Raw genomic sequence first — 115343 nt, 5'->3', positions numbered from 1 at the left:
GGTGGACGTTCTGAGGCGGCGGATCATAGCCTTTCCACGCATAGGGATCGACCCCGGAGACCGGGACGATACATCGTCGGTCAGCACTTGCGGCACGCTCCCCTTCCTTAACCGTCCAGGGCAGCAACGACCAAGCATTACAGTAATGGTTCACCAAAACCCGTCGATATGTATCGCCACGATTTTTACGAGACCGATGTAGAAGGTAACCGTTAAAAAACACTAATGTGCCGGTCGTAACTTCAACAGGCACCTCACCGGTACCATCAAAACCGTAGCTCTCTGGCGTAAAATCGAACTCATCTGGGTTCTCGTGCGATCTCTGCGGATAGAGGTATCCGCGGCGATGCGAGCCTGGGAGAACCCATAAACATCCATTTTTTATAGTTGCGTCGTCCATTGCTATCCACGCGCCAATCAAGGAGCGATCGCGAGTCGGAATATAGATTTCGTCCTGATGCCATGCCTGCCCTTGAAAATTGGGCGGTTTGACGAACAACATCGACTGCATACACTTGACACTACCGTCCCAATAGGGTAAATGTGCGGCAGTTATTTGACTCAAGATGCCACATACTTTCGGGTGTTTGACGTACCTTTCAATAACAGGACTGACAAAATGCGGCTGATGTATGCAAAGGATACGACTGATAGCCTCGTCATTGCTAATATTGTCAGGGAGCGGTTTCAGGCTCTCACACGGATACCCACCTTTAGCGAGCGTCATGGTATCCTGCCGCAGCTCCTCTATTTCATCAAGAGACAGCAGATCCGGGACAACGAGATAACCGTTGTCTATAAAAGATTGAATCTGTTCATCAGATACGATTTTTGGCACTTCAATCGGTGCACTTGGTTCAAAGTCCATTTTTTTTAGGTACGCTCCGCTTTTAGTTAAAAGTACGCTTCGCTTTTAGCTAGTAAGTTAAGAGTGGAGAACCTATTGTTAATCAAAACCCTCTTAACTTATAACTTATAACTCGATTCAATAACTAAACACGATTTGCAAGAAACATCTCTGTTACCGCCAAAGCAAAGACCGCTAACATGAGATACATCCAGACATCCTGTCTGTTCTCAACGTCCTCGTGGTACTGTGCGATGAGTTCTGCGGTAGGTTTGTCCTCCGCGGATTCATCCACAGTCCCTTTCAACATACTCGTAAGTTCTTCCACATCACGCGAGGCGAGGTCAGATTCTGTTGCCTCAGTGTTGATGACAAAATAGCGAGCCTCCTCGCCGGATGCATGGATAGAATAGATACCCGGTATCGTCGTGTCTGTATAAAAGACGCTTGTAGTGGTGTTATTTTGCTCGGACTGCAAGCGAGTTTCAATACTATTTGGGTTGAAGATCGCAAGTACTCGATCGCGTTGACCCCCACCCCTCTCAGTTTCAACATCAAGTTCGATGCTATCACCAACGCGATAATCCGGACGTGTCTCTACATCCTTGAGTGCGAGATATTTAATCGTCTCATGCAAGAAAGGCAGATAAACGGCACGAATTGGGAGATCGTTCCACTCGCGGTCTATCGTTGAGGTAAAGCAGAGAACACGTCCTGGGGTCCCCGTAGTGGATAGCGCGCGGGGATCGCCGTAAGATTTTTCAAAAAGTGCAGGACTCCCATCATCATAAGTCGCGATGACGGTTGCATCTGCTGTCGGGACGGTTTGAAAAACTCTGTAAAACCGTGCTTTCCCGAAATCACCATGGTTTGGTTCTTTAAAGGGTGCAAAAATTGGATGTTCATACTTCACAGTTGCAAGGACCCGAAACTGTTGGCGATCAAAGGCATCCCCAACGGCTTGAACGAAATTGCACGGCATCAAGCCCGCCTCACCGCCGAGGTGTTGTTCATAGACATCAGCATCGAAATTATCACCCACTGTCACAATCAAGCCGCCGCCTGATGCGACGTAAGTTTTTATGCGATCCGCTTCATTTGAAGAGAACCGCGCAACATCGGCAAGGATAAGCACGTCGGTGCGTGCAAGCGTCGCTGCATTGGGAATAGTTGTCGATTCGCTGAAATCAATTGGAACGGCATCACTTCCGGCTGTAAACGCCATTTCCATGAAGAAGGTCTCTGGTTTTTGAAACGAGCTGCGCGTCCGAGAACTGTTACCGACAGCATGAACCTTGATAGACTGTAGACTCTGTAAGGTGAAATAGCGTTTGTTGTCAACTGCAAGTCCGTCTTCTGGAAGTTCAACCCACCCTGTATGTGTCGCTTCGTCTTGGAAATCAATATTGAAGACAGCATCTGCCAAGTCGTCTGGTTCAATGTCGAGCTGGACGGTTTGAATCATATTTTCATCTATAAAAAGGCGAACGGGTAAATTTTCAACAGGTTCATCGCCGTAGTTGTGGACGCGAGCGACCAGATGCGACGCTTGCTGCTCGTTCAAAATAACAGGTGGTACACTGATCCCCGTAATAGCGAGATTCTTGGGCTGTTCGATGCCGACATTAATAAACTCAACTTGGACATCAGGATTGAGTTTGTCCGTCTCGATAAAGTTTTCCCAACCCCGCTTTTGCATATCGCTGATGAGATAAACCTGCTTCTGCCCAATAGGAATAGATTCAAGAATCTCATTTGCGGTTTGCAAGGCATCCAAATAATCCGTGGGCTCATAGGTAACTTCCGCGGTATTTAAAGCCGACCTGAGATGCGAGAATTCTGAACCGAGAGGCGCGACAACACGTGCTTTGTCCGATGAAAGGATGAGGCACGCTGCATCGGTTGAATCAAGCCCACCCAGAATTTTGGTTCCTTCTTCTTTGGCATCCTTGAAGACTTCTTCATACTGCATACTATAGGAGGTATCGAGAATAATAACAGCATTTCGTTTCCCCCCAATCTTCTGTGTAATGACAGGGGCTGCAGCGAAAAAAGGTCGCGCAAACGCTACACCGAGGAGTGCCAATATCAGAATACGCATCAGTAGGAGTAGCCAACGTTTCAGTTTATGTCGGCGGACGTTTGTCTGATGCGACATCTGAATGAAACGCACTGTACTGAATATCAACCGCCTTGCACGCTCCCGATTCAACAGATGTAGAATAATCGGAATTGACGCGCCTATGACACCGGCTGCTACAAATAGGGGGGCTAAAAATCCTAATCCAAACACCTTTTACCTATTAAATCTGGGCACCGTTCCACTTCGTTTCACAAATCAACGGTATGAATGCCGTATGGCATTCCCCGGGTTTTCGGGTAATTCTAACTATCTCTGGGTCATAAAGAATACTAAAAATCCTAATCCAAACACTTTTTATTCCCCTTCAGCAGTCAGCGGTTGGCTTGTGGCAGTTATCTAATCTACCATTCCACCAAGCATCTCTCTACTGACTGCTGATAGCCGACTGCTAAAGAATCCCTTGCCGTTTTGCAAGATAGGAAGCGAGTGCGAAATCAATCGGTGTCGCTGTGGTTATCAGGTTATAATCAATATCGGCCTGTCGTAGTGCAAGCCTGTAGGTATCAAGAAATGCGTTGAAATTATTCAGATAACTCTCCTGAATCGCTTGTGGTGTCGTGATAATCTCATTGTCATTTTCCGAGTCAATAAAACGGATAAGAGCTTCGGAACTTCGTCCTGTCTCAAAGTTAGTGAAATCAATTTCCTGCTGTGCGAGGACGTGAAAAACAATTACTTCATGCCCCTCATATCGGAGATGCTCCAAACCAGAGATAACCTCTTCCTGATTTTCATCATAAAGGTCCGAGATAAAAAGCACTAAACCGCGCTTCGTCAAGCGTTCTGCGACTTGATGCAGCGGCATTCCCATTCGGGTGGTTTTTGCGGTTTGCAAGGTTTCCAATGTGAGCAAGATAGAATGCAGGTGTGACGTGCTACTCCTTGCGGGGAAATACTGATGCAGCGTGTCATCAAAATAAGCGAACCCAATAGCGTCCCGCTGCTTTGCCATAAAGTAGGCAAGTGACCCGATCAGGTAGCTGGAATATTGCAGTTTTGTCAAGGTCTGTCCAGCTGTTCCCTGATCCGTAGCATCGGTTTCGGGTACATCATCTACCGGGTGCGCCATAGACTCGCTGGTATCCAAAAGCAAGTAGCAATTGAGATTGGTTTCCTCCTCAAACTGCTTGATATAGTATCTATCAGTCCGAGCATAGGCTTTCCAATCTATATGTTTGGTATCATCGCCGGGCATATACTGTCTATACTGGGCAAATTCGACACTAAATCCATGATACGGACTTTTATGGAGACCTGAAATAAAACCTTCAACGACGAATTTAGCAATTAATTCAAGATTTCCGATTCGGGCAAGAATTGATGGGTTTAGGAATCTGCGTCCCTCTGACTGGCTTTGCATCTATAATTACGCCTTTTATGTCGCTCTAAACTACATCCTATTTCTTTTTCAAGATGAGTAGCGTCAGGTCGTCAAACTGATCGGCTTCGCCCTGAAATTTCATTACGGCGTCGTGAAGGTGTTCCCGCATAGCCTCAGCACTGGCATCTCTGCATTCCTTAGATGCTTCAACGAGTCGATCTTCATCATAATACTCATCATCAACGTTAACAGTCTCCGTGACACCATCGGTATAATACACAACAACATCACCACTAACAAGTTGCGTATGTTCAGCCTCATATTCAGCGATACTTGAGACCATATCATTAGGGAACATTCCGAGTGGGATGCCGCCGACATCTTCACCGAGCCACTTACAGGTTCCATCTTTTTTCACGAGGAGCGGCGGATTATGTCCTGCATTGAGAGTTGTCAACACATCTGTTTCGGGGTTAAGGTGGCTATAGAAGAAAGTTGCATATTTCTCCTCAGTGCCGCTGGCATAAAGCAGCGAATTGAGTATCATCGCCATCTCGGTGAGTTCAGCATACACGATTGATGGACATACCCCGTTTCCAGCGTCTTCGGCTGTCGGGGTATCGACACGAGATAATTCAGAAATAAGCCCAGCGCGCAAGGTCGCCATGAGTAGCGCAGCTTGCATCCCTTTTCCAGAGACATCCGCAATTGCAAGTCCCCAATGCCCAGTAGGTAAAGCAATACAATCATAGTAGTCGCCGCCGACGGGACCCCGGGGTTCATAATGCCCTGCGACTTCATAGCCAGTAATATCAGGCAAATTCTCTGGAATGAGGTTTTCTTGGATCTTACGTGCCTCTTCCATTTCTGCTTGCAATTGGCGTGCCTCAAGTGCTTCTTGATGGAGGTGTGCGTTCTCCATCGCCACGCCTGCCTGTTTGGCAAAAGAATCGAGTAAGACTACATCCTCATCGGTAAAAGGAGTGATTCTACCACCACGTTCTTCCTTGTCCCCGACGACAAGAACACCTAAAACATCACCATCGCGTCCAGAGATAGGAACCGCCATCAAATTCTTGCCCCCGAAAAGCGTATCGGACTCCGGCAAACAGTGTCCGGGCAATCCATCCTTGACGACAGACCTCAGCATGTCCACCGATGTTGCTTCTTCGGACACAGGTGCTTCCTCTCCACAAGAGATAACAAGTTCATTACCGTTCTGCTGTGCCGTGGAGTTTTCAACCAATGTCTCAGGAAAGGCATAGCTCAGTTCAAGTTCCTGTTGCTCTGGGCGCGTGAGCATGAGTGCCCCGGCATTCGCATCCAAAAACGAAACGGCTTGTAACACGACCTGTTCTGCAGCATCTTCAGGCTGTAAGAGCTGACAAATTTGTGGGGCACTCTCAGCGAGCATGAAGAGACGAAACTTTTCGCTCTGGATACCTTCTACCATTCGCGAATAAGCGATAGCGATTGAAATTTGGTGGGCGAGGGTTGTCAACAATTCCTGTTCCCATGTGACTAACGTCTCCCGCCCCAAAAATCGTCCTAAACCAATCATACCCAAGAATTCATCTTGAATCTTTAGCGGAACCCAGAGTCTGATATCAACAGTTTCGACGAGTTCAGCACTCTGGACAAAGAACTCCTCAAGACCGACTGGCGGTGTACGACTCTCGATGAATGGATGTTGCAGTAAACTCGCAACTTCCTCTGCTGTAATAGGAATTGAGGGAAACACCTGTTCGGGTGTCGATGCCACCACATCAAGATTTTCTGCGGTAGGATGGTAACGCAGGATCACACCCCGTGTGACTTGCAAGGTCCCAAGGGTGATGCGAAGATAGGTTTTGCTTGAATGATTAAAGTTACCGTAGCCGGAAATGAGCGTTTGTCCCAAATGCTCTAACTCGGACAGACTAAATATGAGCCTTTCCATAGTCTGTTCTGCGGTGTTTTGTGTGCCTTGGGTTTGCTGCAAATCGCGATCTAAAATAGGCTCGCTTAAATCTTTCATAGTGTTGCATCCAGATATTGGTCATTCAACGATTAAACCTGGACCGTTTTTCCGTTGTCAAAAACGGATATATGGTCCACACCGTATGACGACTTTCTTTTTTAGTATATCTATTATTACAAAACAATTTTATATATCTATTATTACAAGAATATCGATAGGAAACAGGAACAAAGGTTCCAGAAAATACACCGATGAGCATAGCACAGATATAAATTTCAATTTTCCCCGAGACTCAAATTTGAACTAAGCAAAGGGTTATAGATTTGCAATAGCGGATTCTTCATCTGGGAAAATGCCAGCGTATTTAGCAAGTGCCATCATACGAAAAGTCCGTTCCTGCGTGGCCGACAACCCACAGAAATTCAAAACTCCTTCCCGTTCGTGAAGTGCTTCTATGATTTCGATAAGTATAGATATACCGATACTATTAATAAGCGTTGTTTTCTCAAGATTGATTACGAGCTGTATATACCCGTTCTGAATGAGTTCCTTTGCCTTTTCAGCGAGTTGCTCCCCCAAGGCATCATTTAGGTACCCAGCTGTCTCAATCACTGCGTGTTTTCCGTCTTCACGGATTTGGATATCGAATTTATTCAAAACCCTTACCTCCTTAGATTCCTAATATGGACTTGCGAGTTACGCCGTAGATATAAAGGTAGTACGTAGCAAAACCGATCGTTGAACAACAAATTTCAACACAGATTTAGGGTCTATTCTCAGGGAATCCCAAACTGTGTTATGGATGTTGCGAAACGTCACATTCAGTTATCCTTTCTTTTTCTTTTTGACGCTCACAGTTGTTCCGTTAGGGCTGCTTTCTATATCCACTTCATCCATGAGGGACCTGATAATTTGCAATCCCCGTCCGCGCTTACGTAGGTCGGTATGTACCCCTGGGCTCCCGAGTACACGGCTACCGTCGAGTGTATCTGTAGAGATACCGACCCCTCGATCTGTAACTTTAAACTGCAACTCATCCGCCATAAGCAAAAATTCAATATGAACTTCCTGATCATCGCTCTTGCTATGCTCAAAAGCGTTGATACAGGTTTCGATGATAGCGAGTTGAATTTCCTCAACCTCTCCTTCCCCGAAATCCATCAATTCGGCAAGAACAGAGGCTGTTTTCGCTGCAGCAAGTTCCATATCAGGATACATAGGTATAGTGAGGATTACGCGTTTAGCTATATCTGACACGTTGCGTTTCCCTCCTTGCTATGGCTCATATTTATATTGGAATCCACAAAATTCACTTCCGTTTGTGTTTTCCGTCTCCATCGGCAGGAAATGAAGAATCGAAAAAAAGACTGTAGTTGATTTCCACCGAAGGCTTTAGATGCAAAATTATGAAAACTTGATTAAATCATACCATATTTTTTTTAATTATGTCAAGTTTTTTATCTGTAACTCACGAAATAGATAGTTTTGTCTCATCAACAATCCAGCGAGCGTCTGCTATTCGTGCAGTAGCCTCTGAGAGCTTTGGTTGGTAACTTGCGAATTTGACTCTATCACAATCCGAAAGTAACTGCTGAATCCGTTCAACATAGGGGGTATCTACCCGTTCGCGTCGCATTGTGCGAAGTAAGGCAGTTGTTGTCAACTCCAAGGCCGGAATTTGATAACGTCCATAGATATACTCTCGGAGGACATACGCGATTTGTGTGTGATATGTCTTCATATCGCCGCGTTTTAGCCAATCCGAGGCTTCAATTGCCGTTAATTGTTCATAAGCGACTTCATGCGGTAGCGGTGCCTCATTTTCTTGGATTGGAGACATGGGTAAGGTTTGCGAACGTTTTCGGATATATAGCAGCCACCCTGAAACAGCTATAAAGCCGAGGACGATTGTCCCCCCTATAAAATAAGGCAAGAGGCTTTGCGCTACTTCCAACGGTGGTTTGATGTCTCGTAGACTCTGAACATCTACAGTTCCTTGCGTCAGGATTTGTGTGAGTACAGACATACTTTTTAGGAAAGGTGAGAAGGATAACGTATAGAAGAAAAAATACGAGCTGCGATTTTATGCCCCAAGCGGTCTAATAACTATCGATTTCGGTGAAGTTGGGCATGCGTATTGGCAGACCCCGCATCCTGTACATCCGGGGTCTATAACTTCTACAAGCCCCTCTGACGTGAGATGAATTGCATCTTCTCCAATAGGACAGGTATCAACACAGTAGGTACAATCTACCTCTTTGGTGCGGAGACAGGTTTCTGCGGTGAAAACCGCCAACCCGATTTTAATGTCTTCGGCATAAACAGGTTGTAAGGCACCGCTCGGACAGACATACATACATGCCAATGAGTCACAGATGACGCAGGGCTGCTCATCAGGGTCTATATAGGGTGTATTCGCAAGGTTTGCATCGGTACTCGGCAAGGTCTGAATAGCGTTTGCGGGACAGTTCTTGACGCAGTTTCCACATCGGTGACACCGTTCCAAGAATTCCGCTTCTGGCAATGCTCCCGGTGGTCGAAAAATAACACGCTGCTCGGAATCTGCAGCAAGCAAGTGATCTCCTACCCTGTCATCAAGAAATTCAGCAACGGGTTGGATGAGCTGGTTCAAGGCTTCCTTGAAAAAGCCGCGTCGCCCTGTTTCGTCAGGCATTTTTATATTTATCCCTAAGCGTCGCGAGCTACGCTACTCTTTTTTTCCCTTAGCAATCCGGTAGCAACATCTATGGCTGCCTTGCATGAGATGTTCTTCTCGGACAACTTTCGCGCCTAAAGATTGTCGGAAGAGTCCCAATTCAATTTCACAGACGTAAGGGTACTCCTCAGCAATCACAGAGATTGGACAATTATGTTCAATTAAGACGTAGTCGTCCTCGTCTTCGTCGAAACTTGCCATGTATCCTTCTTCGTCTCGTATACGCGTAAGTTCTTTGACGCGTTGGGGCAAATCTTTCCCTTGAAGTCGTTGTTGGTATGCTTGTAACTGCGATTTCATTCGTTCTTGAAAGACTTTGTTGATGAAACCGGGTCCGTTGAATTTTGCGACTTCATGCATCAGGCCGACTGCGAAATTGGCGTACGTTGTTGGGAAAAGACTATTTGCTTGATCCGTCAAACGATAGATGTGGCGCGGACGTCCCCGCTTTTGCTTTTCTCGGTAGTATTCAACCAGATTTTCTGATTCAAGGATAGCGAGGTGTTGTCGGATTCCCATCTGACTGATAGGCAAGGCATCTGTCAGTTGATTGACCGTCATACCGGCGCGCATTTTGAGGAGCTGCAAGATTCGCATTCGGGTTTCGCTCATTTCGCAATTCACGTGATTTCCTCGCAATATGGGTTAATAACAATATCCTATACGGTAATTTACAATCTTTAAGATCATTATATCACAATTAAACATTGCAATTCAAGAGAATTCGGTTGTTTGTTTAGTTTTCGGTTCCGATATGGGTTTTGATTCACATAAGTTAACGTTTAGACACAAGATCGCGAGCATGAAGAAACACCCCAGCAAAAACACTCGCTCCTACAGAAGAAAAATATTCACATAAATAAAGTAAATATGTAAAACTAAACACCCCTGGTTGTTTGTTAAGAGGCATTCAATTGTCCACTTATCGGAAAACTGAATATCCTGCCGTTCTATTTTTCTTTTGTCTATTTATCATGTATGTGATACAATTTTATTATGGATTATTTATAAATCTGTGACGAAAAAATGAGAAGGAGAAGGTAGAAGATGCAGAACGAACTCACCGAATCACAAATTACCTTTTATCGCGAAAACGGATTCCTGGCGATTGAGAACTTCCTTGATACTGACGAATTAGAAGAATGGCGACGTTGCACGGATGAATCTGTTGAGGAACGACTCGGAAACTCGGTCGAATTTATGACGAACCAGATGGATGCTAAGCAATTCTACGCTCGCGTCTTCACGCAGTGTCTGCGTCTGTCAGATACACATAAAGGCATGCGAAAACTTGTTCACGATCCAAGGCTCGGTAAGATGGCAGCACAATTAGCAGGTGTTGATGGGATGCGTATATGGCACGATCAGGCACTCATTAAACCGCCGCACGGCAATCCGACTGCATGGCATCTTGACGTACCGTACTGGTCATTTGATTCACGGGACGCCCTCTCGTTCTGGGTTGCGTTGGACGATGCCACCCTCGCCAACGGATGCATGTGGTATCTACCCGGCACACATAAGACGGCGCGTTTTGATAACGTGGGAATCGGCATAAACATCGGTGAATTGTTCAATGTCTATCCCGAATGGAAGCAGATTGAACCGCAGTGTGCACCTTGCCCTGCTGGCTCTATCGTATGGCATAACGGACTCGTTGCACACGGTGCGGGTGCGAACATGACAATCCACCACCGTAGAGCGATGACGTGCGGTTTTATGCCCGACGGATGCACATTCAACGGAAAGCGAAACATCCTACCAGAAGAATACTTCAACTCACTGGAAATTGGTGACATGCTTAATAACGACACGCAAAATACGCTTATTTGGCATAAGGATTGGGAGACAAAAAAGGAGAATCAATATGGCAAAACAGCCTAATATTGTGCTAATGGGAGTTGACTCCCTCCTCGCAACACACATGAGCTGCTATGGGTATCATCGACTCACGACACCTCACATTGATAAGTTCGCGGAGGGTGGCACCCTCTTTGAGAAAACTTACAGCGCACACATTCCGACAACAAGTGCTTATGCCTCTATGCTGACAGGGTTAGATACCTTCAGCACACAGGTCGTCGCTTTGCGCCACCGCGGCCCGCTTCGTGAGGAGGTCAAAACATTGGCGGAAATCCTCCGGGATGCAGGCTACGACACAACCTGTGTGGGATTCAGTAACAATCCAAGTTCCCGGGGGTTTGATACTTATCTCGATTACAGCGGATGGGGTCCCGACGAAAGCGGACGTTCCCCCAAAGCAGAAAACCTCAACAAAACGACGCTTCCAGAACTCAACCGACTGATTGATCAGAGTGATGAAAAACCGTTTTTCCTGTTTTTGCGTCACATGGATCCGCATTCTCCTTATCTTCCACCCGCCCCTTATGAACGCACGTTCTACCACGGTGATGAATGCGATCCAAGTAATAAATCCATGGAACCGGTAATGGCATTCAAACCGTTTTGCGATTATTTCGCATCTTGGATGCCGCCTGGAATTACCGATAAAGATTACGTCATCGCACAATATGACGGCGCGGTCGCTTATATGGATGCCTGTATTCAAACACTTTTTAACGCCCTTGAGACGCGCGGCGTACTGGACGAGACAATAGTTGTCATCAATGGGGATCACGGCGAAACCCTCTACGACCACGAGTGCTGGTTCGACCATCACGGACTCTACGATGTTACATTGCACGTTCCGCTGATTATCCGCTACCCCGGACGTGTCCCTGCCGGAAAACGGGTCGCCGGATACAATCAACATAAAGATCTCGTGCCGACGCTTCTTGAATTAGCCGACATTGACACAGACATAGCATTCGATGGGAAGAGTCTTACTTCTCTCATCAGCGGCGAGATAACTTCTTTTGAGAGCGAGATCTACATCACAGAATGCACATGGATGCGCAAGCACGGTTGGCGGACCCCGGAATGGAAACTCATCGTCGCGCTCGAACCCGATTTCCATTTCAAGCCGCCTGTCGAACTCTACAATCTCATCCAAGATCCCGATGAGAACAATAATCTTGCTGAGGCACATCCTGACATCGTGAACGTCCTCGAAACACGGATGCAAAACTGGATTCGGCAGCGCGAGCAGGCAACGGGACTGACAAATCCGATCATGACCCAAGGGGATTGGCATGGACACAAAGGTGTGGGGCCGTTCAAAACTTCCGAGCAGGCATACAATACGATGCACATCGGGGATGCAGGGGCTGCGGCACGCCTACAAGCAAAATCGAGAGTCGAGCAGTGAAATAGTTATTGGTTGTCAGTTGTTGGTTATTGGTGAAAAGGGTTTCGTGTAACAATTGACCCACTCTTGGCGGACGCCACGGAACGGTGAATCGTTAAAAACTGCTCTTAACCGACTGCTGATGACTGATTGCTCTTAAAATAAGAAAGGAAACGCAATGCCAGATTATAGACGAGATGAGGTATTAGGACGACTGCGAACAGAATTAAGTAAAGACAAACCGCTGCTCGCTGTCGGTGCGGGGACGGGTATCACGGCAAAATTCGCTGAACAGGGTGGGGCAGATCTGATTGTAATTTACAACTCAGGTCGCTACCGGATGTCAGGATTCGGCTCTTGTGCTGGACTCTTGGCTTACGGCGATGCCAACGCCATCGTTATGGAGATGGGTGAGCGTGAAGTCCTACCCGTTGTCAAAGAGACCCCTGTTATCGCTGGTGTCAACGGGACAGACCCGACGCGCCGGATGAGTAACTTCCTCAAACAGGTTCGCGATGTCGGCTTTGATGGTGTCAATAACTTCCCGACCGTTGGCGTAATTGATGGTACTTTCCGGGTAACACTTGAAGAGACAGGGATGGGGTTCTACAAAGAGGTTGAGACGATCGGCATCGCGCATGAAATGGATCTGTTCACTATCGTCTATGTCTTCAATCCGGAAGAGTCTGAGAATATGGCGAAAGTCGGCGCGGATGTTATTATTGCACACATGGGCACGACGATAGGCGGAACGATCGGTGCGGAAACAGCCTTCACGCTTGAAGACGCGGCGGTTCGAGTGCAAGAAATCTGCGACGCTGCACAAACAGTGAACCCGGATGTCATCTGTCTTGCACATGGCGGTCCCATCTCAAAGGCACCCGAAGCGGCGTTTATCAATGAGAAGACGGATGCTGTCGGTTTCGTCGGTGCTTCGAGTATTGAACGGTTCGCGTGTGAAGAGAGTATCCCGCGTGTCACGGCTTCCTTTAAAGAGCAATAAACATTGATAAAATAGTGGAGAAAGTGATGTCCAGTACGGTCAAAGAAGTAGAGATCCTAAATGCTGATGATACGGAACTCGTGCGTATCAGTCGAGAAGGCACGCTGTCCCTAAATCTGAACGAGATGCACGCGATTCAGAACCATTTTGAGGGATTAGGACGCAACCCAACCGATGTCGAAATCGAAACCATCGCGCAAACCTGGTCAGAACACTGCGTCCACAAAACCTTCAAAAGCATCATTGACTACGCTGAAGTGGGGAAAGAACCGGAACGAATCGACGGTTTGTTTCCGACTTTTATTCAACGTGCGACAGAGGAAATAGCAAAGCCGTGGTGCGTCTCTGTCTTTTCAGATAACGCCGGTATCATCGAATTCGACGATACTTACAATCTCGTTTTCAAGGTAGAAACGCACAACCATCCTTCAGCGATTGAACCTTATGGCGGGGCAGGGACAGGCATCGGTGGTGTGATTCGGGATTCGCTCGGCACTGGACTCGGCGCGAAGCCTATTCTGAACACGGATGTCTTCTGCTTCGGGATGCCGGATACACCCTATGCCCAACTTCCGAAAGGCACACTCCACCCAAAGCGTGTATTCAACGGTGTCGTTGCTGGCGTACGAGATTATGGCAACCGGATGGGCATCCCGACTGCAAATGGTGCGATTCTATTTGATACCCGTTATACTGCAAACCCACTCGTCTTTTGTGGAAACGTCGGTTTAATACCGAGAAATAGGTGTGAGAAATCTGTTGAACCCGGTGATCTCGTCGTCTCTATTGGGGGGCAGACGGGCCGGGACGGCATTCACGGTGCTACTTTTTCTTCCGCTGAATTGGATGACACCTCTGAGAACCTCGGCAGTGTGGTGCAGATTGGCAACCCGATTATGGAAAAGAAGATCGTCGATGCGCTGCTACAGGCGCGTGACAAGAACCTGTATCGCTCCATAACGGATTGCGGTGCAGGCGGCTTTTCCTCTGCAGTCGGTGAGATGGGGGAACACATAGGGGCGGAAGTGCATCTCGAACGCGTCTCTCTGAAATACGAAGGACTCGCGCCATGGGAGATTTGGCTCTCGGAAGCACAGGAACGCATGGTCATTGCCGTACCTCCTGAAAACTTAGATGAATTGATAGAGATATGTGAGGCAGAATTCGTTGAGGCAACGGTCCTCGGCAGTTTCACAGATACACACAGATTACAAGTCTTTTACGAAGGTAGAATTGTTGCGGATTTAGAGATGGAATTCCTGCACAACGGCTTACCACAACCCATTAAACAGGCGGTCTGGAATCCACCAAAGCACCCAGAAATGCCGTCGCGAGATACAGAAACCCAAGACTATACAGACGACCTCTGCCAACTCCTCGCGAGTCCAAACATAGCGAGTAAAGAATCTGTTATCCGGCAGTATGACCACGGTGTGCAAGGGGGTATCGTTATTAACCCACTCATTGGCGCGGAAAATGATGGACCGAGTGACGCGTGCGTCGTCACGCCAGTAATTGGAAGCCGAAAGGGTGTAATCATTGCCAACGGGATTAACCCGAAATATAGCGATGTGGATCCGTATCTCAGCGCAGCGGCGGCAATCGATGAGGCGTTGCGGAACATCGTCGCTGTCGGTGGAACACTGGAAAAAACGGCACTGTTGGACAATTTTTGTTGGGGCAACCCTGACAAACCCGACAGACTTGGAGAGTTGGTCCGGGCAGCAAGAGCATGCTATGACCTTGCAACCGCTTACGGCACGCCTTTCATCTCTGGTAAGGATAGCCTCTACAACGAATATAGCGACACAACAACCGGTGAACAACGCGCAATTCCAGCGACGCTGCTTATATCCGCTATTTGTGTGATGCCCGACATCCAGCGCGCCGTCACGATGGACGTAAAAGCCCCTGGTAACTATATCTATGTTGTTGGGAACACTTACGCTGAATTGGGCGGATCCCACTACTTTGGTATCCACGGATTCATTGGAAACAACGCACCCATCGTCCGTCCAGATGAAGGCAAACTGACGATGGCACGACTCAGCACTGCAATCGGTAAGGGGTTGGTGCGTTCTTGCCACGACTGTTCTGAAGGCGGTATCGGTGTCGCAGCGGCGGAGATGGCATTTTCTGGTGGATACGGGATGTCCTTGAACCTGAGTAGCATCCCAACGGGTGAGGAGATTGCTGCTGACGACATGCTCCTGTTTTCGGAGTCAAACAGCCGTTTTCTTGTAGAAGTCGAACCGCAACACCAAGAGGCTTACGAAACCCTTATGAAGGACGTACCGACAGGCTGCCTCGGCACCGTTACGGACACACCAAACTTTATCATCAACGGAATTGCGGGACACCAAATCGTTGAAACCCCAATTGATACTCTCAAATCCGCATGGCAGGCACCGTTGCAGTTTTAAGTCTTACGCGATAGGCGGTCTCACTTGAAACCGATCTCACACCTCTAACCAAACATCAGAGAAACCTATTAGGTCAACCTATAAGGAGATCTCATAGTTAATGCAGAAACCCAAAGTCCTCATCTTACGAACTGCTGGGACGAACTGCGATGTAGAAACGGATGCAGCGTTCCAACTCGCCGGTGCAGAGACGGCGTTAATACACATCCAAAACCTTATATCTGGAAAAATCGACTTAGCCGACTATCAAATCCTTGCCATTCCGGGTGGTTTCTCCTACGGCGATGACATTTCAGCCGGTATTCTCTTGGCAGTCGAGATGAAACATAAACTTGCAGATGCTTTGAACAAGTTTGTTGCTGATGACAAACTGATACTCGGTATATGCAACGGATTCCAAGTGCTGGTGCGAACAGGGCTGTTGCCTGGGATAAGTTCCTCGGAAAACGGCGCGTCAGAAATGACACAGCGCGCGACATTGGCAATGAATACTTCGGCAAAATTTGAGTGTCGATGGGTGGACTTGGAAACACAAGAAAGTCCGTGTGTCTTTACAAAAGGTATCAAAGCGGGGATCTATCTCCCCGTTGCACACGCTGAAGGACGGTTCACCGCTCCGTCAGATGTGCTGAAAGAGTTAGAATCAAACAAGCAAGTTGTGTTCCGGTATGCCAAAAGCAGATACCCCGACAACCCAAACGGCTCTGACGCTGATATTGCCGGTATCTGCGACCCAACAGGTAGAATCTTCGGATTAATGCCCCACCCAGAACGGTTTCTGATGAAGTGGAATCACCCTCGCTGGACGCGACTCGCCGAGAGAGAAAGAACGAGTTCCGAAGAAGGCGATGGACTCGCTATCTTCAAAAACGCCGTTCATTACATCACATCGCATGCCAAATAAATTATACCGCCGTTTACTCCCCTTCTATATGAAATTGCCAGTGTTCTGGGCATTCATCGTACTTTCAGTGTTGGGGCAGCTACTTTGGGTGGTTGCTATCTCATACGACGCCCGTATCGATCTCCGTTGGTCGAGCGTCGGCTACGGCTTGGGTGTCGGTTTAGGATTTATGCAGGGTAAGTGGACATCTCGCTTATGGGATCAATCCTATATAAAGGTTTTAAAGCGGCAGATAACCTTCTGGGAAGCGAAAGGGGCGAAACTCTTAACTTTCTACACCTGCTTTGCCCTCGGTTTACCGATTCTCTGTCCCTTCCTCATCCGTTCGCTTGACACGTTAGCAGGCATTCAATCTTATGTCTTCGGCTTTATTGGTGCGATGAACGTGGCACTGCTGCTGTGGGTGCGGCGGATGCCCAAGTGAATTGGTTGGCACCGGTTCCATTTGCAAAATCGTTCCAAATGTGGTAAACTCTATACAAATCAGCAGACTTAGAAAGACTCTTGGAGGGTTTAACATGCGTCCGCTAACAATTTCATTGCCAGACTATCTCTACGAAAAATTGACACAACAAGCCCAAGCATTTGAAACTTCTCTGGAAGAATTAGTGTTGTTCCAACTCAAGCGTGACGAAGCACGAGATGCTGCGTCAGCGTTCCTAAGGAAGCGTGCTGGTAGATGCTTAACAGTAAGAGAACCTGTTTTTAAGGAAACAGTCCCACCTCTTTGGGTAGTTCCTATCTTCACTAACGTCGCGCCGCCTGTAGAGGTTGGAGAGATAATCGTTGATGCTGACACCGGGGAAGTTTTAAGTACACAGCAAGATGTGGTTAAAATGATGAAGAAGGGGCACGTTAGCTTTGGATTTGAGTCATTTGCTATAGAGAAACAAGAACGCTTGGCGGAACTCTTGGCATTAAATAATGAAAGGACGTTAGAATCGAACGAAAAACAAGAAATGGAAACACTTCTTGCTGAAGAACAAAAACTTCAAATCCGAAATCTCGAAACTTTGGAGAAACGGCTTTTATCATAGCGAGGCATGATATATGCGTGTAAGTGATCCGTTGCGTGGTGTTGTAGCAAATCGCGCAAATGAGATGTGTGAGTACTGTCAGTATCCAGAGACAGTGTCTTCCGCCCCGCTGGAGGTAGACCACATTGTGCCACAATCTGCAAAAGGACCAACACAACCCGAAAATTTAGCACTCGCCTGTTCACACTGTAACAGATACAAATCTAAACACCAAATAGGCACTGATCCGCTCACAAAAATAGATGTTAGACTTTTTAATCCTCGTACCGATAACTGGAGAGTTAATTTCGTTTTAAATCGGAAAACTGGTGAGATCGAAGGGCAAACACCCATAGGTCGAGCAACAGTTGTCGTTCTTTTGATGAATACCGAACATCGGATCCAAATGAGGCGGAGACTAATAAACCTTCAAGTTTTATGAAGATTTCAAAGACAATGTCAACTTACCGTCGATTTTTGAAAAACCTCCAACCCTTAGGAGGTTTTTGCCTTTAACCCAAAAAAAGTATGCAACTCGATAGAAACCAACGAAAAGCCGTGAAACACAAGACGGGTCCCGCGATTGTTATCGCCGGACCGGGTAGTGGAAAAACGACCGTCGTAACGGCACGGATTCTGAACCTCATCCAAACACATAACATCCCGCCCTCACACATCCTCGCCATCGCTTTCAATAGAAAAGCCGTCGAGGAAATGGAGACGCGAGTCCTCCGGGGACTCGTTTCATCAAAACCGATTGACCGAACTGGAACCGACCTAAGACCTAAAATCCGAACCCTCCATGCATTTGGCAAAGACATCATCACCGAAAACTATAAACGCACCGGATTTAACGAATATCCTGAGATTTGGACAGGGCAAATCGACCAAATCATTTCAGAAGAACGGAAACAAATTGAACGTGAAGCTTCATCTACCTCGGTCGCCATTTATAAAATCGAGAATCAGGAAACTGGTAAGTGTTACATCGGACAAACCACGAACCCAGATCGTCGTAGAAAGGAACACTTCAGTCATTCATCAAACGATAGACTCCGGCACGCCATTCGTTCGGAAGGCGAAACACAGTTCAATTTCGAGGTGCTGGAGTGGGTTCCTGGACGCGAGGCAAATCGTCGGGAGGCACACTGGATTGCGTTCTATAGGGAACGCGCGAGTGTATTTAACAGAGCAGATCCATTAAGAGTGGTGTATAGCAACCAACTCATCCTTGAAATGTTCTGTCAACACTTCGATATGCCCTATAAAGAGCATCTCGATAGAGACCCTGATTTCGAGAATCTCCGAGAACGTTTCAAGGACATAAAAGAGACCGTCATGCGAGCCAAGCGACAGGTTGTCACAGGCGTGTTCGACCCAACGACACTTGAGGATCGCGTCGCACAAGCATTTGCTATAAAATACGAAACCCTCAAAGCCGAGGCAAACGCCCTTGATTTCGAGGATATGATTATCCACGCAGCAAATTTACTTGATACCTATCCAGACCTCCGACAAACTTATCGCAATAAATACCCGTATGTCCTTGTTGATGAGTTTCAAGATATTTCCCCAGCCGACTTTCGGCTTATTTCACACCTTTCAGAGAATCTCTTCGCTGTGGGTGACGACGATCAAGCAATTTATAGCTTCCGTGGCGGCGATTCACGGATTATGCAGGAATTCACTAACCGACGAGACGTGACAAAATATGAAATCACACGCAATTACCGCTCCACATCAACAATCGTTGAACACGCCAGAGCCTTGATTGAGCGAAATGCCCAACGTATCCGCAAAAATCTCCGCGCCTACAATCCAAGGCAGCACGACATAAAAATCGTTGAGACGACACCTGAAACCGTAGAAGCTACGTTGCTGCGTGAATTGGACTCACGACAAGAGGCTGCTGTTTTGGCGCGGACGAACTATGAGACGGAACAGATTCAAGAGATACTCGCTAAGCTCACAACCTCCGCTGAAGTAACAACGATTCACAAAGCAAAAGGACGGGAATGGGAAAAGGTGATTCTTGTCCACAACACACTGGAACGGCGTTTTCCGCGTCGCGATAGTGAGACCTTAGAGGAGCGACGTGTTTTCTACGTCGCGATGACGCGTGCTAAGTCGGCGTTAGTTGTTCTTGGTGGGAGGTGTCCATTTGTGCCGGAGTTTGAGAAGATTCCTAAAAACATGGGCTATTATCTCCGGCAGCTAGGATATTGGTGGGCGCGAAAGAGATTGAAAGATGTAAGTTAATTGACATCCGAACGGGATTTGTTGTAAGATAAAGCATAATTCCAAGCGTTTTTGACAGACTCCAGTTCATTTCATCAACTAAGGAGATAGACTCATGGCATTTTTGAGACACATCGCACTCCGAACAAAGGATATGGAAGCCTCGCGTCGTTTTTATGAAACCATCGGTTTTCAGTTTGTTGGCTATCGAGGACGCGGCGGACTGGACCTCTCTGACGGCACGTTGAACATGACGATCCTCCAATACAATGGCACAGAACGTCCACCCTTTGAGGAAGGGACAGAATTTATCCACTTCGGTATCATCGTCGAAGACTTAGCGAGCATTTACAATACCCTCCGAGACGGCAGTTTTGAATTGATCATGGACAATGTGAAGAAGGGTGATGAAATTGATGACAACAAGCCGCCGGAACGTTCCTTCAAAGTTGCCGATCCAGACGGAAATGTTGTCGATATTACCTGTGCGACTGATGAGTGGCGGGGTGTGTCGATTTAACGGATAGGATGCACAATGGCATTTCAATTTCAAGATTCCATGGTCAACGAATATCTCTCGCAAGGCTACCTAATCTTTCGAGGGATTGTTCCACCTTCCTTGCTTACCGATCTGCGTCGTGAGGCAGAAAAGGCACGCCATTTGGCACATAAACTCAATGGACCCCAGACGCAACGAATCCAACCGTTATCCAATTATGGCGATGAATTAGACCTCAAACCTTTTTATGACTATACGGAGTTACCAGAACTCCGAGATGCCGTCGCGAAATTGCTCGGTGATAACTACACGCACGGTCATGTTGACATCATGGGATTGCTCGTCGAGCCGCTTGAGCATCCGTGGCATATTGGGTGGCACCGAGACGGCGTTGTGGAAGTCCCACCCGAAGCGCGTGATGAGATTGTTAACGCGAAACTGGCGGAGGTCTGGTACGATCTACGGCACTTCAATCAGGTCAACTGTGCGATTTATGCCGATTCCTGTACGTGGTTCGTGCCGGGAAGCCACCTTCGACAATGGGATCTGCCCGGTGAGGAACAGTCCACAGGCGATCCGAGACTCCGCAGACCTGCTGAAGGACAGTCGAATGCGGAGGCAGAACGATACTGCTTAGCGCACTGTAGGCAGTTTCCCGGAGCCGTTCAGGTACATCTTGGACCCGGAGATTTTATGGTGTACCGGAATCTGGCGTGGCACACTGGCAACTACATAACCTATCAACCCCGCGCAACCATCCACGATGTCGTTCGCTACGAAGGGAAAAAAGATTGGACGGACTGGCAACAGACAAAACTGGATGCTGTCAAACGGATGAAGGAAAAATCGGCAACAGAACAAAACTGACTGCCTTGAACTTCTACCCTTTTGGATTGACAAAATAACGCAAACCCGTATAATTGCCTAAAACTGGAATCCATTCCCTGATTACAAGGAGACAGCGAAAATGAGTCAAATTGGAGCAAAGCCCGTTACTGCACCGGGTTGGACTGCCAAACCGAAAAACGGTATTGCTATTGTTGATTGTGATGTCCACCACAATTTCCGCCATCCTACACAATTGTTGCCCTACCTGTCAAAGTTCTATCAGGAACACCTCCTTGATCAAGGATTACATCTCGGTGGGTATCCGAATATCCCGATTCGGAGCAACCGCGTAGACCTTAAAGGGAGAATCGAAGAAGCCGTTGAATCAACACCGAAAAATTCGGGTGGCGACCCAAGAGATTTCAACTTCACATTAGCGTTCATGCAAGAGGAGCATCTCGACGTTTGGAATATCGACGTTGCTGTGCTTACGGGTCCCCCCGTGTTCTACGGATACTCTGGACTCCCGGATGTTGACTGGGCAGCCGTGCTCTGCCGTGCTTTTAACGACTGGACAATTGAGCATTGGCTTGAGAAAGACAAACGTGTTGTCAATGCTATCCTTATCTCGCCATCGGACCCGCCGCAAGCTGTGGAAGAGATTAACAGGCTTGCAGACCGGAAAGACACTGTCGCTGTCATGGTGCCGATGGGAACGAGTCGCCCGTTCGGCAATCGTTTTTATCACCCGATATGGGAGGCATGCGAAGCACACGGACTCCCTGTCATATCACATATCGGTGGCGGCGGTGGTGCCAATCGAAACGTACCAACCCCAGTTGGACATCCCACCTACTACATGGAAAATCGGATGAGTCGTCCCTATGTTGCCAGCACACACGCGACATCTCTCATTTGCGAAGGCGTTTTTGAAAAGTTTCCGAATCTCAAGTTTGCTCTTATTGAAGCGCAACAGATGTGGGCGGTGCCGGTGATGTGGCATTTGGATACCGATTGGAAAGCCCTACGCGATCAGACTCCGTGGCTTAAACGTCTACCCAGTGAATACTTCCGCGAACACATCCGAATTGGATCGCAGCCGATGCATGAACCTGAAAAACCGGAACAGATGTATCAGATGTTAGAGATGATACACGCCGATGAAACGCTGATATTCTGTTCAGATTTTCCTCATTTCGACTGGAACGATCCGGTGACTGTACTTCCCGAACTTTCTGACGACTTGAAACATCGTATCTTCGCACAAAACGCGCTCGATATCCTTCGATTGGATTTAGAGAAAGCCAACGGATCCCCGAAGCCAATATCGAATTAATCAGAAACCTGCCTGAAACGAAGTGGAAGGCAGCCCAGGAGAAATAAATTAAAAAATGGCACGTGTTGTCGTCGGAAAAGTGTCGGAAATTCCACCCGGGAAACGTAAGATCATTGTCCCGTTCCGTGGCAAAGCAGGTATCGGGGTCTTTAATGTTGGTGGTAAGTTTTACGCCGTCCGTAACATCTGTCCACATAAGCATGGACCTCTTTGTACAGGTGAACTCACGGGGCGGTTCGCCGCTGACGTACCACCTTCTATTGATGGGGCAACGCTCTCTGTTGACGGCTTAGGCGAGGTGCTTCGTTGCCCTTGGCACCAATGGACCTTCGACATCGCTACCGGACAGTGCCTCGTCAAGGAAACATTGCGTGTAGCAACTTATTCTGTCAAGGTTGAAGGGGACGATGTGGTTGTAGAATACGATGGCTAAGTTGACAGTCATCAGTCGGGATTAGAGAATTCACAGGATTATTGTTTCTGTATCTTGGTTGAAAATCGTTCTTCATTGCCCTATTATTGAGTTATTTTTCTCAATTTCATTTAGATTTTGGTCTTTGTGGGGTACGTTTCGTTAGATGAGGTCTGGCAGCTCGCAAACTAACAGTTTGCGGTACAAAAACGCAACGGAGGACAAAATGATTAACAGAATTCCGAGATCAGTGTTTGTTCTTGCTGTTATAGCAACTGTTTTAACGGCAGCAAATTCAGCACATGCGCGTCAAGCAATTACCGATGGATTGGTGAGTTACTGGTCGTTCAATAAAGATTCAGTCGCAGGTAAAACGGTTAAAGATATTTTCGGGGCAAACGATGGAACCATGGATGGGAATGTTGAGGTTGTTAACGGTAAAGTTGGTGAGGCACTCAAGTTTAGTGGCGGTCATGTTGATTGTGGAGCAGATAAGAGTTTAACCGACATTGGCGATCAGATTACATTGGAGGTGTGGATAAAACCTGAGAAACCTGGCTGGGCGATTTTCGCGGGTATATCGAGATCAGGAAATAATTCTTATGTGATCGCGTGGTCAGACCAAACTCGGGTTGATTTTAATCTCTGGAACGGTGCCTTAGAGACATGGCCCTTTCACAGCGTCGGTCAGCCCGATGTAGGGAAATGGCATCACGTCGCTGGCGTTTACGACGGATCCGAAGCCATTATTTATATCAATGGTGAAGTGGACAATGAGAAAAAATTTGAAGGCGTTCTCAAACATAACGGAGAGAACTTTTGGATGGGTGCCAGAAAATCGGATGGACTCCCTTACCACGGCATTCTTGACGAACTTCGTCTTTACAACCGCGGTCTCAGTCAAGCGGAGATTGAAAACAACCTTGATGCCGTCGGTCTTGCTGTTGACCCAACCCAGAAATTAGCACTCACCTGGGGAGCAATAAAGATTTCAAAGTAGGGCATCCGTTGTGGTTTCCCCCTAACGTGCTATAAATAGCACTACTACAAATCGAGTTGCTCATAGTAGGGTGATTCATCGCTCATCAACTACAGAAGTGCTTTTTATTTTTGTCTAACCTCGCTTTTTTGAAAAAAACAAGATACATGATGCGCAAGCAATCTCGCTTTTCCATTGAAGAAGTCACGCCCGACCATCCGGATTGGCAGGAATTCGTTGTGCTCGTCAACGACTTAAAGCAAGAAGGTTGGGCATTTAATCCGTATTTTGAGCAGTTTTCACGTTATTTTTTAGCGGCAAAACAAGATGGGGTCATCGTCGGATTTCTCATGTTCGTTGTGTGGGACATCGGTCCGCACGACCGCGATCATCCTCCTATCCAGATAAACGGAAAAACGCTCAGAGAGGCGAAGATCCTTGCGTTCGGTGTGAAGGAAGGTTACCGACGACACGGTATCGGCACTGCCCTTCAAGAATATACTATTAAGCAAGCAAAGTTATTTAATTGTTACCAAGTTCGATCCGTCAGCGGCGAGAATTACCCTGAAAATCATCTTCTTAAACTCTCTATGGGATTTGCTGTAGAGCCGATGGAGCGTGACGAGAAATGTTTGGCTTTTGTCCTGCCGCTTAAATTACCGAGAGAGAAGTAATCTTTTATGAGACAACTCACCGACCCTGAGAAACAGCAGCTTGAAGGAAAAATTAAAAAGGAGCAAGAACGCCAGCAGACCCTCCGAGAAAAGAACCCAGACCTACCGGAGTCTTTTGAAAAGGCATCTGCAAAAACGGGGTTTGCGAGGAAAATAGCATTAAAGCATCTCTGGAAATATGGTCTACTTGGTCTTATCCTTTGCCTGCTTGCCTATAATGTCTTTCGATTTCTCACCTGGCACAATTTTGGCTCTAACAGGCTGCTCAATGTCAACATTCTTGTCGCGCTAATGTTATTGTTCACGCACATCGGTTTTAACTTCACAAAAACAGGACGGAAAAGTCGTATTATGAAGACGGTTGCCTGTGTTTGGATAGTATTGGTATTCGCTTATATCTACATCGCTTGGATTGCTTGACGGACGGCTATTTTACAACATTTGAGGGAAGATGATTAAAGCAGTATTCTTTGACCTTGATAACACGCTCTGCGACTCTGATACAGCATGGGACATTGCGACAGGAGAGACATTCCAATTGCTACGTAAGTACGAACCGGATGTCTCGGAAGATACTATTACACAAGCGTGGCGGACAGTTCATCAGGAACTTTTTGGACAACTCAATGCCGGAAAAGGCTCTATGGCTGAGCTGAGAGACAAACGTTTTCACTGTTTATTCCGGGAACTCGGTCTGCCTATAGGTAAAATTGTAGAAGAACTCAACAACTTTTTGAGTTCGCGTTACCTCACAAGTTTGCGTCTTTACGAAGATGTCACGGTACTTGAGGCGTTACACACATACCATGTCGGTATTGTTACAAATGGTGCACACGATAACCATACGGACAGCCAATTTTCTAAAGTCCAACATCTCGGACTCAGTAAACGTATCCAATCGCTGACAATTTCCGATGAAGTCGGTGTCAGGAAACCAAACATCAAAGTCTTCACAGTCGCTTGTGAGCGTGCCGGTGTTCTACCCAAAGAAGTTGTGTTTGTCGGTGACTCCATTGAGAATGACATTGTTGGGGCGAACCGTGTGGGTATGACAAGCGTCCTTATTGACCGAAAATCTGATGGGCGGATACCGGAAACAGGGGATGAACGACCGGATTATGTAGTTTCAAATCTACACGATGTGTTGTCCTGCTTGGGACACAAAGCGGATTAGCATTGCTATAACACAGGCACAAGAGGAATCCACAATGGATAAAACCTACAACGTTGCGATAATTGGGTGCGGTGGGATTTCGCACATGCACGCCGGATGGTATGTGAATGAACCGCGGGCTTCTCTGACTGCGATTGCCGATATTAATGCAGCGGGATTGAAGGCGTATGGTGAACAGTACGGTGTCGAAAAACAGTATACCGATTATATTGAAATGCTTGAGACGGAAGAGATTGATCTGGTCTCTGTTTGTACGCGTCCGAAACTGCATGCGCCGGTCGTAATTGAAACCGCAAAACGGGGTGTGAAGGGGATTCTATCCGAAAAACCGATGGCAGAAAACCTCGGGCAAGCACGCGAGATGCTCGAAACCTGTTCACAACACGACGTTAAATTGGCGATTGACCATCAAGTCCGGTTTAGTGCACCCTATCAACTCGCAAGACAGATGATTGCTGACGGTGCTATTGGGGACCTTTTCCGTATTCACGGTGTCTGTAGCGGTGGCGATCTGAAAGACAACGCTACGCACACTGTTGATCTAATGCGATATGTCTACAGCGATCGTTCGGTTACTTGGGTGATTGGTCAGATTGAACGTATCAACACACCGATGAAATATGATCTGCACTCTGAAGACTTCTCGTTGGGTTACTTCAAGTTCGAGGATAATGTCCGCGCTATCATTGAAGGTGGGAGCGACACCGCTCCGGGGTATCACCACATCTACTGCTATGGCACGGAAGGTGAACTCGAACTCGCTGCTCCGGGCGGTCCCTCTCTCCGCGTCCGAAACACAGCATCGGGATGTGCTTGGATCGCGCCTGAACTTCCCTCAGAAAGCAACCCTGTACGAGACATGATAGCCGCTATTGAAGAGGACCGGGAGCATCGTTCAAGTGGTTATCAAGGATACGCAACTCACGAACTGCTTATGGCGATTTACGAGTCGTCTCGGAAACGGCGGCGGATTCATCTGCCCCTTGAAGAGATGGAATCACCCCTAACGTTGATGATTGAGGACGGATGGATATAGGACTATGAACACAGCCATCGAAAAAACAGAAGCACTTATTCATTCCACACGCGTACTCGAGTCAATGTATGAGGGCGATCCTTATCGACCGTGCTATCACTTCACCCCGCCGTTCGGCTGGATGAACGACATTAACGGTTCCATCTTTTGGAAAGGTCGATATCATATCTTCTATCAGCACAACCCGGAAGGTGGCTATTGGAAATGGATGCAGTGGGGACACGCATCGAGTGTTGATTTGGTGCATTGGGTGCATCATCCGATTGCTTTAACGCCCGATCTCGATGGACCAGACCGCGATGGTTGTTTCAGCGGCGGTGCTCTCGTAAATCGGGAGGGTACCCCGACGTTCATCTATCATGGGGTTCCTGACGGAACGTGCATCGCAGCGAGTGATGATGACTTGCTTATTACGTGGGACAAACATCCAGCCAATCCGGTGATTCCAGTGCCAAAACCTGGGGAGAAAGGACACGGCGAGTATATTGTATTTGACCCGTGTGCTTGGCTGGAGGGCGATACCTACTACGCACTCATCGGGAACAGAATACCGGAACAAGTCGGGGACGGCACGGCTCTGTTTAAGTCGTCCAATCTTGTAGAGTGGGAATTCGTGCGCTCTTTTTATCAATCGCGGCGTGAGTGGACAGACGCGGAAGAAGATTGTGCAGTACCCGATTTTTATCCGTTAGGCGACAAGCACATGCTGCTGTTTTGTAGCCATTGGCAAGGCACGCAGTATTACCTCGGTAGATTTGAAAATGAAGCGTATCATGTTGAGAATTACGGACGCATGAGTTGGGCGGGTGGCATGCTCGGTGGACCGCGTTCCTTGTTAGACGCGCACGGACGACGTATCTTTTTCGATTGGATTCGGGAAATTCGCGACATTGAAGAGGAACGCGCTTCGGGTTGGTCAGGAGTTATGACCTTGCCACGCGTCCTCTCCCTCGCAACCGATGGTAGTCTGCAGATTGAACCGGTGCCAGAGTTAGACTGCCTACGGATGAACCCGAAAGAACTCAAAAACATCACACTGAACACTGATGAGGCGTTGAACTTAGAAGAAATTCAAGGGAATTGCCTTGAGTTGGCTGTTGAGATTGATCCCAAGGATGCAACCGAAGTCGGCGTTCAGGTGCTCTGCTCACCTAATCAGGCTGAGCGAACCGGGATTCTGTATGTTCCAGGGGAAGGGACTTTAAAAATAGACATCAGTCGTTCTACTTTAAACGACGCTATCCGCTATCCACACTACCGAGATGCCGGTGGTACCGCGAGATTGCCGGAGTCGGAGCAGTTTGTCGATGCCCAGCACGCGCCATTCGCATTGAAAGACAATGAAACGCTTCAACTCCGCATCTATGTCGATAAGTCTGTGGTTGAAGTATTTGCTAACGGTAGGCAGTGTATTACGCAACGCGTCTACCCGACGCGCGCTGATAGTATTGGTGTAAGGTTGTTGAGTCGTGGCGGACAGGCACACTTCCAATCCGTGCAAGCGTGGAACATGGCACCAGCGTTTTGAGAGACTACTTTATGATTGATCCGAAATTAGAGGGAAAAGTGGCACTGATTACGGGTGCCAACCATGGTATCGGTGCCGCAACAGCATTGGCACTCGGCAAACAAGGTGTGAAAGTATTTGCTTCATTTTTTTGTCCACCCTGTCAATACAGCAAAGAAAAACTGAAACGTGCCGAAAAATCAGGAATAGGCGGAGATACGCTTTACCGAGCCATGCAACAGAAGCCCATTTCTGAACTTGTCAATCGGTTTAGAGATGCCGAGATGACAATATCTGCTTTAGAGGCGGACCTTGCTGAGGAAACAAACATCTCAAAACTCTTTGATGCATGTGAGAAAGAATTCGGTCCCATCGACATCTTGATTAATAATCATACCCACTGCGTGTTAGAGACATTTGACCCGGAACAAACTTCAAGAGCAGGGAGTGGTATTTTCTTATCAACTGCTGCAAATATTGATGCCCACTTTGTTATCAATTCTCGGGCTTATGCCTTGATGATGCAAGCGTATCTGAACCAATACCTGAGAAATGGATTGAACTGGGGCCGGATTGTTAATACGAGTACGGATGCCGCACATTGTCACCCGTTGAATGTTAGTTATGCAGCAAGCAAACACGCCATCGAATCCTATAGCCGCTCCGCCGCGTGTGAGTTGGGGAAATACGGGATCACGGTGAATGTCGTTGCTCCCGGACCTGTGCAGACAGGTTACATTGAACCAGAGAACGAAAAAGCAATTGCGAAATCTACACCCTTAGGAAGGGTTGGCAAACCCGAAGATGTGGCTGATGTCACAGTTTTTCTCTGTTCTGAACAGGCGCGGTGGCTCACAGGGCAGCTGCTATACGTTGGTGGCGGCTATCGAATACCACAATAAATATGGGCAGTATTTTCGCCGATAAACTACTAAAGTGTTAACCAGCACGTTTGAGGTAATATCATGGGTTATGAAATTCCGAAAACAGTTTTAGGTCGCACAGGCTTGACAGTCACTCGGCTCGGTGTCGGCGGCGCGTATTGTGAATCTGCTGAGGTGTACCGCAGGGCAATTGATGCTGGTATTAATTATATTGATACGGCGCGCGCATACAGAGATGGCGAGGATGAAAAAGTCATCGGAACAGCAATAAAAGGACAACGCGATAAACTTATTATTGCGACCAAAACACACGAACGCGATGCCATCAGCGCACGGAAAGACCTTGAAACATCTCTACGGACACTTAGCGTCGATTACATTGACATCTACCAACTGCATCATCTGAATACGCAAGACGGACGCGTCAAAGCACTGGCACCCGGCGGCGCGATGGAGATGGCACAGAAAGCACGAGAGGAGGGGCTTGTGCGATTCATCGGTGTGACTGGGCACGATTGGTTTCAGGTGCAAGAAGCGGTCGCCACTGGACTTTTCGATACGGTTCTCTGCTGGTACAATTGTGCGATGAAAATACCTGAACGTACTGTTTTTCCCGCAGCCGATAAACATGATACAGGCGTGGTCATTATGAATGCCTCGCGTAATGATAGACTCTTTGATGCGTCAGACGCACCATCCCCAGAGGAATTCTATCGCTATGTGCTGAGTCATCAGAGCGTCAATGTAACGATTATGGGATTGAGGGACATTGAACGGTTTCATCGCGTTGCCAAAGCACTCTCCGAGCAAGAAACGTTAACATCCCAGGCGAAAATGGGTTTGGAAACCTATGGGGCACAGCTGCTCCAAAAAGGGAAATTATAATATCTGAAAGTTAGTAAGAAAATGAGTAAATTTGCCTACTTATTAACAGGCAAACGGAGTCTTGATGAACAAAAGTGACTCTAATCAAATGAACGTCCGTTCTAAAGAATCTTATCCGCATGAAAAACGCAATTTAATTGTATTCGCCTTGAATCAAATTGTGATGCGTTTCGGTTGGATGTTCAAATCCGAGTCTGTGGTCATTCCGGCGTTTATCGACACCTACACGTCGTCTGGCACCATCCGTGGATTGCTCCCACTCATTTTACGCATTGGACAGAGTTTGCCGCAATTTCTGGTTGCGCAGCGCGTTGCACAGATGCCGAAAAAACAGGCATTCTTCGTTTTCACAAGTTTCGGTTTTGCGATCCCGTGGTGCGTGTTGTCTCTTATATTGGGTGTAACAGACTGGTCAGCCAATATTATTGTTGCGACTTTCCTTGTACTATGTACCGTGCACTGGCTTGCTGTCGGTTGCAATCATCTGGCTAACGGGACGCTACAAGGCAAACTCATCAGTCCAGAAAAACGGGGGCGCCTCCTCGCTTACTCTAATATCATCGGCTGTACGATTTCGATTGGCCTCGCTTTTTATCTGCTACCGCGTTGGCTTTCTGATAACGCTGCCCATTATATAGTGCTTTTCAATGCAACGGCTATCTCCTTTGGTGTTGCCGCTTTGGTGAGTTTCTGGTTTAAAGAGCTTCCGTCACGACCCCAACGTAACGCTCCCTTTTTTCAGTTTCTCGGAGATGCCCTCCTCTTATTGAGATACGATAGAAACTTTCGACGATTTGCGATTGTTATCTTGCTGTTTTATTCAATCTGGCCCCTTTTTCCACATTATACCGTTTTCGGACAGCGGACCTTAGGGTTAGTCCCTTCCGGTTTTGTTGCGTTGATCGTCGCACAGAATGCGTCCAATGCCGTCGGTGCTGGCATCATGGGCAATATCGCAGACCGCTCGGGCAACCGATTGGTTTTGCGCATTCTGATATTAATCAGTGCCTGTATGCCGCTGTTAGCGATTGGCATTAGTCGCATGCCTTCCGGTGGGCAATTCTATTGGATTGTCTTTGCCCTTATGGGATTCACACCCGTGTCTGCTCGCATTGTCACAAACTATACCCTTGAAATCGCGCCACAAGAAAAACACCCACAATACCTCGGCGTGATGAGCCTTTTTCAAGCCATTCCCTTGTTTGTTTCACCCTTAATTGGAGCACTTATCGAGACATTAGCGTTTGAACCGGTTTTCATCAGCTGTTCAGTACTCGTTTCAATTGGGTTCTTGTTGACTTTCAGACTGGACGAACCGCGATTCAACCAAGGCACCTAATCACGAGCATTCGATTATCAAGTTAGTACAGGAAAATCCACCATGGGAGAGAAAATGTCGTGCCCATTTTGTGGCACCCAAGTTGAATACGCCATCGAAAATTCCCCCGATTGGTACCGAGATTCGTCTCTACCTGTCTATCGGATCGATTGTCACGATAGATGCAGACAGTATTGGCTCGAAGCAATTTCTGGTCACCCTCCACAGATTGATCCCGATATCCTTGCCTTCCTTGACTCCCTCAATGATGCACAACGCACGTTTATCTCCGAATCCACACAACACGCCTGCGACAACGACATTTTGATAGTTTATAGCAAAAGGGGTTTACAGTTCCTTGCCACCGATTGGCACTATGCAAAAGCGGCTGTTGGGTCGTATGGATTGAATAACGCCTCATTCCGAATTAGTGGGGTTGGATTTGATATTGCGAACATGTTGTTTTTCGTGGATACTGAAGACGCCCGGTTCACACTGAGACTCCATCAAGCTGGAACTGCTGTGTATAAAATTCAATCCGAAATCTATTGGCTACAGGCACTGCGGAATAAGGGTGGTATCAAGACCCTCTCACCCGTGCCAGGACGTGATGGCGAAATGATTCAGTGTACCTCTCCAAACGATCTACCGTCGCGCTATGCGACTGTATACGATTGGATTCCTGGCGAGACATTGGGTGCCCTTTCGGCAGCGGAAAAGACACCAGAATTGATTCGGAGTCTTGGATCAATAGTGGGTCGTATGCACTCTGTGTCGGAAACGTTAGAATTGCCAGACTGGTTTACCCGTCCTCGGTACTACGATATAGAGTGGGTTACGCTGCAAGTTGAAAAGGCACTTGCAAGTGGCAATATAGATGACTCAGCGGAGGCACGTGAAAAACTCGCTTCGCTTCCTTCGCGTTTCTCTCAGTTTGTTGCAGAACATGGTGAGAGACGAGACGCTTTTGGACTGATTCACTTGGATTTGGCACCGCATAATATCGTCGTCTCGGAGGGGCAGCTCTGCCCAATTGACGTGATGCAATTTGGATTTGGCTATTATCTTTCAGATATTCTAACGCTTTCACGCCAATTGAGTAAGTCTGAACAGGCAATTTTCTTTGAGGGTTATCAAGAAGTGCGCCTACTCCCGAAAGATTATCAGCAACAGTTGGCTTTATTTGAGGAGATACGGGCGTTGTGACCTAAACGATAAGCGCGGGACAGGGAAGAATTCTATGAAGGATACAATCTATTTAAGTTTTTCAGATTCAGGTACAACAATCAGACGTAAAACTTAATCTTGGAGGAAAAAGATGAAACACATTTATCACAAAGAAGATGCCGAAGTCGTACGTATCGAGGGGGAAGCACCACGAACCTTGTACACCCTCGTTGAACCGAATACTGTCGGTACTTCACATTTCGCGATGGGACTCGAAGAGGTCGATCCCAATAGTGAAATTCCACTTCACTCGCACAGTGAGGCCGAAGAGATTATTTTTGTCTATGGTGGACAAGGCAAAGCGTTTGTCGGTGATGAAGTTGCTGATCTGAAACCTGGTACAGTCATCTATCTCCCCCCCAATGTGGAACACCGCTTTGTTAATACAGGCGATGAACCGCTCTGGATTACATGGACGCTCTCACCCCCCGGTTTTGAGAAACAGATCCGCAGGATTGCTGATGGTTCTGCCGGAATGGAAGTCTTTAGCCAGTCCTAAAATACGCCTAAATTTTGAGGGAACTGTGAATTGAATCGTGGAGGATTTAGAAATTGAATATTACAACCTGGGGTTCGATCGCCTCTTCAAAGAACTTCACTTATAAAGTAGAGGCGAAACGCCCTGGAGTTCTAAAACAATTCTTGAATTGTTAGAACAGACCCGTCGAGAATTTGAAAAACTCATGGGACCCGGACCAGACGTTGTTATTCAAGTGGAAGATCGTCTCTGCGAACCGAACGATTATGGCGCGCGATCTGAGATAGACAGACAAATTTACTCCCTTCGAGAGCGCTTTAAAAAAATCAAAATTATCTGCGAGCTCCCGATCGATTATGGTCACACAGAGCCTGAGCGGGATCTCGCGTACCACTTTTTCGTTTATGAACTTTTGCATTGTTGGCTCGGCGGAGCAGTCTCGAACAACTATAGGCTGATCGTTGAAGCGATTGCCCAGTATATGACCGGTTGGGTACTCGCCTACTTGGGATGGTGTAGCGAAGATCTATTGGTTCAGGAGCGAGTGAGCTGGCTGGAAATGGCAGAAACTGAAGATCCACCCTATACAACTATTGCCATATACAAACTTCTGTTCGATGATATGTATGCGGTGGAGCCAGAGAATCTATTCGCTTTCTGTAGAGATTTAGCTAACTGTTTTCGTCAACAACGCAACCGAGAAGAAATAGACATCCTACCGGTCTTGCAGCACTACTTGGGAATAGAGTTCGGAAGAAGAATAGAAAAGCAACGCTACAAGACAGGCAGAGTTCAGGGTTACTGAGTTTCTTGACCCTTGCTGTAGGAAGAAGTTTTCGCTTGTGCCTCTCCTTAAAATCGGGCGAAAAAGCCTAAAACTAAATGACTCCAAATTTCCGACGGATTCTGTTGACATCCTCCATTGGATATGTTACCATAAGGCATGCAGTGTATTGAGAAAACTACAAATCAATATATCTCAGAATCACACAACAATGTTGTGGAGATGATGCTATGAACATTACCCAATTCACAATAGAAGATGTCCGCTGCTTCAGTGAACGCCAAACGCTTGAAATTCGCCCCCTGACCTTTTTAGTCGGTGAAAACAGCACCGGTAAAACGACAGCGTTGGCGTGTTTCCAGGTGTTGGCAGATTATTTGCGAGGAGAAGGGGTAGATTTTAATGCGGATCCCTATTCCATGGGGATCTTTAAGGATATCGTCAGAAACAGTAGACCGAAAGCGAAGAGTTTTAAACTGGGGTTTACTGTTGACTTTGTTAAATGGATAGTCGAATTTACCCAAAAAACGGGAGGAATTGAGCCTGCAATAAGTTCGCTCAGTCTGAAGTTATCAGATGGCGAAATTGTTTTCAGAGTTGTAGAAGATTGGGCAGATAGGCCAGATCGTTTAATTGACTTTGATAAAAAGCACAATCGCTGTCAAATAAATTGTGATACTGACGATTTGAACATTTTTCACTCCTCCTTCGTTTCTGGATACCTCGACCTTGAATTAAAAAATTTTTTGGAATACGACGCTGAAGAAAAAACAGCTTTAGCAAACTATGTAGAAACACTCCAAAATTCGGAAAAGTGGCGATACGACCCCTGGTATATGGGGGACGAGCTATTTGTGTTTAGTACGTCCCCGATTCGCTCACGCCCTAAACGAACATACGATCCCACCCGAGAATTTAATGATCCAGAAGGCAGCGATGTTCCTATGTATTTAATGCGGATTGAAGCAATTGAGAAAAAGGATTGGGAAGCGGTAAAAACACAATTAGTTGAGTTTGGCAGGAATTCTGGACTGTTCGAGAACATAGACGTAAAAAACTTTGGAGGCTCCTTAGGTGCTCCGTTCCAATTGCAGGTCAAAGTGCGCGGTCCTAAAGCAAATATCATTGATGTTGGCTACGGTGTAAGTCAAATTTTACCAGTCTTGGTGCACATTTTGAAATCTGATCCTTCAGAGATGACCTATTTCTTACTACAACAACCCGAAGTCCACTTACACCCAAAAGCACAAGCGGAACTTTCCTCTCTATTAGCACGATTGGCAAATGAGGGGAACCGGGCGTTCATCGTTGAGACGCACAGCGACTATATGATTGACCGTGTGCGTATTGACATTATAAGAGGCAATATCCGTCCCGAAGATGTGTCGTTGATCTATTTTGAACCAAAGGGACGCATCGTCAATGTGTATAATATCGGTTTTGATAAAATGGGTAATATGGAAAACGTACCACCACATTACGGCGAATTTTTCCTAAAAGAATCCAAACGGCTCCTGGGGTTTAAAGAGTAAGCGATGTGTATTATTGTTGATACGAACACTTTTCATAAATTCAGGAACCCAGACGATGAAGATATGGAGCCTGTGTGGGCTTGGTTAGAGAGAAGAAATGGCAAAATCGCTTATGCTGATATAGAGAAAATAGAAGATGAATGGGATAAAGGTGGAATGCAGAATCTGAGAAACCGCCTAAGACAAACCGGTAGACTCAAAGTGGTGCCCTCTGAAGATGTGCAAGAAAAGGCAAATGAACTCAAAGGTGAGACAGCATCAGATGATGAGCATATTATCGCATTGGCACTGATAGCAGGAGTAAAAGTGTTAGTATCCTACCGAGAAGGGGACAGAGATTTATTTACGGATTTTAAAAGTCGTAAATTCATTGGCGGCAAAGTATACACACGAAAATCGCACGCACGTATGTTAACCAAAGATACTTGTCCCTAACTTTAAATGTTTAACGAGTCCTTGCTATCAACAATAACAACTTATTAGATTCTCCTGCGATTAGACTCTTGTTTCAGCCAGTAGCGAATCCCTTTACCAGCATAAGGCTCAGACGTATAACGTGGAATCACATGTAAATGCGCATGGAACACCGTCTGTCCAGCTACAGCACCACAATTCCAACCCAGATTGTAACCTTGCGGGTTGTACTGAGCATCAAGCAAGGCTTTAACTTCCGTAAGCAGTGAAAACGTAGAAGCAATTTCTTCTTCGGTGAGATCAAATGCTGATTCCCGATGTACTCTTGGTACAATAATTCCAGAGCCTTGCAGTATCGAATGCTTTAGATCGATAAACAGGTTTAACTCGTTCTCAAGTAGAATAACATTGTCGTTGACTTTTGGTGGGCAGAACGGACAAACCATGGTATATGTGTCTCCTAACTATGGTAAAACCAAAAAAGCGAGCTCCGGCTCACGACTTCGAGAAATATACCTACAAACGTGAAAACTAAGTAGTCCTGTGTTTGTCCTGTAAGGGCGGCATGTTTATGGAATTTTGATATGATCAGGAGATTCATGACATAATTTCCCTAATAGAAATGATACGGTAACTCAACTCTGCATTTGAAGGAAGTTTTAGTGAGGCTTATGAATGTTTTTGTAAGACTGACAACTGGTATCGGATACTTGGAATTTGTGGCAGTTATGGGATTCTTAGTGTTTTTATGCTTCCGAACGCGGTCAAAGGGTCTGATATTAGTCGCCGCGGCACTGCCCCTCATCAAAGTCAGGTTTCTCAATTGGATTGTCGCTGCAGTTCTCAACGCATATAATATCGCGCAATGGGAACCGGGGGTAGACGTAAGGGGCGTAAAATTGCGACAAAGATTGGATATCGCCATTATAACCACTGGTATAGAAGATGTGTTATGCTACAGTTTGTGTTTACTCGGGGCATTTCTAATCTACAAAGAGTGGCAACACGGAAAGTTCAACTATCCTCCAATCCGAAACGTACAGGATAACGCACTATAGGCGGTGCGAGGCACGTGGAGCCCCGCACTATTGCAGAATCTGCTTTTACGAAGGCATCCACGCCCGCGGCGCAATCCCTTCGACATGCGTTTTCACATCCACAACTGCCGGTCTCCCCGAATCAAACGCTTGGTCCAGCGCGCTCGCGAGTTCACTCGGTTTGTTGACCGTAATCCCCAGACATCCCATCGATTCTGCCATCTTCGCGAAATCCGCATCTGGGAACAACCAGAGTTCATCAGAGCCAGCGGTCCGCCCTCCGTAGACCGACTCAACACCACCCTGTTCTTGGTTCAGTGAATGATTATTGTTTACCACAATAACAGCGTTAATACCAGATTTCATTGCTGTATCCAATTCCGTCATGTGATACCAGATACCGCCATCACCTGTGAAACAGATCACCGGTCTATCGGGTTGTGCGCACTTCGCTCCCATCGCAGCGGGCACCCCCCATCCCAGCGAACCTGAACACCGTATGAAAGACTGATCGGGATGCTTAAAATCAATCATTGTGCCGGTCCAGATGCCTGAATGCCCCGTATCGGATACAAGGATCGCATCTGAGGGTAGATAGTCGGTCAATTCACGGCAGAGACGTTCTGGGAGCATCGGTAACAGCTCCGAGTTCACTTTCCCACTGACATCCTCTTTCCAGTCTTTTACCAATTCCTGTACGCGGTTAACCCATTCAGTGCGCGGTGCTGCGGCTTCCGCGGCTTCAAGCATCCGACGGAGTGTATTCCGCACATCTCCCTGCATGCCTAACTGGATTGGATAATTGCGTCCCAGTTCATCGGGATTAATATCGAGTTGGACAATCGGTGTGCCTTGTGGTGGAATCTTATACCCATTGGTCACCTGTCCACCGGTATGGCTCCCGATAAAGAAAACAAGGTCTGCTTCGCACACGGCTTGGTTCGCACACGCCCGCGAGTATGAACCGGGGGTTCCAACTGCCAAGGGATGATCACTGGGGAACATCGCTTTCGCATTCAATGAAGTCGCCACTGGAATCGAAAGTTTTTCTGCTAATTCGACAAGCTCCGCTCGTGCATCCGATGCCGTTACACCGCCACCCGCCACAATAATAGGGCGTTCCGCGTCAGTAAGCAGCCTGATAGCTTCTGTGACCTTTTCCGCTTCTGCTTCTGGCCGGAACGGCGGTAACTCGGTAAACGCCTCTTCAATGATAACCTCAAGGTCCCCCTCCCGATCAATGACCGAAGAACCTGCGATTCCTTCAAAATCCAAGTGTGCAGGGCCCGGTGTTCCTGTTGTCGCAGCACGGAAGGCTTGACGTAGATAGAAGGGAAGTTGCTCGGGTGTCGCGACATACGCGCTATATTTGGTAACCGCAGAAAACGGATTAACGTGGTCTACCTCCTGATAGGCATGTCGTTGCTGATTAATTTGGTTTTCTTTTCCTGTTAGCGCAATCACGGGTGAACAGGCGAGATAGGCATCTTGTAACCCTGCGGCGAGGTTGACCGCTCCAACCGACTGCGCCATACAGAGGCTGGGACCCCGTTTCACGCGGGCGTAGGCATCTGCCATATACGCCGCTGCTTTTTCACCGTGTGTTTGAACGCGCTTGATCCCAAGATTTTCCATCTCCATTAAAGCCCGTGGTCCAATGTAAGGCATGAAAAAAACGTGGGTAATTCCATATCCATGGACGGTTTCAGCAATAAACTTAGCACCTGTCATTTTCGGCATAATTTTTCTCCTCTGCTTGGCAACGTCGGGGTCTTCATAGCAACTAACGTAGAGACAAACTTGCTCTACAAAAGTAGTGTAGCCTGCAACTGGATAGATATAAATCCATTCTATCAGTTTTCAGCACAACTTGCAAGCATCAACTTCAGGGAAAATAAATTTAACAAGAAACCGCTAAACGTGCTATAATTACTTCACCGATCCCAAAAGCCTCAAAATCACATCAGAAATTTTCCACAGATGCGGAAATATACTTGCTTCTGCAAGGAGGAAAGTATTATGAAAAGGCTATTCTATCTCTTCACCCTCATCCTCACGCTTGCAATACTTTCACCCAATGGACGAACGGAACCAGTCGTCACAGATGGACTGGTGAGTTATTGGACGTTTGACCAGAAAGACATCGCTGGTGGAACTGTCAAAGATGTCTGGGGTGAAAATGATGGAAAGATAGTGGGTGCCCCGAAAATTGTCGGCGGACACGTTGGAGAAGCTCTGGAGTTTGACGGGAGCGACGATTACGTCAATCTAACAAATCTCGGCGACTTTGGCGAACAGGTCGCTACATCTACTTTTGAAGCGTGGGTCAAAACGAGTTTCAAGAAAGATTGGACGACGCTTTTCAAAGTCCTCGATCAGGGCTGTAATATGGCATGGGCAATCGATATCAACCGTAGTGCGAAAGCAGGATTCCCATTCGCTGAGGACATCGTTCACTACTACGTCCGCCAAAAATCGGCGGCAGGGTGCAACGCAATCGCTGTTGAAATTGAGTTTGCTCTGTCGGATGGCAAATGGCATCACATCGTTTTCGCAATTGAAGATGCGGGCGAATCTGAGGTTAGCATCTATATGGATGGAGAACCCCAAGAGGTCATTGTAGGTGATGCCAAAAAACTTGATACTTTTATTCCGTTTGTGGAGCCCGTCTATATCGGTGCTGCGAACAATCGTGGGAACGTCGAACGTTTCTTCCCCGGCATCATTGATGAAGTTCGCATATATGATCGACCTCTGACTGATGCCGAAGTGCGCCGAAACTTTGAATCAAAAATTGGGTTGTCCGTTGAGACAACCGAGAAGTTGCCTATCGTGTGGGGGGATCTCAAAGCGGCACGGTAACATCATAAGGAGTATATATTATGTTGACACCTGAGGAAAAGTGGTTCTTTGACCACCACGGATTCATCATCCTCCGCAAAGTCGTTCCGTCTGAGGATCTCAAGTGCATGATCGAACTCGCCAATTGGTGGCACGAGGTGACGCTGGATGAACTCCCCCCACCGCTAACTTCCACTTCCCGTACCGGTACCCATTCACCGACGATTGCGCATTGGATTAACCATATCCAATACGGTGATCCAGTATTTCAACGGCTTGTACTCAATTTAGAGGTTATGCGGGTGATTATTGCTCTGACGCGCGGAACACCTTGCCTTGTTGATTGTGCGCTGACCAAGAATTACACAACCTCTGACGACATCAATTTTCATGCTGCTGGTCAAGATTACAGTGTAGAAGCATCAGGACCTCGCGCAGGTTTCCTTAACGCTGGTATCTCCTTAGTTGACGTACCACCCGGAACAGGGTTTGTCTGTCTTCCGGGGAGTCATAAACGAAACTTTGAACCACCTGATAACCTCTCGATTTACGATGGACCTCCTACAGTTATTAACGTCCCCGTCGGTGCAGGCGATTGTGTTATCTTTACAGAAGCACTCTATCACGGGGGCAGACGCTGGACAGAAGATTACCCACGCTTTACCATCTTCAACCGCTATATTGATAACGGATCACACAAAGCCTTGCCGATTGAGAGATATAAACATCTGATTTCGGATGAAGTCTATGAATTGGAACAGCCAGCGATCCAAGGACGACGCAAACGGGTAGTGGCGCGGATTCTCAATGATTTAGAAGCACCTTGAGGGCAACAATGCAAACACCCGAAACCACCGAAGGCACGCTATACCCGATTGGAAAACCGGGACAAGTGGCAACGTACGAACATGAAAGCGAAGCCTCACTCCCTAAAACCGTTGTGAAGACGCTAACCCTGGCAATTGGTTCGGTTGAAGAAAAGGCGGGTGTATTTTATCAGGGGTTGTGTCTTCGTGCAACGAAAGCATCTGGTGAAAAATTCGCAGTCTGGTTGCTCAGCAAAAACTCTCCTTCCAAGAACCTGAAGGGAGACAGGGCAAACATCTTGCGCTATATCCTACAGATTAGAGATGACCTGCCCTTGGAATTCCACGATAGATTTACAGGGAAACCAGTTTTGCCGGGACTCGGTGCGTGGGAATATCTCTTTCCGAAACCTACAGACGCAACGCCACAAAACAGTCCCTTTCCACAAATAACAAAGTACCTTGGACATACCTATCGGCTCTCGGATATGTCCAATTTAGACGAATTCGCCGAACCGCCGAAAACGCAACTTCTTTCCCTCCGTCCAGATGTTCTTATCGGACCTCCGAGTAACACAAGACAGAAAGATGAAACGCGCCGCTACGACACATCTGATTATGAACTTGTACTGCTAACAGAAGCCGACTATGACGAAATGATCGCAGCGGGCATCAACTGCGTCCGCGTTGATGCGGAGCAAGTTAAATGGGTTAAAAACCGCAGTATCTTTTACTGGGGTATTGACGCGGGCTCACTGGGTTACCCTGAATGTTTATATCGCAGCAACTACCTCGGTCCTACTATTTTCATGGACGAACCTGCTGTCTGCACGCGGGACCACGTCCTGCGACCGAAACTGGCAGCAGACCCGGAATTTCGGAAAGCACTAACACCACAAATTGCCTTTGAAGCGTTTCGGGACTATTTCCATACTGCCAAATACGACGGCGCGCCGACTCGGCTATGGACAGCACTGGAATCCGATCCAGATGTAGATTTGGGAAACATGCAGTTTCTCCAAGAAAATCTCTATACATGGGAGACGATGATTAGTTCTGCGGTATACCAACTGTCAGAGGGAAACACGGCATCTCCTACTGCGATAGTCTTTGAGCCGCCCGGCAGAGTTGGAACGCTGCGAACACTGCCTGAAATGAACATGACTTATGGCTGTCAAATCCCGATAGACGACCCCAAAAATCTGGCGAGTATCCTCTACGGATTCCTACGAGGTGCTGCCAGACAAACAGATAAAGATTGGGGGATGAGTATCTACGGGCAGGTACACCGTGCCGATGCGTTCTGGTTGCAGACACACGCCTACGACTTAGGAGCAAGGCATTTCCACTACTGGGATAATCATCAACTTGCTTGTGTGCCTTACAACGAGGTCCTCACACTTTCACGAAACCTGAGTGCCCATGTCGAAAGTCATCCGCATAGAAATCTTGACAAACTACGCACAGCGGCAGAAATAGCCATCCTCCTTCCTCCTGGCTACAACCTCGGTCACGTCGAGATGGGAAGGGGCAATCTCTGGGGTTTGGGAGAGCTTAACTTAGAACGGCACAATAGAGAGGGAGTCAAATATCGGACTGTGATGCATAACTTCTTTATCGAGATTGAGAGAGCAATTCGACTCGGCGTTGCCTTTGATCTCCTATGGGATTTAGAAGGACTCAAATTGTCTGACTATCGTGAAGTCGTCCGTATTCGGGAAGATGGTAAAGTGGAGGTCCGTGAAGGTCAGGAGACGGTCTTACACGAGGGCGCGAGGACACCAACCCGTCCAACGGGTATACCGCCGGTGTTGACTGTTGATGTGTCTATGCCACAAACCGATACCCCGCTTGAAGTACATGCTTGTGCGACTGTGACCGAAGGATCTGCTGCTGTTTACTACACCCGGGGTGCTGACGAAAATGGTGTGTATAATAATGAGATGGTGCTCTGGGAGTTGTTCGGTCCTGAGGAAGAGGATTACCGATTCCTAAACAGAGAGTACTCCGAAGTTCACATTAATCAAGAACAAACAGAAACCAGAGTGGAAATACGTTTTAGGCTTAAACGTCCAGGAAACTATCGCCTTCGCGCTGCAACCGTTGATATGGCAGGTCGCACAACAGTCGCGTGGCGGAGCATTGCAGTTACCAGTAAGACAACTTAATTGGTTCAAGGAATGTTTAGCAAAGCAGGACTGACTAACATTTCTTATTTAAAATCTCCCTCAAAAATCCCAAATGTGGTATAATAGCATATCAAAAGGTATTGAGAACAAAACGATTCGGCGCGCCTAATACGAGGTAAACGTAGCATACTGTGGCGTTTTCAGAAGAAGCGTCGATTTAAACATTCACACCTTTGTATCGTCTTAAAATTACAGACATATCAAAAATAAACCAGGGGGAACAGAAATTTGCACTACCGAAAACAGGGTTTTTTGGCGCAATTCATAAGCCAAAATTTGCTCTACAAAAGCCTGCTATCCATTTGCCTTGTTCTGCTCGCCGTACCTATGCCTGCCTTCGCTGGGGATTGGCCGACGTGGCGAGGACCGAATCAAGACGGCACCTCTGCTGAAACAGGATTAATCTCAACTTGGTCACCCGAAGGTGAAAACCTTCTCTGGAAGGCAGAATTTATAGGACGCTCTACACCGATCATCCTCAACAACAGAGTCTACGTCATCGGACGTGTCGGCAAAGATATTACTGAACAGGAACGTGTCGCCTGCTTCGACGCAGAAACCGGCGAACTGCTCTGGAATTATCAATTCAACGTCTTTCATACGACCATTACTTTCAACCGAGTTGGATGGACGAGCCTCGCTGGCGATCCCGAAACTGGGAATATCTATGCACACGGTGTCCAAGGACTCTTCTTCTGCTTTGACAAAGACGGAAACATCCTTTGGTCGCGTTCACTCACAGAGGAGTATGGACGGATATCGGGATACGGCGGACGCGTTCATACGCCGATTATTGCTGGCGACCTCGTCGTGATTAGTTTTCTCAATGCAGGCTGGGGTGATCAAGCCATGACACGCCACCGCTACTTCGCTTTCAATAAACACACCAGTGAACTTATTTGGATATCAACTCCCGGCGGTAGACCGTTAGATACGACCTACTCCACCCCCGTCGTTGCGAATATCAACGGACAACAACTTATTATCGGTGGCAATGCGGACGGCAGTATCTATGCCATGAAGCAGAACACTGGGGAGATGGTCTGGGGGTTTAAACTGAGTCAGCGCGGCATCAATACATCCGTTATCGTTTCAGGCACGAAAGTCTACGCCTCACATAGCGAAGAAAATATCGATAATACGGAGATGGGACGTGTGGTGTGTATTGACGCAACGGGTACCGGAGATGTTACCCAAACGCATGAGGTCTGGCGATACGACGCAGTTAACGTCGGGTACGCATCCCCTACGATTTACGGCGGACACCTCTATGTTGTGGATAACTCCGCCAACGTTCACGCTGTTAATGCTAATACCGGCGAACGCCTCTGGATACACAACATCGGCAAAGTCGGCAAAGGTTCACCTGTTTGGGCAGATGGTAAACTCTACGTCGCAGAAGTCAACGGTGTATTTGCTATCCTACAACCCAGTGAAACGAAATGTGAAACGCTTAGCAGCCAAGAAATAAACCGAGTGGACGAGGCGCATTACGTCGAAATTTACGGTTCACCTGCTATCGCCGATGGACGTATCTACTTCACCACAGAAGAACACCTCTACTGTATCGGGAAGGAAAACTAACCTATGAGAAATTTTATCCCAATCTATGCTGTTTTGATTGTGTGCGTTCTTGTTATTGGTTGTGCCAGCAAAGAGATAACACCAGAACCTGTGGAGAGGTCAACGGCTCCAGCTGTCTCGCTCCTGATTGCACCTGCTGAGAAACTCACCTCTGGGGAACCGGTCGAATTTAGCGTTATCGGTTTTGATGTAGATGGAAAACAGACAAGTGCAGTAGCGCCTATAGAATGGACATCAGCTGGCTTGATGGGTACACTTCAAGACAGACGCTTCACACCCGATAAAAGTGCGGGCGCACATGCAGGCACGGTTACCGTTCAATCGGGCGATATAAAGGCAACAGCGCGTGTTCGCGTCATTCCATCGCTGCCGTGGACAGAAGATTTTGAGACAATCGAACTCGAAAAATCACCAGTTCACTGGATCGGATCGACTGGCAAATTCTTTGTGCGTGAGATAGAGGGTAATAAGGTTTTAGTCAAAACCCCTGCCAGAGTCGGTTTAGACCGGTCTAATGTTTTCCTGGGCCCCTCGACAATGAAGAATTATCAAATCCAAGTCGACCTGATGGGAACAAGAAACAAACGCAGACTGCCGGACATGGGACTCATTGCAAACCGCTATACATTGGATATGCAGGGCAGACACCAACGCCTGCAAATTCGTTCCTGGGCATCAGACTTACGGATGGCAAAAACAATTGACTTCTCGTGGGAGACGGATGTCTGGTATACAATGAAAATGATGGTAGAGACGACGGAGAATAAAGCAATCATCCGTGGCAAGGTCTGGCGCAGCGGCGAACCTGAACCGGAAACATGGACGATCACTGCTGAAGATCCATTACCAAATCACGAGGGAAGCCCCGGTATCTACGGCTACTCCCCGGCTAATATCCATTACGACAATCTAAAAGTATGGTAATTGGCTGTCAGCAGTCAGGGCGCAATCCTTCGGATTGCTTTCGGCAGTCAGTAAGGTGGGTTTTCAAAAATCAAAGTCCTCTTTACTGAAAGCTGACAGTTGATAGCCAATGGCTAATAACCACTCAAGAAGGAGTCATTCAATTGAAACCTCTTTGGAAATCACGATTTACCGACATTATAAAACTTGCAGTGCTTCTCGTGTTTGCGGTATCTACTGCTTCCGCAGGAACAGAGATTGCCCTATGGGGTGGTACGTTAAGCCGTAATATGGTCTCTGACGAAAAAAATGTTCCGGCGAGTTGGGATATGGAAACCGGCGAAAACATTAAATGGACAGCAGAACTTGGTTCGCAAAGTTACGCGGGACCGCTTATCATTGGTGGAAAGGTTTTTGTCGGAACGAACAACAAAGCACTCCGTAATCCGAAACTGACCGGCGATCGCGGTGTCATCAAGGCGTTTAACGAATCTGATGGCGAATTCCTCTGGCAATCAACTCATACGAAACTCACTTCAGGACGGGTCAACGACTGGCCCCTACAAGGCATCTGTTCCACACCGTATATTGAAGGTGATCGGCTTTACTACGTCTCCAATCGGTGTGAAGTCGTCTGTATTGATACTGAAGGCTTTCTCGATGGTGAAAACGACGGGCCCTTTACAGAAGAAACAGAAACAAGTGAGATTGATGCCGACATCATTTGGAGTTACGATATGATGGACGAGTTGGATGTCTTCCCGCACAACCTCGCGACCTGTTCGCCACTTGCTGTTGGTGACCTTCTCTTTTTAGAAACGAGTAACGGCGTTGATGAAGGACACATCCACATTCCCTCACCTGATGCTCCATCCTTTATCGCTTTAAACAAAAACACGGGTGAACTCGTCTGGGAGGATGCCTCCCCTGGGGAAGATATACTGCACGGGCAGTGGTCGAATCCGGCTTACGGTGTTATCAATGGTGTTCCACAAGTTATCATCCCCGGCGGCGATGGTTGGGTCTACGCTTTTGCGCCGGAAACCGGGGACATCATCTGGAAGTTTGATTGTAATCCGAAAGATTCTGTTTGGGAACTCGGTGGTCGTGGTACACGCAATAATATTATCTCAACGCCTGTCGTTTATGATGGCAAGGTCTTTGTTGCTGTCGGTCAAGATCCAGAACACGGCGAAGGCGTAGGACACCTCTGGTGTATTGATGCCTCACAAACCGGTGATGTTACCGAAACGGCGGGGGTCTGGCACCTCGGTGATGAGCAGTTCAATCGTACGATGTCCACTGTAGCGATTGCGGATGGACTCCTCTATATTTCGGATTTGAGTGGTTTCCTCTACTGTTTAGATGTGAGCACCGGGGACCTTTATTGGAAACATGACACCTTCGCTGCCATTTGGGGTTCGCCTTACGTTGTAGATGGCAAGGTTTACCTCGGCGACGAAGACGGTGATGTGGTTATCCTAAAAACAGGGAAAACAAAACAAGTGCTGTTTGAAACGAACCTGGGCAGTGCTGTCTATACGACACCTGTCGCGAAAGACGGTGTGCTTTACATCGTAACCCGCAATACTTTGATTGCAATAGAAGAGAAGCAATGAACCTTACCCGAAAAATTACTGAAGCCCAAAAAGCACTTGATGCACACGTCCGGGAAATTGTCAAATGGCACTTCAGTCCAAAGACGGGATCTCCCTTCTGGCTGGAATTCGCAGAAAACCTCGACTTTAATCCGAGAAAAGAGATTGGCAGCTATGCCGACCTCAAGTGTCTTGGGCATTTCCAAGACGAATGGCTCCGCGGGGGACCTGTGCGTCGCTGGGTGCCGAAGGCTTACGCCAACGAACCTATTTACGTCTTTGAAACGGGTGGCTCGACAGGTGTCCCAAAGTCTCGGATTAGCATTCGCGATTTTCATATTGACTATGAACTGTTCAGTAAAACGCTGTCTGACGAAGGCTTTCCACCCGGTAGCGATTGGCTGATGTTGGGTCCGACGGGTCCGCGGCGTTTACGACTCGCTGTTGAGCATCTGGCACAGCATCGCGGAGGTATCTGTTTCCATGTAGATCTCGATCCACGTTGGGTGAACCAACTCGTGCGTTACGGAAAAAATGAGGAACTGGACGCGTATAAAAACCATGTCATATCGCAGGCACTCAACGTGTTGCGTGCCCACGAAAACGTTCAATGTCTCTTCACAACACCAAAACTACTGGAGGCACTGTGCGAAAAAATTGCCTTGCCAAAGGTGGATATCAAAGGTATTTTTTGTGGCGGCACGGAGATGGATGCCCAGTTCCATCGCTTTGCTCGCGAGGAGCTTGTTCCCGGTATTGACTTTATTCCGACTTATGGGAATACCCTCATGGGATTAGCCACTTGTAAACCGTTTGATCCGGCAGATAACTATGCTATTATCTACTATCCGCCGCAACCGCGCGCTGTCATTGAATTGGTCAACCCCGAAAACCCAGAGGAAACTGTCGATTACGGCGAAACCGGACGCGTCATACTCACAACGCTAACGAAAGAATTTTTCATGCCCCGTTTTTTGGAGCGTGACGAAGCCGAACGCGCCGAACCGATTCCGGAATACCCTTGGGACGGCGTTGAAAATCTTCGTTTGCTCACAGAACTTCAAGAGAGTGTTGTTGTTGGTGTTTACTAAGTCGTCCTAACAAACAGGAGAGAAAATAAGGTGATAGCGGACTTTAGCAATGTTCTTAGCAGTACAGCGAGTGTGCAAGTACAAGCATACTGGGAACCAATTGTGGATTCCACGTACAACTTGCATCAGCCCACACAAGAACAGTTCGATAGGCTCAAAGCACGGTTGCCAGAATCAGTGAATATGGAGTGGAAACAAGCGTTAGAACTTTTCAATCCGAAACCTGTGCACCCGTTGAAGAACTACAACCAAACCGACTTTCAAGTTTTTCTACCGCCTTCGACTGTTAATGTAGGGGATATTTGGGAACTTGACTCGAAAAGGATTCTTCCTTTCCTCTGTCAGTTTCACTCGGGTGCAACAACGGAGATCACCATCTTTTCCCACAGAACACAGAGAGCTGAAGGGTTAAAAGCATGTTTACGGGCGATTTCGCCCAATTACGCCGAGATTGTCTTCCGAATTCATGCGCAGTTCGTGTTGGACGCGTCGGGTATCCGTTTGCTGCCAGCGCAGTTTGCAGGGTGCCTGTTACTGAATCGAAAGGAAGGAGCAGTTATTAAGTTTTCTCTGTTTCTTCCATCACGCAATAGCAATGTAGATGTTAATGCTTTCAGGACAGCAGACATGGCTTTTATTCCGCGCATGGAACTCTCCACTTTATCAAGCGTACCTGTACGTGAGATAGCATGGGAAACAGCCATTCCTGCTGAAGCAGCCCGCAAAAAACTAATGACTGTGTTCTACAAGTTTGCTAAAATTGAGTGGGTCCCGATTGAAGATGCCATTGAACTCGCGAAAGCAACAAATCGTCCCATCCATGCGTTAGTTTTATTTGGTGCACTTGATGATGAATCGTGCTGAGGGAGCGGTAAAATTTTGAGAGCGGGTCCGCTCTCCACATCGAAAGTCATTAAGCTGCTCAACACAAAGTTTGTCAATACATGGGTTTTACTTAGAGAATTGCCGGAACTTCAAGATAGCGCGAAAGGGACCGCCGCGGCTACACTCGCTATGAAACTCCAAGAACACTTTGTTTATCCAGTTGATTCCCTGATTCTGACACCGGAACTGGCATTTATTCAACATCTACCGACAAACGAGTTTATCAAATCCTTTCCAATCACGAAAGAACGGAAATCCGAATATTTAAAGTGGCTAAAGACCTCTTTAGCACAAGTAGATAAACACGAAAAAGGAGTTTGAATATGATAACGAAAATTGAGAAAGTTTTCCGATCTCCCTATTCGGTGCCCAACGGTTTACAAGTTACAGAAGAAGGTTTGTGGATCGTCGATCAGATTACCGATAGGGTCGCCTTGGTTGAAATCACAGCGGACGAGGATTATACCGTGCCGAAACTCATCCGCGACATTCCGAGCGAATCTTCCAACACGAGCGGAATGACGTCCGGTGATGGCGCGCTCTGGTTAGCCGCGAATGGATCTGGCGCACGTTGGCGTCCCGTCCGGGATACAGATGCTGAGACAGGCGAGGTTTTCAAAGTCGATCCTGAAACCGGTGAAACCCTCGGACGCTATCCAATACCCGATGGCGGCGGAACACACGGGATCGAATACGACCACTACGATGAAGGACACTTATGGGTCCAAACGCTTAAGAATCAGGTCACGCATAAGATGAGAATTTCGGATTGGTCTGTCCAAAAAACGCTCCCGTTGCCTCACGGACGCGGACACGGCATGATTCGCGTTGAAGATGGACTTTGGTCAACGCATACTTCTGATAGGGTTATCGTCAAACTTGATCTTAATGACGGCACGCCGCTTGATGTGATTGAGGTTCCCGAAGATTGTCCCGAACCGCATGGGTTATCCATCTACGGTGACGATTTCCTCTACTGCGATGCCTCGTCTGGATGGGTAGCGAAAATTACATGGTAAAATGATACATATCCCAATTTTACGCGCCGGACGTTCTTACAGAAGTCTGAACACCGTTAGCGTGACACATATTAAAACAGGCGAACCTTTAGTCGAGGTGAGCCAAGCCAACCGTGGATTGATAGCGAAGGACCTCGTTGACATCGGTCTCCAAAAAGAGGCACTTGGGCAACGTTCGGTTGCTGAATTGATCTCTATTTGCAAGGCGGCAGCGCGCCTTTTCACAACGGCGACGCTGCCACTTGACGGTACTGAACAATCCCCGACAGATTATATCCAACAAGTATCCGGGACAACGGGCTTACCTGAAGCCCTCTGCCAACAGAATCTGCTCAAGATTCAAGGGGTTTTGGAAAACATAGATACGGTCTTAGACGGACTCACCCGCGGCTTGGATCTACGAGTCCTTGATATAGGTTGGGGCACTCAAAACGGACGGACGTTGAGTTACGTCTGCGAAACAGACTCACTCGGTGCTGTGTTACCGAGCAATTCGCCAGGTGTGCATTCGTTGTGGGTGCCTGCGATTCCGTTGAAAGTCCCGCTTGTCCTAAAACCAGGGCGCGAGGAGCCGTGGACTCCGTATCGTATCGCACAAGCGTTTATCGCGGCAGGTGCTCCCGCAGGGGGGTTCAGTTTCTATCCTACCGATTATACCGGTGCCAACGAAATCCTGTCTCGATGCGGACGTTCTATGCTTTTCGGCGGTGGAGCCACTGTCGCCCCGTGGGTGAACACACCTCGTGTTGAGATTCACGGACCGGGACGCAGCAAGATCGTCATCCACGAAAGCAAACAGAACAATTGGGAGCAGTATCTTGATCTCATTGTGGAATCGGTCACCAAGAACGGGGGCAGGTCCTGTATTAACGCCTCTGGTGTGTGGGTAACCGCACACGGACGCGAAATTGCCGAAGCGTTGGCAGAACGCTTGGCACGCATTGAACCGAAACCGCTGGATGATCCAGATGCAGGCATCGCAGCGTGGGCGAATCCGAAAGCTGCCTACGGTATCTCGTCGTTGATCGACCGTCATCTCAAAGAACCCGGGGCAACGGAATTAACAACCGGTGATCGCGTTGTTGAATTAGATGGGTGTACCTTCCTCAGACCGACCGTTATCTGGTGTGAGGATGCGGAACATCCGTTGGCGAATACGGAATTCCCGTTTCCGTTTGTGAGTGTTGTTGAAGTGTCATCGACAGAGTTAGTCGAATCTATGGGGGCAACGCTGGTTGCTACGGCGATTACGGAAGACGCAGCATTAAGACGAGATCTCGTGGCTACACCGCTCATTGATCGACTTAATTTGGGTGCTGTCCCGACGAATCAGATCTCTTGGGACAGTCCGCATGAAGGGAATTTGTTTGAGCACCTCTATAGACAACGCGCATTTCAACTTGAGTAACATCTGAAAAACTTAAGTTTTCAAATCTTTAGTATCACAGTTATGACGGATAACCCGAATGTCATTCTCATCTTCGCAGACGATCTTGGACGCGGTATGCTCAGCTGCTATGGTCAACAACATTTCGAGACACCGAATATTGATCGTCTTGCAAATGAGGGAATGAAATTCAACCACGCCTACGGTTGCGCGTTTTGTGCGCCATCGCGAGCGAGTATGCTAACAGGTCTTCACGATTGCCACGAGGGGACCTGGACCTATACCCAAGGCGGACTTTACCACAGGTTGAGTGCTGGCGAGATGACTTTGGACCAAGTTACGGAATTGCTTCATACCACCGGACTCCAAGCAGGTCCCGATGACATCTTCTTGGCACAAATTGCGGAACATGCTGGTTACACCACAGGACAGATTGGAAAACTTGAATGGGGTTTTGCCACAACTGGGGAGCGCATCCGGCGGCACGGTTGGCAGTATCACTACGGCTACTATGATCACCAGCGTTGCCACGGTTTCTATCCGCCTTTCCTTTTTGAAAACGGACAACCAACATACATTCGGGGAAACACACACGCCGACTGCGCGGTAAATCCGAATTGGGAGTCCGAAGAAAATATGGCGCGCCGCAGGAACCGAGAGGGGAAAGCGGTATATTCTCAAGACATTTTCAACGAAAAAATCATCGAGTTCCTTCGCACCCACCAAGACAAGCCCTTCTTTCTCTATCATCCGTCTCAACTACCACACGGACCGATTGCCATCCCTGACATCCATCCAACGGTGAAAAACGTTCCAGAATTAACAACCTATGAAAAAGAATACGCCTCCATGATCCTAAAACTCGATGAGACTGTTGGGATCATCTTGGACGAACTCGAACGACTCGGAATTGACGATCGCACGATGATTGCCCTCTGCTCTGATAACGGCCACGAAGTGTATTATTTGCAGGAAGGACGCACCTCCGGTCGGCGCCAGAATTTGGACGGTGAGCCGTTTGATGAGATCACGACAAAATTCTATTCGGAGACGGGTGGCGATGTGTTCAATGGAAACGACGGTATGGGTGGTTTAAAGTTTTCGAGTTGGGAAGGTGGCACACGTATCCCTTACATCGTCCGGTTCCCCGGAACAATTGCCCCTGATAGCGTATCAAACCATATCCTTGCGAACTACGACCTGATGCCGACCTTCGCTGACCTTATAGGAGTCGAGTTACCGGAAGGAAAAGACGGTATATCGTTCTTACCGACCCTGTTTGAACAACCTGAGGCTCAAGAAACCCACGAGTGGATTATATATGCCTCTCGACTGGGGCCAGCGTTGGTAACGTCAGATGGTTGGAAATTACGATATATTAATAGCACGGACACTTTCCAATTATACCAACTCAACGACGACTACCGCGAGGAAAACGATGTTTCGGCGGATTATCCTGACATCGTTGCTCGGTTGAGTGGTTGGATGCTCAGTGCTTGTGATGGCGATTATCGAAATGGAACGCCGCAAGCACATTTCGCTTCCTACCCAGACAGCGATTGACGTGATTCTTCCAATTCCAACACATCAGAGAGGAATATTTTATGCTTATTATTGATGCTCATCTTGATTTGTCAATGAATGCGTTACAAGGCAACCGGGACTTGCTAAGTTCGGCGTATACAATTCGCACTCAAGAAGCGCGTGTGTCCGGGAACCAAGGCACTGTCGCGCTCCCAGAGATGCGTCAAGGACGAATTGCCTTGAGTTTTGTCACGCTCTTTGCCCGTTCTACTGGTAGACCTTCCCCTCATTCTGATTATGCTACGCCTGCCCAATCCTACGGTATCGCACAAGGACAACTCGCTTATTACCGTGCCTTAGAAGCAATCGGATACGTCCGTATCATCACGAACACGGAAAACTTGGATAGACACATCGAGGCTTGGCAGAGATGGGAAAGTACAGCGATAGGCGACGCAAACGATTACGATAACACACCCGCGCTGGGGTTTGTGATTAGCATGGAAGGTGCTGACCCGATCTTGACCCCGACGCAATTAGAGGAATGGGCTGATGCTGGGTTACGACTGCTCGGATTGACACACTACGGCCCGGGACGTTACGCTGGTGGCACAGGCACAGAAATTGGACTCACCGAACTCGGCCGCCCGTTGCTCGCTGAAATGGAACGTTTAGGCGTTGTGCTCGATCTTACCCACTGCTCCGATCAGGCGTTCTGGCAAGCGTTGGAACACTACAATGGATTGGTCCTCGCCAGTCATAACAACTGCCGCGAACTGGTTCCACATCAACGGCAATTCAGCGATGAACAATTACGTGCGATTTTTGAACGAGATGGCGTTATCGGTGCTGCATTTGATGCGTGGATGCTCCAACCGGGTTGGGTTACGGGTGAAACTTCAAATGTCAAAGTTACCTTGAACAGCGTCGTTGACCATATCGATTATGTCTGTCAACTCGCTGGTAACAACCGGCACGCTGCTATCGGTACAGACTTAGACGGTGGCTACGGGCGTGAACAGTCTCCGAGCGATTTGGATACTATCGCTGACCTACAAAAGATACCGGCGTTGCTGTCTGCACGTGGTTATAGCGATGACGATATTGCGGCTATCATGCACGGTAACTGGCTGCGACTTTTACGCGAGGCGTGGGCTTAGATAAGGAGACCTTTCATGAACCAAATACTTAGGGTTCTTGCCCTCATTGTTATTGGATTATCTGTTTCTCTGATGAGCAGCTGCACAAGTATGAATCGTCCCGATATTGACATTGGATGGAAAGGCTTCAGCGGCCAATTCGGTCTGAATAAACGTTCGGATCCTGTCCGACACGTCCAAGGCGGTGCAAGCATGAACTTGACCTACGATCCTCAAAGCCGTTCTATCAAAGGATATGTGGAAAACACGACTAACCGAACATTGAAACGTGTCAACGTTACAGTCCGCTTATCCAATGGCGTAAAACTCGGTCCAACGCGTTTAGCAGACCTTTCGCCAGGCACAACACAGGAAATCAAGTTTGCCGAGATAGATGGAAATTTTAGGGGGTGGACAGCACACGTTGAAGTCGGCGGGAGTGAGGATTAAAGGCTCAGGACTTACTCAGGCCCTTTACAGAAGATACCGCGTTTATTGGTGGATCGTGGCTATAGCGACACTGACATCGCTTCGATCATGCATGGTAACTGGCTGCGACTTTTACGCGAGGCGTGGGAATAGAGAAATTCATAGAAACAGGCGTAAATTTATTGGAAAAATTAGAGATGAGCGGGAGGTTGTTATTGAATTGGAAGTTGTCGGAATCCACACCAAAGTAGTGGTGAATGAGCCTATCCCGTGTGCGGGCAATTTCTTTCCAAGGAACACTTGGATATCGGTTCCGGAGTCCAACAGATAGTTTTTTAGTTGCCTCGCCAATAATTTCTATATTACGGATAACAGCATCCTGTGTCCGTGTATCCGAAAGAAATTCTTCGTACGTGATCTCATGCGTATAAGTCTTTATACGGCGCATCGCTTCCTGAATATCATATAGAAAATCTTTATCTGTCCTATTAGACATAAACAATACTTTCCCTAATTGCTTGAGCAATATGTGGAATCCGAATCCCTTGAAGCCCGCCTATAGTAAGCACATCCACCGATTTCCCAAGAATGTCCTCAAGGTAGTCAGCGAACTCCATGAATTTGAAACCTAACGGTATTTCAAATTCGACGATGATGTCAATATCACTATCTTCAGTATATATCCCTTTAGCGTAGGATCCGAATAAGCCAATCCTCTTAACGCCATACGCCTCGGCAAGGTATTCGGATTTTTCGGAAAGGATGTCTATGATTTTTTCTTTTGTTAAAATCACAGGTTTACCTCAAATCGGTAATTTAACCATCAATATCTGCTGATAATATGCTAAAGCGTAAAGTTTTGTAGCAAACAACTATCTTAGACTAACACACATCACAACCTATTTTACTACAATTGCACTGACATTTCAAATTTTAGGTTAGGTAGCAGATCGTTTCTACCTTGACTTTGTCGCTTTATGTCTGGTATCATGTTTAAAAATAGTGTGAAATAAAGTCGGATGGGAATCCACAAAATCGATTAAACCCTAACGCACAAACATGCAAGATTTTGATTCTGAACTCACGCAACGGGTTATATTTGGCGAAAATAGTATTGAGAAATTAGGCGAGTTAACTCGAGACCTCGGAGGTAGCCGTGTTTTCATAGCAACTGATCGTGGTATCGAAAAGGCAGGTATCCTCGCGAGAGCAATATCGGCGTTGCAAAGCGAACGGATCGCTGCTTACGTTTTCGCCGATGTTTCGCCTAATCCGACGACGGAAGATGTCGAAAATGCCGTTGTGGCCGCGAAAGCCGATGCACCGATAGACTTGATTATTGGACTCGGCGGCGGTAGCTCAATGGATTGTGCCAAAGGCGCAAACTTTCTACTAACCAACGGCGGTAAAATGGAGGACTACTGGGGCACCAATAGGGCGATACACCCGATGCTTCCGTCCATTGGTATCCCGACGACCATCGGTACCGGCAGTGAAGCCCAATCTTTTGCGCTCATCGCGCAGCAAGAGACACATATCAAGATGGCGTGTGGCGACAGAAAGGCAAAATTCGGGACCGTCATTCTGGACGCTACACTCACTGAAACGCTGCCGAGATCGGTCGCAGCAATAACGGGTATAGACGCAATTGCGCATGCGCTCGAAAGTTTCGTCTCAACCAGACGGAATCCGATGTCCCAGATGTTCGCACAACACGCGTGGCAGTTGTTAGATGTGAACTTTGAAGCAGCCCTCAAATCAAAGGACACTACAGCGCGAAGCAATATGTTATTCGGTGCTTACCTCGCCGGGCTTGCAATCGAAAATTCAATGTTAGGTGCTGCGCATGCCTGTGCCAATCCGTTGACTGCAAGATACGGTATCACCCACGGCGTTGCTGTTGCGCTGATGCTACCATACGTTATTCGATTCAACAGTCCCTTTGCTGAAGAATCTTACCGTCAACTACATTCTGATGGAGATTTAGCGGATAGGATTGTTGAACTAAAAGAAATTGGTAATTTGCCGAACACACTAAGGGAATGCAGTGTCGAATACACTATAGGAACAGTGGACATCCCCACATTATCAAAAGAAGCCTCAATACAATGGACAGCACAATTTAATCCACGTCCGCTGAACGAACAAGATTTTACAAAACTCTATGAAGCAGCCTATTAATATAAACCGTTTTGTATGGACATTTACCGTAAAAAACGTCCTATTTCTACTGCTCTTTATTGGACAAGCAACTTTTGCTGATTGGGCAACTTTTCGCGGGAATCCGCAGCTTACGGGTGTTACCAACGCTGAACTTTCCGAAAACCCGCAACTGCTTTGGACTTTTCAGGCAGGAGATATGATTGAGTCAACCGCTACAGTCGTTGATGGCACCGTGTACGTTGGTGCGTTAAACGGCTTTCTCTACGCGATTGATGCACAAACGGGTGAAAAAAGATGGATGTACCAAGCAACCGGTGCTATTAAAGCATCTCCATCTATCCATAACGGTGTAATCTACCTCGGGGACAGCGAAGGTATCTTCCATGCAATAGATATTAGCACCCAAGAAACGAAATGGCAGTTTAGGACGGAAGGTGAAATCATATCATCAGCCAATTTTACCGGAGACCGTGTGTTATTCGGTTCGTATGATGGATTTCTCTACTGCCTCAACCGAGAAAACGGGGAACTCATCTGGAAATTTGAGACCGAGGGGTATGTCCACGGCACACCTGGGATTTGGACCCAGTCCGCAAGTGAATCTGATAACGCGCAGCGTTTCGCCATTGTTACTGGATGCGATAGTTACCTTCGCGTTCTTAACATCAATGATGGCACACAGGTACAGCAAGTTGACCTCGGCGCGTATGTCGGTGCCAGCCCTGCGATTTCGCAAAATCGTATCTATTGCGGCACGTACGGTGCTGAAATATTAGCAGTCAACTTAGATATTGGAGAGATTGCCTGGCGGTATCGCCACCCGAAACGGAGATTTCCGTTTTTCGCTTCAGCTGCCCTGACTGAAGATATGGTAATCATCGGAGGACGGGATAAAATAGTGCACGCGCTTTCGTCTGAGACAGGAGAATCGTTATGGACCTATACAACCAAATCCCGTATTGAGTCATCGGCTGTTGTTGTCGGCAAACGTGTCTTTCTTGGGACGACCCGCGGGACGTTCATCGCTTTAGATGTGTCCACAGGAGAATCGGTGTGGGAATTCGCAACGGGTTCATCAATTGTCGCTTCACCGAGTGTAGCCGATGGCAAGATTTACATTGGGAGCGAAGATGGAATCCTCTACTGTTTTGAATAATGAACTTTCAAGGATAGATTCATTAAGAGAAAATTTTTCAGCCGATACATAGAATTGGGAAGATGTCAAAGTATATTTAAGGCAAAGGAGCAAACATTATGCCTGAAACAAAACCGGAACCCGCAACAGCAGGAATAGATTCAAAACAGACGACCGTCGGGAGTGTTTTCGTTTCAAACTACCCACCGTATTCCACTTGGAGCGAGTCAGATGTGCCAGAAGTGGCGCGAATGCTCGGTGAACAGCCCCGACCCGACGCAACGCTTGGGCTTTACCTCCATATTCCCTTCTGTCGTAAACGGTGCAAATTCTGCTATTTTCGAGTCTATACGGATAAAAACAGTTCGGAAATTGACACGTACTTGAACGCACTTGCGAAAGAGATCGAACTTTACAGCAAGCAACCCGCGATCGCCGGTAGACCCCTGAGATTCGTCTATTTCGGTGGGGGTACGCCTTCCTATATTAGCGTCAAACACCTCACTGCTCTCGTTGACAGCGTAAAACGGGCAATGCCGTGGGATGCTGCTGAAGAAGTGGCGTTTGAATGCGAACCCGGCACCTTGACAGAGAAGAAAGTAGATGCAATCAAAGAGATTGGTGTAACCCGATTGAGTCTCGGTGTTGAAAATCTGAACGATGAGATTCTTGCCGAAAACGGTAGAGCACATCTCTCCAAAGAGGTTTATCGCATTGTGCCGTGGATAAAAACATTAGCATTCGACCAAGTCAACATCGATCTCATCTCAGGTATGATAGGTGAAACGTGGGAAAGCTGGCGAGAAACCGTCAGCAAGACAATTGAGCTTGAACCAGATAGTGTCACTGTTTATCAGTTGGAGCTGCCGTTCAACACGGTCTATTCTAAAGATATCCTCGGTGGTGATACACTTCCCGTAGCAGATTGGAAACTCAAGCGCGAATGGCATCAATACGCCTTTGAACAATTTGCGCGAGCCGGTTATGCGCAATCCAGTGCGTATACAGTGGTTAAGAAGAATAAACCGTGCCAGTTTGTCTATCGCGATGCAGTGTGGCAAGGAAGTGATATGATAGGCACAGGGGTCGCCTCTTTTTCGCACCTCAGCGGCGTTCATTTTCAAAACGCCCCCTCATGGGGAGATTACCTCCGCCACCTTGAAGAAGACAGATTTCCTGTCTATCGCGCGCTGCGGCCAACGGAAGCGGAACGGTTGACGCGAGAGATGATCCTACAACTCAAACTCGGAAGCATCAGACCGTCTTACTTCAAGACAAAGTTCAATGCTGATATCCTCACGCTTTACGCTGAACCCTATGATAAACTGCAGAACGACGGCATGCTGCACGTCAACGCCGAGTTAGACGAGATTCAATTGACCCAACGCGGGCTGCTCCAAGTCGATAGCCTCCTTCCAGCATTCTATGCCCCGGAATACCAGAACACACGATACACCTAAGACATGGATACAAGCACACAATTACAACGCTTTCGCGAGATGCTCGCTCCAGTGTTAGAGACAAACGCTTTTTATCGACGAAAACTTACCGAAGTCGGGATTACACGTCCAAACGATGTGCAGACCCTGAGCGATTATCAGCACCTGCCTTTCACTACAAAGGAAGAACTCAGTGCAGACCAAGTATCATATCCCCCTTACGGTACAAATCTCACCTTTCCACTGGAACAGTACACCTGTCTGCACCGCACATCAGGAACAACCGGTTCACCTTTACGATGGTTAGATACAGCAGAATCGTGGGACTGGTGGGGTAAATGTTGGCGAGAAATTTACGACGCAGCAGGCGTGACATTCGCAGATCGGCTCATGCCCGCTTTTTCGTTTGGTCCTTTTATCGGCTTTTGGAGTGCATACCACGGTGCACAACAACTCGGTGCGCTCATAATCGCGAACGGCGGCTTTACCTCTGAGCAACGCATTCGCGCTATTCTGAGCAATGAAGTAACTGTGCTAATCTCCACACCGACTTACGCACTACGGCTTGCCGAAGTCGCAGCACAAGAAGGTGTTAATCTCAGTGAAGAATCTTCGGTCCGAGTGACCATCCATGCGGGTGAACCCGGAGCCAGCTTACCTGCAACAAAACAAAGGATTGAAAATGCTTGGGGTGCGAAGGCTTATGACCACGCTGGCGCGACGGAGGTCGGTGCGTGGGGAGTTATGTGCGAACCACAGGCGGGTGTCCATCTCAACGAAAACGAATTTATTTGTGAAGTGCTTGATCCAGAGACCGGCAATCCAACAGACGCGGGAGAATTAGTCATCACCAATTTAGGGCGCATTGGCATGCCGGTCATCCGTTATAGGACAGGAGACTACGTTAAACTCAAGTCAGCACCGTGTGAATGTGGGAGAGAGAGTCGTGTCCTTGATGGCGGTGTTACCGGTAGACTCGATGATGCCCTAATCATTCGCGGTTTGAACGTGTATCCCGCCACTATTGAAAACATTATCCTCAAGTTTCCAGAGGTCCAAGAATTCGCTGTCCGTGCTTACGGTACAGAGACGCTTGACGAACTCGAAATTCAGATTGAGTCCACAAATCCAAATCCGACCGATACTGTCAATGCTGTGACAACAGCTATCCGAGATGCTTTAGGTCTGCGAGCTGTCGTTCAATCGGTGCCACTTGGAACACTACCGAGATATGAACTGAAGTCCAAGCGATTTACCGATCAACGAAAAATGGACTGAAATCTGCTACATAAACCGGCAGAAAAAATTAGGTTACGCTTGTCACAACACCAAACCCGATCCGTACACCCATCTTCTTTACTTCAAACCGAGTGCCGATCTCCATTACCAACGGAAGGTCAAGCACAAGCGTGACATGGGCATAAGTCCCGGATGTAACAAGGGCAAGTTCGGGTGGAAGGTGTAGGTGTGCTGGCATATCAACACCCCATAGGTAGATATCGGGTCTATCATTTTCAATAAGCGGGATATGTGTGCCGCTCTCTTCAAACGTCAAGAGATAGATAAGGGCAGTAAACTCAGCATGTGACTTGACAGTCTTCGGTGTACAAAGTACTTGTCCGACAGACAGCCAATCTGGTTCAGATTCGACAGATACTTCACGCTCCTTTATACCGACAACCCGTGTTTTGATCCTGTCCCCCTTACCGACAATATCTACTGCCTGTCCAACAGCGAGTTGTCCCTGTATAATTTCACCACGCACGGACACGCTCTCTTTCGTTTCGTCAGTAATTTCATAAATTGGCATAATGAGGGGCAAGCGTTGGATATTCACGGGTGCAGGCATTACACTGTTCATCGCGACAATCAAATCAACAATCGGCTGCCATTGGGAAGAGGTAATCCGGTTCCCTTTGTAGTCTAACGCCTTTTGCGCGTCACCGACGATTATTGGTGTCGTACTTTTTCCATCTCCATACGCGTTCAGGAGTTCGTGCATTTCTTGTTTGCAGATGTCTACGATTTCATCATCTTCTGGAACACCCCCTGTATTAAGAAAGGGCAATACCTTTGGAAGAGGCAGCTGATTAGCGAGTCGGAGATGTGCATCGGAGTCCGCTGTAACACCCTCGACAGCATTCACCACCCAAATCGCGCCCTGAATTCTCGGTGAACCACTAATCAACATTTTAACGATATCTGAGGACATCTCGCAGTCGATTTGGGTATAAAATTTGCCACTGGTTTCATAGGCAATCGTACGGTAGGTAATACCAACGCCTTCTCGAATGGGATGATGAATCGGGGATTGTGCTTCAAAATCGGTGTCTCCGTCCGTATGAATTGCGCCGATTCTTGAGATGACCTCCGCCATCGCCGCGGTTAACGTTGTTTTACCGTGTCCATCTGCACCGAGGGTACAGATAGGTAGTCTATTATGTGTATATTCTTTTTTTTCTATCATCTCTTCTCTCCTAACGGAAATAATATTTCGCCTACGAAACCTGTGTCATTATAGCAAAAAGTCAGCAATCGTGCAATACGGAAAAACTTGCCAAACGGTCGAAAGCATGCTACACTATTAACGTTTTAAAATCCACGATTAGAAAACACAAAACGGCATTATCCAGGGAACAAATGTCAAGCCAAAAGATCCACGATCGCAGTCAACTTGAATCTATTCTTCAAGAAGCGAAAACAGATGGGGCTGTCGTTGTTACGACTAACGGTTGTTTTGATGTTCTGCACTTAGGACATCTCCGGTACCTACAAGCAGCACGTCAACTCGGCGATCTACTCGTCGTGGCAGTTAATAGTGATACCTCGGTGCGGCAGCTCAAAGGTGAAAATCGGCCCCTGGTTCCTGAAGCGGAACGCGCAGAGATGCTCGCCGGATTGGAGTGCGTCAGTTACGTCGTTATCTTTCCAGAATTAACACCCATTGATTTGCTTTCCGAACTTAAGCCGGATATCCACGTTAAAGGCGGCGACTATAAACTGGAGGAACTCATAGAAAAAGATGTCGTTGAAGCAAACGGTGGTAAAGTGATCGTCGGCTTGAACGTTCCGGGCAAATCGACAACCAACCTCATCGAAGTGATATGTGAACGGTATAAAGATACTGATCCTGAAGGCGCACCGTAACCCAGTTTTAGTATACAGAGGAGCAACTACAGTAAAATGCAGATAAATGATTCATTGCACATCACCGACCTGAAACCTCAAATTGAGAAACTTTTTGAATGCTCAGGTCAAAAGATTTTAGCCATTGAGGACACGTGGCCCTCTGAAAAAGGCACACCGGTCTTCACCGTTGCTGGCATCTATACAACACGCGGTTGGACGGAGTGGACACAGGGTTTCCAATTCGGTTCCGCTATCCTCCAATTCGATGCCACCGGTGATGAGCAGTTCCTTGAAATCGGCAGACGGAATACGATTGAAAAGATGGCACCGCACGTCACACATATCGGTGTGCATGACCATGGGTTCAACAACGTCTCGACTTACGGAAACCTCCGCCGACTGATGCGAGAGGGTGTGATTCCGTGGAACGATAGCGAGATGGATTTTTACGAACTTGCATTAAAAGCCTCCGCCGCTGTGCAAGCGAGTCGCTGGACCCAGATAAAAGATGGGAGCGGGTATATCGCTTCTTTCAACGGACCGCATTCGCTCTTTTCGGACACAATCCGTTCCCTGCGTGCTTTAGCACTCGGACATACGCTTGGCGCGGTACTCATGGGTGAAGGCGATGTCGCTATTAGCCTGATGGAACGTCTCCTCCAGCACTCCCAGACAACGGCAGCCTATAATGTCTACTATGGCGAAGGACGTGATGCGTTTGATTTACGTGGACGGGTTGTGCATGAATCTATCTTCAACACCAACGACGGAAACTATCGCTGTCCGAGTACGCAGCAGGGATATTCACCCTTTACGACATGGACACGCGGGTTGGCATGGATTATTACAGGTTATGCTGAGCAACTCGAATTCTTTGACACACTCTCTGAAGACGAACTCGAACCCTACGGGGGATACGCGCTGGCAACAGCACACATGCGCAAGGCTGCAGAAGCCACTGCAGATTTCTATATTGAAAACACTGCTCAAGATGGGATTCCGTATTGGGATACGGGTGCCCCGGGTTTATCGGGACTTGGTGATTATTTGGCTGTGCCTGCGAATCCGTACAATGATCTTGAACCCGTGGATAGTTCCGCCGCAGCCATCGCGGCACAAGGGTTAATCCGACTCGGCAATTACCTCAAAAAACACGGTGAACCAGACGCAGGAAACGCCTACTATCAAGCCGGTCTAACGGTCGCCCAAACGCTCTTCGCTGAACCATATCTGTCTGAATCTGATACACATCAGGGATTGTTGTTACATTCGGTGTACCACCGTCCGAACGGCTGGGACTATGTGCCGGAAGGTCGGAAGATTCCGTGTGGAGAGGCTTCGATGTGGGGCGATTACCACGCGCGTGAACTCGCAGTGCTGCTATGGCGAGAGATAAATGATAAGCCGTATTTGACGTTTTTCTAAGGTATATTTCGTAAGCACATCTGTGGACGCAAATCAGATGAGGAGAAATCATAATGAGCGAAACCAAAGGCACGCAGCATCCGAATGTTGAAATTGCTGTTGAGAACTTCGGCCCCATCGCTGAAGCAAATATTGATTTGCGTCCGCTGACAGTGTTTGTCGGTCCAAGTAATACAGGAAAAACCTATTTTGCTACGTTGGTGTATGCGTTGCATGGCACTTTTAACGGTTTATCTGGCTCAGGCCTTCTTTCTCCTTTTGAGCAAGGAGAAGTTCTAAGTATAGTACGTCAACTTTTAACTGATCACACTATGCCAAGAACGGAAATTCAGGATATAGTCAATAAATTAGGAATGTGGGGCAGACCTTTTAAATTGTCGGATTTGTCCAAGGAAATGCGACAAAAATTAGGCTCTATAATCAAAGAGACAGATTTTTTTACAGAAACATTGCAAGATGAACTCAAAAATTGTTTTGATCTTAATTCCATTCCAGAACTGATCCGTATGACTGAAGTAAAGCATAGTGAAATGACAACTTTGCTGAAGGTTATTGAAGGAGGACAAGAATATTGGAACTTCAAGATGAATGTTTCTGAATCAGAAGTTAACTTAGATAGTTCTACTGTTCTGAATATTTCAACTGAGGATGACCTAGTACTTCTTCCTATAGAATGTTTGGTTTCCGCAGAACTTCTTGTTGATGACAACAGGGCCAGCATAAGTATTAGTGGGCCTAAAAAAAGAAATAGGTACTATATGCCTGCTGCTCGGAGCGGAATAATGCAAAGTCATCGTATTATCGCAAGTTCGCTTGTGAAACGTACGACCCGAGTAGGTTTGGAACGTTTCCCCGAAGTTCCCACTATGTCAGGAGTGATAGCAGATTTTATGGAAAGGATTATCCTTTACGAAGAAGGCAAAATTCCTAATGATGAAATGAAACACCTGGCAATGACCCTTGAATCCGATGTCCTTGGGGGGCAAATACGTGTGGAACCTTCATTAATCGGATATCCAGACTTTCGCTACCAACCACAAGGTGTAGAAGAGGATATACGTTTAAGCCAAACCTCATCAATGGTATCTGAACTTGCTCCCTTGGTTTTGTTTCTCAGAGGTCTTGTCCGTCCTGGCGACACACTCATTATTGAAGAACCCGAAGCACACTTGCACCCTGGTGCGCAAGCAGATATAGCAGTTATCCTCGCTCGCTTGGTTAGGGCAGGGGTAAGAGTGATTATAACAACATACAGCGACTGGCTACTTCAGGAAATAAGCAATCTGACGCTTGAAGGACTATTAGAAGACGAAACCGACGAACCTGCAAGTTGGCTCCTACCGAACGAAGTTGGTGTATGGCATTTCCAAAAGGACAAACCTGTGCGGGAAATTCCGTTTCATCCCCGAGAAGGCATATCCCCAGAAGATTATGAGGATGTTGCTGAAGGACTCTATAACCGATCAGTGAATCTCCAACAGAGACTTGAAAAAAAGAAAGGTGAAAGCGGACGTGAACCTGTATGAAACCCTCGAGGAGATTCGTCAATGGATAGGGAACAGAAGAGCAACATCCTATACCAAAGAAGGATGCCGCGTCTCTATGGCAAGCATACCGTCTGAACGCGTTGTATTGGATGTAGACCTTGCTTTTCCAACAGGCAGAGCGGATACCAACCAATGTGATTTTGTTCTTTTCTACATTGACGCTGCCCAAAACTGCCTCGTCGGGGTTCCAATGGAACTTAAGAGAGGCGATGTTGATGTGTCAGAAGCAATCGCACAGCTGCAGGAAGGCGCGCGCATCGTTGATAACCACACGCCAAGTAATGTTGATATGAACCTTACTCTTATCTTAGTTCACGGAGGTAGTATACACAGAAGTCAGCGAAATCGCCTCAGAACTTCCAGAATCAGGTTCCGAGGCGAGCAATTTCCGATTAATACTGCGCGATGCGGCCATGAAGGCAATTTAGCACAAGCTTTGAGGAAATCCAGCAAACGGTAATTTCATATGTTCTGAGATTGGGAAATCCTAACATTTATATTGTCAAACATATTCGCCCGTTTTATTTTTTCATTCCTTGGCTATACTACCACTTGTTCAACTTGTCCTGTCTCCAATGAACGATTTGCAGCGAGTGTGACAGCAAGCGATTTGACGGCATCGGCGTAGGACGAAAGCACCAATTCTTGATCGTTCGCTTCAACCGCATTGATGAACTGTTCAACCTGTCGGAAGTACCCCGCCTCAGTGCCGGTGTAGTTAATCGTTTCATCACCAATCTGACCCCGTAATCCGAGATCGTGTGTGAGTTTGAGATAGATGGCATCACCTACCAATTCGGTTGCGAAGTTGTCGTGTGCACGGGCAACACACGTACTGGTGATACTCCCTACTGCTCCGCTCTGAAACTGCATGTTGCAAACGGTACACTCCTCGAAGTCTGCGATACCTTCGGAAACGCCTTTGATACCGTAAGCCTGAACACTCGTCACATCACCGAGAAAATAACGGATGAGGTCAAAGACGTGAGTCGTCTGTTCCACCATTTGTCCGCGGGACACGTCGTATTTCCCCCACCATGGATGATTAGCACCCATCCGCGTGAGAAACCGTCCAATCCCCATAGCAAGTTTCTGATCTCCGACTAACTCCTTCGCTCTTGCTGTAATGTCGCTGTATCGCGCCATATAGCCGACTTGACTGAGGACACCAGCCGTATCAATTGCGTCGCGAGTGCGTTGTGCGGTTTCTAAATCCTGCGCAACGGGTTTGGCGACGAAGAGTGCTGCGTCGGATGCTGCTGCATCGACAACCTGTGTCGTATGCGCACCCGGTGGAATACAGATAAATACAACATCGGGTTTCTCTTTTTGTAGCATCTCACCGTGGTCAGTGTACGGTGTTGCATTTTCTTCAGCAGCGATGGCTGTGGCACGTTCAGCATTTATATCGCAGACTGCTGCAATGGGACGTTCGAGTTGTTTGAGGCTTTGGCGGTAACTTCTGGTGATGCCGCCAACACCAATAAAGGTAATTTTCATATTAAGTTCTCATCCTTCTATAATATGTGAAAGCGAAACAGGGCAGAATTTGGAGATATGCCCTATACCTCTGGTTAATCATCAGCCGGGGTTGCGGCACCCAGCAGCTCTTCATCGGAAACAGGACGGAAGCGTTCCTCTGGATTTCTCAAGAAGAACGCTCGCAAATCTGTTGTGATGGCATACAACGCTGGCATTACGAATAACGTCATCAAGGTTGCAAACGCGAGTCCGAAAATGATCGTATACGCCATCGGCATCCAGATTGGCGATTTGCCCCCTAAACCGATTGCCATTGGAATAAGACCAATAATTGTCGTCAATGAAGTGAGTATAATCGGACGCAGTCGGATGCTACTTCCTTTTAGAATCGCATACCATTTATTGTGACCACGTTCCCGATGCTTGTTAATGAAATCAATCAGCACAATCGAATCGTTCACGACAATCCCAGAAAGTGCTACAATACCAAACATAGCGACGATGCTAAGTGTCGCATTAGAAAGTAGGGTTCCTATCATCGCTCCAATCATTCCGAATGGCACAGCCAAGAGGATAATAATTGGTTGACTAAACGATTTGAATTGCGCACCTAATACCATATAAATTAACAACAATCCAACAATAAACAATTTCCACAACTCGGAGAAGGATTCTGTAATCTCATCAAAAACCCCTCGAAAATCGAGTTGGTATCCCGGATACAGAGATTCTACGTTAGCGAACGTACGAATTAACGCCTGATTTACCCTCACTGGCGTTGTTTTTGCTCTATCTACTGAGGCATAAACCGAGATTGATCGTTCCCCGTCGAATCGATGGATATCTGCATAACCCTTCTCCTCCCTGATGGTCGCAACGTCTTTAAGTGGAACAATCGCACCTGTCGGGATTGCAATCAATAAATTGTTAAGTTCGGCAAGGTTTTTAAGAGTATCTTCCTTATATTTGACGATGACATCAACTGCTTCGTCCGCTTCACGATAGGTTGTGGCTTTAGCACCCGCAAGAGCAGTCCGAACCGTTTGGGCAACCTGAAATGTACTTAATCCATATTGATATGCTTTCTCCTGATTCAAGTAGATGCGCAATTCAGCCTTTCCGGTGCTGAAGTCATCTTGGATGTCGTAAACACCTTCTATCCGAGTTAGGACTGTCTTAAGAACGTCAGCGAGTTCAGTCAGATTCTCAAATCTCGGTCCTTTTACCCTGGCTCTTACGTCCGCGCCTTGTGGGGGTCCCTCTTCCTGTGTAACGAAATTCAGCCGCTCTATTCCACTAATTGTGGTGGTTTTTGTCCGTAGCTCCGCGATGATCTCATCTACACCTCGCGTGCGTTCTTTTTTAGGTGTGAGCTCGATGATTACCTCTCCGAGATTTGAACCGTAGGTAACACTTCTTCTTACCAAACCCGACATAAATGTGTGTAAACCGACATTGCTGACGACCGCAGCGACTTCAGTCGCAGGAAGTTCTTTAGCCATCTCTTCAATTTGGGCAATCACTTCCGTTGTTTCCTGAATTCCGTAGGATGGCGGCATCTCGGCTTTAACATAAAATTGTGGAAAGTCTTCACCGGGGAAGAGCTCCCTGTCAAGTACCAAAAATGCCCCGACGCATGCAACCAATCCGATGAAGAGGACACTCCCCACAAAGACATATCGGTGTCGGATGGTTATTTTCAATATCCTAACATATCGATTCCGAATAAAGTCAAAAAATGTGGCAAACCAAGCAAAAAAACCGATGAGGCGAGTACTTAGCGTAAAGGCACCGTGAGACTGGCGTTGGAGCCTGGCAGAACCCCTGTATCCTGTTCGGATTTTGGCTTTTCCCCATTCGGAGACGTGAGCTGGTAAAATGACGAAGACTTCAAAAAGAGAAGCTATCAGCACCAAAATCGCCATAATCGGCACGATTCGCATAAACTGTCCAGTAACACCGGACATAAACATCAATGGACCAAACGCGCAGATTGTCGTCAAACTCGCCGCCATAACGGGCCAGCCGACTTCTTCTGCGCCGCGAACCGCAGCAACTCTCGGAGGTTCCCCTGCTTCAATATATCGGTAGATGTTTTCTATGACGACAATAGCATCATCTACAACAATTCCTACCACTAAAATAAGTCCAAACAAGGAAACACCACTGAGTGTATAGCCGCCTACAGACATAAACCAAAACGTCGCCATGAACGCAACGGGTATACCCAGTGCCGCAAATAGCGCATTCCGCCATCCGATAAAAAGGAGGAGCATCAAAACGACAAGCACCAAACCGAAAAGTGCATTTGTTTCAAGAATCCCCAATCTTTCTTTGAGAACAACCGAATAGTCGTTAACAACCGTCAATTCAGCACCTTCGGGGAGATACCTTCTCCGATTTTCGACTAATTCGCGGAGTTCAGCAACTAATGCGATTGTGTTTCCTTCTGTCTTTTTCTCCACACTTAGGTTAATCGAGGGTTGTCTGTCAATTCGCGATAGGGTCCGCACTTCCTCATAGGTGTCAGAGATCGTTGCGACATCTTTCAGACGGAGAGACCACCCTGTGGGTTGAATAGGGATGAGAGTTTCGCCAATAGTCTCCAAATCGGTGAATTCTCCCATCGTTCGGATCATGAATTCCGTGTCCCCGAGTTCCATCGTACCTGCCGGGAGGTTCAAGTTGCTGGTACTCAGGGCAGTGATAACGGTTGCAATAGGCAATTGGTAAGCTCTCAAGCGATCAGGCTTTACCTCAACCCATATTTCCCTCTCACGGAGACCTGCTATTCGGACGGCAGCAATATTTTTGATGTCTAAGATTTCGTCTTTGAGATTTTCGGCAATTTTCCGCATCTGTGTTTCCGAAATATTTCCACCAACAACAATCGTCAACACAGGAAAACCAAATGAAGTATCAAATTCTTCGACCCTCGGGTCATCTAAAATCTCCTCTGGCAGCCCATTTGTCTGTTCAACAGCAGTGCGGAGAATCTCAAGTTCCTTGTCGAAATCCCGATCCCTTATCTCCTCAAAATCGACAAAGATAATGGAGCGCCCCTCTGAAGAGGTCGAAAACAATAGGTTAACTTTGTTGACGCTCCCTTCAATGGCATCCTCAATAGGAGCAGTGACAAGCTTTTCAACTTCTTCAGGGGATGCTCCCGGATATAACGTTGTTACAACTGCGCTCTGTACTGAGACTTCGGGTGTGAGTTCTCGCGGTAAATTTATCCATGCGTACAACCCGAAAGCGATAATTATAACCATCAAAAGATTCGCTAAAACGGGATTATTTACGGACATCCTGGGGATAGACATGGTGATAGGATTTTACGGTGTGAGGTGCTGAATGCTGAGTGTTTAGCTTGCAGAGTTTCCGTTTCACAAGAGGCAAAATTATAGAGAGCGAGGCTTCGTGCCTCGCTCTATTGCTCAATTTAGTCATCAGCTGGGACTGCAACCCCTAATAGGTTTTCGTCTGAAACGGTTTGGAAACGTTCTTCTGGATTTTTCAGGAAAACCGCTCGTAGATCTGTTGTAATCGCATATAGGGCGGGCATTACAAACAGCGTCATTGTAGTTGCAAGCGCGAGCCCAAAGATAATTGTATACGCCATCGGCATCCAGATCGGCGATTTGCCACCTAAACCGATTGCCATCGGAATGAGTCCGAAAATCGTCGTCAGCGAGGTGAGAATGATCGGACGCAATCGGATACTCCCACCTTTCAGGATCGCATACCATTTGTTGTACCCACGCTCTCGGTACTTGTTAATGAAGTCGATAAGGACAATCGAATCGTTCACCACAATTCCTGAAAGTGCGACGATACCAAACATGGCGACCATGCTAAGCGTTGCATTGGCAAGGAATAACCCAACCATCGCACCTATCATCCCGAATGGAACAGCAAGCATAATGATAATAGGTTGTATAAATGATTTAAATTGCGCACCTAACACAACATAAATCAACAACAGCCCGACGATGAACAGTTTCCACAACTCGGAAAAGGACTCTATAATCTCATCAAAAAGCCCTCGAAAATCGAGTTGGTATCCCGGATACAGGGATCCAACATCGGCGAACGTGCCGATTAACGCCTGAGTTGCTGCAAAAGGGGTTGTTTTTGCCCTATCTACAGAAGCATAAACCGTAATCGCCCGTTCACCGTCAAACCGGCGGATATCAGAATACCCTTTTTCCTCTGTAATATCGGCGACATCCTTGAGCGGAACGATAGCCCCACTGGGTGTTGCAATCAACAGATTATTCAGTTCAGCAAGGTTTCCAAGCGTATCTTCCTCGTATTTGACGATAACATCAATCGCCTCGTCTGCTTCCCGATAAGTTGTCGCTTTGGCACCCTCAATAGCGGTGCGCACTGTTTGCGCAATTTGGAATGTGGTTAATCCGTATTGATGGGCCTTCTCCGGTTTCAGATAGATACGGAGTTCGGATTTACCTGTCCGAAAGTCGTCTCGAATGTCGTAGACCCCATCCATCTGCGAGAGTGATGCTTTCAGGGTATCAGCGAGTGCAGTAAGTTGTTCAAATCTCGCCCCTTTTACCTTAACTTCAACATCCTCTCCTTGTGGGGGCCCGCCTTCCTGTGTAATGAAATTCAACTCCTCTATGCCACTAATCGTTGTGGTTTTCGTCCGCAGTTCGGCGATGATGTCATCTACACCTCGAGTGCGTTCTTGTTTTGGTGTGAGTTCAACAATAACTTCTCCGAAATTTGAGCCGTATGTAACACCTTCCATCATAGCACCCGTTGGTGTATGTAACCCAACGTTGCTGACGATCGCAGCGACTTCGCTTGATGGAAGCGTTTTCGCGGCTTCTTCAATCTGAGCTATCACGTTAGTCGTCTCTTGCATACCATAGGAAGGCGGCATTTCGGCTTTGACATAGAACTGTGGGAAATCCTCTCCGGGAAAGAGCTCCTTGTCAAGCACCACAAACGCGCTAACACACACAACCGATCCAATCAAGAGAACACACCCAACAAAAGCATATCGGTATCGGATCGTCTTTTTCAAGACTCTCACATATCGGTTTCGGATGAGGTCAAAAACCGTACCGAACCATGCCAAAAAGCCGACGATAGGGACAGTTAGGCTAAAGGTATTCGGAGATCGGGTTCGGAGGGGTTCAAGTCTGCTGCGTCCCGTACGGGGTTTCGGTCTTCCCCATTCAGAGACGTGTGCTGGCAAAATGACGAAGACTTCAAAAAGAGAAGCTATCAACACCAGAATCGCCATAATCGGCACGACCCGCATAAACTGCCCAGGAACGCCCGACATGAACATCAACGGACCGAAAGCACAGATCGTTGTCAAACTTGCCGCCACAACGGGCCAACCAACCTCCTCTGCGCCGCGAATCGCAGCAACTTTCGGAGATGCCCCCGTCTCAAGGTGCCGATAGATATTTTCTACAACAACAATAGCGTCATCTACAACAATCCCTACGACCAAAATAAGCCCAAACAAGGAAACACCACTGAGTGAGTACCCCCCCACAGACATGAACCAAAACGTTGCCATAAAGGCAACCGGTATTCCGAGTGCAGCGAACATAGCGTTGCGCCACCCGATAAAGAGCAGGAGCATCAAAACAACAAGCACCAAACCGAAGAGTGCGTTTGTTTCAAGAATCCCTAAACGTTCTTTGAGGATAACCGAATAATCGTTAACCGCAGTCAATTCGGCACCGTCAGGCAGGTCGCCGCTCCGTTTTTGAACCAACTCACGGAGTTCAGCAACCAAGGCAATCGTGTTGCCTTCCGTCTTTTTTTGGACACTTAAGCTGATAGAGGGTTCCCCACCAATCCGTGATAGCGTCCTTGCCTCTTCATAGGTGTCCGAAACGGTTGCGACATCCTTTAGGCGCAGGGGTGTCCCTGTCGATTGAACGGCGATGATGGTTTCACCGATTGTATCTGGACTCGCAAATTCGCCCATCGTCCGCACCATGAATTCCGTATTACCGAGTTCCATCGTGCCTGCTGGTAGGTTCAAGTTGCTGGTACCCAGCGCAGCAACAACGCCCGCAATGGGAATCTGATAGGCTTTCAACCGATCGGGATCCATCTCAACCCAGATTTCTCTTTCACGGAGCCCTGCTATCCGGACAGATGCGATGTTTTTAATATCCAATATTTCATCTTTGAGATTTTCGGCAATATCCCGCATCTGCCTTTCCGAAATATCGCCGCCAACAACGATTGTCAGCATAGGAAAACCGGATGAGATATCAAGTTCTTCGACCCTTGGATCATCTAAAATCTCCTCTGGCAAGTCATTTACACCTTCAACAGCAGTGCGGAGATTTTCAATCTCCTTGTCGTAATCTCGGTCACTCATTTCTTCAAAGTCGACAGAGATCACGGATCTTCCTTCCGAAGAGGTAGAGAACAGTAGATTGATTTTGCTGACATTTTCCTCAATAGCGTCTTCAATGGGAGCAGTGACGAGTTTTTCAACTTCTTCGGGGGAGGCACCCGGATATAGAGTTGTGATGGTCGCGCTCTGTAATGCGATTTCGGGTGTGAGTTCCCGTGGGAGGTTTATCCATGCATACGTCCCAAAAGCAATGATTATAATCATTAGCATATTTGCCAAAACAGGGTTATTCACGGATATCTTAGGAATGGACATGGCAGTAGAATTTCTCCTTATTTTTTGTAGCCTAACGGAGATTGAGAAAGTCTTTTATGGTGCAGCACTATTTTAAAGCGACATTATAGGGGTAGGGCATGTGCTACCCCATTTTAAATTCGCTGATATATCAGGGGGTTATGCTCACCTTAGTTCTGTTTGAGTGTTCCCCATGTAGTCGCCAACTTACCTTCAGGAGCGATTGCCAAAGGTTCAATCCCTTCGCCTTCAATGGAAAGTGTATCGACCAGAAACGTAACCGTTTGACCACCCCAACTGTTCATGAAACCGATACCGACGCGTTCAACATCAAACTTATGGTTCCACGTTTTGTTTCCAGAGAGTTCCCATTCATCCTTTTCACTCTCTCGGTAATAACCCGAGAAGAGGTCATCCTCTTTGACGATCTTGAGGTGAAGGGGGACATCAAAACCGGTCTGGAAGTGTCCTTTGTCTTGCCAATTGGCTTCAACCATACTACCGATAAGCGTTTTCTGCGGTTGATTGGCTTCGCCGCCAAACAGTAAACAGGCATAGTTCATGTCATCATCACTGTAAAGGAAAATACCAATCCACGAATCTGCTGGTTTATCAGGCTCGGTGGAAAAAATCCCGCTCACGGTTATATTTTTCGCCGCAGTTTTCGGGACTTCTCGTTCAAGCATCGGTTTATCAGGGGTCGTATGCCCCCATCCGCCCTTCGGATTCGTCATCTGCAAGAAGCCGTCTTTGACTTCATACGTTGTAACTTTGTCACGATAGTCGCGAAATTCCCATCCGTCAACAAGTTCATCACCATCAAACGGGTCTGTCCACACACCAGCAGAGGCTTGTATCATGGGACCGAACACCAGCACTCCGCATACCAGAATCATTAGCGTTTTCATAGTCAACCTCCTAATTTTTTCATTTTTCTTATGGGTACCCCTACTGCTCCAATCCAACCAATTTATAACTGAGATCCACTAATTTCTTTGCAGTCCCCATATCTTTGGCGTTCGGATTTGGAGATGTCATGGGCCAACCCCCTTTTTTACATTCTTTGTCTCTATAAAGTACACTGCTCTGACTAAAATACGCCCCTGAATGGTTTGGTACATCATCAGAGAGTAAACAATGAAGTGACGTTTGGGCTGCCTCTTCGTTACTCTCAGTGATAAAAGGGTTGAGCGGTGCCAGTATCACCCGCATGATTCTCACAAACCAGCTATTGCCGCCGAAGTTTGAGCGTGCCCACCCCGGGTGAACGGAAGCCGTCGTAACACCCGCGCTTTTTAGTCTTTCCGCAAGTTCCATTGCATATAAGACAGCAGCAACTTTAGCCTCAGCATAAGCCGCGAAATTATTGAATTTTCTTGTATTAAAATTCAAGTCGTCCAAATGCACAGTGGGTCGATTTTGTTTACTGCCTGCATGAACAACAGACGAAACAATTACCATTCTTGATGGGGCACTTTCCTTCAACACCTCAAGCAATAATTCAGTAAGCAAGAAATGCCCGAAATAACTCACGCCGATCGCCATCTCAAACCCATCTTTCGTCCTTTGGACTTCACTGCCAGAGGTCACAAGTCCAGCATTGCACACTAAACCATCCAGTTTATCATATTTCTTCAGGAATGCATCAACAAACTCCCTCACCGACTGTAGATCGGCAAGGTCTAATTTCATGACCTCATAACCCCCTCTTAATCCGGTAAAACTGTTGGCGATCTCTTCCGCTGCCTCGAGTCTTCTGCATGCCATTATTACATGGCCACCTTGCTTAACTAATTGTCTTGTCGTTTCAAGACCAACTCCCGAATTAGCACCTGTTACGATATAAACTTTTCCAGTTACATCTTTGGCAAGTGTATCCTTATCGACCCGTAATATATTCTTTCTACTCATTTTTACCTCGCGATATAATAAAGCTCGCTCGCTTAAAGTCCCATGATATGTCCTAACTTATAAACTGCCTCATCGTTAGTATAAAACAAACTACGAGGACTATATCTACCCTCCCGTTAAAGGTCGGTGCGGAATCGCTCGATTTACTGCACCTCTCAGATCAAAAATTAACCATAAATACGGGGTCTACAGCAGACACAATCCAAACCCAGGATTTGAAACTGAATACGGCACGATCAATTTGGGTTATTATAACATGGCGTAAGGCATTGTTGCAAAGAGAATCCCGAATTACCGAATCCCTTTGAGAGTACCCCACGTTAACGCCAACTTATCCAACGGTTCAACGTCTAACCCACCAAGTGCCTTCGCCAACCCGTGTTCTACGATAATCGCTAAGTCGTCTTCACTGAGCACCGTGTTAAAAATAGCCGCTTCATCAATAATACCGACGAAAAATGAACCACCACCCCATCGACCAATCTCAACAGGATTCCCTGTGACGGTCGTTTTACCGGGACGTGTACTCACTCCTGCTCTCACGCCATTCACATACACCACGAGTTGTTCAGCCTTCTCGTTGATGTCGTAAGTCGCTGCGAAGTGGATCCAGGTGTCCTCATCCGGTACAGTTGCGGAGGCTCTCGGCTCCCAACTTCCACCGGGTTTGACAAACGCAGACATCCGATTGCCTTCCTGCGGTGGGTCAATCCGCAAAAGATACTCGTCGCTTTTTGCGATGAGCTGCCGCCAATCCCCAATATCTGTTGCAAAGAACCACGCCATCATTGTGAGTTCATCGCCGAGTTGTAATTCCGGCGTTGAGTCAATGGATACCCACTGTCCGCCATCAAACTCAAGCCCTTTGCCGATTTTTCCGTCTTTCCACTTCGCACCGTTAATTGTGCCGTCGTGTCCGAATTCTGAAGAATCTTTGGTTGTCTTGCCAGCACCTTCATCAAAGAGCCAGACACCGACTGCCGTTTCAGGATCAATTTCGGCAGAACAGAGCTGCGGGATTACCCACATCACTAATAAACAGCTAATTCCTAAAACCGAGATAGATTTTCGCATTTTTGTCCCTCCATAATCCAATTTTGGTAGATCGTATCAGATTTTATAATTATAACACATTGCCCAATATTCTAACAAATAAAGAATTAGTCTGAGAGACATTCGCTATATTTCTAATTGGACATACGAGCAAAAATGTGGTAAACTAAATGTAATAACTAAAATTACCTTGCAGAAGGACATAGACTATGGATCAAAAAGAACAAATTGTTGCCGACCTCTCTACGCTTTTGGGTTCTAAAAATGTTCTAACGGATCCGACGGCTTTATCGGTATATGAATGTGATGCCGCGCCGTCTTTTAAGGCAATGCCAGATATTGTTGTCTTCGCAGATACAGCAAAACAGGTATCGGATATTGTAAAGTTGGCAAATAAATACGGTGTCCCGTTTATCGCTCGCGGCGGTGGCACAGGTTTGAGTGGTGGTATGCTCTCCGTTCAGGGTGGGATTATTATTGCCCTGAATCGCATGGATCGTATTTTAGAGATAGATCTTGAAAACGAACGGGCAGTGATTGAACCCGGGGTCGTTAATCTGTTGCTAACGCAGGCAGTCGAGAACAAGGGTTATCATTACGCGCCAGATCCCTCAAGCCAAAAGGCATGCACAATCGGTGGCAATATTGCCGAAAATTCCGGTGGACCGCATACCCTGAAATATGGTGTTACGTCTGACCATGTGCTTGAATTGGAAGTCGTTTTACCCGACGGCGAGATTATTGAACTCGGTGGCAGTGTCGAAGATACAATCGGCTACGATCTCCGCGGTGTGATGATCGGCTCCGAAGGCACATTCGGTATAGTGACGAAAGCCGTTGTCCGTCTCACCCGTAATCCGCAAGCGTATCAGACTGCACTCGCAGTTTTTGAAACGATGGACGATGCCTCCAACGCAGTCTCAACGATCATTGGTGAAGGTATTATTCCCGCTGCACTGGAAATGATGGATACGCTCGTCATTCGTGCGTTGGAAGAGGCGTTCCACTTCGGTTTTCCGCTTGACGCTGAAGCCATCTTGATTGTGGAACTCGACGGTATTGAAGCAGGTATGCAGAACCAAACAGAGCAGATTTTAGAGATTTTTAAACAGCACAACGCCCGAGATGTGAGTTACGCCAAGAATGAGGCAGAACGACAGGAACTTTGGAAGGCTCGGAAAAGCGCGTTCGGTTCATTCGGACGCCTCGCACCGAACTATATCACACAAGATGGGGTCGTCCCGAGGACGACGCTCCCGAAGGTTTTGCGTCGTATCTCCGAAATTTCCGAACAATATCAGATCCCGATTGCAAACGTATTTCACGCGGGTGATGGTAACATCCATCCGATTGTCCTCTTTAACGAACGCGATGCTGACCAATGCGAACGCGTAGAGCATGTCAACAAGGAAATCCTGACGGTATGCGCTGAAGTCGGTGGCACAATCACTGGCGAACACGGTATCGGTGTTGAAAAGATGGATTATATGCCCTTGATTTTCAGTCCTGCTGATTTACAAGTTATGGCAACGGTCAAAAGCATCTTTAACCCGACTGGACTCTGTAATCCGGGTAAGATTTTCCCGACTGCCGAATCTTATGAAAAGTTGGGTTTGCAACCTGATGCAATGAGGAATTTCTAAATGAAAACCTATTCCAAAGATGATGTTATCAAAACTGTCCGAGATATGCTTCAAGACATTACGGAAGTTGAGTCTATTAAGCATCTGGGAGGTAATGAATTTTCGGTCCGTATTATTATTAGTGAAGCAGATAAGACACCTATTATCCCTACCCGCAGTTACGAGCGATTCATTGATACTTTTGCTTCTGCTTTAGGACATAAATTTGATTCTGAGGGAAGCATGTCGAGCACTGGTGACAAGGTAGAATACCTTGATAGTAGGGCAGGGGAGTACTGGACGAGACAAATCCACTTTAGTCTTGACCAGATTAATGTGGAGGGATAGGTGAGTGATAGAGACAAGTGTCATAGTTGCTTTGCTTGAACGGAGCGTGAAACGTTTGGAAGATTTCTCCATTTACCAAACTCCTGTTCAACCGGATCAAGTCGAAAAAATAGAGGGGTTTGAGATAAGAATCCTGACCAATAAGACTGATACATAAGTATAAAAAAAAGAAAAGCAGATGGAAAACTCACGTGCTTTGCACGATGAACTTAGGCAGATTGTTGGAGATTCAGGTGTCCTTTCAGAGGCGGCATCCGCATCTTATGCTATTGACGGATGCGCTCCGAAGGCGGTTGTCTTGCCTGCATCTGTTCAAGAGATACAGGACATCCTTCAATTTGCAGCGAAACAGGATTTGTCGGTTATCCCTGCTGGTGCAGGCACGAAACTCGGCATAGGAAATATTCCAGAGAAAGTAGACGTAGTCCTATCAACAACACATCTGAACAGCGTTGTCGAATATGAACCAGCGGATCTAACTGTAACTGTGGAAGCCGGTATTCGCTTGGCAGACCTTCAAAAGGAATTGGCGAAACATCGGCAGTTTTTGGCAATGAATCCACCTTACGCAGAACGATGTACCATTGGTGGGATTGTTGCAACAAATACAAGCGGTTCATTCCGACTTCGACACGGAACAGCCCGAAATCAGGTGTTGGGAATGCGAGTTGTTCACGCAAATGGCACTGTCGTCAAAAGTGGCGGGAAAGTCGTGAAAAATGTCGCGGGATATGATCTCAACAAACTCTACATAGGCGCTTTCGGAACACTGGGTATCATCACCGAAGTTGCCCTCAAATTATCGCCGATACCGACCCGACAAGCAATAGTCGCAACAGAATTTCAGGACATTCAAAACACAGTCAACACAGGTTTAAGTATCGTTAGTTCGCAGACGTTACCGATGTTCGTGAATTTATTCATTAATTTCGATCCGAGGTGTCCGGAAACTCGCGGACAAAAGAAATTTATGTTGGTGACCGGATTCGGCGGGGACCCTGAGACCGTGGCGTGGCAGTTGGCTCAAAGCCGAGAAATTATGGAACAAAATGGCGGAAAAGGTGTGACAACCACCGAAGATGAATCGCAGCAACACATTCAAGAGATTATTCAGGAATTCTCAGCGTATAACGAGAACGCTGAAAGCGTCATCGTGAAAATAAACTTGAAACGAACCGACATCGTTGCGTTTTCTGAGCAAATTATGGGAGTGAGTTGGACGCACGATGTGCAAATGATGGCGTTACTCGGAAACGGTGTGTTATATCTTAAGATTCCGGTAGTGCCAGAAACAGATTTTCAAGCCCTTTCGGACGTGCTGACGGCACTGCGCCAATCGGCACTGGAAATGCGAGGAAATCTCATCGTAGAAACCGCACCGTCTGAACTCAAACGGCATATTGACGTTTGGGGACCGGTCGGAAATATACTTCATCTCATGAAACAGGTTAAAGCCAAATTTGATGCAGACGGTTTGTTGAATCCGGGGAGGTTCATTGCCAGTATTTAGTTCCTATTTTGCTCAATAAGAATACCGCGGCGGACTTTTCTGCGTTTCACCGGAAGATTCACAACCGCTCACCCCGAAAAATTAGGCACATAATAGTGCAGTTGCCTCAAGATGTACAACGCCGTACGACATAATTTGCAAATCTATATTGCAAAGAGGGGAGACATAATATGACAGAAAAAAGAGGGAGGATCTTGTGGATTGATAACGAGGTTTCCGATGTTCGGCAAGCAAATACCGAGATCGAAGATCGGTATTCTGAAAAGCAAATATACGTAACACCCAAACCTTATGTTTCCTTTTTGGAGTCCCAAGGGTACGATGTGTCTGTAGCAAACAGTGCTACACATGGCATTAAAGCACTCAAAGACCAGCGGTATGATGCCGTCTTATTGAATTATGATGGACCGGCGCGAAAAGAAAACCTACTCGCGCATATCCGGAACTTAGATACCCACATCCCAATTCTACTCCTAACCCGCAAAGATGGTGAAGAAATAAGACAGGAAGCGAGCCTTTACGATGTTACCAACATCTTCATAATGCCTGCCAACCCACCAGACGAGGCTTGCCAAAAGGTATTATGTAAACAATTAGCAGCGTCCCTCGTTTTTCTAATTGAAAAACAGATAGTGCGCGAATTGTACATACCACAAGCATACGTTCAAAACTTTAATAGCGGATACATTCCGGACGGAGGTGCCCAAGAACACAATTTCACCAACGGTTGGCAAAGTTGGATCAATACTTACATCAACCTCCTTAAGTGGGATCTCCAGCTTGACACGCTCCATAGTGTAGATGAACTCAAAGCCATCCACGCCATACGAAAGCAGGAGGCAAACGCCGCATTTGCCAATTACATTCAAGACAACTACAGCAATTGGCTTGCGAATCAAGCGTCGCCGACTTTATCAGTGGATGTCGTCTATAAATATGTCATTCCGGAAATTCAGGCTGGCAAACAGGTGTTGTTTGTGGTTATGGACTGTATGCGGTTGGACCATTGGTTGAAGATTGAGCCACTGCTGCATCCAATGTTCGACATAACAACGCATTACTACTATTCCATCTTACCAACAGCTACCCGTTATGCCAGAAACGCTATTTTTAGTGGGCTGTTCCCGCTTGAGTTGGCTAAACGGTATCCACACTTATACGCAGAACCGGATAAAGCACAAACGAGTATTAACCGGCACGAAAAAGAACTGATACGCTTACAATTTGAACGACACGGTATCGCGCTCAAGCCGCCGTTGCACTATTTCAAGATTTTTGACACACAAGGGGAAACCCAATATTTACAGTGGCTAAATGTCACGGACCGGATTAGTTTGGAAGCGATCGTTGTTGATTTTCTGGATATGTTGACCCACACAAGGTATGAGGCGGATTTACTCCGGCAGCTCATCCCAGACGAAGCAGCGTTCCGAGCCCTTGCTCAGACGTGGTTTCAGCATTCTTGGCTCTACAAAATATTCAGAATGGCAGTTGATCGCGGTATAACCGTTGTCCTAACATCTGACCACGGTTCCCTACTCTGTCAAAATGCATCGAAAATTTCAAGCCAAACGCCTTTAACGACCGGATTGCGGTTTAAAGAAGGAAAACATATTACCTATGACTCCGATGCTGGATATCTCATCACAGACCCAGAAACCTATCGTTTACCGGGTAATGAGGAGGGGAGAAGCTATGTCATCGCGAAAGAGGACTACTATTTCGTTTATGAAAAACAGTTCAATGTCTACAAAGAACTCTTCCACGGTAGTTTTCAACATGGGGGCATTTCGCTTGAAGAGATGATTCTTCCTTGTGTTGTACTTGAGCCACGGTAATAAAGGAACCTTAACGTATGCTGAAAAATCCTATACTTCATAAGTCTGTATTCTGGACCTTGCTGATACTGGGTGCGATAACTTTTCCGACGTACGCACAAGCACAACTCGCCGACTTCGGACTTGTTGAGAAGCCGCCTGTAGAAAAGCTGACCGCGAGCGGATACTTGTCGGTTGACAAAGTACAACCGGGCAGTCAGTTCCAAATCGCTGTCGTCGTAGAGATTGCCGAAGGTTGGCATGTCAACGCCAATCCGGCGGGTGAAGGGCTTATTGACACTGAGATTCTTTTACCAGATACACCCCATCTCACTTTCGGGGAAGTCGTATACCCGATAGGTGAAGTGCTAAAAATTGATTCAATTGGGGAAGCACCCGTTTATCACGATACCATCACCATCGGTATCCAAGCCGATTTAAGTCAAAATGCTCCGATTGAACCGATGACGCTGGATCTGCAGCTCCGTTATCAGGCGTGTAACGACGATCAGTGTCTATTACCAGAAACGCTCGCTTTCACCGTCCCGATTGAAATTGTCAGTATAGCAGAGACAATCCAACGGATGAATACAGCGATTTTCAACAATATTGAATTCGGTGCAGCACCGAGTTCAGGTAGCGACGATGGAACGCTTGCTCGTGCGCTCTCCGGGGGACAGGTATGGCTCGCATTTCTGCTCGTGTTTGCGGGAGGTATCCTGACAAGTTTGACCCCGTGCGTCTATCCGCTCATACCGATTACCGTCTCCGTCTTCGGTGCCAATGAATCCGCTGGACTTTTCAAATCTTTCTTGCTCTCCGTTGTATATGTGCTCGGCATTGTCGTTACCTACTCAATTTTAGGGGTTGCCGTTGCGTCAACAGGTGCTGTCTTCGGTCAGATAATGGCAAACCCGTGGGTCGTCGGATTTATTAGCCTAATTTTGGTTTCTCTGGGACTCTCTATGTTCGGTGTTTTTGAAATACGGTTGCCCTACGCCGTTCAGAATCGGCTTAATACCGTTGGTGGCACTGGGTTTGCTGGCGCGTTCGCCATGGGAACAGTCGCTGGCGTGATTGCTGCGCCTTGTACGGGACCGGCGTTAGCAGTCGTGCTAACCTATATCGCGACAACAGGCAGCCTGTTCCTTGGCTTCTGGCTTATGTTCACTTACGCTCTCGGAATGGGACTCCTCTTTATTGGTATAGGCACTTTTTCTGGGCTGCTCTCTGCGTTGCCACGGTCAGGCGGATGGATGTATGTACTGGAAAATATCTTCGGCATCGCTATTATTACAATGGCACTCTACTTCCTCAAAGATGTATTTCCACCGTTGCAGGACTTCCTCCAGAATTCACTGCCATTCTTCGCCGTTGCCGGTGGCTTACTACTTATTGGATTGTGGCTTAGTAAGCTGACGCAACGTTTCAGCGGTATCTCCCGACGCATGCAATTCCAAAAGACGTGCGGTCTTTTACTGGCTATTCTTGGGGTCTATATGTTTGTTGGTGGTATTCAAGAACCTGCTGGACCACATCTGGATTGGGTTTATGATGAAACCGAAGGGCTTGAAATGGCTAAACGTGAAGACAAATTGGTAATGCTCGATTTTTATGCGTCTTGGTGTGCCGCTTGTAAAGAACTCGATCACAAGACTTATGCAGATCCTGCGGTCGCTGCAAAACTTGCCAACTATGTTAACATCAAACTCGATTTCACTCGTAGTTCTGAAACCACTGAAGCATTGACGGAAAAATATGAAATTCCTGGATTACCAGTCGTTATCTTCATGGATGCTGAAGGTAGGGTGCTCAAACGATTCACAGGCTTCGTCGGTCCAGAGGAGATGCTCAGGATTCTTAACGACCTTGAGAACAAAGTGTTATAGAAGATAGAGGAATTAACATGCCATTCAATACAAAATCTTTATTCTCGCTACGGAGTTGGCTCTTTTATGCGGAAGTGCTGGCAGTCATCGGTTTTATTGTGATTGCGGCACTCTACATCCGGCGAGGGAGTGCTGAATCCGAAGCCCCCACTGCCACACAGATTGGTGGCTTCATTGAGAAGGCAGACGTGCTTTTCGAGAAACAAGACCTCGCGGATGCTGCGCTTTTTTATTGGCAAGGATTGCGAGCATTAGAGGCAAGTGGAGATGACCAGCGTATTTCAATAAACGGCACATCCCAGTCGAGTGCGGAGGTCCGCCTACACGCCAACCTTCGTATCTCGGAAATCTATTCGCACAGCAATTGGCTGAAAGATGCCAAGGCACGCCTGGAACACGCTGCACGCATTCAACCTGAACATAGTGGTGTTCGTCTTCTACGTGGCAAACTGTTCCGAGATGAAGGCTTCCTCAGCGAAGCAACTGAAGAATTTCTTGCCGTCCTCAAACAAGATCCGCACCACGCTGAAGCACACTATCTCCTCGGGGTTCTCTATCAAGGGAGCAAGCAATATAAATCCGCTGCTGAATACTACAGTAAAGCCATCGAAAACGATCCAGAGTTGCGGGTGATTTCCTCTGAAAAAGCACCTATCGGTATCCTCGCGCGGCTTCAATTGTCCAGAACATACGCAAGAATGCTTCAAGATTACCAATTTCTTGATCGGGAATTTACCGATGCAGACTTGGCTGAGGTCAACCGCCTCGAATCAGAGGCGATTCGCTTGCTGGAAGAAGCACATGAAAAATATCCAGAAATGAACGAAGTGGTTGACGATCTGGTTCGTCTGCTCTTCGCCCGGGCGACTGCGCTCGAACGTGAAGATTTTGAAACGCGTCAGTATGGAAATGCACTTCGCGTCTACGAACGGATTGTAGAGCTCGATCCACAAGAGGTGCGAGCGTTGGAACGGATGGGTGAAATTTATGCCAGTTTCCTTGGTGATAAGGCGGCTGCACTGGAGATATATCGGAAAGTGTATGAAATTGAGCCACACCCGACTGTCTTAGCGAATGTCAAATCACTGGAAGAGGATGTTGCCGCTGAAATGGAGTCGGAGGAATAGTAAGAAAAATGAAAAGCCGATGAGAGGATTTGAACCTCCGACCTACTGATTACGAATCAGTTGCTCTTCCACTGAGCTACACCGGCTTAGCAAATTATTGCGATTAAAAAAAGATGCCGAGAGGCAGAATCGAACTGCCGACACAAGGATTTTCAGTCCTCTGCTCTACCGACTGAGCTATCTCGGCATTGGGCTATATAATAATACCATAAAACAACAAGGTTGTCAAGTTTTTTGAAAAAAATGCTATGGACATTTATAGGGAAATTTGCCATTGCTGATACACGGCAGACCGGCGAGGTTAAAAACCTCGCCTACCGTTTTAACGGTCAGCAATCGGGAAGAGATTTAACACTACAGAATAGCACGTGTAGAGGTTAAGTTTCCCGTCTCACCCGATAAAGTATCCCCTTAGGATTCCAGACGCATCGGCATCACGAGACAGATATGTCCTTCGTCTCCGACGGGTCTAATGACCACAGGTGCGAATTCACCCGTGAACTCTATAGCGAGCGACTCCGTTTCGATGTGCGCTAAAATGTCTATGAGCAGACGTGCATCAATCGCGAACCGGGCAGTTGCGGTGCAAGATTGCACAGAAATCGTCTCACGTGCCTCACCTAATTCCGGGGTCTTCGCATAAATCGTAATCTGCTCTGTCTCTATATCCAAAGTGATTGAGTAGTTCTTCGGATTCGACAGCAACGCGACCCGTCGAACAGCCGGTAAAATATCGTCTTTGGAGATAACTGCTCTACCGGTTGTTTCGTTTGGAATGAGTTTCTCATACTTCGGATAATCGCCCTCAACAAGCCGTGTCGTTAAGGTAGCGTTCTCATCAGCAAAAAGAATCTGATTTTCAAAAAGCGAGAGCGTCACCTCAGAAGCATCCGCAAAGGTTCGCGCGATCTCTTTAACGGCTTTCAGGGGTAGGATAAACCCATCATTATTCCCAGGGGTCTTGAGTGGGTCACAGTGTGCGAGCGCGAGCCATCTCGAATCGGTAGCAACCACTTCGGTTCTGTCTGCGAGGAAATTAAAATAGAGGCCGTTGAGGAAATAACGAACTTCCTCTGTGGCTGCAGCGAATTCGGTTTTGCGGAGCAGTGCCCGGAGGGTATCGCCTTCAATTGTCAAGGATTCTCCATCAATCGAAGGTAATTGTGGAAATTCTTCGTCAGGGAGTCCAATAATTGTGTAAACGCCATCGCCACAAGTAATTTCAACCCGGTTATTTGCTGTAGTTGCCAAGTGTATTGTTTTATCTTCCGGTAATTCTTTGACGACATCTGCCAATTTTCTCGCTGAGACAGTGATTGCGCCTTCTTCTTGGATTCCACCTTCCACTCTGATTTTGATACCAATCTCTAAATCTGTAGCGACACACGCAATTTTTTCGTCTGCGGCTTGGATAAGGACATTCGAGAGAATCGGTAAGGTGCTGTGTCCACTTGCCACGCCTTGTAGCACCTGTAGGGAATACAAGAGGTTACCTTTTTCAAAAGTTAATTCCATTTCCATTTCTCCTTATTAAGTATTACCTACAATTTATTATACCCAAAAAGCGCGTTAAAGTCAAGTGTTTTTTAACTTTCGTTAAATAATCTTAACAAAGACAACGATTATTCTTGCCAGATACCGATTTCTTGATAGAAACGAATAGCACCCGGATGGAAAGCGATTCCTGTGTCTTTAACGACATTTTTCGGATTGATGGCTTTTCCAGCACCGTGCCGTTTGACGACTTCTGCACGGTGTGTATACAAGGTCTTCGTGAACGCGTAGACCATGTTTTCATCGGCGCCCTCGGCAGTGATAAGGTGCATCGCTCCGACGTTCATACTCGCAAACGGTTCTGTCTGTCCTTTGTAGGTATTCGCTGGGATGGTTATAGCGTTAAAGAAAGGGTAATCTGCAAAGAGGGCCTGTTTCGCTGCTGCGTCGAACGGAATGAAGAAGATGTCTTGAGACGTGCTGGCTTGCGTGGCAGCGGGTGTCGGGACAGCACCACCGATGAACGCAGCGGCAGCCGATCCGTCCGCTAACAGATCCACCGCGCCGATGTAAGTGCTGTTGATGGGTGTGAAATCATCGTACGTGACACCGTGTGCCGCTAATATTGGTCTGAGGAAATACTCAAAACCTGCGCCTGCGGGTCCAACAACGATCCGTTTTCCGGCGAAGTCCTGAATTTTACGGATATCGGAAGATTGTGGTGTAAGAAATAAACCGACATTGGGAGCAAGTGTCATAACGCTACGGATGGCGTGTTCGGTCTCCCACGCCCCTTCACCGCGCACCGCAAAATAGGAGATTGCAGCGTTGGCGAGTGCGAATTCTAATTCACTGCTCACGATGCGGCGGATGTTCTCTTGCGTGCCTTTGGTGGCTTCGGCAGTGACTTCCCAACCTGTGTCTGGTGCGTTACCAGCGACGACCTCAGCAATTGCAGAACCGACGACGAAAAACGCGCCACCTGCTGGCGCCGTGCCGACACTGATGTAGCGGCGTTTTGAGGAACTGTCGTTCACTAATTCAGCTGTATCGGTTTTCTGACTCTGGGTGGTATCTTGTTTTGAGGCATTATCGCATCCGAAAGCAAAAATAGCACAGATAATTGATAGATAGTACACGACTGGTTTCATGAGTTTCTCCTATGGATAACCCAAATTGCTATCTGCAAAATTTTAGACAGATAGATATTGTTTGTAATCAGGAAATGTTGATTATTCGTGAAACATCGTATCGCAAACTTCAGTTTGCGGATGCAGCTGCACAAACTAAAGTTTGTGCTACAAACTGGCAACTTGGGTCATGGATATGGGGCATATTCTGATTAACCGAGCGGCACTTCAGGGGGCAATGGACACATCTCTGCCATCGCAGGAAAGATGTGGGTTACATCTTTTCTAAACACATCGCCACTCAAAATATCGACGATGCCTCCCTGATGCTCTGGGTATTGGGACAGGAACCGCGCAAAACTAAATTCTTTTGTGTAAAAAGCGTAGACGAGTTTCCGAAATGCCTCCATCCCATCTACAAACGTCGGTCCAAAACTCCTGAGTTGTGCCTCGGAAAAATCATCTTTCTCAAAGGCTTCAATGATAGCATCCGCTGCCATCTCACCGGACTTGAGTGCCAGAAACAGCCCCGTGGAGTAGACGGGATCTAAGAACCCAAACGCATCGCCTACCAACACCCAATTATTGCCTGCGATACGGCTGGCACGGTAGGAAAAATCTTTAGTGGTTTGGATCGGAAAAAGCTGCTTTGCCCCTTCAAGTCGGCTCTTCAATGCAGGACATTTCTCAAGTTCTTCTGTGAAAATCTGCTGCGTATCAAGTCTACCGTTGGCATTTCTTCGGCTCTGGAGGAGGTAATCGAGTTCACCGACAACACCGATGCTTGTGCGATTATAAGGCAACGGGATCGACCAGAACCACGAGTCTTTCTCCTCCGTGTGTAGGATGAGCGTCGCGCCTTCGTCGATGCCTTCGTCTCTATGCCCACCCTCATAGTGTGTGAAGAGAGATGCCATTTTGAGATTGGGTTCGACTGTATTCAGGTTTAGCTGCCGTCCAATCAGCGACCGCTGTCCGGTAGAGTCGGCGATGACGGTTGCACCCAGGGTTTCACAGGTGCCATTTGCATCTTGGACGACAACACCGGTGGCTGAGTCTCCGTCGAAAAGCACCTCTCGTACGCGGGTTCCCCGTTGCACTTCTACGCCTTTTTCCTTCGCGTTGTCTAAGAGCATCTCGTCAAACTCGCTCCGCAACACCTGCCACGTGACTGCACTCTCATGCGGGTTGGTTTGAAAGAAGTAGAACGGACTGGAGGCTTTGCCGGTACGTGAATAGAATTGGACGCTGTATTTCTGCGGAAAGTGGCTTGTCCGTAGTTTTTCGAGCATACCGAGTCGTTTGAAAGTCCAGTAGGTCGCGGGAATTAGCGACTCCCCGATCTTGAATTTCGGTTCGGCTTCGCGTTCAAGGAGTAGGGCGCGGTGTCCGTGTTCAGCAACAAGCGTTGCAACGGTGCTGCCAGCGGGTCCCCCGCCGATAACGATGAGGTCGTAATTGGAGTGTGTGTTCATCTATGTGATTCCATATACGCTCGAAGCACCGTATTTATTCGTGCGTGGTAATCTTGTCCCTGTCCCTTGAACCATTCCAAGCCTCACGTTCAATCTGAAGATAATTTTCAGGGACAATCCGCTGGGCATTTTTCCAAAAGTCATCATCAAGTTAGGGGATGTCTGATGTATCAATTGTGTCCTCAGGAAGATTCTCAATTTCAGAAAGCCGTGTTTTTGAAAGCCGCATTGTATCCTTATATCCCGATACGTTTTGCGACTCGACGGGCGAATTGTTTCACCCTTCTCCCGCTCAATTCGATTCTCAATGCTTTTTTCGCGAACTTCTCTACAGATTTCCATTTGCCCTGTTTAAGATAAGTCAAAGCATCTTTATAGTACTTTTCCTTTATATCATCCAAAAGTTTGTGAGCAATTTGATTGTTATGATCAAGTTCTAAAGCCGCTTTAGCAGAAATTTCTGCTGCATCGATATCATCCCGGTTAAAGCTATCCTGTCCCTGATCTAAGTAAGCATCTCGTATTTTCTTTGAAAGTTTGTGAGTATCCGAATGGTTGCCAGGCAACTCTAAAGCCTTTAACACGTTTTTGCTTGCATCTTGTAGGTTTTTCATTTGAAAGTAAGTATCAGCGAGATTATGATATGCTCTTTGGTAATCCGGCTTAATTGCAATTGCACGTTTTAGTAAGTCTACTGCCTTATCAGGATCACCTATTTTACGGTAAACGAAACTAAGATCCCTATAAGTCACGTGACTCCATTTATCAATCTCTATCGCTTTCTCATAAGCCTGTATCGCTTTGTCGTATTCTTTCATAACCCGATAAAGGATGCCAAGATTGTGATAGGCTTCCTTATATTTATCGTCAATGCGTATGGCGTGCTGGTAGGATTTCAGTGCTTTGTCGTACGCTTTCTGCTTCCGATAGTCATCACCTTGCTCTTTGTGCTTTTGCTTTATTTTTTCTAACAGTTCCTTAGCATGTTCATAGTCTCGGTTAACCGCCAGAGCCTTTTCGGTTTCTTTTTCTGCTTCTTCAAGATTTCCGAGTTGAAAGTAAGTCTTGCCAAGGAAAAGATGCGCCCCTATAAACTTTGAGTCAATTTCTATGGCCCTTTGAAATTCTAAAATCGCTTGATCGTAGTTTTCACGGTTAAAGCACTTCTTGCCGTTGTAGTAATATCTCATCTTTACAAGCTTCAAAAGCGTCAAGGCCTCTGGATATTCGTCCCTGAGTCTTAAAGCTTCTTCGGCTGCACCTTTAGCGGCTTCCAGCTTACCTACCTCCAGGTATGCCTTACTAAGTCCACAATGTGCTTCGGTAAAAATGGGTTCTAAGTTTATAGATTCCTGAAATTTGCCAATTGCTATGTTCCATCCGCTATTGTTCAAGGAATTGCAACCAGAGTGGTAACACTTTATAGACTTCAAAAGATTCTGCGAATTTGTATGATTATTTTCCGCAAGCGTTAAGGATTTTTTAGCCGTATTCTCCGCTGCTTCTAAGTCCCCCTGTCCAATGTACACCCGTCCCAGTCCACAATGTGCGTCGGTGTAAACAGGATCTATGTTTATCGCTTCTTGGAACTTGGAAGCCGCTGCGTTATATTGCCCATTATTCAAGTAATCGCAGCCTGCTTCATAGGATTCCTGTTTTCGCTTATTGCCTTCAAAGCGTGAAGAGTTCAGGTAGTTTCTGAGGTAACACAGGCTTGCCGCGATTGCATCAGCGGAATGGTGAGGTTCTGGCATTTGTTGGAGGTTACATATTCGCATGACTCCTTTTTGGACTTCCTGTTTAGATGCGTTTCTCTTACTCGTAGCAATATACTTGACTTGCTGGGGCGTATAGAGTTGACATTCAACTCCGTGCTGATGGGCAATACTTCTTATGGTTGCGACACATCCAGCGACATAAAAGAACCAATCTTCTTTTGTTGCGTCCTTTCCGACTTCAATCTGTTCAACTGCAATTGCATCAGGAGAGCGTAAGGTTATCAGTGCGTCAATTTTCCGTTTAATTTTTTCTGATTTGTCATTCGCTTGTCCGAGTGGGTTTAGGGTGCCATAGTCAACAACGGTATAACCATCAAACGACTTTTGCGTAATAGACCATCCTACATTTGTCGTTTTAGCACCGATATTACCTGGGTCTACCCCCAGGACAGTCATACCATTCCCAAGTAGTTTCTCAGGCAATGGTTCAAGATATTCGGTTGCTCCTTCGGAGTCTTCTGGAATCGGTAGGATAGGAATGTTTTCAAGCGTATCTACGGATTCAAGAAGATGAGAAGGAATATACTCTAAAAATGGAGAGCTTCCGCGTGGATACTGATCGTCTCTCTCATAGGAAGAGAGGCATAACCAATTTTTCGCGCGAGTCATTGCTACATAAAGTAACCGCAGTTCCTCATCCCAGTTCTTTTCGTCACGATTGTGATAATGTGGTAACAAATCCTGACATATTCCCGTAACAAATACATTCGGAAATTCTAAGCCCTTAGATTTATGGATCGTCATCAGAGACACACCGATTGTGTCCGTACTGATGGAATCATCGAGTACATGATACCGAATTCCTAAGTCATTGAAAGCCTTTTTAAAAGGGTCTGCTTGTTTATTGGTGCGGTATAACACAGCAAAATCGCTTGGTAATTGACTACCTCCATCAACAGTCTCATGGATGAAAGTGGCAATAGTAGAAGCTTCTTCTTCATCGGTTATACAATGGAGGTATTTTACCTTCTCTCCCTCAGAATTCCGTGTGAATAGTTCTTTCTCTCGACGCTCTGGATTAAATTCCGCCAAAGCTCGAGAGGTTTCAATTATCCTTTGCGTTGAACGATAATTTTGTTCAAGCGAAATTACCTTAGCATTAGGGTAGTCTCTCTCAAAGTTTAATATATTCTGGATGTCAGCACCTCGCCACCCGTAAATTCCTTGGTCATCGTCACCGACAACACGCAAATTCAAATGCTTCTGAGCAAGGTTTTTGATGATCCGATACTGCGTTGGATCTGTGTCTTGGTATTCGTCAACAAAAATTAGTCCGAACTTATTCTGCCATTTTCCCCTAATATCCGGAACCTCTCTAAGAAGTTTATCAGTAAAAACTTGCTGACTCTCGTAATCAATCCAGCCGTTAGTCCTAAGAAGCTGCTCATAACTTTCATAAATTTTTATATAGGCTTCCGAATTATCAGGATCGGGGACTTGATTTCCAGCATCTGATGGAAAAATTTCTCTCGCTTTACACTTTTTAATAAAATTAAGAACATTTTCAGCTTTAGGAAATCTATGAAATTGTATATAGTCAACCTCGGCGCGTACCTGTCGTTTGTTAATACGCGTTAAATTTTCAACAATTTTTCTCTGATCTTTCTCCTCTAAGGCTTTAAAATTCGGTGTGTAACCTCTACCGAGTCTATCAATATCCTCCTTCAAGACGTTTCGACAGAAACTGTGGAATGTAGATATATTAACGAGTTTTCCTTTCTTTTCCCCTACAATTTCTTTCACCCGATCTCGCAATTCCTCGCTGGCTTTTACAGTAAAACTAAATGCCAAAATCTGGTCTGGTTGTACTCTGTTTTCTATAGCATAAGCAATAGAATGAACAACCGTTCGCGTCTTACCTGAACCAGGCCCTGCAATAATTAGAAGAGGGCCTGTTCCGTGTGTAACAGCTTCTCGTTGCGAAGAATTCAAGCCTTTTAAAAGTTTCGACATCTTAGGTTCGTTTGGGTTTATAAGAAACGTTAGAATTACTTGGACATTGTGATTGGCACGGTTAGGAAACCGTGCCTACCGGGTTGGGGTTTCTCCGACCTAATTCCTGACAAAATCTCAGCGTGTACAGAAATATTTTAGTCAATCTGCAGCCTCTTCATTCGTCGATTTCGCTACTTTTTTAGGCTTTTCTGGTGGCGGATCTACGAATTTATACTTTCCAGACTTCCGGTATTTTTTATCTAACTCGCGGTAGTATTCGCCCAGTTTTCTGGCATCGTGATTGAATTTTTTAGAGATTTCCCTTCGAATTCTGTGAATTTCGTCAAGTTCATAGTTAGCCATTTTAGTCATCAACTCCAAAATAGTTTAGAGGTGTCGCCAATTCCGGCGTTGGTAAACCAAGTTCACGATTTACCTGCCGGATACGATAAGTTTTATCAAGATTCGCGATATGTTTACAATTCCATGTTAAAAGCACATCTACATTGTAACACGAAGCAAGTGCTACATGATGTGCGTCCCCGAACAGACCTCGAGGCATTATTAACCGGTCTATGTAGATTTCTGCGACTTGATTAACCTCAGTAGTAACTGTCAGTATTTCAAGATTCTCTACCAAGTCGATACGCTCTTGCGTTTTTTCACCTATCCCTTTGCGGAGCTCCTCAATAACAGCAGCACTTGAGACAAGGGTGAATTGATCCGCGTATTCCGACCACCATTTCCGGGTCCAACTTTGCCTAGCAAGTGATTCAATATCTGTGCGCAACGTGTAGTAAAAACTCGGAATTGTCGTTTCAATATAGACACGATTTTGTGTTTCGTTATGCAATAATTGTAACCTCCAAAGATTTACGTGTCCCGGTAAAGCAAACCATGCGTTGATTTATCTATGTGCCTCCATATACGCCCGAAGCACCGTATTTATCTGATCGTGGTAATCTTGTTCCTGTTCCTTGAACCATTCCAAGATTTCGTGTTCAATCGCAAGATAATTTTCGGGGACAATCCGCTGGGCATTTTTCCAGAAGTCATCATCAAGTTCGGGGATGTCTGATGTATCAATTGTGTCCTCAGGAAGGTTCTCAATTTCAGAAAGTCGCTTTTTTGAAAGCTTCATTATATCTTCCTCTTTCCTTCGGTTTCTCTGACGGTGGATCCACGAATTTGTATTTGCCTGACTTCCGGTATTCTTCCTCTAATGCGTGATAATGTGCAATCAGTTTGTCCACGTCGTGGTCGAACCGAGCTGATATCTCTCGGCGGATTTTGTGAATTTCATCAAGTTCATAGTTTGCCATTTTAGTCATTAACTCCTAAGGTAATTATAAACGCCAAAGGTCTACGATGTCAAGGTAAACCGTTTCAGACAATTATAGAACAGACCGGTGAGGTTGGAAACCTCACCTACCGCGGGGCATGAAGCAGATTTTGTTCGGAAACGGCAAGCCCTTGTAAAAAATCCGCCTTTTAACTCGCAGCAGCGATAGCATCACTGAGCGCGAGGTCGCCGGTGTATAAAGCACGTCCGACAATCGCACCGTTTGCACCAATACCTTTTAAAGCCGCTATGTCAGCAAGTGATGTGACACCGCCCGAAGCAATCACGTTTGCGGAAACGGCATTGATAATATCTGCGGTTGCCTCGACATTCGGTCCCTTGAGCATGCCGTCGCTCTTGATGTCGGTGTAAATAAGCGTCTGCACCTCTGCCATCTCCTGCGCAAATTCAACGGCGGATTTTTCAGAGACCTCCAACCACCCCTCAGTCGCGACCATCCCGTCCTTTGCATCAATACCGACAGCGATACGGGCACCATATTTCGCGCAGGCCTGCTTCACGAAGTCGGGTTGTTTGAGGGCAACTGTGCCCAAAATGGCGCGATCGACTCCCAATGCTAACACGGTATCTAAGCGTTCCATGCTACGGATACCGCCGCCGAGTTGGACAGGAATCTCAAGTGCGGCGACAATCTCGCTAACGATGTTGAGGTTCATCGATTCGTTCTGAAATGCGCCATCTAAATCTACGAGGTGGAGGTACTCCGCGCCTTCCGACTGCCACTGCAGTGCCATTTCTACAGGCGCGTCTGAGAAGACGGTCTCTTGTGTCGCAATGCCCTGAACGAGGTTTACACATTTTCCACCACGAAGATCAATTGCGGGAAGTATCTGCAAAGTCTTTCCTTTCTACAGTTGACGGCACAACGGCGTGTGCCTACTACTATTCATCTCGGAAAATGCCGAGCAATTTTAATTGGACGATTGAGATGACAGCAATAATGAAAAAGAGCACCCAGCCGATTGTTGCTGCATAGCCGAGACGCATGAACTGAAACCCGTTTTTGTAGAGATACATGACGATCGTTGAACCGGCATCAGCGGGTTCACCACCGTTTGTCAAAATATAGGGGAGATCAAAGAGCTGGAGCGACCCTATCATCGATACAACAAAAACGAAAGCAATCACAGGTCGCAAGGAAGGAAGTGTAACGTGTAGAAACGCCTGCCACCAATTCGCACCGTCAACAGCTGCGGCTTCGTAGAGTTCCTGTCGGATGCCTTGTAAACCCGCCAAAAAATAAATCATGTTAAAGCCTGCCCACTGCCAAACACCGGTTAGAATGACCGCTGGCATCACGTAATTTTCTTCGTTCAACCAACCAATCTCCTTACCAAGGAAAACGAATTCTTGGTTTACTAAGCCTGCCCGCTGGTCGTAGACGAGGTTAAAAATGATAGCGACGAAAACACCCGCAACCAACACGGGTGCAAAGAAGGCAAGCCTGAGAATGTTTTTCCCTCTGACGAATTTGGAGTTGAGCAGGATTGCTAACAAGAGTGCTATCGGCAGTTGGAGGGTCAACGTGCCTGCGGCAAAATAGGCGGTATTTCGGAGGGATTTCCAGAAGATTGGATCGCCGAAGAGATCTATGAAGTTCCCGATCCCGACGAATATCCGACTTTGGAACCCGCGCATCTCATAGAGACTCATCACGAGCGACGAAATGAGTGGATACCCCATAAAGACAACGAAGAGTATATAAAATGGTGCAATGAAAAGGTAAGGTGCGATTTTCTGTTGTTGATTCCAAAAACGGTATGTTGTCTGTTTTGTTCTCATTTTTTTAATTATCGCAAGCGAGTTGTCAGGAACTCTATAGTGTGCAGCGTTATCTTTCAAATTCGCATTGCTGCCGTTGTTGCAATGCTACAGACCTTGGCCGAGGGTCTCATCGTCCGATGCTGCTTGAGAAAATTATAATTCCCCCCAGCGTCCTTGGTCTTTTGCAATAAGTGCGCGGACTTTCTCGGCAAGGTCCGTGAGTGCTTCTCTGGGAGTCTGCTTCTCTGTTACCGCGGCGAAAATAGCATCGTTCAACAGGTCAGCTCCCTCCGACCAGTAGGGATTCTGGTAACGTGGCGGTAAATCGGGTGCAAGTTCGATAAATAAGTCTCCAAGCGGTTGTCCTCCCAAATAGGGGTCAGGTTCTTTAAAGATAGGTGCATCCCATGCGGATTTGAGGGGCGGTATAATTCGTGTTGTTTCATACCGGTTCACGAGTCCGGGTCGGTCAAAATAGGTAAATTTGAGGAGTTCCCAAGCTTTGTCAGGATTTGTGCACTGCGTGGTCATCCCGATCATCGTGCCCCCACGTGTCGTCGTCCGTCTGCCCCCTGGATGCCACGCTGGCATGGGTATCGCCTTCCATTTGCCTGACATCTGGGGCACTTGACTCTTGAGAATCCCGACGTACCAATCGGGTGAGAGAATAGAGAGGATTTTACCGTCTTGCATGGCAGCAAAATTGCTGGGGTCGCCGTGCCATGTCCCGTAGACTGGCGTGGCGATTTCATGTTCGTTGAAAAGCGATGTGAAAAACTCTAAGGTTTCAATTGCGAGTTCACTGTCAATAATGACGTTGCCTTCTTCATCAAAAAAGCCCCCGCCTTGTTGGAGGAGCAGGCTGAAATAGTCACTCTCCGTGCGCCGGTCCAGGACAATAGCGTATTGATCGATTTCACCATCGCCATCAAGATCGCGAGTCGCTTTTTTCCCAGCGACGATAAAGTCGTCCCACGTTTCGACCTCAGTCATCTCAACACCTGCGGCTTTAAAGAGGTCATCGCGATAGAGAAGCACAACAGGATGCAAATCGTGTGGGATTCCGAAAATCTTTCCTCGATAGGACCACGGCGTAAAACGACTGACGACCAATTTCTCCATCCAACCTTCGCTTTCCAAACGGGGGCGGAGATCGACGAAACCGACCTCGTCAATTGCACCTTTGAGAAAACGACCAATAGATGTAATCTCGACCTCAACGAGATCGGGTGCTCCGAAATTCGAGAGCATCGCAGCGAGGAGTTTATCGTGCATTGTGTTGCCGAAATTGATAAGCTGCACGTTGACCCCTGGGTTCTGCGCCTCAAAAATCGGCACGCGTGCTTGGTACTCCTCGTAGTGGGTATTGGCGAAAATCCAAAATTCCAGATTCTCACCCGTTTCTTCGGAACGTCCGAAGATAAAAAGGGTAGATACAAGAAAAAGGACCAACATGACCATGGGTCCCTTACCGAGCGGAAAGCTCTCTACATCAATAGGAAGGCGAAACATAAAAAACTCCGATTCCAAAAAATTCGCTTGACTTTTGCGGACGTAACGATTAAAATTTACCAAAATATCTGGTTTTTAGCAACAAACTTTTTCAATGGCTGTTAGCAGTCGGCTATCAGCAGTCAGAAGTCGATAAGAGTCGCGAGCTGGAGCTCGCTCCTATAGAAATACCTGTTTGCAGAATACGTCAGAAATGGAGGATAGTTTTATATGCCTACATACGAGTATAAATGTCTCGCCTGCGATAATCAATTCGAGCGGTTTCAGGGCATTACTGCCCCACCCCTTGAAGAGTGCCCAGAATGCCACGGTAAAGTGAAACGGCTCATCGGCGCAGGTGCTGGGTTGATTTTCAAAGGCTCCGGTTTCTACATCACGGACTACCGGAGTGAAGGGTACAAAGAATCAGCGAAGAAAGATAAAAGCGAACCATCAGACAAAAGTACTTCATCGGACAAAGGCGAGAAGAAAGAAACGAAAACCGATACGAGTAGCGAATCAAAGACTAAATCTACTGATTCGGATTAAACGAACACACCTCAAGGGAGACGCTGTGCACAATCACAGTCATGACCATCACCACCCTCATGGCGATGGACACGCGCATAGCCATCAGACGCATCTTCAGAAGAAATTCAAGTTTGCTGTTGTTGTCACGTTCTGCGTCTTCCTCGGTGAACTTATCGGAGGTATCTGGTCAGGCAGTTTAGCACTGCTAAGCGATGCAATGCATGTCATGTCGGACGTTTTTTCGCTGCTCATCAGTTGGTTGGCGATTTATCTCTCGACTCGTCCTGCGACTGCCTCCCGAACTTATGGGTATCATCGCGCCGAGGTGTTCGCCGCCCTTGTCAACGGCGTATCCCTTATTGCAATCTCATGCTGGATTTTCTATGAAGCCTATCAACGGTACACATCGCCAACGGAGATAAAAGTAACCGGGATGTTTATTGTGGCATGCCTCGGTTTTGTTGGGAATCTACTCATCTTATGGCAGCTCCACGGTGGCAGTAACAATGAGTGGCACGGAAACCTCAATGTCCGAAGCGCGATGCTCCATGTGATAGGGGATACGCTCTCCTCGGTCGCTGTTGTCGTTGGCGGCGCGATTATCTATTGGACAGGATGGTACCCGATTGATGCGCTGCTGAGTTTCCTCATAGGTGGGATCATACTTCTCGGTGCGGTGAATGTGACGCGGGAGGCGGTACATATCTTGCTTGAAAACTCACCTCGGAATGCGGACGCACAGACTGTTGCTACGCATCTTCAGGGATTAGACCCTGTCAAAGACGTTCACGACCTACACATCTGGTCGCTGTGTTCCAACTATTGTGCCTTGAGCGCACACATTGTGGTCGACGAAAACACAACCTTAGCACCCGACCGGATTCTTGAACAGATCAATGCTGAATTGCAAACACATTTCGGCATTAGCCATACCACGTTGCAGCTTGAACAGGTCGCTTGTGCACAGGCAGGAAATCTCCTGTGCAATGCACAACACTCGTAGTAATTGCGGGCAGGTACAAGACCTGCCCCTACTTCATTCAGATTGGGTTTCCGTTAAGAACGCAAACTAACAGTTTGCGCTACAATCCCACAGTTTACCCGTGCTCTACTTCTAAACGATGCGCCTGTCAATAAGAACGCAAACTAACAGTTTGCGCTACAAATCCCACAGTTTAGCCGTGTTCTGCTTCTAAACGATGCGCCTGTCGAATCAGTGTAGGATCCTTTGCGAACCGTTGTGTCGCCTTAACTAACCCGCTCACGTGGGCTACCATATCCTTCTCCACCTGCACAACTCGGTCCATCAGATACGGTTGATTGCCCTGCTCAATTGCCCTTCTCATAATAGAGAGGAGGTGCATATAGATCGTATCCGCTTCGCTTCCCTCAATTGCAATCGCTATCCCAAAGGCTTCATCGAGCGAGATGTTTCCGCTACTGACTCTTTGTTCGTGTGCATCCAGTGCGTCTGTAATTTGCCGAACTGGAACATCCGACAACTCGGGCACAGGCGAATCAATCCCGAAGGCATTAACACACAAAGCTCTCCCAAAATCCACGAGGATATAGTGTTGCCACTCTTCCGTGCTCATCTGTTCCCAAAATCGTGCGATTCGTTCATCCACATCTCCCAAACGGAGCGAAAGGGAGGCATACAGTTTCGCTTGCCGCAATTCAATATCCTGACAAAAATCAAAAAGTTCTCCTAATGTCATGTTACTCCTAAGTAGTCTGTCCAGTCTAAAATTGGAGATTGTCTGGAGTTGACCGATTCATTTCATATTACAACGGGCAATGAATTGCCCTACTACGAACGAATTCGACTACAATGTTAGGGCGGCCTGCCATTAGATGTGAAGTGGCAAAGTAATCGCTGTGCCGGACTGCATACTCTGCGTGACGGCTTCGGTAAACTCCATGTACTTCACACCCGTTTCAAAGTCTGTGTGTGTGATAACCTCTTCGCCACGGATAGCGTTCACGAATTCTTCTTCGACCCGCCATGCACCTGCCTCTGCATCGGGGATGTCAATCTCGTTAAGTTCGGTGTCGTCTTTCTGTCCACCGTAGAGGCGATTTCCTGAAAAGCGTAAAGTCCCGTTGCTACCGAAAACATAAACCTCTGGTGCCCCTGCTAATCCGGCAACGTTAGAAACCTGCAGATGAAGTTGCGCCCCGCAGGCGAGATCCCCGACAACATCAATATGTTCAGGTATCCGAACAGAACGCATCACACCGTCAGCATCGGGACGCATTTTGACGAAGGTCTTTCCCATCGCCATAATCCGTGTGGCTTCGCCGACCCAACGGATTAACGCTTCGTACCAGATGCCCATGCTCATGATGTTAAGTCCACTGAGATCGAAATCTTGCCGCCACTGGAGGGAGGCTTCGCTGTCGAGAAATGCGCCGCCTGCGCGTGCTTCTATGGCAAGCACATCCCCGATATATCCCTCAGAGATGAGACGTTTTATGGTGTTATCTACTCTCAGCGTCATCGGTGATGGGACAATCTGCGCGATGAGGTGCGTTTTTTGACGGGATACGGCACGCATGGTATGTGCTTCTTTGGCGTTCATTGCCATCCGTGCCTCGCACATCACGTGTTTATCCGCCTCAAGTGCTGCCACAGTGGCGCGGCAGTGCATATAGGGCCATGTCCCGATGACGATTGCGTTGGTATCCGGGTCAGCGATAGCGTCCTGCCAATTGCCGTAGGTTTTGGGGATACCGAACTCGTCCGCTACGCGTTGTGAAGATTCCTGACTCCGATTGCAAACCCCGACGATTTCAACGCCTTCGATAGCTTGTAGTCCGGGAATATGCCGTGATCTTGTATTTCCACCTGCGCCGATAATACCGACTCGAATTGTATCTTGTGCCACTTATTTGCTCCTTCCATTTTTTGTGTCGCAGTGTTCATTTTACAAAAATTTGGGAAGAGTGTCAAGTGGTAATTTTGGGTTAACAGCACAATTCATCTTCTTGCTCAATGCGCCCGAAATCTTTCAGCGTTTTCAGGGTATCAACCGTAATCCTGGATTGCCACTCTTTCTTTGCTGTTTGCCATGCCTCTGGATATTGATCGTCCCAGGAGAAATTCGGGGACCAAGAACCGTCCTCGCCCTGCTGTTCAATTTCAAAGTCCAAGTTCATGGCTACTTCATCTTGAAGCCGAGCAGCTAAGGGCGATTCTGGAGAGGGCACCACCCACAGAGGTTTGAGGACATAGCCGGTCAACTCCTCGGCGTTCCGGGCAACACCGTGCGCTGCTGTTCGGGCGAGTTTCGCCCAGATTTTGTCCCTATTCGGCAGTGCCTCTGTCCCCGCGAGCCGGACGAAACAGAGGGTGTCGTGCATCTCCATTTCGTCAGGTAGGGAATCCAGATGTGCCAGAACGACATCTGTTAATGTCTTTAACAATGGCACCGGTACGCCATCGCTAAATTCTTGCAAATATCCGACGATCTCAGCACGGGGGTTGACCAGAAACCGACCGAAACTTTCGGGACTGCTCTCATAAGTCCACCAAGGAGCGTGAGGTGCGTCCTCCACTTCAGGTGGCACGATATGCCATACCTGATGGGACTCGTCATAGGTATCGATAAAATACTGGATTCCCTTCTGGACTAATGTGTGACTGGCAGGTGCTTGAATTTCCCTAAGAATCTGGAAACCTATCGTAGTCGCAATTGCAGACGAGGCAGGCGTTCTGAGGTCAGGCTCCAGACTGTGGCCGAAACCGCCGTCATCGTTTTGATAAGGTGATAGTGCGGCGAGGACGGCATCGGCAGATCCATTTTCAAAATGGAATTCAAAACGCTTTTGGTCCAACGCCCTCCCCTGCTCCATTATAAAATTCTTTGCGCTCTGAAACGCAGCTTGCGTGAGTTGTTTCATCTATTAAACCTCTATTCGGCCATTCCTATTGATAGGACTCTCTAAGAAGACCTCCAAAATATGTCCCTTAATTAACAAATCAATAATTTATTTTAATCTAATTGTATTAATATTTTCCTTAAAATGTTACACTGGTGTAACATTTTAGTGTAAGTGTATAATGTTAGAAAACCCAGTAACCGTAAGGGTTTATGGTCTATTTTTTTCTGAGTTGAAAAAAAATAATTTGGCGAAAAGTGTAACATTTTACACATTGGTGAATTGCCTTATGGGTATATCTAATTTTTTGTAGATTGGTAGCGTATCGCTCTTCTGTGAAAAAAGTTATAGTATATTATACTATTTCTATTAACATAAGTCAAGTTAAATTTTAAAAAATAGATAAACGGCATCCATAGGATGGAAAATAAAGAGTGGTTAGGCTTTGTTGGTTGAATTTATCGTCAATCTATTCGCACATGGATGGGCGGAGGTAGAGATTCTTGAGAATTACCCTCACCTTGTGCAAGCGGATATTCGCGCGTGTTTTGCGTATGCGAGCACGGTGTTACATACGCAAAAAGACTATCCACGTACTCCTCAATGCTGAGAAATGTGATTGCGTATTCAATGGAATTAACCTTGTGAAAGAAACTATTTCGTTTGTTTCGGTATCGTGATAGTTTCAACGATAGCCGTTGACTTCCGGCGTTCGGCTTCCTTACGACTTATAAATCTGCCTGTCCGGGCATCACGCCCCACCTTAAAAGTAGTGGACTGCGATTTCTGTCCGTTTGAAGATGCTGCTTTTTTATTACCCTCTTTACCATAAAGAACCTTTTCCACTGCTCGTTTTGCTTGACTTCTCGTAAGTTTCCCACGTTTGGGGGAAAACTTGATGGTTCTTCCTCTTGCCACTTTAATCACCTCCTTAAATCATGTTGGACTATACTAATCTCCCTTAGTCTCCAACCACTGTGCGACCAACAAAGTATAATCGTTAAATATCAACTCTTCAGGTATCAGCCGAGCCTCCCTCGCTGTTTGGGGCAATTTTTCTATAAATTCTTGGTAACGTTCCCAAATGATATTTCCACCCGGAATTGTCTCACGTCTTGATGCATTGCGGAGCCAATCACGGACAACCTTTACAATGGTTTCAGAAGTATCGTTATGCGCCTGGATATCTTGCCCTGCAATATCAGAGATAAATTGCTGATACCTATACGGCTCAGTATCCAGAATCAGACATCTTTTTCTTTTTTGTTCTTCTATACCAAATTTCTTCGCGCCCAGAAAAATTCCCAATTCCAACGGCATATTAAATCGAGGAAAACCGGAAATCGTATCTAATTGTATTCGGGATATATCATGGATTCCATAACGGCAATCCGCAATTATGTTATAGATCTTATCAATCCGAACTTCGCTTGCATCGTCCTCTTCAAGTGCACAACGCGGAATAAAACCACAATCATGGATTGTAAATACCATTGCATCAAACAAGTGCTTGTAAGCTGAATCAAATGGACAATTGATAAAAACATTGTCGTTATAGTGAGCTGATTGCATGAATTCCTATATCAGTTTCAAAGGGTTGTTTCCTACAGTTAACCTTCCAACTTTAGTATAGCATATATCTAACGAGAAATCCAATTTTTTCACAAAACTTCTCGCTCAATTGTCTGAAGCAGGATGGACGGGATTTTCAGGACTATTGAAAAAACGACAAGCCTTCTGTTCATAGAAATTCTCGGCGTGTCGGCCTTCTATTTCATCTCTTGGTCAGCTTTCGCTAACAAGAGAATGTTTGATGCCGTTAGGTGCAGAATGTACGCGGCTATGTATTCCGGAACAGCGATTTGGTTGGGCCCCTGCCCATGTCCAGACTGGTTATTGCGAATAGTGGGAACAATTGAATCGCAAATCTATGTTGAAATGTACTCGACTATTACGTTCAAGTATCTCCCGTGCCTTCACTTCCGCATGCGGACGAATGAACGCATGAGCATCGGGCAATACAACCATTGATCGCTGTGCCTTGCTATTGAGATGCCACAAGCACGGATATTCAGCCGTATCAGGACATCCGTCTTCAACATCAAACGCTCCTCGTTTCCCGGGATCATGGATATCCCGATGGTCTGCGCCAAATTGAGCAACATCTGAGAGAAAACAGATTGGTAAGTCGATAGCAGCTTTCTGTCGAGGGAATTGCAACTGTCCATTCGCGAGTTGATATGCCGATTGAATTGCTGTTATGTCTCTAACGCGGGATATAGGCCATCCTACTGCCCCGGATGTCAAGGGTGCCGAAATGGCGAATCCGAGAACATCACCACCAATACGAATAGGATTGCCTCTATTAATACCATCTTCAAGACAGCGAATATCCCCAATTCCACGAATCGTTTTCCCGATTTCCAGAGCTTCTAATTCACCACTGGGACCCCGTTTAAGACATACAAAAGTCGCACGTCCAATGTTCTTTGATTTTCCCTTCGTTGCGATGACGAGACACTCTGCCATATTAGTATCCGCTGAGAATGCGCAATTCTCAGTGCGGGCATCGGCAATCGTAATAACAAGAACATGATGATATTCCTCTGTCCACAATTTTCGCACCTTCTGCCAACTACTTCCAGTGATCGCTGTAACCGGTAGCACAAACGCCATTGTACCATTGCGTTTTAGCATTCTATCAGCAAGATCAACAAAATCGGGACCCGCCCCAGGATTGTTACCTCCGAGCCGCCGGCCTTGCGCCCGACGCGATGCTTGCATTGCGGATGCTTCCTTTTTGTCGGCGAAAATACTTTTAGGCAGATTAGAGTTGCTATCTGCCCCGCTCCGCGTGTAGGGTGGATTCTGAATAACGATGTCGAATTCGCCATGTTTGAATGCGTCACTGAGGTCAGTTGTTTGCGTGCCTTGTCCGGTAGCGGTTTCTGTCGTGCCGAGATTCAAGGGAAGTGTCCCTGCTGGATCACTGAGAAGGTTCAAGGCACCGATGGCGTAAAGTCCGTCAGCGCGCGGGGTGCCGTAGGGCATTGTGTGGATACGCGTGCCGCCGATACGAACATCAGGATAGGTACTTGCAATGATGGAGGCAGTCAGATGTGCAGCGTTAGGTAGGATGTCGCATCCGACGAGATTCTTCTCCATCATGTACTGATGAATACTTTCTCCGTTCCCACCTGTTTGTTCATAGAGCATCAGGAGGCGTTGATAGACACCATTGAGGAGTGAACCTGTGCCGCAAGCGAAATCTGCGATTTTTAGTTTCTTTGGATCGCTCTTGAGTTCGGGTAACGCCAAGGCACAGAGGAGTGCGGAGGATTCGGGACGGGTGTAGTTCGCCTTGAGAATTTTCTGAATCGAGCTGCCCGTAATCAGCAGTGAGTTCGCTGAGCGATGGGACAGCCTCTAAATCCGGTTTACGTGCAAGAGAACTTTGGAACACCAGGGCGTTGCTAATAATGAGCATCGCCATTTGCGTTGTCTGGTCACCTGGTTCTTGGACGAGGAGTTCGCCTATCCTTTTACCGATATGGGGTCGGTGTTGGATTGCCCCATTGACGATGACGGCGGCACGGTGAATGCCGTTCTCCAGCACCTCGGCGGCTCTCTCAATTTTGGTGATAGGGGTTGCACCGATGCGGATAGCAGTTGCGATGTCGGCGATACTGCCTTCAAGCCACCCTTTTTTGGGAAATCTATCGGGTTCGTCAATGTTGAGGAGGGCGTACGCGAAGTCATTTGACCTCTCCAAATTCTCGCGGATTTCGTCACGGGGCATTATACGGAATCTGTAGGGGAGGCGGATCGCTATTGCACTGGCAACCGTTTCACCTGTGGCACGGAGGGTTTTGCCCAAGTAATATTCACACGCCTGTTTTTCGCCGGTTTCATTGGGACCGCGCTTGTGGTCGATTTTTACTTCGACTGCCAGCGGATACCGTTCGACTGTGCGGATGATTACATCGGGCTTTCTTTGATTTTCGAGGAGTGGTCTTGTCGTTTGTTCGTAAATGCGCCATGTGGCACTCATCGGCATGAGAATTTCGACGAATAGGGTGGTGATGGTGTCTTCGCTGTTGGTGTGTTGGCGGTTCATGCGTTTTCCTTTAACTACCACATCACCGTCCCACCCGTGTTAATGTCTTGTCCGGTCATATTGGCGGAATCCTCAGAGGCGAGGAAGACGGCTAATGCTGCTGCATCCTCTGAACCGGAACCTTTGTCGCTGTAGCCTTCATCTGCACACCACCTACCGGCGATGACGCTTTTCGGGTTCGTTCGTTGGTATCGCTCGCGTAAGGCTTCTTCATCAAAGGGTTTGTTCATATATTCGGCTCTGCCTTTTGCGAGTTCAAGACTTCTCTCTACGTGCCAACCGGGACAAATAGCGTTGACGGTGATGTTGTAACGTCCGACATCGGCGGCGAGGGTGCGTGTGAAACCGATTACGCCCATCTTTGAGGTGGCATAGGGTGCTCTGTGTGAAAGGGGTTGCTTGCCTGTGCCGGAACTGAAGTTGATGATTCTCCCGTACTTCTTGCGGATCATCTCTGGTAGAACGGCTTTAGAGCAGATAAACAACGAATCGAGGTTAACCTCAAGTGTGCGTCTCCATTCCTGTAGACTCATGTCCCAGATGTCCTTTGTCGGTCCGGCAATGCCGACAACGTTGGCGAGTATATCGACGGTGCCAAACTGCTCAATGGTTGCTGCGACCATTTCGTTGAAAGACTCTTCTTTCGATACATCCGTCTCAAAGCAGCGTACGTCCCCACCGGCGGCTCTGATGTCTGAACCGACTTTTGCCTCCAACTCTTGGACAGGGATAACGTCACAGATGGCAACGGCTGCGCCTTCCTTCGCAAAACGGCGTGCGACTGCTTCGGCGTGTCCTCTACCAGCACCTGTTACGATTGCGACTTTATTTTCTAATCTTCCCATGAGATTCTCCGTAAGTTATACCAATTCTAATTGATAATTCCTCTTAAAAGGTTGACTATTTTTCAGCGATGCTCGGTGCGGTTAGAAACCGCACCTACCGGGTGTGGTGTGAGTGGGTTCGGTTAATGCGAGATAAACTTTTAGAAATGGTATTATATCTTAGATTTCATCGTTACCAATACAGCGAGGACCGGCGAGGTTAGGAAACCTCGCCTACCAAGCAATGAAACCGATGAAAATTCTCCGTAGGTTATTTTACATTTTATCGTTACCAATACAGTGCGAACCGGCGAGGTTAGGAAACCTCGCCTACCAAGTGTGGGAGGATCGCTATTCGCCCTCCCATAACCGCCGCATCTCCTCAGAGGCGCGAAGCAATTCGTCCAACGTTCCGACCCCCTCAATACGACCGTCCTTGAGCAAAACAATCTGATCCGCCTGCTGTAAGGCGGCGCGTCGATGGGAAACAACGAGACAGGTTGTTCGCTGCGTCTCAAAGAGTCGTTTCCATAAGGTCTGTTCAGTTTCCACGTCAAGTCCAGAAGAGAGGTCATCAAAAACAAGCAAATCCGAATCCCGGACGAACATCCGCGCCGCTGCAGTGCGTTGCATCTGTCCACCCGACAATTTCACGCCACGGGGACCTACAACGGTTTCGAGTCCATCTTCAAGCGTTGGGAGATCTGTTTCCATGACGCTGAGGCGAACGGCTCGATTTAAGTTGTCCCAATTCCAAGGCAAACCGAGGAGGATATTGTCGCTCAATTTCTCGCTGAAGAGTTTGGGGGCTTGGGGTGTATATGCACAACGCGGTGGCACGAAAAAGGACTTTAGATCCGTAATAACTTCGCCGTTCCAGCGGACCTCTCCTGCTTGCTTCGGAAGCACACCTAAAAGTGTTTGCAAGAGCGTTGTTTTACCAGCACCAATCCGTCCCGTGACAACAGTAAAGGAGCCTGCTGGAACCCGGAAACTAATATCGGAAACCCCTGCCGTTGAACCATCGTAAAGGTGCGTCAAGTTAGTGATAGTAAGTTCATCAAGGCGATCGGCTTCAGTGCGTTCGGGCATAACGAGTGGTGGCTGTGTTTCTTTGAGATAGACCGGTGTATGTTTCACCAAGTCTTCGTCTGGCATCTCCTCGACGGTCTGTTCCATACGATTGAACGACACTTCTGCGCGTTTGTGCTCTGCCATTATGCCACCGAGGAGGGACCCGCTTCTGGCAACGTCACCGGCGTAGGTTGTGAAAAGCGCGAAATCGCCGACAGTAAACGTACCCGCTTTCATCTGTTCAGCAACAAGAATCAGAATTACGCCCGTTGCGAGCTGATTGATATTGAAACTCATAGATCTGAGGAGCTGATTAAACAGGTTATCCACGAGTGTCGCTTTCCGGCGTGCGTCGTTGAGTTGATGGAAATGGTTAATGACATTGGACTCTGTCCGCGCCACTTTCACCGCCAAGATAGATTGGAAGAGCTCGTTGATGAAGTTGGTTGATTTTTCCGTCGCAATCCGTTGGGCAGCCCGATACTTACGAATGAGCCGTCTGGCGAAATTAATAATTGAAATAATCAGAATGGAAGGGACAACAGCGATGAGGGTTACAGTGACATCAATGCGTGCCATCCAGATGATTGCCAATATTGCGAAAAGCGTATTTCCCCAGAGGTGGATATACTGCTCCAGATACCGTATAATCGACTCAACATCGTCGCGTAGGCGGTTGGTTACCTCGCCCGAAGCCGTTGAGACGCGATGGGGCGAGGACATATCCATGATGGCTGTCATGAGGTTTTTTCGGAGCAGCGTAGAAACGGCGTAACGCCAACGCGCCCATACAAACGCCGAAGAGATGAGTACACTCCGATCACCGAGTTCAACAATGATAAAGAGTGCGACAAACGTCCAGGGATTGAATCCAGCGGGGGAGTCGCCGGTGAGGGCATCAAAAAATCCCTTCATAATGATACCAAAAGCAAACGGCACCAGATCATCTAAACCCCGAAAGAAAATAGTGCTGAGGAAGAGGAGTGGACGATACCGGATGAGTTGAATCGCTGACTGTCCTGTCGTCATTGCGTTACCTCCTCTAATCCTGTCTTTAGGAGTCCTGAGAAGACCGAATCAGGATTGCGGACGAGTTGCTGGCGTTCACCGTATTCTTGGATTTCGCCATCGGCAAGAATCATAATATCGTCTACCTGTTGAACGGTTCCCAAACGATGGGCAATAATAATACTCGTTCGCCCTCTCAATAACCGCTGGACGGCTCGGTCAATTCGCTGTTCAGTCGCCGGGTCAAGTCTTGAGGAGGGTTCGTCAAGAATGACAAGCCGTGGGTCTTTGAGAAAGACGCGCGCAAAGGCGAGAAGCTGTGCTTCACCAGCGGAAAGCCCAGTATCTTCAAGCATCGTATCAAGTCCATTCGGTAAACCTCTATACCAATCAGACAGCTCCAGTTCTTCAACAACCGACAAAATCTGGTCATCGGGAATTGTGGCATCAAAGAGGGTTAGATTCTCGCGTACAGTCGCATTGAAGAGTTGAACATCCTGTGTGACCATCCCAATCTGGCTTCGCAAAGCCTCAAGTTGAATTTTCTCAATTGGCTTACCACCGACGCGAATCTGTCCTTGATTAACCTCGTAGAGCCGGAACAGGAGACGGGTGATTGTCGTCTTACCACTGCCTGTGCGTCCTAACAGCCCAAGCGATTTCCCCGGCGATAGTTGGAACGAAACATCCTTCAATACCACTTCATCTCCGGTGTAACTAAATCTGACGCGTTCAAAGTCGATACCGAGTGCATCTGATCCGGGCAGATCTTCGGTGCCGTCCGCTATTTTCGTGGTTCTGCGATAGAGTGCCTCAATCCGTTTCAATCCGGCAGTCGCCCGTTGGAGCTCGTTAATCTGACGGTTAATCATGTAGAGGGGGCGCCGGAGCATCGCTGTGTATTGGAAAACGAGGAAGACAGTCCCGATTGTGAAGACCCCTCTTTGATAGAGATAAATCCCCATTCCCATTGCCAAGGCGTTCCCTAAGGCAAACAAAACGCCGCTAATCATTCGTAAAACTTCGCCCATCACATGTGCTTTCACGGCGCGCCCGTATACATCGCGATTGACGTCGTAAAACCGATCCATTGTGTAGCCGACCCCGCCGTTGGTTCGGAAATCTTCGATTCCGATCAACCGTTCTTCAAGAAATCCAAAAAGTCTTGAGTAGCCCTCGCGTTCAGCGGCATAGAGCGGGACAGCAATGTTCCGAGTGAGATTGTAGACCCATACAGCAATAATTACAAAAACCGTGAGTGCAACACCGATACGCCAATCTTCTCGGGCAACCAAAATCAGGACACCGATGAGAAATATGAAACTCCCAATCACCTGAAGCACAAATTCAGAGAAAAAGTTCGAGAGTGCAGTGGTATCGCCATCAACGCGCTCGACCATTTCACCGGGCGTGTATTCATGATGGAAAGACATATCCAAGTTCAGACAATGGTCGGCAAGGTCTTCGCGCATCTGATTCGTGGCGCGCCATCCGACATCCTGCCCCAAATAAGAACTGACTAAAATCACCAGTTGCCGAACAAATCCAATCGCAAGGAATATACAACCGGCGATGATGAGGTTGCGTGTCGCGCCGCCGGCTTTTGCGGTGTCAATAAAATAACGGATAATTTGCGGATTGACAAGGTTTAGACCGATCCCACCGAACATAAATACAGCGAGCAGCGTGACACGGAGCCACTGCGGTCTGAGGTATTGTGAAAGGAGTGCGGCGTATTGCCGGAAGGGTACTCTTTCTAAATTGGGATTATCTTTTTCGTGCACTTTGTCTCATCCCGAATATAAACTGGTTCTTCGTATAAAAAACACTGCGGATTGTCGGGCATTATAGCATGACCCTGAAATCAAGTCAAGGATTTTTAAGGGTTATGAGTTGTAGGTTGTGGGTAAGAGTTAGAATTGGGAAATCGTTCTTACAGAAGATAGGATTGACAAATTTCAGCGGATGGTATACACTCAACGGTATGAGAACCGAAAAACACCGCGAACGTGGTATCATTGTCGGGATAACGGGTGGAATCGCCTGCGGAAAGACGACTGTCTCCGATCTTCTTGCTGAAAAAGGTGCGATTCCAATCAATGCTGATGAAATTGGACACGAACTCCTCAAAGCAGATAGTCCGGTTATTAACGTTCTAATTAATACATTTGGACAGGGGATACTCGAAGATACTGGGGATGTCAGTCGGAAAAAACTGGGTGCTATTGTTTTTACAGACAAAGCCGCTCGGGAACAACTCAATCGCATCCTGCATCCGTTAATTATCCAGCGTTCACGCGCACGCGCCCGCCAACTCGTTACGGAAGACCCAAATTGTATTGTGCTGCTTGACGCGCCGCTCCTCATTGAAGCTGGTGCTTATGATACCGTTGATCTGATAGTCGTTGTGACAGCACCAACGGCAACACAAGTGCAACGCACTTTGGATCGCAGCATTGCACAAGGTAGATCGCTTACCAAAAGTGATGTCCAAGCACGAATTGATGCCCAGATGCCGCTCACCGAGAAAGTCACATACGCCGATGTTGTGATAAAGAATGCGGGGACGCTTGCTGAACTTCAGCAACAGGTAGACACGCTTTGGGAGGAACTTCAGAAGCGTTGTGCGTAAAGCGTATGCTATGGAAAGGGACGCACGATTATAACTGCACCTATTATTTTCGCAGATAAAGTCCCTAATCCCAGAGGCGATTGATAGCACTTGCTTTGATGACGCAATAAACCTCCAAGTCCTCTTTCAATTGCATCTGCTCACGTGCTTCGTGCGTGATCTTCACAGCGAGATGATACCATTCAACACGGATAGATACCCACGTCCGTTCGCTCCTGACATCAAGATATTGAATTGTCCCGCGTAACGTGTTCCGCGCGCTAATCGGCAGGTTTGGTTCGAGCGAGATGATAATATCCTCAGCGCGGATAGCAACCGGTACACTATCACCGACTTCCGCCTCACTATAAGGAATTACAAGAGATTGGTTTCCGATTTCCAACCACGTCACACCGAGTGCCTTATCTGAAAGCTTCACCGGAAGGACGAGAATGTTCTCAACACCGGTCAATTGTGCGATAGGCATTGCGGAAGGAGCGGTTAGCAACTGGTGTGGTTCACCGTTTGCCATAATTTCGCCGTTAGCGATTAAGAACGCTTCGTCGGCGAATGCCATCGCCTCAGAAAAGGCATGGGTAATGTAGAGGATGGGTATATCAAAAGCGTCTTTAAGATGGCGTAGATAAGGGATAATTCGATCTTTTAGCGCGCTATCAAGCGAAGCAAGCGGCTCATCCATGAGGAGCATCCGCGGTTCCATAGCGAGTGCGCGGGCAATTGCGACGCGTTGACGTTGACCGCCTGAGAGTTCTTTCGGGTATCGCTGAAGCAGTTCGGAAATTTCAAGCACATCTATGGCAGGCGAAGATTTTCGTGGACTGGGTTGTCCATATCGGATGTTTTGGGCAACGGTGAGATGCGGAAATAGATACCCCTCTTGAAAAACGTATCCGAACCGTCGTTTTTCGGGCGGTAGATTAATTTTTGAGGTGGAATCGTAAAGGATTTCGTTCCCGAAGACGATCTCACCTTCGTCAGGTGTCAGGGTGCCGCTGATGCAATTGAGCAGCGTACTTTTCCCGCTCCCAGACACACCTAAAAACACCGAAACCTGCTTTTCCAGTGTGCAATCGACTGCCAAAGTGAAACTACCGAGGCGTTTGCGAAAATTGAGGTTGATTTTGGGCCTGCTTGTCATAAGAACCTATCGGAGAGTAAAGCGTTCCGTGAACCAGAGTGCCACGAAGGCAACAACGGTTGAAATAAGCACCAGTCGATAGACAGAGGCATCTTCACCAAGATGGACAGCACTGAAAATCGCCAACGCCATCGTCTGAGTTTTACCGGGAATGTTTCCCGCCACCATAATAGTGGCACCAAACTCACCAAGACTTTTGGAGAAACCGAGGATCGTTCCGCCGATGATGCCGCGATAGGCGAGCGGGAGCGTTATTGTCCAAAACACTTTGAGGGGTGATGCCCCAAGCGTACGCGCCGCGTTTTCAAGCTCGACGGGGACAGACTCCATGCCTGTCACGATACCCCGCACCAGCAGCGGAAATGAGATAATGGAAACTGCGAGCACAACTGCCAACTGCGAAAAAACGATCTCTATACCGAAAGTCCGATAGATAAATCCACCAATAACCCCGTATTTTCCCAATAGAATGAGGAGTAAATAGCCACTGACGATAGGGGGCAGCACTAACGGACACATAACGAGTGTATTCAGCAAAGTCTTCCCTGGAAACGAGCGTTTTGCCAATAGCCAGCCGATCAGTAATCCCGGTGGGAACATTATAACCAGACTGAGCAATGCGACTTTTATAGATAAAGAGAGGGCAGCAACTTCGGCGGGCGTTATCCTCATTTTAGAGCCAAAACGGTGAATCCGTGCTTTTCAAAAATTTCACTTTTCTCAGCAGACTGGAGATAGGTAATAAACCTACGCGCCAACTGTTTCTGCGGGCTATTTTTTACAACGACGGCCGGGTAAATGATAGGTGTATACGCTTCAGGGGGTACTTGACAAAGCACCCTTACATAGTCGCTGAGGACTGTATCGGTTTTGTAAACAATGGCTATATCCACATTTCCAGATGTCACATAAGCCAACGTAGCACGTACATCCGCACCGAAGATAAGTTTCGGGTGTAGGGTCTCCCACAATCCGAGGTGTGTTAAAGCTTCTTTGGCGTAAGCCCCAGCGGGTACGATACTTGGATGCCCAATCGCAATTCTCGAAATCTCAGGTGCAGCGAGGTCAGCAGGTGTATCCACAGAAAGCCGTTCGGTTTCATCAGAAACGATTACCAATCGATTGGTTAGCAAATTTTGGCGACTCTCGGCTTCAAGCCTCCCACTATCTTCCAAGGCAACGACTTGACGGGGACTCGCCGAGATGAAGACATCCGCGGGTGCCCCTTTTTCGATTTGGCGTTGTAAGGTCGTAGATGCCGCGAAATTGTAAAATACTTTAACACCGTTTTCCGCTGTAAATGCCGTCCCAATTTCAGCGAGGGCATCCGACAAACTGATTGCAGCGAAGACGCTTAATTCGATCGGCTTCTGCTTTTCCGTTGCACATCCCGAAAACACAGTGAGCATCAACACTAAACCAATTGCGATAAGATCCCTAACACTTGGCTGCATTATTTGCACCTATCGGAAAAAATACTTGACAATTATAGCGGATATGCTAAACTGTGTCAAGCGATTTTCAGTTATCGTAGCAAAGTTTCCTTGCATTCGGTCTATGTCTATGGTATCCTATTTAAATAAAAAACCGACGTTAGGTAAACAGAAATAGACGTTAGGGGAAAACTATGAAAATAGGTTTATGCACCATCGCTTTCCAAGAAAAACCGTTGGAAGAGGTTATTGATATCGCGGCGGACTACGGTTTCAATGGTATCGAGTTGTGGGGAAAACCTCCGCATCTACCAGCGGAATACGACGAAAGTTATGTCAAAAACGTTCGGGATATGGCACTCCGTAAGGGATTAGAGATCTCAGCGTTCGGTTCGTATGTGGATCCGCTGATGCCGCTCCATCAGAAACACTTCGAGGCAGCCTTTAAAGTCGCATACGATTTAGGAACCAACCTCGTGAGAATCTGGTCGGGTGGGGGTCCTTCAAAATCCATTGCGCCGGCTGATAAACGCTTAATTCTTTTCCGACTGGTGAGCATTACCCAATGGGCAAATTTTCGCAACATTCGGCTCGGTTTGGAAATGCATAACAATAACTTCACCGATAGTGTTGCCACTATTTTGGAAACGATTGAGGGCATTAACCAGCCAGCGTTGCAAACGTATTATCAACCGCTTGCCCGCACTGATGCTGATGAACCGCATACTGCCGCTGAGAAACTCGCTTCACACATCATAAACGTCCATGCTCAAAACTTCGACGAGAACGGCAAAGGGTGTCCTATTGCAGATGGCGTTGTCGATTATGCCCGAATCGTTGAGATTTTAGGTGCTGCTGGATACAGTGGATACTTAGAGGTAGAGTTCGTTCACGGCGATAATAAATTGGAGGCTTTACAACGCGATCGGGACTATCTCGCCAGTTTGATTAACGCTGTAGATGGCGATACACTCAAAGATTTAGACATCGAGCCTGTGTAAAGTGTAAAGCGTTTCCGAGAAAACAGTTGGAGAACGTTATGCGCTTGGAAGTAGGTATCATTCAATTGGTGGAGGAGGTCATCGGCATCAAAGCAGAACGCCGCGCACAATTCGATTGGCTCTGCAATAAACCGCGCCGTGAAGATTTCGGTAAACATTACGATGCCGTGATGACACTTTACACTGCCCTGGAAGGGGATTGGGCAGGCACAACAGCGAAAGCGGATGGCTATCTGATCCCAGATGCGTATTTTTCGGAGCCTTATCACTTTATTTTTGAATTCGATGAACTTCAACACTTTACACAATTCCGGGAACGGACATTCCAGCATTATCCAGCAGATATTGAAATCGCCTATGCGCTGCAAACATACCGCCAGTTTTGCCATCAACACCACGCTGCAGCACTCGCAAAGGGACCGGCTCGGTTCCGCAGAAATACTGCAGACTTTCCCTATACAAACGGACGCGCAGCACAGCGCGCCTTTTTCGATACATTCCGAGATTGGCTGCCACCGTTGCACGGGCTCAATCCGACCCTAAGATTAGCTGAATTTGAGGTTGTGCCTATTCTCAACGGACAATTAACAGACACCGCAGCGAAGGATTACATGCAACGCCTGCTTCACCAACGACTCAGAAAACTCTTAACACTCAAGAAATAACAGGATTTATGCAGCATAAAAGAAATTCACCCATTCCGACGCAGCCGGTGCGGTTAGAAACCGCACCTACCAGTGGAATGCGGTTACAAACGACGCAGCCGGTGCGGTTAGAAACCGCACCTACCAGTGGAATGCGGTTACAAAC

The 115343-nt window shown here is 47.2% G+C and carries 107 protein-coding genes and 2 tRNA genes (1 of these 109 only partly in view); 62 read left to right on the top strand and 47 right to left on the bottom strand.

Annotated elements, in window-relative coordinates; all coding sequences use genetic code 11:
- The 9 genes from OXN25_18895 to OXN25_18855 form a co-directional block, all read right to left on the bottom strand.
- Positions 1–868: the 5' portion of a phytanoyl-CoA dioxygenase family protein gene (locus OXN25_18895; protein ID MDE0426924.1), read on the bottom strand. It extends 50 nt beyond the left edge of the window; 868 of the gene's 918 nt are visible here — the first part of the coding sequence; it begins with the start codon at positions 866–868; the stop codon falls past the left edge of the window.
- A gap of 124 nt (positions 869–992) precedes the next feature.
- On the bottom strand, positions 993–3140 hold the full coding sequence (locus OXN25_18890; GenBank protein ID MDE0426923.1) for a BatA domain-containing protein: 2148 nt from the start codon (positions 3138–3140) through the stop codon (positions 993–995).
- A 238-nt stretch (positions 3141–3378) separates the two neighbouring features.
- Complete coding sequence (locus OXN25_18885) at positions 3379–4350, bottom strand: DUF58 domain-containing protein (protein MDE0426922.1); 972 nt, start codon at positions 4348–4350, stop codon at positions 3379–3381.
- A 37-nt stretch (positions 4351–4387) separates the two neighbouring features.
- A complete protein-coding gene (locus OXN25_18880; protein MDE0426921.1) occupies positions 4388–6328 on the bottom strand; it encodes a SpoIIE family protein phosphatase in 1941 nt (646 codons plus the stop codon).
- Positions 6329–6586: 258 nt separating this feature from the next.
- Positions 6587–6928, bottom strand: coding sequence for an STAS domain-containing protein (locus OXN25_18875; protein MDE0426920.1), 342 nt, complete (start codon positions 6926–6928; stop codon positions 6587–6589).
- A gap of 168 nt (positions 6929–7096) precedes the next feature.
- Entirely contained in the window at positions 7097–7528 is a 432-nt protein-coding gene (locus tag OXN25_18870) for an ATP-binding protein (protein ID MDE0426919.1), read from the bottom strand.
- A gap of 211 nt (positions 7529–7739) precedes the next feature.
- Entirely contained in the window at positions 7740–8297 is a 558-nt protein-coding gene (locus OXN25_18865) for a hypothetical protein (GenBank protein MDE0426918.1), read from the bottom strand.
- 57 nt (positions 8298–8354) lie between these two features.
- The gene (locus OXN25_18860; GenBank protein ID MDE0426917.1) at positions 8355–8945 is read right to left on the bottom strand and encodes a 4Fe-4S dicluster domain-containing protein; all 591 of its coding nucleotides are present in this window, start codon (positions 8943–8945) and stop codon (positions 8355–8357) included.
- 33 nt (positions 8946–8978) lie between these two features.
- Positions 8979–9599 carry a transcriptional regulator gene (locus OXN25_18855; protein MDE0426916.1) on the bottom strand — a complete coding sequence of 207 codons (621 nt, stop codon included), beginning with the start codon at positions 9597–9599 and terminating at the stop codon, positions 8979–8981.
- 435 nt (positions 9600–10034) lie between these two features.
- On the opposite strand from OXN25_18855, the gene OXN25_18850 reads away from it, so the two are divergent.
- From OXN25_18850 to OXN25_18720, 27 genes are all read left to right on the top strand, one after another.
- On the top strand, positions 10035–10871 hold the full coding sequence (locus tag OXN25_18850) for a phytanoyl-CoA dioxygenase family protein (protein ID MDE0426915.1): 837 nt from the start codon (positions 10035–10037) through the stop codon (positions 10869–10871).
- On the top strand, positions 10855–12255 hold the full coding sequence (locus OXN25_18845; protein MDE0426914.1) for a sulfatase: 1401 nt from the start codon (positions 10855–10857) through the stop codon (positions 12253–12255). Before OXN25_18850 ends, OXN25_18845 begins: the two co-directional genes overlap by 17 nt.
- 157 nt (positions 12256–12412) lie before the next feature.
- A complete protein-coding gene (locus OXN25_18840) occupies positions 12413–13237 on the top strand; it encodes a phosphoenolpyruvate hydrolase family protein (protein MDE0426913.1) in 825 nt (274 codons plus the stop codon).
- A 26-nt stretch (positions 13238–13263) separates the two neighbouring features.
- Positions 13264–15660: a phosphoribosylformylglycinamidine synthase subunit PurL gene (purL, locus tag OXN25_18835; GenBank protein ID MDE0426912.1), complete on the top strand. Its 2397-nt coding sequence runs from the start codon at positions 13264–13266 to the stop codon at positions 15658–15660.
- 100 nt (positions 15661–15760) lie between these two features.
- The gene (gene purQ / locus OXN25_18830) at positions 15761–16564 is read left to right on the top strand and encodes a phosphoribosylformylglycinamidine synthase I (GenBank protein MDE0426911.1); all 804 of its coding nucleotides are present in this window, start codon (positions 15761–15763) and stop codon (positions 16562–16564) included.
- The gene (locus OXN25_18825) at positions 16554–16988 is read left to right on the top strand and encodes a hypothetical protein (GenBank protein MDE0426910.1); all 435 of its coding nucleotides are present in this window, start codon (positions 16554–16556) and stop codon (positions 16986–16988) included. The genes purQ and OXN25_18825 overlap by 11 nt, the downstream gene beginning before the upstream one ends.
- 94 nt (positions 16989–17082) lie before the next feature.
- Positions 17083–17601, top strand: a complete 519-nt coding sequence (locus OXN25_18820) for a hypothetical protein (GenBank protein ID MDE0426909.1) — start codon at positions 17083–17085, stop codon at positions 17599–17601.
- Between the two features lie 64 nt (positions 17602–17665).
- Positions 17666–18022, top strand: a complete 357-nt coding sequence (locus OXN25_18815) for an HNH endonuclease signature motif containing protein (GenBank protein ID MDE0426908.1) — start codon at positions 17666–17668, stop codon at positions 18020–18022.
- An 86-nt stretch (positions 18023–18108) separates the two neighbouring features.
- Positions 18109–19839, top strand: coding sequence for a UvrD-helicase domain-containing protein (locus tag OXN25_18810; GenBank protein ID MDE0426907.1), 1731 nt, complete (start codon positions 18109–18111; stop codon positions 19837–19839).
- Positions 19840–19933: 94 nt separating this feature from the next.
- The gene (locus tag OXN25_18805; protein MDE0426906.1) at positions 19934–20338 is read left to right on the top strand and encodes a VOC family protein; all 405 of its coding nucleotides are present in this window, start codon (positions 19934–19936) and stop codon (positions 20336–20338) included.
- A 15-nt stretch (positions 20339–20353) separates the two neighbouring features.
- Positions 20354–21184 (top strand): phytanoyl-CoA dioxygenase family protein, encoded by an 831-nt coding sequence (locus OXN25_18800; GenBank protein ID MDE0426905.1) that lies wholly within the window; start codon positions 20354–20356, stop codon positions 21182–21184.
- A 100-nt stretch (positions 21185–21284) separates the two neighbouring features.
- Entirely contained in the window at positions 21285–22481 is a 1197-nt protein-coding gene (locus tag OXN25_18795; GenBank protein MDE0426904.1) for an amidohydrolase family protein, read from the top strand.
- Positions 22482–22536: 55 nt separating this feature from the next.
- Positions 22537–22914, top strand: coding sequence for a Rieske (2Fe-2S) protein (locus OXN25_18790; protein ID MDE0426903.1), 378 nt, complete (start codon positions 22537–22539; stop codon positions 22912–22914).
- A gap of 205 nt (positions 22915–23119) precedes the next feature.
- Positions 23120–23893, top strand: a complete 774-nt coding sequence (locus OXN25_18785) for a LamG domain-containing protein (GenBank protein ID MDE0426902.1) — start codon at positions 23120–23122, stop codon at positions 23891–23893.
- 146 nt (positions 23894–24039) lie between these two features.
- Entirely contained in the window at positions 24040–24546 is a 507-nt protein-coding gene (locus tag OXN25_18780; GenBank protein ID MDE0426901.1) for a GNAT family N-acetyltransferase, read from the top strand.
- Between the two features lie 6 nt (positions 24547–24552).
- Positions 24553–24966 carry a hypothetical protein gene (locus OXN25_18775; protein ID MDE0426900.1) on the top strand — a complete coding sequence of 138 codons (414 nt, stop codon included), beginning with the start codon at positions 24553–24555 and terminating at the stop codon, positions 24964–24966.
- Positions 24967–24997: 31 nt separating this feature from the next.
- Entirely contained in the window at positions 24998–25720 is a 723-nt protein-coding gene (locus OXN25_18770) for an HAD family hydrolase (protein MDE0426899.1), read from the top strand.
- Between the two features lie 34 nt (positions 25721–25754).
- Positions 25755–26756 carry a Gfo/Idh/MocA family oxidoreductase gene (locus tag OXN25_18765; protein ID MDE0426898.1) on the top strand — a complete coding sequence of 334 codons (1002 nt, stop codon included), beginning with the start codon at positions 25755–25757 and terminating at the stop codon, positions 26754–26756.
- A gap of 4 nt (positions 26757–26760) precedes the next feature.
- Positions 26761–28284, top strand: coding sequence for a glycoside hydrolase family 32 protein (locus OXN25_18760; protein ID MDE0426897.1), 1524 nt, complete (start codon positions 26761–26763; stop codon positions 28282–28284).
- An 11-nt stretch (positions 28285–28295) separates the two neighbouring features.
- Positions 28296–29165: an SDR family oxidoreductase gene (locus OXN25_18755; GenBank protein ID MDE0426896.1), complete on the top strand. Its 870-nt coding sequence runs from the start codon at positions 28296–28298 to the stop codon at positions 29163–29165.
- Between the two features lie 63 nt (positions 29166–29228).
- Positions 29229–30032, top strand: coding sequence for an aldo/keto reductase (locus tag OXN25_18750; GenBank protein MDE0426895.1), 804 nt, complete (start codon positions 29229–29231; stop codon positions 30030–30032).
- Between the two features lie 64 nt (positions 30033–30096).
- Complete coding sequence (locus tag OXN25_18745) at positions 30097–31371, top strand: MFS transporter (protein MDE0426894.1); 1275 nt, start codon at positions 30097–30099, stop codon at positions 31369–31371.
- A 42-nt stretch (positions 31372–31413) separates the two neighbouring features.
- Positions 31414–32556 carry a phosphotransferase gene (locus OXN25_18740; GenBank protein ID MDE0426893.1) on the top strand — a complete coding sequence of 381 codons (1143 nt, stop codon included), beginning with the start codon at positions 31414–31416 and terminating at the stop codon, positions 32554–32556.
- 112 nt (positions 32557–32668) lie between these two features.
- Positions 32669–33076, top strand: coding sequence for a cupin domain-containing protein (locus tag OXN25_18735; GenBank protein ID MDE0426892.1), 408 nt, complete (start codon positions 32669–32671; stop codon positions 33074–33076).
- Positions 33077–33224: 148 nt separating this feature from the next.
- The gene (locus OXN25_18730; GenBank protein ID MDE0426891.1) at positions 33225–33860 is read left to right on the top strand and encodes a hypothetical protein; all 636 of its coding nucleotides are present in this window, start codon (positions 33225–33227) and stop codon (positions 33858–33860) included.
- Positions 33861–34069: 209 nt separating this feature from the next.
- Positions 34070–35371 (top strand): AAA family ATPase, encoded by a 1302-nt coding sequence (locus OXN25_18725; GenBank protein ID MDE0426890.1) that lies wholly within the window; start codon positions 34070–34072, stop codon positions 35369–35371.
- 3 nt (positions 35372–35374) lie between these two features.
- Positions 35375–35806, top strand: coding sequence for a hypothetical protein (locus OXN25_18720; protein ID MDE0426889.1), 432 nt, complete (start codon positions 35375–35377; stop codon positions 35804–35806).
- Between the two features lie 44 nt (positions 35807–35850).
- On the opposite strand, the gene OXN25_18715 is transcribed toward OXN25_18720, so the two are convergent.
- Positions 35851–36231, bottom strand: a complete 381-nt coding sequence (locus tag OXN25_18715) for an HIT domain-containing protein (GenBank protein ID MDE0426888.1) — start codon at positions 36229–36231, stop codon at positions 35851–35853.
- Between the two features lie 225 nt (positions 36232–36456).
- Between OXN25_18715 and OXN25_18710 the strand changes: the two genes are divergently transcribed.
- Entirely contained in the window at positions 36457–36843 is a 387-nt protein-coding gene (locus OXN25_18710) for a hypothetical protein (protein MDE0426887.1), read from the top strand.
- Between the two features lie 45 nt (positions 36844–36888).
- Here the strand turns inward: OXN25_18710 and OXN25_18705 are convergent, their stop codons facing one another.
- Positions 36889–38562 carry a thiamine pyrophosphate-binding protein gene (locus tag OXN25_18705; protein MDE0426886.1) on the bottom strand — a complete coding sequence of 558 codons (1674 nt, stop codon included), beginning with the start codon at positions 38560–38562 and terminating at the stop codon, positions 36889–36891.
- Between the two features lie 279 nt (positions 38563–38841).
- Here OXN25_18705 and OXN25_18700 point away from each other — a divergent pair, with 279 nt between their 5' ends.
- From OXN25_18700 to OXN25_18635, 14 genes are all read left to right on the top strand, one after another.
- Positions 38842–39684: a LamG domain-containing protein gene (locus OXN25_18700; GenBank protein MDE0426885.1), complete on the top strand. Its 843-nt coding sequence runs from the start codon at positions 38842–38844 to the stop codon at positions 39682–39684.
- Positions 39685–39704: 20 nt separating this feature from the next.
- The gene (locus tag OXN25_18695; GenBank protein ID MDE0426884.1) at positions 39705–40490 is read left to right on the top strand and encodes a phytanoyl-CoA dioxygenase family protein; all 786 of its coding nucleotides are present in this window, start codon (positions 39705–39707) and stop codon (positions 40488–40490) included.
- 8 nt (positions 40491–40498) lie between these two features.
- A complete protein-coding gene (locus tag OXN25_18690) occupies positions 40499–42637 on the top strand; it encodes a hypothetical protein (GenBank protein ID MDE0426883.1) in 2139 nt (712 codons plus the stop codon).
- 249 nt (positions 42638–42886) lie between these two features.
- On the top strand, positions 42887–44242 hold the full coding sequence (locus OXN25_18685) for a PQQ-binding-like beta-propeller repeat protein (GenBank protein ID MDE0426882.1): 1356 nt from the start codon (positions 42887–42889) through the stop codon (positions 44240–44242).
- A gap of 3 nt (positions 44243–44245) precedes the next feature.
- On the top strand, positions 44246–45166 hold the full coding sequence (locus OXN25_18680; GenBank protein ID MDE0426881.1) for a hypothetical protein: 921 nt from the start codon (positions 44246–44248) through the stop codon (positions 45164–45166).
- A 143-nt stretch (positions 45167–45309) separates the two neighbouring features.
- Entirely contained in the window at positions 45310–46764 is a 1455-nt protein-coding gene (locus OXN25_18675) for a PQQ-binding-like beta-propeller repeat protein (protein MDE0426880.1), read from the top strand.
- Positions 46761–47834, top strand: coding sequence for a hypothetical protein (locus tag OXN25_18670; GenBank protein ID MDE0426879.1), 1074 nt, complete (start codon positions 46761–46763; stop codon positions 47832–47834). Before OXN25_18675 ends, OXN25_18670 begins: the two co-directional genes overlap by 4 nt.
- Before the next feature lie 30 nt (positions 47835–47864).
- A complete protein-coding gene (locus OXN25_18665; protein MDE0426878.1) occupies positions 47865–48698 on the top strand; it encodes a hypothetical protein in 834 nt (277 codons plus the stop codon).
- Positions 48699–48713: 15 nt separating this feature from the next.
- Positions 48714–49040 carry a hypothetical protein gene (locus tag OXN25_18660; protein ID MDE0426877.1) on the top strand — a complete coding sequence of 109 codons (327 nt, stop codon included), beginning with the start codon at positions 48714–48716 and terminating at the stop codon, positions 49038–49040.
- Positions 49041–49042: 2 nt separating this feature from the next.
- Entirely contained in the window at positions 49043–49738 is a 696-nt protein-coding gene (locus tag OXN25_18655) for a hypothetical protein (protein ID MDE0426876.1), read from the top strand.
- A 1-nt stretch (position 49739) separates the two neighbouring features.
- Entirely contained in the window at positions 49740–51146 is a 1407-nt protein-coding gene (locus OXN25_18650; protein ID MDE0426875.1) for an aldehyde dehydrogenase family protein, read from the top strand.
- Positions 51147–51188: 42 nt separating this feature from the next.
- Positions 51189–52688 (top strand): sulfatase-like hydrolase/transferase, encoded by a 1500-nt coding sequence (locus OXN25_18645; GenBank protein MDE0426874.1) that lies wholly within the window; start codon positions 51189–51191, stop codon positions 52686–52688.
- 41 nt (positions 52689–52729) lie between these two features.
- On the top strand, positions 52730–53809 hold the full coding sequence (locus tag OXN25_18640) for a membrane dipeptidase (protein ID MDE0426873.1): 1080 nt from the start codon (positions 52730–52732) through the stop codon (positions 53807–53809).
- Between the two features lie 15 nt (positions 53810–53824).
- Entirely contained in the window at positions 53825–54238 is a 414-nt protein-coding gene (locus tag OXN25_18635) for a hypothetical protein (protein MDE0426872.1), read from the top strand.
- Positions 54239–54323: 85 nt separating this feature from the next.
- Here the strand turns inward: OXN25_18635 and OXN25_18630 are convergent, their stop codons facing one another.
- Both OXN25_18630 and OXN25_18625 read right to left on the bottom strand, forming a co-directional pair.
- Positions 54324–54713 (bottom strand): DUF86 domain-containing protein, encoded by a 390-nt coding sequence (locus OXN25_18630; protein MDE0426871.1) that lies wholly within the window; start codon positions 54711–54713, stop codon positions 54324–54326.
- Positions 54706–55011 carry a nucleotidyltransferase family protein gene (locus OXN25_18625; GenBank protein MDE0426870.1) on the bottom strand — a complete coding sequence of 102 codons (306 nt, stop codon included), beginning with the start codon at positions 55009–55011 and terminating at the stop codon, positions 54706–54708. Before OXN25_18625 ends, OXN25_18630 begins: the two co-directional genes overlap by 8 nt.
- Before the next feature lie 265 nt (positions 55012–55276).
- On the opposite strand from OXN25_18625, the gene OXN25_18620 reads away from it, so the two are divergent.
- From OXN25_18620 to OXN25_18605, 4 genes are all read left to right on the top strand, one after another.
- Positions 55277–56398 (top strand): iron-containing alcohol dehydrogenase, encoded by a 1122-nt coding sequence (locus tag OXN25_18620; protein MDE0426869.1) that lies wholly within the window; start codon positions 55277–55279, stop codon positions 56396–56398.
- Complete coding sequence (locus OXN25_18615) at positions 56382–57536, top strand: PQQ-binding-like beta-propeller repeat protein (protein MDE0426868.1); 1155 nt, start codon at positions 56382–56384, stop codon at positions 57534–57536. Before OXN25_18620 ends, OXN25_18615 begins: the two co-directional genes overlap by 17 nt.
- 98 nt (positions 57537–57634) lie before the next feature.
- The gene (locus OXN25_18610) at positions 57635–58975 is read left to right on the top strand and encodes a coproporphyrinogen-III oxidase family protein (protein MDE0426867.1); all 1341 of its coding nucleotides are present in this window, start codon (positions 57635–57637) and stop codon (positions 58973–58975) included.
- 3 nt (positions 58976–58978) lie between these two features.
- Positions 58979–60232, top strand: coding sequence for a phenylacetate--CoA ligase family protein (locus OXN25_18605; protein ID MDE0426866.1), 1254 nt, complete (start codon positions 58979–58981; stop codon positions 60230–60232).
- A gap of 28 nt (positions 60233–60260) precedes the next feature.
- Here OXN25_18605 and OXN25_18600 read toward each other — a convergent pair whose 3' ends face one another.
- The gene (locus OXN25_18600; protein MDE0426865.1) at positions 60261–61421 is read right to left on the bottom strand and encodes a GTP-binding protein; all 1161 of its coding nucleotides are present in this window, start codon (positions 61419–61421) and stop codon (positions 60261–60263) included.
- 173 nt (positions 61422–61594) lie between these two features.
- Here OXN25_18600 and rfaE2 point away from each other — a divergent pair, with 173 nt between their 5' ends.
- Genes rfaE2 through OXN25_18580 form a run of 4 tightly spaced genes read left to right on the top strand, consistent with a single transcriptional unit; the run spans position 61595 to position 65515 of the window.
- Positions 61595–62101 (top strand): D-glycero-beta-D-manno-heptose 1-phosphate adenylyltransferase, encoded by a 507-nt coding sequence (gene rfaE2 / locus OXN25_18595; GenBank protein MDE0426864.1) that lies wholly within the window; start codon positions 61595–61597, stop codon positions 62099–62101.
- A 36-nt stretch (positions 62102–62137) separates the two neighbouring features.
- Positions 62138–63508, top strand: coding sequence for a glycosyl hydrolase (locus OXN25_18590; protein ID MDE0426863.1), 1371 nt, complete (start codon positions 62138–62140; stop codon positions 63506–63508).
- Positions 63509–63561: 53 nt separating this feature from the next.
- On the top strand, positions 63562–65034 hold the full coding sequence (locus tag OXN25_18585; protein ID MDE0426862.1) for an AAA family ATPase: 1473 nt from the start codon (positions 63562–63564) through the stop codon (positions 65032–65034).
- A complete protein-coding gene (locus tag OXN25_18580; GenBank protein ID MDE0426861.1) occupies positions 65021–65515 on the top strand; it encodes a hypothetical protein in 495 nt (164 codons plus the stop codon). The genes OXN25_18585 and OXN25_18580 overlap by 14 nt, the downstream gene beginning before the upstream one ends.
- A gap of 80 nt (positions 65516–65595) precedes the next feature.
- Here the strand turns inward: OXN25_18580 and OXN25_18575 are convergent, their stop codons facing one another.
- The 6 genes from OXN25_18575 to OXN25_18550 all read right to left on the bottom strand — a co-directional run bounded on the left by OXN25_18575 (position 65596) and on the right by OXN25_18550 (position 76171).
- A complete protein-coding gene (locus OXN25_18575; protein MDE0426860.1) occupies positions 65596–66555 on the bottom strand; it encodes a Gfo/Idh/MocA family oxidoreductase in 960 nt (319 codons plus the stop codon).
- 74 nt (positions 66556–66629) lie between these two features.
- Positions 66630–69845 carry an efflux RND transporter permease subunit gene (locus tag OXN25_18570; GenBank protein MDE0426859.1) on the bottom strand — a complete coding sequence of 1072 codons (3216 nt, stop codon included), beginning with the start codon at positions 69843–69845 and terminating at the stop codon, positions 66630–66632.
- 134 nt (positions 69846–69979) lie between these two features.
- Positions 69980–73207, bottom strand: a complete 3228-nt coding sequence (locus tag OXN25_18565) for an efflux RND transporter permease subunit (GenBank protein MDE0426858.1) — start codon at positions 73205–73207, stop codon at positions 69980–69982.
- Between the two features lie 149 nt (positions 73208–73356).
- Positions 73357–74094, bottom strand: a complete 738-nt coding sequence (locus OXN25_18560) for a hypothetical protein (GenBank protein MDE0426857.1) — start codon at positions 74092–74094, stop codon at positions 73357–73359.
- A gap of 40 nt (positions 74095–74134) precedes the next feature.
- Entirely contained in the window at positions 74135–75097 is a 963-nt protein-coding gene (locus OXN25_18555; protein MDE0426856.1) for an SDR family NAD(P)-dependent oxidoreductase, read from the bottom strand.
- A gap of 291 nt (positions 75098–75388) precedes the next feature.
- Positions 75389–76171, bottom strand: coding sequence for a LamG domain-containing protein (locus tag OXN25_18550; protein ID MDE0426855.1), 783 nt, complete (start codon positions 76169–76171; stop codon positions 75389–75391).
- Between the two features lie 188 nt (positions 76172–76359).
- Between OXN25_18550 and OXN25_18545 the strand changes: the two genes are divergently transcribed.
- The 6 genes from OXN25_18545 (at position 76360) to OXN25_18520 (ending at position 84463) form a co-directional block, all read left to right on the top strand.
- Positions 76360–77793 carry an FAD-binding protein gene (locus OXN25_18545; protein MDE0426854.1) on the top strand — a complete coding sequence of 478 codons (1434 nt, stop codon included), beginning with the start codon at positions 76360–76362 and terminating at the stop codon, positions 77791–77793.
- A complete protein-coding gene (locus OXN25_18540) occupies positions 77794–78120 on the top strand; it encodes a hypothetical protein (GenBank protein ID MDE0426853.1) in 327 nt (108 codons plus the stop codon).
- A gap of 178 nt (positions 78121–78298) precedes the next feature.
- Positions 78299–79630: an FAD-binding oxidoreductase gene (locus OXN25_18535; protein ID MDE0426852.1), complete on the top strand. Its 1332-nt coding sequence runs from the start codon at positions 78299–78301 to the stop codon at positions 79628–79630.
- A gap of 170 nt (positions 79631–79800) precedes the next feature.
- Complete coding sequence (locus OXN25_18530) at positions 79801–81468, top strand: bifunctional response regulator/alkaline phosphatase family protein (GenBank protein MDE0426851.1); 1668 nt, start codon at positions 79801–79803, stop codon at positions 81466–81468.
- A 17-nt stretch (positions 81469–81485) separates the two neighbouring features.
- Positions 81486–83336: a protein-disulfide reductase DsbD family protein gene (locus OXN25_18525; GenBank protein ID MDE0426850.1), complete on the top strand. Its 1851-nt coding sequence runs from the start codon at positions 81486–81488 to the stop codon at positions 83334–83336.
- A 17-nt stretch (positions 83337–83353) separates the two neighbouring features.
- Positions 83354–84463, top strand: a complete 1110-nt coding sequence (locus OXN25_18520) for a tetratricopeptide repeat protein (protein ID MDE0426849.1) — start codon at positions 83354–83356, stop codon at positions 84461–84463.
- Between the two features lie 14 nt (positions 84464–84477).
- Here the strand turns inward: OXN25_18520 and OXN25_18515 are convergent.
- From OXN25_18515 to OXN25_18450, 14 genes are all read right to left on the bottom strand, one after another.
- Positions 84478–84549 (bottom strand) — tRNA-Thr (locus OXN25_18515).
- A gap of 28 nt (positions 84550–84577) precedes the next feature.
- A tRNA-Phe gene (locus OXN25_18510) sits at positions 84578–84650 on the bottom strand.
- Positions 84651–84874: 224 nt separating this feature from the next.
- Positions 84875–85978, bottom strand: coding sequence for a DNA polymerase III subunit beta (dnaN, locus tag OXN25_18505; protein MDE0426848.1), 1104 nt, complete (start codon positions 85976–85978; stop codon positions 84875–84877).
- Positions 85979–86085: 107 nt separating this feature from the next.
- Positions 86086–87108 carry a TAXI family TRAP transporter solute-binding subunit gene (locus OXN25_18500; protein MDE0426847.1) on the bottom strand — a complete coding sequence of 341 codons (1023 nt, stop codon included), beginning with the start codon at positions 87106–87108 and terminating at the stop codon, positions 86086–86088.
- 191 nt (positions 87109–87299) lie between these two features.
- Positions 87300–88562 carry an NAD(P)/FAD-dependent oxidoreductase gene (locus tag OXN25_18495; GenBank protein ID MDE0426846.1) on the bottom strand — a complete coding sequence of 421 codons (1263 nt, stop codon included), beginning with the start codon at positions 88560–88562 and terminating at the stop codon, positions 87300–87302.
- The gene (locus OXN25_18490) at positions 88559–88642 is read right to left on the bottom strand and encodes a BrnA antitoxin family protein (GenBank protein MDE0426845.1); all 84 of its coding nucleotides are present in this window, start codon (positions 88640–88642) and stop codon (positions 88559–88561) included. Before OXN25_18490 ends, OXN25_18495 begins: the two co-directional genes overlap by 4 nt.
- A 156-nt stretch (positions 88643–88798) precedes the next feature.
- Entirely contained in the window at positions 88799–92293 is a 3495-nt protein-coding gene (locus OXN25_18485) for a crossover junction endodeoxyribonuclease RuvC (GenBank protein MDE0426844.1), read from the bottom strand.
- Positions 92294–92434: 141 nt separating this feature from the next.
- The gene (locus tag OXN25_18480) at positions 92435–92638 is read right to left on the bottom strand and encodes a hypothetical protein (protein MDE0426843.1); all 204 of its coding nucleotides are present in this window, start codon (positions 92636–92638) and stop codon (positions 92435–92437) included.
- A 1-nt stretch (position 92639) separates the two neighbouring features.
- Positions 92640–93128 carry a type II toxin-antitoxin system VapC family toxin gene (locus OXN25_18475; protein MDE0426842.1) on the bottom strand — a complete coding sequence of 163 codons (489 nt, stop codon included), beginning with the start codon at positions 93126–93128 and terminating at the stop codon, positions 92640–92642.
- A gap of 54 nt (positions 93129–93182) precedes the next feature.
- Positions 93183–93416, bottom strand: coding sequence for a 3-oxoacyl-ACP synthase (locus tag OXN25_18470; GenBank protein MDE0426841.1), 234 nt, complete (start codon positions 93414–93416; stop codon positions 93183–93185).
- Entirely contained in the window at positions 93388–93597 is a 210-nt protein-coding gene (locus tag OXN25_18465) for a hypothetical protein (protein MDE0426840.1), read from the bottom strand. The genes OXN25_18470 and OXN25_18465 overlap by 29 nt, the downstream gene beginning before the upstream one ends.
- Positions 93598–93766: 169 nt before the next feature.
- A complete protein-coding gene (gene hisA / locus OXN25_18460) occupies positions 93767–94474 on the bottom strand; it encodes a 1-(5-phosphoribosyl)-5-[(5-phosphoribosylamino)methylideneamino]imidazole-4-carboxamide isomerase (GenBank protein MDE0426839.1) in 708 nt (235 codons plus the stop codon).
- Between the two features lie 46 nt (positions 94475–94520).
- Entirely contained in the window at positions 94521–95420 is a 900-nt protein-coding gene (locus tag OXN25_18455) for a sugar ABC transporter permease (GenBank protein ID MDE0426838.1), read from the bottom strand.
- 135 nt (positions 95421–95555) lie between these two features.
- A complete protein-coding gene (locus OXN25_18450; GenBank protein ID MDE0426837.1) occupies positions 95556–96914 on the bottom strand; it encodes a sugar ABC transporter substrate-binding protein in 1359 nt (452 codons plus the stop codon).
- Positions 96915–97124: 210 nt separating this feature from the next.
- On the opposite strand from OXN25_18450, the gene OXN25_18445 reads away from it, so the two are divergent.
- Positions 97125–97442 carry a zinc ribbon domain-containing protein gene (locus OXN25_18445; protein MDE0426836.1) on the top strand — a complete coding sequence of 106 codons (318 nt, stop codon included), beginning with the start codon at positions 97125–97127 and terminating at the stop codon, positions 97440–97442.
- A 25-nt stretch (positions 97443–97467) separates the two neighbouring features.
- Positions 97468–98427 carry a cation diffusion facilitator family transporter gene (locus OXN25_18440; protein MDE0426835.1) on the top strand — a complete coding sequence of 320 codons (960 nt, stop codon included), beginning with the start codon at positions 97468–97470 and terminating at the stop codon, positions 98425–98427.
- Between the two features lie 172 nt (positions 98428–98599).
- Here OXN25_18440 and OXN25_18435 read toward each other — a convergent pair whose 3' ends face one another.
- The 3 genes from OXN25_18435 to OXN25_18425 form a co-directional block, all read right to left on the bottom strand.
- On the bottom strand, positions 98600–99142 hold the full coding sequence (locus tag OXN25_18435) for a hypothetical protein (GenBank protein MDE0426834.1): 543 nt from the start codon (positions 99140–99142) through the stop codon (positions 98600–98602).
- 132 nt (positions 99143–99274) lie between these two features.
- Entirely contained in the window at positions 99275–100312 is a 1038-nt protein-coding gene (locus tag OXN25_18430) for a Gfo/Idh/MocA family oxidoreductase (protein MDE0426833.1), read from the bottom strand.
- Between the two features lie 79 nt (positions 100313–100391).
- On the bottom strand, positions 100392–101327 hold the full coding sequence (locus OXN25_18425) for a hypothetical protein (protein MDE0426832.1): 936 nt from the start codon (positions 101325–101327) through the stop codon (positions 100392–100394).
- Positions 101328–101754: 427 nt separating this feature from the next.
- Between OXN25_18425 and OXN25_18420 the strand changes: the two genes are divergently transcribed.
- Positions 101755–101916 (top strand): DUF433 domain-containing protein, encoded by a 162-nt coding sequence (locus OXN25_18420; GenBank protein ID MDE0426831.1) that lies wholly within the window; start codon positions 101755–101757, stop codon positions 101914–101916.
- A gap of 44 nt (positions 101917–101960) precedes the next feature.
- Here OXN25_18420 and OXN25_18415 read toward each other — a convergent pair whose 3' ends face one another.
- The 7 genes from OXN25_18415 to OXN25_18385 form a co-directional block, all read right to left on the bottom strand.
- Entirely contained in the window at positions 101961–102224 is a 264-nt protein-coding gene (locus OXN25_18415; protein ID MDE0426830.1) for a hypothetical protein, read from the bottom strand.
- A gap of 33 nt (positions 102225–102257) precedes the next feature.
- Entirely contained in the window at positions 102258–102878 is a 621-nt protein-coding gene (locus OXN25_18410; protein MDE0426829.1) for a hypothetical protein, read from the bottom strand.
- A 321-nt stretch (positions 102879–103199) separates the two neighbouring features.
- Entirely contained in the window at positions 103200–104624 is a 1425-nt protein-coding gene (locus OXN25_18405) for a hypothetical protein (protein ID MDE0426828.1), read from the bottom strand.
- On the bottom strand, positions 104512–105423 hold the full coding sequence (locus tag OXN25_18400; protein MDE0426827.1) for a hypothetical protein: 912 nt from the start codon (positions 105421–105423) through the stop codon (positions 104512–104514). The genes OXN25_18405 and OXN25_18400 overlap by 113 nt, the downstream gene beginning before the upstream one ends.
- Before the next feature lie 14 nt (positions 105424–105437).
- The gene (locus tag OXN25_18395; GenBank protein ID MDE0426826.1) at positions 105438–106268 is read right to left on the bottom strand and encodes an SDR family NAD(P)-dependent oxidoreductase; all 831 of its coding nucleotides are present in this window, start codon (positions 106266–106268) and stop codon (positions 105438–105440) included.
- Positions 106269–106598: 330 nt separating this feature from the next.
- Positions 106599–108350: an ABC transporter ATP-binding protein gene (locus OXN25_18390; GenBank protein MDE0426825.1), complete on the bottom strand. Its 1752-nt coding sequence runs from the start codon at positions 108348–108350 to the stop codon at positions 106599–106601.
- The gene (locus tag OXN25_18385) at positions 108347–110113 is read right to left on the bottom strand and encodes an ABC transporter ATP-binding protein (protein ID MDE0426824.1); all 1767 of its coding nucleotides are present in this window, start codon (positions 110111–110113) and stop codon (positions 108347–108349) included. Before OXN25_18385 ends, OXN25_18390 begins: the two co-directional genes overlap by 4 nt.
- A 164-nt stretch (positions 110114–110277) precedes the next feature.
- Between OXN25_18385 and coaE the strand changes: the two genes are divergently transcribed.
- On the top strand, positions 110278–110961 hold the full coding sequence (gene coaE / locus OXN25_18380; GenBank protein MDE0426823.1) for a dephospho-CoA kinase: 684 nt from the start codon (positions 110278–110280) through the stop codon (positions 110959–110961).
- 64 nt (positions 110962–111025) lie between these two features.
- On the opposite strand, the gene modC is transcribed toward coaE, so the two are convergent.
- From modC to modA, 3 genes are read right to left on the bottom strand one after another with little or no spacing between them, the layout of a single operon-like run.
- The gene (gene modC, locus OXN25_18375; protein ID MDE0426822.1) at positions 111026–112099 is read right to left on the bottom strand and encodes a molybdenum ABC transporter ATP-binding protein; all 1074 of its coding nucleotides are present in this window, start codon (positions 112097–112099) and stop codon (positions 111026–111028) included.
- A gap of 6 nt (positions 112100–112105) precedes the next feature.
- Positions 112106–112771 carry a molybdate ABC transporter permease subunit gene (gene modB, locus OXN25_18370; protein MDE0426821.1) on the bottom strand — a complete coding sequence of 222 codons (666 nt, stop codon included), beginning with the start codon at positions 112769–112771 and terminating at the stop codon, positions 112106–112108.
- The gene (gene modA, locus OXN25_18365) at positions 112768–113553 is read right to left on the bottom strand and encodes a molybdate ABC transporter substrate-binding protein (GenBank protein ID MDE0426820.1); all 786 of its coding nucleotides are present in this window, start codon (positions 113551–113553) and stop codon (positions 112768–112770) included. Before modA ends, modB begins: the two co-directional genes overlap by 4 nt.
- A 173-nt stretch (positions 113554–113726) precedes the next feature.
- Between modA and OXN25_18360 the strand changes: the two genes are divergently transcribed.
- Together OXN25_18360 and OXN25_18355 are read left to right on the top strand one after the other, a co-directional pair.
- Positions 113727–114533, top strand: a complete 807-nt coding sequence (locus OXN25_18360; protein ID MDE0426819.1) for a sugar phosphate isomerase/epimerase — start codon at positions 113727–113729, stop codon at positions 114531–114533.
- 38 nt (positions 114534–114571) lie between these two features.
- Entirely contained in the window at positions 114572–115198 is a 627-nt protein-coding gene (locus OXN25_18355; GenBank protein ID MDE0426818.1) for a hypothetical protein, read from the top strand.
- Positions 115199–115343 lie beyond the last annotated feature (145 nt).

The sequence above is a fragment of the Candidatus Poribacteria bacterium genome (assembly GCA_028820845.1).
Lineage (GTDB): Bacteria > Poribacteria > WGA-4E > WGA-4E > WGA-3G > WGA-3G.
Note: the sequence above shows the minus strand (reverse complement) of the source record. Positions and strands in the feature narration are given on the sequence as shown.

Excerpts from the sequence above, each read along its gene's own strand:
- OXN25_18725 (MDE0426890.1), top strand. The coding sequence starts at position 34,070 with ATGAACATTACCCAATTCACAATAGAAGATGTCCGCTGCTTCAGTGAA.
- OXN25_18655 (MDE0426876.1), top strand. The coding sequence starts at position 49,043 with ATGATAACGAAAATTGAGAAAGTTTTCCGATCTCCCTATTCGGTGCCC.
- OXN25_18615 (MDE0426868.1), top strand. The coding sequence starts at position 56,382 with ATGAAGCAGCCTATTAATATAAACCGTTTTGTATGGACATTTACCGTA.
- OXN25_18855 (MDE0426916.1), bottom strand. The coding sequence starts at position 9,599 with ATGAGCGAAACCCGAATGCGAATCTTGCAGCTCCTCAAAATGCGCGCC.
- OXN25_18720 (MDE0426889.1), top strand. The coding sequence starts at position 35,375 with ATGTGTATTATTGTTGATACGAACACTTTTCATAAATTCAGGAACCCA.
- OXN25_18410 (MDE0426829.1), bottom strand. The coding sequence starts at position 102,878 with ATGCAATCAGCTCACTATAACGACAATGTTTTTATCAATTGTCCATTT.
- OXN25_18395 (MDE0426826.1), bottom strand. The coding sequence starts at position 106,268 with ATGGGAAGATTAGAAAATAAAGTCGCAATCGTAACAGGTGCTGGTAGA.
- OXN25_18840 (MDE0426913.1), top strand. The coding sequence starts at position 12,413 with ATGCCAGATTATAGACGAGATGAGGTATTAGGACGACTGCGAACAGAA.
- OXN25_18845 (MDE0426914.1), top strand. The coding sequence starts at position 10,855 with ATGGCAAAACAGCCTAATATTGTGCTAATGGGAGTTGACTCCCTCCTC.
- OXN25_18450 (MDE0426837.1), bottom strand. The coding sequence starts at position 96,914 with ATGTTTCGCCTTCCTATTGATGTAGAGAGCTTTCCGCTCGGTAAGGGA.
- OXN25_18885 (MDE0426922.1), bottom strand. The coding sequence starts at position 4,350 with ATGCAAAGCCAGTCAGAGGGACGCAGATTCCTAAACCCATCAATTCTT.
- purL (MDE0426912.1), top strand. The coding sequence starts at position 13,264 with ATGTCCAGTACGGTCAAAGAAGTAGAGATCCTAAATGCTGATGATACG.
- OXN25_18495 (MDE0426846.1), bottom strand. The coding sequence starts at position 88,562 with ATGAACACACACTCCAATTACGACCTCATCGTTATCGGCGGGGGACCC.
- OXN25_18570 (MDE0426859.1), bottom strand. The coding sequence starts at position 69,845 with ATGTCCGTAAATAATCCCGTTTTAGCGAATCTTTTGATGGTTATAATT.
- OXN25_18465 (MDE0426840.1), bottom strand. The coding sequence starts at position 93,597 with ATGGCAAACTATGAACTTGATGAAATTCACAAAATCCGCCGAGAGATA.
- OXN25_18565 (MDE0426858.1), bottom strand. The coding sequence starts at position 73,207 with ATGTCCATTCCTAAGATATCCGTGAATAACCCTGTTTTGGCAAATATG.
- OXN25_18575 (MDE0426860.1), bottom strand. The coding sequence starts at position 66,555 with ATGAAAATTACCTTTATTGGTGTTGGCGGCATCACCAGAAGTTACCGC.
- OXN25_18520 (MDE0426849.1), top strand. The coding sequence starts at position 83,354 with ATGCCATTCAATACAAAATCTTTATTCTCGCTACGGAGTTGGCTCTTT.
- dnaN (MDE0426848.1), bottom strand. The coding sequence starts at position 85,978 with ATGGAATTAACTTTTGAAAAAGGTAACCTCTTGTATTCCCTACAGGTG.
- OXN25_18390 (MDE0426825.1), bottom strand. The coding sequence starts at position 108,350 with ATGACGACAGGACAGTCAGCGATTCAACTCATCCGGTATCGTCCACTC.
- OXN25_18795 (MDE0426904.1), top strand. The coding sequence starts at position 21,285 with ATGAGTCAAATTGGAGCAAAGCCCGTTACTGCACCGGGTTGGACTGCC.
- OXN25_18645 (MDE0426874.1), top strand. The coding sequence starts at position 51,189 with ATGACGGATAACCCGAATGTCATTCTCATCTTCGCAGACGATCTTGGA.
- modA (MDE0426820.1), bottom strand. The coding sequence starts at position 113,553 with ATGCAGCCAAGTGTTAGGGATCTTATCGCAATTGGTTTAGTGTTGATG.
- OXN25_18735 (MDE0426892.1), top strand. The coding sequence starts at position 32,669 with ATGAAACACATTTATCACAAAGAAGATGCCGAAGTCGTACGTATCGAG.
- OXN25_18480 (MDE0426843.1), bottom strand. The coding sequence starts at position 92,638 with ATGGCTAACTATGAACTTGACGAAATTCACAGAATTCGAAGGGAAATC.
- OXN25_18545 (MDE0426854.1), top strand. The coding sequence starts at position 76,360 with ATGGATCAAAAAGAACAAATTGTTGCCGACCTCTCTACGCTTTTGGGT.
- OXN25_18760 (MDE0426897.1), top strand. The coding sequence starts at position 26,761 with ATGAACACAGCCATCGAAAAAACAGAAGCACTTATTCATTCCACACGC.
- OXN25_18755 (MDE0426896.1), top strand. The coding sequence starts at position 28,296 with ATGATTGATCCGAAATTAGAGGGAAAAGTGGCACTGATTACGGGTGCC.
- OXN25_18435 (MDE0426834.1), bottom strand. The coding sequence starts at position 99,142 with ATGACATTAGGAGAACTTTTTGATTTTTGTCAGGATATTGAATTGCGG.
- OXN25_18425 (MDE0426832.1), bottom strand. The coding sequence starts at position 101,327 with ATGAAACAACTCACGCAAGCTGCGTTTCAGAGCGCAAAGAATTTTATA.
- OXN25_18360 (MDE0426819.1), top strand. The coding sequence starts at position 113,727 with ATGAAAATAGGTTTATGCACCATCGCTTTCCAAGAAAAACCGTTGGAA.
- purQ (MDE0426911.1), top strand. The coding sequence starts at position 15,761 with ATGCAGAAACCCAAAGTCCTCATCTTACGAACTGCTGGGACGAACTGC.
- OXN25_18785 (MDE0426902.1), top strand. The coding sequence starts at position 23,120 with ATGATTAACAGAATTCCGAGATCAGTGTTTGTTCTTGCTGTTATAGCA.
- OXN25_18880 (MDE0426921.1), bottom strand. The coding sequence starts at position 6,328 with ATGAAAGATTTAAGCGAGCCTATTTTAGATCGCGATTTGCAGCAAACC.
- OXN25_18800 (MDE0426905.1), top strand. The coding sequence starts at position 20,354 with ATGGCATTTCAATTTCAAGATTCCATGGTCAACGAATATCTCTCGCAA.
- OXN25_18820 (MDE0426909.1), top strand. The coding sequence starts at position 17,083 with ATGCGTCCGCTAACAATTTCATTGCCAGACTATCTCTACGAAAAATTG.
- OXN25_18745 (MDE0426894.1), top strand. The coding sequence starts at position 30,097 with ATGAACAAAAGTGACTCTAATCAAATGAACGTCCGTTCTAAAGAATCT.
- OXN25_18605 (MDE0426866.1), top strand. The coding sequence starts at position 58,979 with ATGGATACAAGCACACAATTACAACGCTTTCGCGAGATGCTCGCTCCA.
- OXN25_18790 (MDE0426903.1), top strand. The coding sequence starts at position 22,537 with ATGGCACGTGTTGTCGTCGGAAAAGTGTCGGAAATTCCACCCGGGAAA.
- OXN25_18610 (MDE0426867.1), top strand. The coding sequence starts at position 57,635 with ATGCCTGAAACAAAACCGGAACCCGCAACAGCAGGAATAGATTCAAAA.
- modC (MDE0426822.1), bottom strand. The coding sequence starts at position 112,099 with ATGACAAGCAGGCCCAAAATCAACCTCAATTTTCGCAAACGCCTCGGT.
- OXN25_18550 (MDE0426855.1), bottom strand. The coding sequence starts at position 76,171 with ATGCGAAAATCTATCTCGGTTTTAGGAATTAGCTGTTTATTAGTGATG.
- modB (MDE0426821.1), bottom strand. The coding sequence starts at position 112,771 with ATGAGGATAACGCCCGCCGAAGTTGCTGCCCTCTCTTTATCTATAAAA.
- OXN25_18620 (MDE0426869.1), top strand. The coding sequence starts at position 55,277 with ATGCAAGATTTTGATTCTGAACTCACGCAACGGGTTATATTTGGCGAA.
- OXN25_18640 (MDE0426873.1), top strand. The coding sequence starts at position 52,730 with ATGCTTATTATTGATGCTCATCTTGATTTGTCAATGAATGCGTTACAA.
- OXN25_18485 (MDE0426844.1), bottom strand. The coding sequence starts at position 92,293 with ATGTCGAAACTTTTAAAAGGCTTGAATTCTTCGCAACGAGAAGCTGTT.
- OXN25_18750 (MDE0426895.1), top strand. The coding sequence starts at position 29,229 with ATGGGTTATGAAATTCCGAAAACAGTTTTAGGTCGCACAGGCTTGACA.
- OXN25_18860 (MDE0426917.1), bottom strand. The coding sequence starts at position 8,945 with ATGCCTGACGAAACAGGGCGACGCGGCTTTTTCAAGGAAGCCTTGAAC.
- OXN25_18540 (MDE0426853.1), top strand. The coding sequence starts at position 77,794 with ATGAAAACCTATTCCAAAGATGATGTTATCAAAACTGTCCGAGATATG.
- OXN25_18530 (MDE0426851.1), top strand. The coding sequence starts at position 79,801 with ATGACAGAAAAAAGAGGGAGGATCTTGTGGATTGATAACGAGGTTTCC.
- OXN25_18770 (MDE0426899.1), top strand. The coding sequence starts at position 24,998 with ATGATTAAAGCAGTATTCTTTGACCTTGATAACACGCTCTGCGACTCT.
- OXN25_18635 (MDE0426872.1), top strand. The coding sequence starts at position 53,825 with ATGAACCAAATACTTAGGGTTCTTGCCCTCATTGTTATTGGATTATCT.
- OXN25_18865 (MDE0426918.1), bottom strand. The coding sequence starts at position 8,297 with ATGTCTGTACTCACACAAATCCTGACGCAAGGAACTGTAGATGTTCAG.
- rfaE2 (MDE0426864.1), top strand. The coding sequence starts at position 61,595 with ATGTCAAGCCAAAAGATCCACGATCGCAGTCAACTTGAATCTATTCTT.
- OXN25_18535 (MDE0426852.1), top strand. The coding sequence starts at position 78,299 with ATGGAAAACTCACGTGCTTTGCACGATGAACTTAGGCAGATTGTTGGA.
- OXN25_18850 (MDE0426915.1), top strand. The coding sequence starts at position 10,035 with ATGCAGAACGAACTCACCGAATCACAAATTACCTTTTATCGCGAAAAC.
- OXN25_18705 (MDE0426886.1), bottom strand. The coding sequence starts at position 38,562 with ATGCCGAAAATGACAGGTGCTAAGTTTATTGCTGAAACCGTCCATGGA.
- OXN25_18740 (MDE0426893.1), top strand. The coding sequence starts at position 31,414 with ATGGGAGAGAAAATGTCGTGCCCATTTTGTGGCACCCAAGTTGAATAC.
- OXN25_18650 (MDE0426875.1), top strand. The coding sequence starts at position 49,740 with ATGATACATATCCCAATTTTACGCGCCGGACGTTCTTACAGAAGTCTG.
- OXN25_18805 (MDE0426906.1), top strand. The coding sequence starts at position 19,934 with ATGGCATTTTTGAGACACATCGCACTCCGAACAAAGGATATGGAAGCC.
- OXN25_18630 (MDE0426871.1), bottom strand. The coding sequence starts at position 54,713 with ATGTCTAATAGGACAGATAAAGATTTTCTATATGATATTCAGGAAGCG.
- OXN25_18355 (MDE0426818.1), top strand. The coding sequence starts at position 114,572 with ATGCGCTTGGAAGTAGGTATCATTCAATTGGTGGAGGAGGTCATCGGC.
- OXN25_18765 (MDE0426898.1), top strand. The coding sequence starts at position 25,755 with ATGGATAAAACCTACAACGTTGCGATAATTGGGTGCGGTGGGATTTCG.
- OXN25_18400 (MDE0426827.1), bottom strand. The coding sequence starts at position 105,423 with ATGAACCGCCAACACACCAACAGCGAAGACACCATCACCACCCTATTC.
- OXN25_18780 (MDE0426901.1), top strand. The coding sequence starts at position 24,040 with ATGATGCGCAAGCAATCTCGCTTTTCCATTGAAGAAGTCACGCCCGAC.
- OXN25_18670 (MDE0426879.1), top strand. The coding sequence starts at position 46,761 with ATGAACCTTACCCGAAAAATTACTGAAGCCCAAAAAGCACTTGATGCA.
- OXN25_18775 (MDE0426900.1), top strand. The coding sequence starts at position 24,553 with ATGAGACAACTCACCGACCCTGAGAAACAGCAGCTTGAAGGAAAAATT.
- OXN25_18825 (MDE0426910.1), top strand. The coding sequence starts at position 16,554 with ATGCCAAATAAATTATACCGCCGTTTACTCCCCTTCTATATGAAATTG.
- OXN25_18710 (MDE0426887.1), top strand. The coding sequence starts at position 36,457 with ATGAATGTTTTTGTAAGACTGACAACTGGTATCGGATACTTGGAATTT.
- OXN25_18470 (MDE0426841.1), bottom strand. The coding sequence starts at position 93,416 with ATGAAGCTTTCAAAAAAGCGACTTTCTGAAATTGAGAACCTTCCTGAG.
- OXN25_18590 (MDE0426863.1), top strand. The coding sequence starts at position 62,138 with ATGCAGATAAATGATTCATTGCACATCACCGACCTGAAACCTCAAATT.
- OXN25_18810 (MDE0426907.1), top strand. The coding sequence starts at position 18,109 with ATGCAACTCGATAGAAACCAACGAAAAGCCGTGAAACACAAGACGGGT.
- OXN25_18500 (MDE0426847.1), bottom strand. The coding sequence starts at position 87,108 with ATGAAACCAGTCGTGTACTATCTATCAATTATCTGTGCTATTTTTGCT.
- OXN25_18695 (MDE0426884.1), top strand. The coding sequence starts at position 39,705 with ATGTTGACACCTGAGGAAAAGTGGTTCTTTGACCACCACGGATTCATC.
- OXN25_18690 (MDE0426883.1), top strand. The coding sequence starts at position 40,499 with ATGCAAACACCCGAAACCACCGAAGGCACGCTATACCCGATTGGAAAA.
- OXN25_18560 (MDE0426857.1), bottom strand. The coding sequence starts at position 74,094 with ATGAAAACGCTAATGATTCTGGTATGCGGAGTGCTGGTGTTCGGTCCC.
- OXN25_18555 (MDE0426856.1), bottom strand. The coding sequence starts at position 75,097 with ATGAGTAGAAAGAATATATTACGGGTCGATAAGGATACACTTGCCAAA.
- OXN25_18585 (MDE0426862.1), top strand. The coding sequence starts at position 63,562 with ATGAGCGAAACCAAAGGCACGCAGCATCCGAATGTTGAAATTGCTGTT.
- OXN25_18715 (MDE0426888.1), bottom strand. The coding sequence starts at position 36,231 with ATGGTTTGTCCGTTCTGCCCACCAAAAGTCAACGACAATGTTATTCTA.
- OXN25_18445 (MDE0426836.1), top strand. The coding sequence starts at position 97,125 with ATGCCTACATACGAGTATAAATGTCTCGCCTGCGATAATCAATTCGAG.
- OXN25_18680 (MDE0426881.1), top strand. The coding sequence starts at position 44,246 with ATGAGAAATTTTATCCCAATCTATGCTGTTTTGATTGTGTGCGTTCTT.
- OXN25_18815 (MDE0426908.1), top strand. The coding sequence starts at position 17,666 with ATGTGTGAGTACTGTCAGTATCCAGAGACAGTGTCTTCCGCCCCGCTG.
- OXN25_18600 (MDE0426865.1), bottom strand. The coding sequence starts at position 61,421 with ATGATAGAAAAAAAAGAATATACACATAATAGACTACCTATCTGTACC.
- OXN25_18700 (MDE0426885.1), top strand. The coding sequence starts at position 38,842 with ATGAAAAGGCTATTCTATCTCTTCACCCTCATCCTCACGCTTGCAATA.
- OXN25_18525 (MDE0426850.1), top strand. The coding sequence starts at position 81,486 with ATGCTGAAAAATCCTATACTTCATAAGTCTGTATTCTGGACCTTGCTG.
- OXN25_18455 (MDE0426838.1), bottom strand. The coding sequence starts at position 95,420 with ATGAGAACAAAACAGACAACATACCGTTTTTGGAATCAACAACAGAAA.